74 protein-coding genes and 3 pseudogenes are annotated in these 93,302 nt (G+C 70.4%); 38 read left to right on the top strand and 39 right to left on the bottom strand.

What is annotated here, in order from left to right:
• Positions 1-242: 242 nt before the first annotated feature.
• The 6 genes from AB0D44_RS09590 to AB0D44_RS09565 all read left to right on the top strand — a co-directional run bounded on the left by AB0D44_RS09590 (position 243) and on the right by AB0D44_RS09565 (position 8,794).
• The gene (locus AB0D44_RS09590) at positions 243-743 is read left to right on the top strand and encodes a metallophosphoesterase (RefSeq protein WP_362586939.1); all 501 of its coding nucleotides are present in this window, start codon (positions 243-245) and stop codon (positions 741-743) included.
• Positions 744-965: 222 nt separating this feature from the next.
• The gene (locus AB0D44_RS09585; RefSeq protein ID WP_362586936.1) at positions 966-2,411 is read left to right on the top strand and encodes a hypothetical protein; all 1,446 of its coding nucleotides are present in this window, start codon (positions 966-968) and stop codon (positions 2,409-2,411) included.
• 274 nt (positions 2,412-2,685) lie between these two features.
• The gene (locus AB0D44_RS09580; protein ID WP_362586934.1) at positions 2,686-3,969 is read left to right on the top strand and encodes a MoxR family ATPase; all 1,284 of its coding nucleotides are present in this window, start codon (positions 2,686-2,688) and stop codon (positions 3,967-3,969) included.
• Entirely contained in the window at positions 3,966-5,303 is a 1,338-nt protein-coding gene (locus AB0D44_RS09575; RefSeq protein WP_362586931.1) for a VWA-like domain-containing protein, read from the top strand. The genes AB0D44_RS09580 and AB0D44_RS09575 overlap by 4 nt, the downstream gene beginning before the upstream one ends.
• A 507-nt stretch (positions 5,304-5,810) precedes the next feature.
• A complete protein-coding gene (gene htpG, locus AB0D44_RS09570; protein ID WP_362586929.1) occupies positions 5,811-7,736 on the top strand; it encodes a molecular chaperone HtpG in 1,926 nt (641 codons plus the stop codon).
• 233 nt (positions 7,737-7,969) lie between these two features.
• A complete protein-coding gene (locus AB0D44_RS09565; RefSeq protein ID WP_362586927.1) occupies positions 7,970-8,794 on the top strand; it encodes a VOC family protein in 825 nt (274 codons plus the stop codon).
• A 171-nt stretch (positions 8,795-8,965) separates the two neighbouring features.
• Here the strand turns inward: AB0D44_RS09565 and AB0D44_RS09560 are convergent, their stop codons facing one another.
• The 3 genes from AB0D44_RS09560 to AB0D44_RS09550 form a co-directional block, all read right to left on the bottom strand.
• On the bottom strand, positions 8,966-9,442 hold the full coding sequence (locus tag AB0D44_RS09560; RefSeq protein ID WP_362586924.1) for a DUF5709 domain-containing protein: 477 nt from the start codon (positions 9,440-9,442) through the stop codon (positions 8,966-8,968).
• Positions 9,443-9,504: 62 nt separating this feature from the next.
• Positions 9,505-9,756 carry a hypothetical protein gene (locus AB0D44_RS09555; RefSeq protein WP_362586921.1) on the bottom strand — a complete coding sequence of 84 codons (252 nt, stop codon included), beginning with the start codon at positions 9,754-9,756 and terminating at the stop codon, positions 9,505-9,507.
• Positions 9,757-10,040: 284 nt separating this feature from the next.
• Positions 10,041-10,607, bottom strand: coding sequence for a hemerythrin domain-containing protein (locus AB0D44_RS09550; protein WP_362586918.1), 567 nt, complete (start codon positions 10,605-10,607; stop codon positions 10,041-10,043).
• A 288-nt stretch (positions 10,608-10,895) separates the two neighbouring features.
• Between AB0D44_RS09550 and AB0D44_RS09545 the strand changes: the two genes are divergently transcribed.
• Positions 10,896-11,150: a hypothetical protein gene (locus tag AB0D44_RS09545; RefSeq protein ID WP_362586915.1), complete on the top strand. Its 255-nt coding sequence runs from the start codon at positions 10,896-10,898 to the stop codon at positions 11,148-11,150.
• A gap of 132 nt (positions 11,151-11,282) precedes the next feature.
• On the top strand, positions 11,283-11,540 hold the full coding sequence (locus AB0D44_RS09540; RefSeq protein ID WP_362586913.1) for a hypothetical protein: 258 nt from the start codon (positions 11,283-11,285) through the stop codon (positions 11,538-11,540).
• Positions 11,541-11,657: 117 nt separating this feature from the next.
• Here the strand turns inward: AB0D44_RS09540 and AB0D44_RS09535 are convergent, their stop codons facing one another.
• The 3 genes and pseudogenes from AB0D44_RS09535 to AB0D44_RS09525 form a co-directional block, all read right to left on the bottom strand.
• Entirely contained in the window at positions 11,658-12,968 is a 1,311-nt protein-coding gene (locus tag AB0D44_RS09535; RefSeq protein ID WP_362586910.1) for a hypothetical protein, read from the bottom strand.
• A gap of 148 nt (positions 12,969-13,116) precedes the next feature.
• A pseudogene (locus AB0D44_RS09530) lies at positions 13,117-13,371 on the bottom strand (DUF664 domain-containing protein); the annotation flags it as partial.
• A gap of 111 nt (positions 13,372-13,482) precedes the next feature.
• Positions 13,483-14,136, bottom strand: coding sequence for a DUF1326 domain-containing protein (locus AB0D44_RS09525; RefSeq protein WP_362586907.1), 654 nt, complete (start codon positions 14,134-14,136; stop codon positions 13,483-13,485).
• 435 nt (positions 14,137-14,571) lie between these two features.
• On the opposite strand from AB0D44_RS09525, the gene AB0D44_RS09520 reads away from it, so the two are divergent.
• Positions 14,572-15,252, top strand: a complete 681-nt coding sequence (locus AB0D44_RS09520) for a DUF1326 domain-containing protein (protein WP_362586904.1) — start codon at positions 14,572-14,574, stop codon at positions 15,250-15,252.
• A gap of 111 nt (positions 15,253-15,363) precedes the next feature.
• Here the strand turns inward: AB0D44_RS09520 and AB0D44_RS09515 are convergent, their stop codons facing one another.
• Positions 15,364-16,194 carry a DUF2182 domain-containing protein gene (locus AB0D44_RS09515; RefSeq protein ID WP_362586901.1) on the bottom strand — a complete coding sequence of 277 codons (831 nt, stop codon included), beginning with the start codon at positions 16,192-16,194 and terminating at the stop codon, positions 15,364-15,366.
• Positions 16,195-16,528: 334 nt separating this feature from the next.
• Here AB0D44_RS09515 and AB0D44_RS09510 point away from each other — a divergent pair, with 334 nt between their 5' ends.
• The gene (locus tag AB0D44_RS09510; RefSeq protein WP_362586899.1) at positions 16,529-17,263 is read left to right on the top strand and encodes a DUF899 domain-containing protein; all 735 of its coding nucleotides are present in this window, start codon (positions 16,529-16,531) and stop codon (positions 17,261-17,263) included.
• A gap of 94 nt (positions 17,264-17,357) precedes the next feature.
• On the opposite strand, the gene AB0D44_RS09505 is transcribed toward AB0D44_RS09510, so the two are convergent.
• Entirely contained in the window at positions 17,358-18,389 is a 1,032-nt protein-coding gene (locus tag AB0D44_RS09505; protein WP_362586897.1) for a hypothetical protein, read from the bottom strand.
• A 210-nt stretch (positions 18,390-18,599) separates the two neighbouring features.
• On the opposite strand from AB0D44_RS09505, the gene AB0D44_RS09500 reads away from it, so the two are divergent.
• From AB0D44_RS09500 to AB0D44_RS09485, 4 genes are all read left to right on the top strand, one after another.
• On the top strand, positions 18,600-19,451 hold the full coding sequence (locus tag AB0D44_RS09500; protein WP_362586895.1) for an MBL fold metallo-hydrolase: 852 nt from the start codon (positions 18,600-18,602) through the stop codon (positions 19,449-19,451).
• A gap of 196 nt (positions 19,452-19,647) precedes the next feature.
• Positions 19,648-21,636 (top strand): bifunctional metallophosphatase/5'-nucleotidase, encoded by a 1,989-nt coding sequence (locus AB0D44_RS09495; protein ID WP_362586892.1) that lies wholly within the window; start codon positions 19,648-19,650, stop codon positions 21,634-21,636.
• Positions 21,637-22,011: 375 nt separating this feature from the next.
• Positions 22,012-23,937, top strand: a complete 1,926-nt coding sequence (locus tag AB0D44_RS09490) for a M20/M25/M40 family metallo-hydrolase (protein ID WP_362586889.1) — start codon at positions 22,012-22,014, stop codon at positions 23,935-23,937.
• 30 nt (positions 23,938-23,967) lie between these two features.
• Positions 23,968-26,007, top strand: coding sequence for a M36 family metallopeptidase (locus AB0D44_RS09485; RefSeq protein ID WP_362586886.1), 2,040 nt, complete (start codon positions 23,968-23,970; stop codon positions 26,005-26,007).
• 120 nt (positions 26,008-26,127) lie between these two features.
• On the opposite strand, the gene AB0D44_RS09480 is transcribed toward AB0D44_RS09485, so the two are convergent.
• From AB0D44_RS09480 to AB0D44_RS09470, 3 genes are all read right to left on the bottom strand, one after another.
• Positions 26,128-28,347 (bottom strand): endonuclease, encoded by a 2,220-nt coding sequence (locus AB0D44_RS09480; RefSeq protein ID WP_362586883.1) that lies wholly within the window; start codon positions 28,345-28,347, stop codon positions 26,128-26,130.
• A gap of 241 nt (positions 28,348-28,588) precedes the next feature.
• Positions 28,589-28,930, bottom strand: coding sequence for a HopJ type III effector protein (locus AB0D44_RS09475; protein ID WP_362586881.1), 342 nt, complete (start codon positions 28,928-28,930; stop codon positions 28,589-28,591).
• 230 nt (positions 28,931-29,160) lie between these two features.
• On the bottom strand, positions 29,161-29,748 hold the full coding sequence (locus AB0D44_RS09470) for a cysteine hydrolase family protein (protein ID WP_362586878.1): 588 nt from the start codon (positions 29,746-29,748) through the stop codon (positions 29,161-29,163).
• 74 nt (positions 29,749-29,822) lie between these two features.
• Here AB0D44_RS09470 and AB0D44_RS09465 point away from each other — a divergent pair, with 74 nt between their 5' ends.
• Positions 29,823-30,815 carry a helix-turn-helix domain-containing protein gene (locus AB0D44_RS09465; RefSeq protein ID WP_362586875.1) on the top strand — a complete coding sequence of 331 codons (993 nt, stop codon included), beginning with the start codon at positions 29,823-29,825 and terminating at the stop codon, positions 30,813-30,815.
• 60 nt (positions 30,816-30,875) lie between these two features.
• Here the strand turns inward: AB0D44_RS09465 and AB0D44_RS09460 are convergent, their stop codons facing one another.
• Both AB0D44_RS09460 and AB0D44_RS09455 read right to left on the bottom strand, forming a co-directional pair.
• Positions 30,876-31,430 carry a carbohydrate-binding module family 20 domain-containing protein gene (locus AB0D44_RS09460; RefSeq protein WP_362586951.1) on the bottom strand — a complete coding sequence of 185 codons (555 nt, stop codon included), beginning with the start codon at positions 31,428-31,430 and terminating at the stop codon, positions 30,876-30,878.
• Positions 31,431-31,846: 416 nt separating this feature from the next.
• A complete protein-coding gene (locus AB0D44_RS09455; protein WP_362586872.1) occupies positions 31,847-33,100 on the bottom strand; it encodes an MFS transporter in 1,254 nt (417 codons plus the stop codon).
• Between the two features lie 279 nt (positions 33,101-33,379).
• Here AB0D44_RS09455 and AB0D44_RS09450 point away from each other — a divergent pair, with 279 nt between their 5' ends.
• A complete protein-coding gene (locus tag AB0D44_RS09450; RefSeq protein ID WP_362586869.1) occupies positions 33,380-33,646 on the top strand; it encodes a CU044_2847 family protein in 267 nt (88 codons plus the stop codon).
• Positions 33,647-33,650: 4 nt separating this feature from the next.
• The gene (locus AB0D44_RS09445) at positions 33,651-37,727 is read left to right on the top strand and encodes a trypsin-like peptidase domain-containing protein (RefSeq protein WP_362586867.1); all 4,077 of its coding nucleotides are present in this window, start codon (positions 33,651-33,653) and stop codon (positions 37,725-37,727) included.
• A gap of 64 nt (positions 37,728-37,791) precedes the next feature.
• Here the strand turns inward: AB0D44_RS09445 and AB0D44_RS09440 are convergent, their stop codons facing one another.
• The 3 genes from AB0D44_RS09440 to AB0D44_RS09430 all read right to left on the bottom strand — a co-directional run bounded on the left by AB0D44_RS09440 (position 37,792) and on the right by AB0D44_RS09430 (position 40,891).
• Entirely contained in the window at positions 37,792-38,643 is an 852-nt protein-coding gene (locus AB0D44_RS09440) for an arylamine N-acetyltransferase (protein WP_362586865.1), read from the bottom strand.
• 212 nt (positions 38,644-38,855) lie between these two features.
• Positions 38,856-39,857, bottom strand: coding sequence for a PHP domain-containing protein (locus tag AB0D44_RS09435; RefSeq protein ID WP_362586862.1), 1,002 nt, complete (start codon positions 39,855-39,857; stop codon positions 38,856-38,858).
• A 371-nt stretch (positions 39,858-40,228) separates the two neighbouring features.
• Positions 40,229-40,891: a maleylpyruvate isomerase family mycothiol-dependent enzyme gene (locus AB0D44_RS09430; protein WP_362586859.1), complete on the bottom strand. Its 663-nt coding sequence runs from the start codon at positions 40,889-40,891 to the stop codon at positions 40,229-40,231.
• Positions 40,892-40,962: 71 nt separating this feature from the next.
• Here AB0D44_RS09430 and AB0D44_RS09425 point away from each other — a divergent pair, with 71 nt between their 5' ends.
• Complete coding sequence (locus tag AB0D44_RS09425; RefSeq protein WP_362586856.1) at positions 40,963-41,880, top strand: LysR family transcriptional regulator; 918 nt, start codon at positions 40,963-40,965, stop codon at positions 41,878-41,880.
• A 353-nt stretch (positions 41,881-42,233) separates the two neighbouring features.
• Here the strand turns inward: AB0D44_RS09425 and AB0D44_RS09420 are convergent.
• Positions 42,234-42,995, bottom strand: a pseudogene (locus AB0D44_RS09420) (collagenase); the annotation flags it as partial.
• A gap of 547 nt (positions 42,996-43,542) precedes the next feature.
• On the opposite strand from AB0D44_RS09420, the gene AB0D44_RS09415 reads away from it, so the two are divergent.
• Complete coding sequence (locus tag AB0D44_RS09415) at positions 43,543-45,285, top strand: phosphodiester glycosidase family protein (RefSeq protein ID WP_362586853.1); 1,743 nt, start codon at positions 43,543-43,545, stop codon at positions 45,283-45,285.
• Between the two features lie 69 nt (positions 45,286-45,354).
• Here the strand turns inward: AB0D44_RS09415 and AB0D44_RS09410 are convergent, their stop codons facing one another.
• Entirely contained in the window at positions 45,355-46,224 is an 870-nt protein-coding gene (locus tag AB0D44_RS09410) for a GntR family transcriptional regulator (RefSeq protein ID WP_362586850.1), read from the bottom strand.
• Positions 46,225-46,787: 563 nt separating this feature from the next.
• Here AB0D44_RS09410 and AB0D44_RS09405 point away from each other — a divergent pair.
• Complete coding sequence (locus AB0D44_RS09405) at positions 46,788-48,377, top strand: beta-N-acetylhexosaminidase (RefSeq protein ID WP_362586848.1); 1,590 nt, start codon at positions 46,788-46,790, stop codon at positions 48,375-48,377.
• A gap of 201 nt (positions 48,378-48,578) precedes the next feature.
• The gene (locus tag AB0D44_RS09400) at positions 48,579-49,988 is read left to right on the top strand and encodes a cellulose binding domain-containing protein (protein WP_362586948.1); all 1,410 of its coding nucleotides are present in this window, start codon (positions 48,579-48,581) and stop codon (positions 49,986-49,988) included.
• 146 nt (positions 49,989-50,134) lie between these two features.
• Here AB0D44_RS09400 and AB0D44_RS09395 read toward each other — a convergent pair whose 3' ends face one another.
• A complete protein-coding gene (locus tag AB0D44_RS09395; RefSeq protein ID WP_362586845.1) occupies positions 50,135-51,103 on the bottom strand; it encodes an oxidoreductase in 969 nt (322 codons plus the stop codon).
• Positions 51,104-51,291: 188 nt separating this feature from the next.
• Between AB0D44_RS09395 and AB0D44_RS09390 the strand changes: the two genes are divergently transcribed.
• Positions 51,292-51,882, top strand: coding sequence for a TetR/AcrR family transcriptional regulator (locus tag AB0D44_RS09390; RefSeq protein WP_362586843.1), 591 nt, complete (start codon positions 51,292-51,294; stop codon positions 51,880-51,882).
• A 337-nt stretch (positions 51,883-52,219) separates the two neighbouring features.
• Here AB0D44_RS09390 and AB0D44_RS09385 read toward each other — a convergent pair whose 3' ends face one another.
• The 4 genes from AB0D44_RS09385 to AB0D44_RS09370 all read right to left on the bottom strand — a co-directional run bounded on the left by AB0D44_RS09385 (position 52,220) and on the right by AB0D44_RS09370 (position 55,164).
• Positions 52,220-52,753 carry a DUF3618 domain-containing protein gene (locus AB0D44_RS09385; protein WP_362586840.1) on the bottom strand — a complete coding sequence of 178 codons (534 nt, stop codon included), beginning with the start codon at positions 52,751-52,753 and terminating at the stop codon, positions 52,220-52,222.
• Positions 52,750-53,166 (bottom strand): phage holin family protein, encoded by a 417-nt coding sequence (locus AB0D44_RS09380; protein ID WP_362586837.1) that lies wholly within the window; start codon positions 53,164-53,166, stop codon positions 52,750-52,752. Before AB0D44_RS09380 ends, AB0D44_RS09385 begins: the two co-directional genes overlap by 4 nt.
• A 236-nt stretch (positions 53,167-53,402) precedes the next feature.
• A complete protein-coding gene (locus tag AB0D44_RS09375; protein WP_362586834.1) occupies positions 53,403-53,951 on the bottom strand; it encodes a phosphatase PAP2 family protein in 549 nt (182 codons plus the stop codon).
• A gap of 742 nt (positions 53,952-54,693) precedes the next feature.
• Positions 54,694-55,164, bottom strand: coding sequence for a hypothetical protein (locus AB0D44_RS09370; RefSeq protein WP_362586831.1), 471 nt, complete (start codon positions 55,162-55,164; stop codon positions 54,694-54,696).
• 950 nt (positions 55,165-56,114) lie between these two features.
• Between AB0D44_RS09370 and AB0D44_RS09365 the strand changes: the two genes are divergently transcribed.
• The gene (locus AB0D44_RS09365) at positions 56,115-56,336 is read left to right on the top strand and encodes a hypothetical protein (RefSeq protein WP_362586829.1); all 222 of its coding nucleotides are present in this window, start codon (positions 56,115-56,117) and stop codon (positions 56,334-56,336) included.
• A gap of 303 nt (positions 56,337-56,639) precedes the next feature.
• Here AB0D44_RS09365 and AB0D44_RS09360 read toward each other — a convergent pair whose 3' ends face one another.
• Positions 56,640-57,893: a DUF418 domain-containing protein gene (locus AB0D44_RS09360; protein WP_362586826.1), complete on the bottom strand. Its 1,254-nt coding sequence runs from the start codon at positions 57,891-57,893 to the stop codon at positions 56,640-56,642.
• Between the two features lie 278 nt (positions 57,894-58,171).
• Between AB0D44_RS09360 and AB0D44_RS09355 the strand changes: the two genes are divergently transcribed.
• Positions 58,172-58,852 carry a response regulator transcription factor gene (locus AB0D44_RS09355; RefSeq protein WP_362586824.1) on the top strand — a complete coding sequence of 227 codons (681 nt, stop codon included), beginning with the start codon at positions 58,172-58,174 and terminating at the stop codon, positions 58,850-58,852.
• Entirely contained in the window at positions 58,849-59,973 is a 1,125-nt protein-coding gene (locus AB0D44_RS09350) for a histidine kinase (RefSeq protein ID WP_362586822.1), read from the top strand. Before AB0D44_RS09355 ends, AB0D44_RS09350 begins: the two co-directional genes overlap by 4 nt.
• Positions 59,974-60,069: 96 nt before the next feature.
• On the opposite strand, the gene AB0D44_RS09345 is transcribed toward AB0D44_RS09350, so the two are convergent.
• Positions 60,070-60,357, bottom strand: a complete 288-nt coding sequence (locus AB0D44_RS09345) for a LysR substrate-binding domain-containing protein (protein WP_362586819.1) — start codon at positions 60,355-60,357, stop codon at positions 60,070-60,072.
• A gap of 9 nt (positions 60,358-60,366) precedes the next feature.
• On the opposite strand from AB0D44_RS09345, the gene AB0D44_RS09340 reads away from it, so the two are divergent.
• Entirely contained in the window at positions 60,367-60,942 is a 576-nt protein-coding gene (locus AB0D44_RS09340) for a DinB family protein (protein ID WP_362586817.1), read from the top strand.
• 204 nt (positions 60,943-61,146) lie between these two features.
• On the opposite strand, the gene AB0D44_RS09335 is transcribed toward AB0D44_RS09340, so the two are convergent.
• On the bottom strand, positions 61,147-62,085 hold the full coding sequence (locus AB0D44_RS09335) for an acetylhydrolase (protein WP_362586814.1): 939 nt from the start codon (positions 62,083-62,085) through the stop codon (positions 61,147-61,149).
• A gap of 220 nt (positions 62,086-62,305) precedes the next feature.
• Here AB0D44_RS09335 and AB0D44_RS09330 point away from each other — a divergent pair, with 220 nt between their 5' ends.
• Together AB0D44_RS09330 and AB0D44_RS09325 are read left to right on the top strand one after the other, a co-directional pair.
• On the top strand, positions 62,306-63,262 hold the full coding sequence (locus tag AB0D44_RS09330) for a winged helix-turn-helix domain-containing protein (RefSeq protein WP_362586811.1): 957 nt from the start codon (positions 62,306-62,308) through the stop codon (positions 63,260-63,262).
• A 360-nt stretch (positions 63,263-63,622) separates the two neighbouring features.
• The gene (locus AB0D44_RS09325) at positions 63,623-64,972 is read left to right on the top strand and encodes a M1 family metallopeptidase (protein ID WP_362586808.1); all 1,350 of its coding nucleotides are present in this window, start codon (positions 63,623-63,625) and stop codon (positions 64,970-64,972) included.
• Between the two features lie 16 nt (positions 64,973-64,988).
• On the opposite strand, the gene AB0D44_RS09320 is transcribed toward AB0D44_RS09325, so the two are convergent.
• Complete coding sequence (locus AB0D44_RS09320; RefSeq protein WP_362586805.1) at positions 64,989-65,684, bottom strand: peptidoglycan recognition family protein; 696 nt, start codon at positions 65,682-65,684, stop codon at positions 64,989-64,991.
• Positions 65,685-66,361: 677 nt separating this feature from the next.
• On the bottom strand, positions 66,362-67,816 hold the full coding sequence (locus tag AB0D44_RS09315; RefSeq protein ID WP_362586803.1) for an alpha/beta hydrolase domain-containing protein: 1,455 nt from the start codon (positions 67,814-67,816) through the stop codon (positions 66,362-66,364).
• A gap of 441 nt (positions 67,817-68,257) precedes the next feature.
• Between AB0D44_RS09315 and AB0D44_RS09310 the strand changes: the two genes are divergently transcribed.
• The 4 genes from AB0D44_RS09310 to AB0D44_RS09295 all read left to right on the top strand — a co-directional run bounded on the left by AB0D44_RS09310 (position 68,258) and on the right by AB0D44_RS09295 (position 71,012).
• A complete protein-coding gene (locus AB0D44_RS09310) occupies positions 68,258-68,908 on the top strand; it encodes a hypothetical protein (RefSeq protein ID WP_362586801.1) in 651 nt (216 codons plus the stop codon).
• A gap of 111 nt (positions 68,909-69,019) precedes the next feature.
• Positions 69,020-69,613: a TetR/AcrR family transcriptional regulator gene (locus tag AB0D44_RS09305; protein WP_362586798.1), complete on the top strand. Its 594-nt coding sequence runs from the start codon at positions 69,020-69,022 to the stop codon at positions 69,611-69,613.
• A 38-nt stretch (positions 69,614-69,651) separates the two neighbouring features.
• Complete coding sequence (locus AB0D44_RS09300) at positions 69,652-70,212, top strand: dihydrofolate reductase family protein (protein ID WP_362586795.1); 561 nt, start codon at positions 69,652-69,654, stop codon at positions 70,210-70,212.
• A 152-nt stretch (positions 70,213-70,364) separates the two neighbouring features.
• Positions 70,365-71,012, top strand: a complete 648-nt coding sequence (locus tag AB0D44_RS09295; RefSeq protein WP_362586792.1) for a GNAT family N-acetyltransferase — start codon at positions 70,365-70,367, stop codon at positions 71,010-71,012.
• A 168-nt stretch (positions 71,013-71,180) separates the two neighbouring features.
• Here the strand turns inward: AB0D44_RS09295 and AB0D44_RS09290 are convergent, their stop codons facing one another.
• Complete coding sequence (locus AB0D44_RS09290) at positions 71,181-72,332, bottom strand: glutamate--cysteine ligase (protein WP_362586789.1); 1,152 nt, start codon at positions 72,330-72,332, stop codon at positions 71,181-71,183.
• Positions 72,333-72,512: 180 nt separating this feature from the next.
• Positions 72,513-73,421 (bottom strand): NAD(P)-binding domain-containing protein, encoded by a 909-nt coding sequence (locus tag AB0D44_RS09285; RefSeq protein ID WP_362586786.1) that lies wholly within the window; start codon positions 73,419-73,421, stop codon positions 72,513-72,515.
• Positions 73,422-73,504: 83 nt separating this feature from the next.
• Between AB0D44_RS09285 and AB0D44_RS09280 the strand changes: the two genes are divergently transcribed.
• The 3 genes from AB0D44_RS09280 (at position 73,505) to AB0D44_RS09270 (ending at position 75,364) form a co-directional block, all read left to right on the top strand.
• Complete coding sequence (locus tag AB0D44_RS09280; protein ID WP_362586783.1) at positions 73,505-73,876, top strand: helix-turn-helix domain-containing protein; 372 nt, start codon at positions 73,505-73,507, stop codon at positions 73,874-73,876.
• 258 nt (positions 73,877-74,134) lie between these two features.
• Entirely contained in the window at positions 74,135-74,524 is a 390-nt protein-coding gene (locus AB0D44_RS09275; RefSeq protein WP_362586780.1) for a hypothetical protein, read from the top strand.
• A gap of 165 nt (positions 74,525-74,689) precedes the next feature.
• Positions 74,690-75,364: a hypothetical protein gene (locus AB0D44_RS09270; protein ID WP_362586777.1), complete on the top strand. Its 675-nt coding sequence runs from the start codon at positions 74,690-74,692 to the stop codon at positions 75,362-75,364.
• Positions 75,365-75,476: 112 nt separating this feature from the next.
• Here the strand turns inward: AB0D44_RS09270 and AB0D44_RS09265 are convergent, their stop codons facing one another.
• The 4 genes from AB0D44_RS09265 to AB0D44_RS09250 form a co-directional block, all read right to left on the bottom strand.
• Positions 75,477-76,004: a hypothetical protein gene (locus tag AB0D44_RS09265; RefSeq protein ID WP_362586774.1), complete on the bottom strand. Its 528-nt coding sequence runs from the start codon at positions 76,002-76,004 to the stop codon at positions 75,477-75,479.
• 256 nt (positions 76,005-76,260) lie between these two features.
• A complete protein-coding gene (locus AB0D44_RS09260) occupies positions 76,261-77,994 on the bottom strand; it encodes a serine/threonine-protein kinase (RefSeq protein WP_362586771.1) in 1,734 nt (577 codons plus the stop codon).
• A 155-nt stretch (positions 77,995-78,149) separates the two neighbouring features.
• Positions 78,150-79,115, bottom strand: coding sequence for a YihY/virulence factor BrkB family protein (locus AB0D44_RS09255; RefSeq protein ID WP_362586768.1), 966 nt, complete (start codon positions 79,113-79,115; stop codon positions 78,150-78,152).
• Positions 79,116-79,410: 295 nt separating this feature from the next.
• The gene (locus AB0D44_RS09250; protein ID WP_362586765.1) at positions 79,411-79,581 is read right to left on the bottom strand and encodes a hypothetical protein; all 171 of its coding nucleotides are present in this window, start codon (positions 79,579-79,581) and stop codon (positions 79,411-79,413) included.
• 119 nt (positions 79,582-79,700) lie between these two features.
• Here AB0D44_RS09250 and AB0D44_RS09245 point away from each other — a divergent pair, with 119 nt between their 5' ends.
• Positions 79,701-86,033 (top strand): DNRLRE domain-containing protein, encoded by a 6,333-nt coding sequence (locus AB0D44_RS09245; RefSeq protein WP_362586762.1) that lies wholly within the window; start codon positions 79,701-79,703, stop codon positions 86,031-86,033.
• A gap of 321 nt (positions 86,034-86,354) precedes the next feature.
• Here AB0D44_RS09245 and AB0D44_RS09240 read toward each other — a convergent pair whose 3' ends face one another.
• From AB0D44_RS09240 to AB0D44_RS09230, 3 genes and pseudogenes are all read right to left on the bottom strand, one after another.
• Positions 86,355-86,795, bottom strand: a complete 441-nt coding sequence (locus AB0D44_RS09240) for a hypothetical protein (protein ID WP_362586760.1) — start codon at positions 86,793-86,795, stop codon at positions 86,355-86,357.
• A gap of 16 nt (positions 86,796-86,811) precedes the next feature.
• Positions 86,812-87,492, bottom strand: coding sequence for a hypothetical protein (locus AB0D44_RS09235; protein WP_362586757.1), 681 nt, complete (start codon positions 87,490-87,492; stop codon positions 86,812-86,814).
• Positions 87,493-88,336: 844 nt separating this feature from the next.
• Positions 88,337-88,573: pseudogene (locus AB0D44_RS09230) on the bottom strand (IS701 family transposase); the annotation flags it as partial.
• A 115-nt stretch (positions 88,574-88,688) separates the two neighbouring features.
• Between AB0D44_RS09230 and AB0D44_RS09225 the strand changes: the two are divergent.
• Positions 88,689-89,417 carry a hypothetical protein gene (locus tag AB0D44_RS09225; protein WP_362586754.1) on the top strand — a complete coding sequence of 243 codons (729 nt, stop codon included), beginning with the start codon at positions 88,689-88,691 and terminating at the stop codon, positions 89,415-89,417.
• Positions 89,418-89,651: 234 nt separating this feature from the next.
• Here the strand turns inward: AB0D44_RS09225 and AB0D44_RS09220 are convergent, their stop codons facing one another.
• Complete coding sequence (locus tag AB0D44_RS09220; protein WP_362586751.1) at positions 89,652-90,983, bottom strand: FUSC family protein; 1,332 nt, start codon at positions 90,981-90,983, stop codon at positions 89,652-89,654.
• A 65-nt stretch (positions 90,984-91,048) separates the two neighbouring features.
• Complete coding sequence (locus AB0D44_RS09215) at positions 91,049-92,416, bottom strand: amino acid permease (protein WP_362586945.1); 1,368 nt, start codon at positions 92,414-92,416, stop codon at positions 91,049-91,051.
• 528 nt (positions 92,417-92,944) lie between these two features.
• Between AB0D44_RS09215 and AB0D44_RS09210 the strand changes: the two genes are divergently transcribed.
• A complete protein-coding gene (locus AB0D44_RS09210; RefSeq protein WP_362586748.1) occupies positions 92,945-93,103 on the top strand; it encodes a hypothetical protein in 159 nt (52 codons plus the stop codon).
• The last annotated feature ends 199 nt before the right edge of the window (positions 93,104-93,302 follow it).

Below are 93,302 nucleotides of genomic sequence, written 5' to 3'. Positions count from 1 at the left end.
AAGTACGTCCAGTACGGGGGCATCCGGCCGGCACGCCGAGAGCACGCACCGGACACCGCTCCTTCACCACGGACCTCCGTCAGACACCCCCTAGAGCTCCCCGTCGCGCATCATCAGGCGGGGCGCACCGAGCCCCGGTACGACGAACCGGGCCGGTCCCTTCCCTCCGCCGTGGCGCCGCCGTGCTCCACCGGATCCCGTCCGCCGCGTGCTCGTGGCCACGGCGTTCTACCGTGGGACGCATGCGGCTCCTGCTGACCTCGGACACCCACCTCCCCGCCCGGGCCAGGGCACTCCCGGAAACCCTCATGGCCGCCGTCGACGGGGCCGACGCCGTCGTCCACGCCGGTGACTGGATCGACGAGTCCACGCTCGACCTGTTCGTGGCCAGGTCCCGCCGGCTGATCGGCGTGTACGGCAACAACGACGGGCCGGGCCTGCGCCGCAGGCTTCCGGAGGTGGCGTACGCCGAGCTGGAAGGGGTGCGGTTCGCGGTCGTGCACGAGACGGGAGCGGCCGCCGGGCGGGAACGGCGCTGCGCCGCACGGTTCCCCGAGGTGGACGTCCTGGTTTTCGGCCACAGTCACATTCCGTGGGACACCACCACCGGGAAGCTGCGCCTGCTCAACCCGGGCTCGCCCACCGACCGCAGACGCCAGCCCTTCTGCTCGTTCATGACGCTGACCGTCGCAGAGGGGAAGGTGTACGACGTGACGCTCCATCGGCTGCCCCCGCGGCGCTGACCCCGCGCACACGGCCGTCCTCGAGGAGCTCGTGGCCGGCTCCCTCGACGACACCGTCGGCCACCGCCCTGAGCCGCGCCTGTCGTGATCGAGAGCAGGCCCCACCGGCGCGGACCTCGCGGAATGCGGCTGACAGATCATCGGGGAGCTGCTTATGATGCCCGCGATGAACAACTTCCCCTCCTTCGGATTGGGGGAATCGTCCGCGCAAGGTGAGTGCTGATGGCAGCTCACTTCGCGGAACCGATTCCCGCCCGCCTGCTGATGTGGCAACGCGTACGCGATTACGCCGTGCCACCGTCCATGATCGAGAACGCGACCGTGCGCCGTGCCGCCGGTGACTGGGCCGGGGCCTGCGCCGTCGCCCGGATCGACGTCGATCTCGATCTGCGCGCCGTGCGCGACCGTCACGGCACCGACTTCACCACTCGCCTCCGGGCCGATCTGCGCCGATTGGCACCGGATCTGCTGCGCTGGAACATGCCCCGGATCGCCCCCGACGGGCGGCTCCGGCCCGGCCTGACCCTTTCGCTCGCCCGCTACGGCGACCGGGGCCCCGCGGCACCGCAACTCGTCGTCCGTACACCGCCCGCCTGGGCGGAAGCCGGCCAGCGGATGTCCCTGGCGCTCTGGGAAGAGTCGCGGGACGGCCCACCCGAGCACCATCCGCACCCCCACCCCGACCGGCGTTTCCGTCTCGACCTGCACCGCCACCTCTGGGACGCCACGCGCAGCGCCGAACTGGCCCGGAGGCACGGCGCGGACGCGCCGTACAGGCCCGGCAACCACGCTCCCACGTGGCCGCCGGACCACTGGGCCCACGAGGCCGAACTGCTCCTGACAGCCGAGGGCCGGCCTCGCGGGGCCTTCACCGTGCGGCTCGGTGCGCGCAGCCACTGCGTGCTCGAACTCGTCGCCCCCGACGACAGCCACGCCCCGGTCGTCCGGCTGGTACGGGAGGAGCCGGCGCCGCAACTCGCGGCCCTCCCGGTGTTGCCGGAGGCCGCTGCCCGTGGCCTTCCGGACCTGGAGCTGTTGCGGGCCGGCCTGGTCCGTGCCGAACGGCTGCACCCGCTGGTCGCCGCGGCGCTGTGCGCGCCCGGAGTCGGCGGCTCTGCCTCCGGTCCGGGGGCGGTGCCCGACCCCGGAAGACCGGCGGGCGACTCGGTCCCCGGGCCCATCGATCCGCATCAGGTCGAGTGCCTGGGCGAAGTCCACCGGATCGCGCTGCGGAACGGGACGCTGGCGGCTGTCGACCACGATCCCGCCCAACTGGCCAGAGAGGAACTGCTCATGGCGCTCGGAGGGCCCGGACTGCCCTGCCTGCGGGCGATCGACGCAGTGCACCGCAGCCCCGAGGCGCTGCCCGCCGTCCGCGAGCGGCTCGGCCACGGCGACGTCACCGGGGCCCTGGCCGTGGTCGAAGGGCTGCTCGGCCCCGGCGCCGTCCTGCGCGACGGACCCCTGCGGGAAGCCCTGGAAGCGGCGGTGGCAGGCCGCCTCGACCACGGGCTCTTCCGCGCGGGGCTGGTACCCGTGCACCCGGCCGCGGCCGCGGCTGCGACGGGGGACACGGGCCACCGGCCACGTCTGGACCGCCGTCTGCCGTGGGAGTTGCGCCGCAAGCGGGGCACCCGTGCCCGGCCCCGGACCGGCCTGCACAGCTGAAGGCCTCCCGGCGCACGCGCCCGCGCCCGCGGGCCTGCCGGCCGCAGCCCCTCGTCCGACCACCCCTACTGACGCACACCAGCAACCGACCGAACCGGGACCGACCCCACCTCGGCTGCCGGACGCCATCCCCGCACGTACTGCGTGTACCGCACGTACTGCGCACACCGCACGAACTCCGCGTACCGCACGTACGACGCGGCGCCGTCGCACACCGCTGAAAGACGACGACATCCCGGACGGCCCCCGTCCCTCACACACCCAGGTGACGCCCATGACCTCGAGCACCATCTCCTCCATGCCCGTAACCGCCAGGCCGCTCCCGGCAGGCCGCACGCAGTTCTCCCTCGCCGAAGACCTGCTGGCCCTCCTGCGGGCGACCACGACCGAGCCGCGCGCCGACGAGCAGCTGGAGGCGCTCACCCTGGCCGTCGCGGCCGACTTGCCCGTGCTGCTCTGGGGCGAGCCCGGCATCGGCAAGACGGCAGCGCTGACCCAGCTCGCCGCCTCCCTCGATCTGCCGCTGACCACCGTGATCGCCAGTGTCCACGAGCCGACCGACTTCTCCGGCCTGCCCATCGTGGGCGAGGACCCGGCGGCGAACGGCGTGCCCATGGCCCCGCCGCAGTGGGCCGTGGAGCTCGTGCGCGCCGGGCGGGGGCTGCTCTTCCTCGACGAACTGTCCACCGCCACCCCTGCCGTCCAGGCCGCACTGCTGCGCGTGGTCCTGGAGCGGAAGGTCGGCACGCTGCAACTGCCGCCCGGCGTACGGATCGTGGCCGCCGCCAATCCGCGCGCGTCGGCCGCGGACGGCTGGGAGCTGAGCCCGCCGCTGGCGAACCGGTTCGTGCACCTGTATTGGGTGCACGACCGGGACGTGGTGGTGCGCGGCCTCGGCGGGGTCTGGCCGCGCGCGGAACTGCCCCGGCTCGACCCCGCGGGACTGCCGGACGCGGTGGCGTTCGCCCGCCGCGCGGTCTGCGGCTTCCTGAACGCCCGGCCGACGCTGATCCACCGGCTGCCGACCACCGAGACGCGGCGCGGTGGCGCCTGGCCCTCGCCCCGCAGCTGGGAGGCCGCAATGACCCTGCTCGCCTTCGGCACGGCGGCTTCCGTCTCCCGGGACGTGCTGGCGCTGCTGGTCCGAGGTTCGGTCGGGGACGGGCCCGGCCTCGAACTGCTCGCCCACATCGACCGCATGGAGTTGCCCGACCCGGACGCCCTGCTCGCCGACCCGGCCGCTGCCGAGCTGCCCGAGCGCGGCGACCTGCGCCAGGCCACGCTGGAAGCGGTGGTCGCCGCCGTCGGGGCGCGCCCGGAGCGGGAGCGCTGGGAGGCAGGCTGGGCGGTGCTGGTCAGGGCGCTGGAAACCGGCGCACCGGATCTGCTGGTCGCCCCGGCGAAGGCACTGGCCGCGCTGCGCCGCGACGGCTGGGAAGTTCCGCAGACAGTGGAGCGCCTCGCCGCGGTGGTCGGTCTCGCTCGGCGGGCGGAGGAATCGGTGGCCCGCACCGAGGCGGCCGCACGTGCCAAGAGCGCGGCGGGCGGGCCCCGATGACCGGGGCCACGAAGCAGCCGCGCCGGCTGCCCCGCCCGGTGCCGCGCCCCATGCCCCCGCCCCCGCCCCCGCGGCCGGTGCAAGCCGCGGTTCCCGGGGCCCGGACCGGCCCGGCAATCCCGCTGGACACGGACAAGTTGCTGGCGGCGCGGCTGCTCGCGGTCGCCGTCCGTCCGTACCTCGCCGGCGCGCTCTTCGCGCTCCACGTGGTGGAGGACCGGTCGGTTCCGACCATGGCGGTGGACGCGTACTGGCGCTGCTACGTCTCCCCGTCCTTCGTGTCGCGCACCCCCGTCGAAGAGCTGGCGGGCGTCTGGGTGCACGAGGTCTCCCACCTGCTCAGGGACCACCACGAACGCAGCACGCGGTACGCCCGGGAGCACGGGGAACAAGGCCCGGGGCAGCGGCTGCGGCAGAACGTCGCCGCGGATTTCGAGATCAACGACGACATCTACGGCGATGGCCTGGCCCTGCCGGCGGGGGCGGTGCTCCCGGCGATGCTGGACCTGCCCGACGGGCTGCTCATGGAGGAGTACCTGCGGCGGTTCTCGATGGCGGGCCGCACACCGCGGCTGGCCTGGCTGGACTGCGGCAGCGGAGCCGACGGGCACGCGCGGCCTTGGGAGCTGGGGCCCGAAGGAGCGCACGGGCTGAGCCGACAGCAGCGCGACGCCGTGCGCTTCCGGGTGGCCGAGGCGATCACCGGTCGGCCGGGGGACGCTCCGGAGGGGTGGCGGCGATGGGCGGACGAGGCGTTCCACCCTCCGCAACCGTGGCGTCAGTTGCTCGGCGCGGCACTCCGCGCGGCCGCGGGCGCGCCGGGGGCGGGCGAGGACCACAGCTACCGGCGTCCGTCCCGCCGCTCTGCCAGTGTTCCCGGCGTCCTGCTGCCGAGCCTGCGCCGGATGCCGCCCCGGGTCTGCGTCGTGATCGACACCTCCGGATCGGTGAGCGACGCCGAACTGGGGGGCGCGCTGCTGGAGGTGGCGGCGATCTCACGGGCGGTGGGCGGGCGGCGCGACCTCGTTTCGGTGATCTCCTGCGACGCGGCGGCGGGCGTCGCCGTGCCGCTGTGCCGGGCCGAGAACCTCGAACTGATCGGCGGCGGCGGTACCGACCTGCGGTCCGGCTTCGCCCGTGCGCTCCGCTCCCGCCCCCGCCCGGACGTGATCGTCGCCCTGACGGACGGACAGACGCCCTGGCCCTCCGCGCAGCCGCCCTGCCGCACGGTCGTCGGCCTCTTCCCCCGCCCCTCCCGCGCCACGGACGAGGAGGATCCGGACTACACCCCAGACACTCCGCCCGCGTGGGCCCGTGTCGTCACCATCGGCTGAGCGCGGCCGGTTTGCTGCCGTACCTCAAGCGGGCACTCCGCCGGCCCGACCGGCGGAGGCTGCTGGCATGCCCTCACGGAACCCGTTTATCATGTCATCCGTTCGACGACACCAAGGAAGTCGTCTCCCTGATGACCCCTCGGAGGTGCTCCATGACCCCGACCGGCCAGCCGGCGTCGTCCAGCGCCATGACGCCGGACACGGCAACGTTCCCCGCCGGCGCCGCGGCTTCCCGCCCGCCTCTCCTGCTCCGAAGGTGGGTGAGCAGCTCGTGGGATGGGAAGGCTGCCCGATCGAAACGATCGAAACCATGTGGCGCGCGCGGGGCGTCAGCGCACCTTCGCCCGGCTTCACCCACCGGCCCGCGCAACACGCCTGTCGCGGCCTGAAACCCCTCGCGGGTCACACGCGCACAGCTGACCGCGAAGTACGCCGACGTCGGAGATGATCCGTCTCGGCCCGAGTCCCATCCGTTCACTCTGTTTCCGCCAGGAAGGGAGCCCCACAGTGAGTAGCAGCGTCGAGACGCTGGAGTTCCAAGCCGAAACCCGCCAGTTGCTCCGGCTGGTGATTCACTCGATCTACTCGAACAAAGACATCTTCCTGCGGGAGCTGATCTCCAACGCCTCCGACGCACTGGACAAGCTGCGGCTGCAGTCGCTGACCGACCCCGGTCTGGAGGTCGACACCACCGACCTCCACATCACGTTGGAGGTCGACAAGGCGGCCCGCACGCTGACCGTCCGTGACAACGGCATCGGTATGAGCCGGGACGATCTCGTGGAGCTGATCGGCACGATCGCCAAATCCGGCACCGCCGGCCTGCTCGAGAAGATCAAGGAATCGCAGGACGCCGCCACGGCCCAGACCCTGATCGGGCAGTTCGGCGTCGGCTTCTACTCCGCATTCATGGTTGCCGACAAGGTCACGCTGCGAACCCGGCGGGCCGGCACCGACTCCGGCACCCAGTGGGAGTCCGACGGCGAGGGCGCCTACACCCTCCGGTCCGTTGACGGCCTTCCCGTGGGAACCTCGGTCACCCTGCACCTCAAGCCCGCCGACAGCGAGGACGGGCTCGCCGACTACCTGTCCGAGTGGAAGATCCGCCAGATCGTCAAGCAGTACTCCGACTTCATCCGCTGGCCGATCCGGATGGCCGCAGAACGTGCCGACACCGACGGCACCGACGGCTCCACCACCGCCGGCGTCGACACCCTCAACTCGATGAAGGCGCTGTGGGCCCGACCGCGCGCCGAGGTGACCCAGGCCGAGTACAACGAGTTCTACCAGCAGATCAGCCACGACTGGCTCGACCCGGCGGCCACCATCCACATGCGCGCCGAAGGAACCTTCGAGTACGAGGCGCTGCTGTTCGTCCCCTCCCAGGCGCCGTTCGACCTGTTCTCCCGCGAGACGCCCCGCGGCGTGCAGTTGTACGTCAAGCGCGTCTTCATCATGGATGACTGCGAAGCGCTGATGCCGAACTACCTGCGCTTCGTCAAGGGCGTCGTCGACGCCCACGACCTGTCACTGAGCATCTCCCGCGAGAACCTCCAGCACGACCGCCAGATCCGCGGCGTGCGCCGCCGCCTGGTCAAGAAGGTCCTCGGTGCGATCAAGGACATGCAGGCGGGCGACGGCGAGCGCTACACGAAGTTCTGGGCGCAGTTCGGAAGGGTGCTGAAGGAAGGCCTGCTCGAGGACACCGACAACACCGACGTGCTGCTCGAGCTGGTCTCGGCCGCCTCCACGCACGACCCGGAGAAGACCACCACCCTGCGCGAGTACGTCGAGCGCATGAAGGACGGTCAGGACGCCATCTACTACCTGACCGGCGAGTCCCGCGCGATGGTGGAGAACTCGCCCCACATGGAGGCCTTCGCCGCCAAGGGCTACGAGGTCCTCATCCTCACCGACCCCATCGACGAGGTCTGGGTCGAACGGGTCCAGGCCTTCGACGGCCACCGACTGCAGTCCATCGCCAAGGGCCAGGTCGACCTCGACGAGCCGGCCGAAGGTGACCAGGACGCCGACACCGAGCAGGCCAAGCGCCAGCAGGACCACGCCGCCCTGTTGACGTGGCTGACCTCCACCCTGTCCGATCACGTCAAGCAGGTCCGGCTGTCGTCGCGACTGACCACCTCGGCCGCATGCATCGTCGGCGACGCCCACGACATGACGCCGACCCTGGAAAAGATGTACAGGGCGACCGGACAGCAACTGCCGGCCATCAAGCGGACCCTGGAACTCAATCCCGCCCATCCGCTGATCACCGCCCTGCGCACGACACACGAGGCGAACGCCGACGATCCTGCGCTGGCGGAGATCGCCGAGCTGGTGTACGGCAGCGCCCTGCTCGCCGAAGGCGGCGACCTGCCCGACCCGGCCCGCTTCACCCGGCTGCTCACCGATCGCCTGAGCCGAGCTCTGTAACCCATGGGTGCGGCCCGGCACAGCCGAAGGGCCGGGCCGCACCACCGAGTGGCGGGGCGGTTGATCGCGAACGCATTCCCCTCGAGCGGCGGCTGCCCTCTCGGCCCAGCGATGGTGTTGGCCTGGGCGAAACGGGCAGGAGCAGCCAGAAGAGGAGGTCGATCGTGACGTCCGGACCTGTTCGCCTGGCTGACGCGATCATGTGGAACCTTTGAACGGTCGGGAGCCCTCTGATGTTGGTGACGTCGGAATTTCGCGGGGCACCGTGCTGGCTGAGCCTGGCGGCCCGGGATTTGGCTGCATCGGAGCGCTTCTACGGCGCGGTCTTGGGCTGGACGTTCCGGGCCGGCGGTCTCGGAGAGGATTTTTCGGTTGCCGAGCGTGACGGCGTCCCGGTGGCCGGTATCGCGGCGGTGGCGGGCGAGCTGGCGGTGCCGGTGGCCTGGACGGCGTATTTCTCAGTGGATGACGCGGACGGGGCGGTGGCGCGGGTCCGCGAGCGCGGCGGCACGGTCGGTGTCGGCCCCATCTCCTACCCGCTGCGAGGCAGGGCGGCCCTGGTGGCCGACCGGCACGGAGCGGGCTTCGGACTGTGGGAAGGGCCCGTCCTGGCGGGGTGGAGCGTCGGCTGGGAACGGGCGCCGGCCTGGCTGGAGCTGCTCACCCCCGACGCCTTGGACGCCGCTCTCTTCTACGGCGGAGTTCTGGGCTGGGGCCAGGGCCAACCGGGCTGTTGCGACACTTCCTACGAGGCTGACCAGGTGGTCTTGCGTGCGGGAGGCGAGCCGGTCGCCCGCTTGAACAGCGGGCCGGTGGAAGCGGCGGGGCGCAAGTCCCACGAACGTCCCCGCTGGCTCGTTCATTTCAAGGTGCCCGACCTTGAGCGGGCCCGCGCCACCGCTCTCGGTCTCGGGGCAATTGCTCTGAGCGACCCGACCCGGCACCCCGCCGACCAGGCCACCCTCCGAGATCCGGACGGGGCCCTCTTCACCCTCGACCAGATCGACACCACGCCGCGGACCTCTCAGCAACAGGGCGGCCAGTCGCAGGACGAGTGACTTCGCCGCCCGCAGGCACAAGCAGCGCGTTGCAGGCGCCGCAACCATCCGGTCCACGGCCTCGGGGGCCACGGGAGGCCGGTGGGGGCAGTCGATCGGTCATGCGGCCCCTTGCCCCTGCGTGGACAGCCGGCCAGGGCGTCAGGCGCCGACGGTCGGCCCGGGCGCCGGTCAGGTAGTCGAGTCCGGTTCCTCGTCCTCGACGACGTGCATGGCCGCTTCCTCGGCGCTCGCCGCACCCCCATCGATGCCCTCGTCCGTGGCGATCAGTTCCTTGGTGGTGTCGGTACGTGCGCCCTCGTCCGGCGCGCGCAGTCGCCCGGCGCGGTCGGATCCCACCTCCGTGTCGATCAGTTCTCCCTGCCCGCCGGGCAGGTCCCCCAGGCCGTCCCCTTCGGGCTCCGTCACGTCCGGTACCTCCTGGGACAGCCTTTCGTCCAGGGTTTCGCCGGCCTGCTGCTCCTGCGCCGTCGTGCCGTATTTGGTGACGCCCAACGGCTTCTCCGGAGGGGAGTAACCCTCGTCCAGCATGTCGTCGTAGGTGCGCTCGTCCAGGGCGTTCTGGAGGTCCAGGGGCGCCGCGTCCTCTTGCTCCTCATTGGTGCCCGTGGGTTGGTAGGCGTCGTCCGCCATCTGGTTCTCGCTCATCAGGCGCTCCTTTCGCCATGCCGTCAGGGTCGCGGCCGAGGGATGCGGTGATCAGCCGGTGATCATGCGCCGAGGTTCGTGATCGCGCTGTCCAGCCGCGAAGCCAAGGCGTCGATGTCCTGCTCGGTCGGTGTGCCGGTCGGCAGCCCCGCGGCCAGATCACGGCCGGAGGCGATCTCCACGGCCCCTGCGTACGGCTCCGATGCCAGTCGGTCCGAGGGGACGACCTCCGTACGACCCTCCAAGAGCACGAGGGAGTGGTTCTCACCGGATTGATCGAGGAGGGCGCGGACCTGTGCGCGGGTGACTGCCACGGCCCTTCCCCTCTCACCGGCTCCCGGAGTCGGAGTCGGAGTCGGTTTCCGAGGAATCCTTTGCTTCCTCGTCGGGTGCGGCCTCGACACCGGTCAGGGGCTCTCCACTACCGGTGCCGGCCTGGTGGTAACCCTCTCGGGCGCTTGCCGTGCCGGGCACGACGCGCTCCCGCGCCTGACTCTCCGAGCCGGAGTGGGCTCCCGGTTCCTCGCTGCTCCGGGCGCCCTGCCCCCGCAGGTGCCGTCGGCCGGCCGGGTGAAGACGGAGGCGGAGGCGCCGACTGTCAGGAAGGTTCTTTGCCTCGTCCGCTCATCGCGTCACGCAGGCGGTCGACGAGCCCGACCCCCGGCGCCAGAAGCTTGTTGGCGGGCGGCTTGTCGGGGGCGGACGGGTGCGGACGCGTGGGCGCCGTCTTCTTGGCCTGGCGCACTTTGTCGCCGAGCTTCTCCAGCATCTCCGTGGAGCATGCCTGCCGCAGGCGAGGAAACAGATTGTTCTCCTCGTCGTTCACGTGGCTGCGGATCTCCGTCATCAGCTTCATGACGAGCTCGTCGAACCGGGGATCATCGGCATTGCATCCCTCCAGTTCCTTCATGATGCGTTCCGCCGAAGCGTGATCTTCCAGTTCCCTGTCGGCCAGGCTGTCGCCGTCCGGAACGTGCTCGCGTACGGCGGGGTACAGGTATGCCTCCTCGGCTACCGAATGCCGGACCAATTCCATGGTGACCTGGTCGGCGTACATCTTTCTACGGGCATCGCCCGAGGGAATCTCCTCGATGTTCGCGAAAAGTTCCTCGACCTCCTCGTGGTCGGTCATCAATTCTGCGATCACGTCACCGCCGTGTCCCATGGGGTGCCTTTCTCTGTGAGGTGGCTGGCCACCCAGTGAAGCGCGCGACGCGCACAGAACGTGGTTCCGCTCCCCTCAGCGTGTCGGCCGCCCTTGCGCCGAAGGCGCCATGCCCTGCGCCATTCGGACGTCTGCCAGGCACACGATTCCCCCCTTTTCTCGCCTTTCGCCGTCCCTGTCTGCCTGTCTGGCTGTCTGGCTGTCTGGCTGTCTCCCGAGGGTTGAAGAGCCGAGAAGGGGACAGGTGCCAAGTCCCAGCACGTCCGACCAAGGCAAGGGAGCGGAGTCATGCCCGACCCACGGGAACGAGGAGCCGACAAGTCACCACTGGAGCGTGTGACCGGCGAGAGCGATATGACACCCGAGGAGGAGCGGCTGCGTGAAGCGGCTCAGCGCGACAGCAAGAGCCGGATCCAGGACGTGGCACACAAGGTCAAGGACGCGGCGCAGGAGGCCATGGGAACGGGAAAGCGTGAAGCGTCACGCGGTACTCCTGAAGAGCGGGAGATGCTGCGTGAGCTCCGTAAGGAAACAGACCGCTGACACCCCCTTGAAGGCATACCGTGGGGGGACACGCCGAATGACACCCCCAGGAGCCGCGGATGAGCGAGCAGTCGGCCACTGCGCTCGTGCCCCGACCTCAGCGTCTCGACGAGCACCTCGACGGGCAGCCCCGTGTCGCCTGACCACTCCGAGCGCCGCTCGCACGTGGTCATGGTGGAGCCCGCGCTCACTCAGCTCGCAAAACTCACCGCGAACGAGACACACCGCCTGGACCGCGCCATCGTGGCTATCAGCGTCAACCCGCGGCTTGGCACCGGGGTGCCCGGCACTCCGCTGCGTGACTACGTGGACGAGATCGACGGCGTACGGGTGATCTACTACGTGACCGCCCTGCGGACGATCACGATCGTGGCCTACGTCGAAGCCTAGGCGACCCCGCACAGTCAGGACTCATCCCGCGCAGCAGGTCCAGAGTGTGTGGGGGGCGAGCGACCCGATCCCGCGGCCCGGTCGGTGCTGCGCGCCTACGACCTGCGCCCTCCTGGCCTACGCGGGCAGCGCAGGGAACACGACCACCGAGCCGTCCTTGTCGCGGGCCATCTCAATCGCCAGGTCCGTCGGTCCGCTGTTGACCGTGACGCCGTCACCCAACTTGTGGATCCGGTGTGCCGCGCTCATGAGGCGATCGACTTCACCGGTCGTGAAGACGGGCCGCAAGCCGCTCGGGCGTGCCAGCTCCAGTGCCGACAGGCGTACCAGGACACCGGCGATGCTCGACTCCAGTTCGTCGAGGCGCTGCTGATCGCGCTTGAGTGCGCGGGTGAAGTTCTCGAACGGATTGCCGGAGTCGCCCTGGGCGTGCTCGACGGCCTGGAGGACAACCACCCGCCGCTTCAGCGCGATCGCCAGGGAAGCGAGTTCGAGGTGGGCGCGGAACGTGCCGCCATGGTCGTCGACGCCGGGGAACGACCTGGTCAACGTGCCGAGTTCGACGGCCTCGCCCTCGGGCAGTCCGTCGAGCGCGCTCTGCCATCGGGCAAGGCGGCGGTCGGCTTTGCCCAGCGCCGTGTTGATGGCATGCACCGCCGAATCGAGTCCCAGCGAGACACCGAGCCTGCCCTGGTCGAGCAGAACGGCAGTTGCTTTGTCGATGGCGTCCCGGCAGCCGTCGAGTTCGCTGTGCTCGTCCTCGAGTTTGTCCTCCTGAAGTCGCTCCAGCAGTTTCGTGATGTGTTCGATGGCCTGCTGGCGCTTGCGGTCGGCGTGCGCGCTCACCCCCACCGCCACGGCCATGAGCACGAGCGGAGCGGCCACGGTGAGCGCGGTGCCGCCGGCGGCCGCGGCACCGGCGGTCGCACCGGCCCCGCCGACCGTGCCCGCCGCTGCAACTCCTCCGACCGGCACGAACCTCGCTTTGGAGGCGATCCTGCCCGTCGAGTTCACGAGCTCACCGTAAATGCCCCCAGCCGCCCCCTTCGGCACCATCGGGCGAACGACGCCCTGCCCGAACTGGGCGGCGACCTTCGCCGGAACCACCATGCGATACAGACCCTCGCCGGAAGCGGTCGCTCTGGCCACCGTGAGGGAACTTCGCGCCGATTGCGTGACGAACTGTGACAGGTGCTGCGCCAGGGGACTCGCGGCGTCGAGCGGGAGGCCACGGCGGCGGTCGATCGCGTCGGGCAGGGGATGCACCTCAAGTGTGACGATCGGCTCGTCGGCCAGAACGGCCAGTACTCCGCGCAGTTCGGCCAGGCGCTCAGCCGTCATCGACTCGCCCGCCGTCAGTCCTGGCACTCGGACCTCTGCGGTCGCCAGCGTCCACACGGGCACGGTCGTCTTGCCGTCGTCAGTCATGGTCTCCCCCTTGCTCCGACAGCAGCCTACGTTCTGACGTCCAACCCGAAGGCATGGTCGTCCTCAGCGGATTGCAGCGCCCCGGCGTCTCCCGCCACACATGGGACCGCTGCGGAACCGGTCGGCTCCGCCGCGCTGCTGCACGGTTTCACCGGCCGGCTGATGCGGCCGACCTGGCGGCCTGCTCGATCTTCGCGCAGTAGGCTGCACGGGCTTCCTCGTCGATCTGCTCCTCGTGTTCGGGGCGCAACCCGGTGCGGCCGTCGAGACCCTCGCGCAGGATATGGGCGTGCCCGGCATGCCGGATGGACTCGCCGGGGACGTGGACCATGACGGCGAACAGGCTTCGTGTCGGCATGAGAGGTTCCGGCCACCACGGCAGGTGGCCGGTGGCGTCGAGGGCCCGTCCATGGTCCGCAACGACCGGCAGAGCCGAGGCCCGGCCATGGCCGCCGCCCCCGCCCTGACCCTGCTACGAGCTCGCGAAACCCGCCACGCGAGCCGAGACGGCCTCTCAGTCGGGGCCCGTCCAGTCGAAGGTGATGTGCTTGCTGGACTGGCCTTTCCGGTTCCAGTGGAAGCCGAATGCGTCGGCGCGGTCTGCCGTGGAGCGGCCCCAGGTCGCGACCTGTCCCGGCCCAGTTTCGCAGCCCGGCAGGCCGGTCGACTGCACGCGTGCACCCTCTGGTGTCGTCGGTCCGGTGAGCGCCTCGGCGCTCGCCTCGACTCGGCCGGGGACCGTGGCTCGCCACCCGCCGAGCTCTTCGTCGACCTCGATCTCGATGGGGGCGAAGTCCATGCCCCGCATCTCGGCGTCCATCATGGTCACCATCTCGGCGGGCCAGCTTCCGGCCTGGCCGCCGAAGATCATCTGCAGGGCTCCGCGCTGGGCGTCGTCGGCGCGCTCGTCGAGGAATATCGCCGCGTAGGTGTCGGTGTGCTCGGCCCACACGTTGCCGACGAAGGAGCCGAGCATCAGCACGTTCAGGCCGTCCAGCCTTACCTCCCCGTAGTTGCCCTCGCGTATGTGCCAGGCCAGGACACCGTTGCATTCGCCAAATGTGGGCAGCTGGGCGAACGAACAGGGGCAGGGAACATTGCACCTGCACGTGTCGAACCAGTCACCGACCGCATGCCATCTCGGCACAGTCGCTGTCGTCTCGGTCATCTCGTCGCCTCCTGATGGCTCGCGCGGGCAGGACGTACCTGGCCGATCAGGCCCCGGCCCCGGACGTCAGACGGATGCTCGGCGGGCGCTCGTCGTCATCAATTCTCCTCCCGTCGGCATGTGGGCAAAAGCCGGGTTGCCCGCCCGCGCGCCCACCGGGTCGGGCACCGGTCAAAGAGTGTGGCGATGATCTGTACACCCCTTGGGGGCACGTCTAGCCTGGAATGGAGATGAACTCCCGGGGGCCGAACATCTGCCCGTGGAGTCGGTTGGCCATGGAGACTTGCGTCGCACAGCAGGGCAGCGGGACTTCTCGTACCGCCGTTGCCGGGGGCAGGGGCAGGGGCAGGGGCAGGGGCAGGGGCTGGTGTGGCGCGTCTCTGTTCTCCACTGTGTTCGCTCCGCCGGCCGCGCGCTCCCCACCCGTCGATCCGGATGCCTGCGTCGTCCCGATGTAGGGCGACGGCAATTGCCAAGCGATCGGGAGCCGTCATGACATGGAGTATTTCTGGCAACTACCTGGCCGGTTGCTCGTGTGCAGTGGTGTGCGGCTGCGCTGTCGATGCGATGCCGCACGACCCGCAGGGCCGTGAGGAATGCCTTGGGTGCGCCGCCTTTCACGTGGAAGAAGGGCGCTTGGACGATGTGAACCTGTCCGGGGTGGATTTCGTCCTCTACAACCATTTCCCCTCCAACCTGACCTCCGGCAACTGGAAGGTCGGCCTGGTCATCGACGAGGGAGCCACCGACGAACAGACGGACGCCGTGGCACGCATCGTGTCCGGAAGCGAGGGCGGGGCGTTCGGCGAGCTCTCGCAGTTCTACGGTGAGAATCTGGGCGTGGAGCGGGCGAGCGTATCCCTCTCCGACGGAGAGAGGCCTCGGCTGAGCGTCGGTGGGAGGACCGAGCTCGCATTCGAGCCTCTCAGGGGGCCCGATGGAGGGCCTACGACGATGAAGAACGCGATGTTCGGGTTCGCTCCGGAGTTCACGCTGGGCCGGACCAGCGGCAGTTCGAATGCCTTCGGCCTGTCGTTCGACGGTGCGTATGGAGAGGTATCCGACTACGCCTTCTCCAGCGAACAGCTCGAGGGCGCGCCCACCGGACGGGGTTGAGTCAGGCGCGCAACAGCGGGGACCCTTGGAACCGCGCAACAACCGGGCTCGTGGGAACGCGGGAAAGCGGCCGCCCCACAGGCCGCCTCCTTCGGCGTGTGCAGGGACCGCTCATCCCGTCCACCCCGTCATCTGGTGCATGGCTGGACCGGATGCATCCAGTCCGGGGAGCAGCCAGTCGTGGAAGGGGGCGAGCACGGCCAGGACGAGAAACGCGAGGCCGACGGCCCAGGCGAGCCATGGCCCCTGCCGCCAGAGCTTTTCCAGGAAGATCACTGCCGCCAGTGCGGCCATCGCGGCGACGTTCATGACGCCGAGCGGGATCAGGACGATCATCAGGCCCCAGCAGCATCCGACGCAGTAGAGCCCGTGATGCAACCCGACCCGCAGGTCCTTGGCCCAGGGCCGGTAGCGCGAGTACTGGAGGAGCTGGAACATCGGGTTGCGGCAGTGCCGCAGGCAGACCCGCTTCAGCGGCCCGAACTGCTGGGCCGCCGCGAGCAGGAAGGCGGCGGCGCCGATCCAGCGCCCTGTCCCGGGGTCACGGTTCACGAGGTGGCCGGTCGCGGCCAGGGCGCCGTACGCGAGCAGCCCGAAGGTCGTCCAGGCGAGGAGATAGCCGCTGACGAATGCGGCGATCCGCAGTGCGCGGGCGTGGCCGGCCGAACGGCGGTTGATCCCGCGCACCCAGGTGATGGCCACAGGTGCGACGGACGGCAGCATCATCGCCGCCATCATGACCACCCACAGCAGCAGGAAGAGGGGGAGCGACAGGCCCATGGTGCCGGGCTCCATGCCCATGTGGCGGGACTGGCCGATGGTGAGCACCCACGCCAGGGCGGCCAGCAGCACCATCAGGAACCAGGCGACCGCCAGGTCACGTGCGGGCAGGAGGACTCCGGGCCGCGTGGGTGCCGGCGGGGCCAGGCGGAGGTGCGACATGGGAAACCTCCCAAGGACGCGAGCTGCCCTGGTTGCCTCGGCCACCCGTACCGCACCGGTCGCGTGGTGCAACCGTGGACGGCCGAGACGGGTCCGACCACATGTCCAGCAGATCACAGAACCGGAAAGTCCAAAACCCGGGAGGCGGGCCGCCGGCCCGCCACCAGCCCGCCACCAGCCCGCCGCCGGCCCTCTGCTGGTCGCGAAGGTCCACCGCCGCGCGCTTACGGTGGACGTAGGGCGACGGGTACGCCCGTGCGGGACCTGACGGCAGCCGCTGAGGGCGATGCCCGCCGCGATGCGGCGTTCTGCTCCCGCACAGGAGGGAAAGGCAATGGCCGAGCACAGAGTCGGCACACAGGAGGAATTCGAAGCAGCGCGAGCGGAGCTGCTCGTGGAGGAGAAGGAACTGACCAGGCGCGGGGACGCGCTCGCGCGAAAGCGCAGGGAGCTTCCCCGGGTGCGGGTCGAGAAGGACTACCGGTTCGTGACCGAGGAGGGGACCAAGTCGCTCGCGGACCTCTTCGGCGGGCGCTCGCAGCTGCTCGTCTACCACTTCATGTTCGGGCCGGCGTACGAGGCCGGATGCCCGGTCTGCTCCTCGATCGCGGACACCCTCGATCCCAACGCGGTCCACCTCAAGGCCCGCGACGTGACGCTGATCTGTTCCTCACGGGCGCCGCTCGACAAGCTCCTCGCCTACCGGGAGCGCATGGGCTGGAGCTTCGACTGGGTCTGCGCCGGCGGCGGCGACTTCCACCGCGACCTCGGCTTCACGTACACGGAGGAGGAGCTGCGACCGTTCCTGGAGGGCGGGGTTCCGCCGACCGTGAGCCAGATGGCGCGGGCGTGCGGCACGGACGTGCTCGGGTACGTCACCGAGGCACCCGGGTTGAGCTGCTACGTGCTGTCGGACGGCACCGTCTACCGGACGTACGTCACCACCGCGCGCGGCCTCGAGCCCGCCATGGCCTACTACGGCCTCCTCGACCGGGCACCGCTGGGCCGCCACGAGGAGGGTGAGGAGGAGCACTGGCTGCGCCGCCACGACGAATACGAGAAGACCTGACGCATACGAGTTGACCTGACGCATACGAGATGACCTGACGCATACGAGAGGACCTGAGGATGCCGGCTATGCGAGCCTGCGCGGGGGGTCAGGGTCAGGTCGGAAGGAGGGCGAGCAGGGCGGCACGGGCGACGGCGGGGCCGGACATGATGCCCGCGTAGCGACCCGAGTCGGTGAAGGCGACGTAGTCGCCCTCGTCCGAGAGCGCCGCACGGAGCCATTCGGCGTCGTTCTCGGTGCGTTCCAGCGCGTGGGTGTGCAGGACGGGCAGGAAGAGCTGCTCCAGGCGCGGGACGTCGATCTCGGCGGGCAGGTTTTCGTACGGAGCGAGCAGGTTGGTGAGCAGTTGCTCCTCCAGCAGCAGGTTGAGCTCCTCGCGCGGCATGGGGTGGGTGAGGTAGCGCAGGTTGTTCAGGCCGAGTTCGTTGACGAGCGTCGAGACCGACGGCGGCTGGGGCTGTCCCGGAGCGGCGGTCTCGGCGAGGCGGGCTGCCGTGGCGAGTCCGGACGCCTGCAGATAGACCTTGCGCAGGGAGGGTTCGGCCTCCAGAAGGCGGTCACGTAGGTGGGCCGCGCGGGCCCAGCCGATGAACTGGCCGGCCCGGCCCTGCTGCTGGGCTGTGAAGACCACGACCGCGGGGTTGCCGAGTCTCGCTGCTCCCGCGCACAGGATGAGCAGGCGGGTCTCCCACCATGCGTGGCCGTCCTCCAGGTTGACGACCACCACCTCGGAGTTGCGCAGGCTGCGCAGCGAAACCATGATCTCGACGGCACCGCTGTCGGCGGCCGATGCGCCTGTCTGCTGCGTCACGTTCCGTGGGACCGTCAGGCCGGGATGGGAACGTGCAGCCGCGGTGAGCGCGATCTTGACGCTGCCGATTTCGACCGATCCTCCGCTCGACGCCACGTCGCTCAGGACGAGCAGCAGGAGCGGCAGGAGGCTGAGACCCACGATGGCGGCCAGTACCCAGCCGGGCGACACGGCTTCCAGGCCCAGAGCCGTTCGTGCGGTACCCCAGGCCACTGCGAGGACGACGAGCAGGAGGGGAGCCAGGAGCACCGCGGTGCGTGAGCCGAACGGCCAGAACGTGGGGCCGGGCTTCTTGTCGCTGCGAGGCGATTCCACGACATCCATTATTCGTTGCCGCCGCGGACCCTGCCCGGCGGACGGCCGAGGCCCGCCTCTCGCGCCGTCGTCTGCCGGCCGCGGCGGCGCCACCCACCGCACGGCGCTCACTGGAGCCGACCCCCGCGTATCCACGGTTGACGACAGCCCGGCAGGGGGCTGCACTGGATTCATGGAGGCTGCGGCGACTCCGTCCTAGGGAGAGCAGCGATGACAGCCATGGATACGTTCAACCTTCTGCAGCCGTACAAGATCGCCGAGGAGACGTTCGTCATCCCGTGGGCTCTTGAGGCCGCGCCGGTCGGCCACTTTCCGATGAACTCGATGGTGATCCGGGGAGCAGAGCCGGTCCTCGTGGACACCGGGGCACCCGCCGTACGTGCCCAGTGGCTGGAGGCGGCCTGGTCCGTCGTGGATCCTCTGGACGTACGGTGGATCTTCCTCACCCACGACGACCGCGACCACGCCGGCAACCTCCTGGCGGTCCTCGCCCAATGCCCGAACGCGACCCTGCTGACGACGTGGTTCTCCCTCGGCCGCATGGCGGAGGAGTGGGAGACCCCCATCAACCGGTGCCGCTTCATGATCGACGGCGACACGATCGACGTGGGCGACCGGACCCTGGTCGCCAAACGACCGCCCCTGTACGACAACCCCACGACCCGCGCCCTCTTCGACCCGAAGACCAACGTCCTGTGGGCCGTCGACACCTTCGCCACGAACGTGCCGACCCCCATGCCCGAAACGGCAGCGCTGTCCCCGGACGAATTCCGCGACGGCCAGTTCTTCGGCGGAAGGCTGGTCTCCCCTTGGGTCGCCCTGCTGGACGCGCAGAAGTTCGGGACGGTAGTCACCGACTTCCAGCATCTGAACGCCGAGGTCATCGCCGGCTGCCACTGCCCGGTCCTCCGCGGCCCCCAGATCCCCGAAGCCTACGACCTCCTCCGCCAGCTCCCCGAGGTCCCCCCGTGGACGGAGTTCACCCAAGCCGACCTGGACCAGTGGATGGCGGATGCCGAGAGCTCGGTTCCGCCGGAGCAGCCGCGGCCGTCGGCGACGTGAGACGCGCCGCGCGGCGCAGTGCCCTGCACAGCGGCGCAGTGCCCTGCCTGCACACCGGTGTCCAGCGCCAGTGACAGCGATGCCGGAATACGGCCACCGGTATTCACTGCTACTGGTGTCACTCATGCGGTGCGGCACGTCCGCGTGACACCAGGGTCTACGGCCGGGAGCATGGGCGGCTGTGATCAGGCGCTCCATGTCCGTGCCGCAGAGCCGGAGTACGCGAGAGACCGGGGTCGGAAGGCGGGAGTTCCTCACCGCCGCGGGAGCCTGGGCGGCGACGTTCGCCACCGGGGTGCCCGCCCACGCCGAAGTCGCCGCCCGCGACGCGGCGAGCGCCGACGAGTACGTCGACGTGCAACTGCTGAGCATCACCGACCTGCACGGTTACCTCCAGGGCGCGCCCGGCTCCAACGCCGTGATCACGGGCAACGGCGGGCTGAGCTACACCGTCGGCGGCGTCGCGTACATGGCGGCGCATCTGGCGCGGCTGCGCGCCGGGCGGGCCAATTCCCTGTTCTTCACCCAGGGCGACGCCTTCGCCGGCTGGGAGTTCGACGCTGCCGCCTTCGCCGACGAGCCGACGATCGAGGCGCTGAACCGCATGGGCCTGGACTTCGCGACCGCGGGGAACCACGAGTTCGACAAGTCCCCCGCCATGCTCCAGCGCCACATGGAACAGGGCGTACCCTTCCCCGTCGCGGGTCGCGACACCGCCTTCACCGACTCCAGCGGCAACCCCTTCCACGGTGCCGACTTCCGCTACTACAGCGCCAATGTGGTGCGGACCACCGACCGGCGGCCCGTACTGCCGCCGTACCACATCGAATGGGTGGCGGCTCCCGGCGGCCGGCGCCTGCCCGTCGGGTTCATCCACCTCACCGCCGTGGGCGCCGAACTCTTCCCCGGCTCCTACCAGCCGGGCCTGGCCACCCTCGACGAGCTGGAGACGGCCAACGCCTGCGCCGCCGAGCTGCGGGCCCAGGGAGTGAACGCGATCGTGCTGTCCATGCACGACGGGGCCGTCGCGGGTGCCGACTTCAACAGCGGTACGGATCCCTCCGGGCCCGCGCTCGACTTGGCGCTGCGCGTGTCGCCCGCCATCGACGCCATCGTCACGGGGCACTGGCACACCCGGTTCAACATGATGGTGCCCGACCCGCAGGGCCGCCCCCGCCCCTTCGTCGAGGCGGGCTGCTACGGCCAGGTCATCAACGAGATCAGCCTGCGCCTGGACCCCGTCACCGGCGCGGTGGTGCGGCAGCTGACGGTGTCCACGAACCACCCCAACACGCGGGACGTGGCGCCCGACCCGGCGCTGAAGGAGGTCGCCGACTACTGGGCCGGGCAGGCGTCCGCGCGGGACCGCACGCGGATCGGGCGGCAGACCGCGTCCTTCACCCGGACGCGGAACAGCGCCGGGGAGAGCACCATGGGCGACCTGGCGGCCGACTGGGCCCTGTGGGCGGGCGGCCGGGCCACCGATCCCGAGAACGACGCCAACGTACATGCCAACGTGCCCGCCCAGCTCGCCGTGGTGGCCATGGCACCCCGGGCCGGGCAGGCGGTCGTCGCGGGGGACTTGCCGCTGGACACGGCGGCGGCCGGGGCGGTGACCTTCGGCCGGGCCTGGCGGGCCGTCGGGTTCGGCGATCCGGTCGTCAGCGCCTGGGTGACCGGGCGGCAGCTGCACGATGTTCTCGAACAACAGTGGACGAGGGATCCGGACGGATCGCTGCGGTTCGCGCCGCTGGCGGTCTCGCACAACGTCCGATACAGCTTCGACGCGCTGGGCCCGGTGGGGTACCGGGTGTCCATGGCGGACATCACCGTGGACGGAGTGCCGCTCGACCCGGCCCGCAGTTACCGGCTCGCCACCCTCTCGTACACCTTCCTCGGCCATGACGGCTATGCCGCGCTGGCCGGCTTCCGGGAACCGTACCGCCACCAGCGCGACTTCGAGAGCTTCGTCGCCTTCGTACGGGAACGGCAGACGCTCACCCCGCCACCCCTGAACCGGGTGCGCGTACGGAATGACGGCCTGGCCCCCGAAGGGGCGGGCACGGTCCGGGAACCAGCGACACCGCTGCACCCCGACGGCACTCCACTGCCCCGCCCCGAGGCGGCGATCGTCACCTCCGGGCACCCGATCCCACGGGGCGACGGCCTGCGGCCACCCTGCTGAAGACCACCCGGGCCGGGCAGGCCGCCCGCCACCTGCGGCGTTCACGTGTGCCGGTACGGGAACCGGCGCACCGCGCGCCCGTGCCGACGGCCTCACCCCGCTCCTGAGCCGGGCCTCCGGCACCAGCGGATGGCCGCTGCCTGTTCGCAACAGGTGGCGCTCGCAGGGTCGGTGGCGCAGGCGGGCTCCGGATGCGATATCGCGCCGCCCCCGGGAAAATGGGAGGTACCGGAAGCCTCAGCGACGCGCACAGCCGGGGCAGCCTGACGCCAACGCGCGGGCGGGGCAGGGCTCCGGGGCGCTGTGACCCGCTATCCCCGGGGGCCCGGGACGCCGGTCAGACCAACGATCGATGATCTCTCGGAAGGCTCCGAGATGTCCGTGCTGCTCTTCGATATCGGGGCAACGCTCGCCGACGTGACGTTCGAGGACGACGGCTCGTTGACCTTCCGCCCCCGTCCACGCGTCATCGAAGTACTGGATTCCTTTGCGTCGGTGCGCAAGGGCATCATCTCCAACCCCGGCCCCACCGATGCCGACCGGGCCCGTGCGGAGGCTGCGCTCGACGCGGCCTTCGAAGGCCGCTTCCCCGACGCCGCGCTCAGGCACTGGGGGGCGAAGTCCAGCCGAGGCATCTTCGACGGCGCGGTCGGCAGTGCCGGCGAGCCGGCGGACGACTGCGTCTTCGTGGGCGAGGACCCCGAGGAGCGGGCCGTGGCGCGCACGGCAGGCCTGCGTACGGCGGCTCATCCGGTCTTCGCCAGGGCCGCGGTCGAGGGCCGCACCGTCCTCTGGACGAGGATCGGCCTGCCGGACGGCCGCGGCCTGGCCGATCTCGAGGCGGTCGCGAACACCTCCGAGGTCGTCCCCGTGCACGTCGCCTCCGACCGGCTCGTCCTCGCCATGGCGACCGGGCTGGGCGTGAGCGCGCTGGAACAGGCAGGGTTCACCACCGATGTTCGTGGTCCGGTGGAGGAGACGGTGGCCTTTCTGGTGCGGGACGACCGCACGGTGGCCACCCCGGAGGCGTTCGCGGCCGCAACCGCCGAGGAGCGGGGCGCGGTGGAGGCGGGCATGCGTGCCTCTGCCGCGTTCGCCTTCGTGGCGGGGGAGCTCGCCCCCTCCGGAGCGGCCGTCGTGTCGCTCGGTCCGGCACCCGGCGGTGTCTACCTCGCGGCGGCCGCCGACGCCCCGGTCGAAGGAATCCACGTCCCCGGTGCCCAGCCCGGGCACACCGAACGGATGCTGCCCGACCCCGCCCTGCTGTCCCGGCCGGGCGAGGCGCAGGCCACGGGGTTCGTCGCCGGGTTCGCCCCCGCGATGCCGTCCGCGCAGACCGTCGAGGCGGTGCGCGCGGCCGTCACCCCGGCGGTGATGCGCGCGCACGTCTCCCGCGTCTCGGGCGCCGAACCGCTCGTCGAGGGAACCCCGCTGATGGTGCGCAGCCGTGACGCGGCGAGCGGGGACAATCCGCTCGTGGTCGACGCGCTGGCCCGGCGCCTGCGCGCGCTCGGCCTGACCGTCCGGCTGGGCAGGTTCACCTGGCGGGGCCACCGGATCGCGAACGTCGAGGCCGAGCACCGCGTCGCGGGGTCGGACGGGGTCGTCCTGATCACGGCCCATCTGGATTCGACCGCCGACCAGGGCGAGTTCACCGACGCCGACGGGCTGCCGCGCCGCTACGATCCCGCCGTCGATCCCGCGCCCGGCGCTGACGACGACGGGAGCGGCGTCGCGGCGGTCCTGGCCTCGGCCGAATGCCTGGCGGCGATCGTCGCGGCCGGCCGGACCCCGACGCACACGGTTCGCTTCGTCCTGTTCAACGCCGAGGAACAGGGGCTGGTCGGCAGCAAGGTGTACGCCCGCGCGGCCGCCTCGGCGGGGGAGCGCATCGTCGGCGTCTTCCAGATGGACATGATCGCCGGCCGCCAGAACGGCGTACGCACGATGGAGATCCACGCGGGCTCCGCGGTGCCGGGGCCTGTCGGGGACGCCTCGGAAGTGCTCGGCGACTGTGTGGAACGCGCCGCCTCGGCGGTTTCGTCCGGCCTCACGCTCGACCGGCTCAGCGGAGCCGACGACCCCGCCGCGGGTCGGAGCGACCATGCGAGCTTCCACGAGCGCGGCTGGGCGGCCGTAGCCGTCTGCGAGAACTTCTTCGACGGGAGCGGGCCCGCGACCGGTACGCGGCAGTACCACAAGCCGGGCGACACCCTCGACGACCAGGACCACGATACCGAGTACGCGACGGAGATCGCTCGCGGCGTCACAGTGGCGGCTCTCACGCTCGCAGGCCTTTGAGAACTCAATGGCAGGAAGCAGGTGATGAGCATGACCACGTTGATCGACAAGCGCGACATGACCTACGACCGTTTCGAAGAGGTCGCCGGCTCCGACGGTTTCCTCGCCGACACCGCACGGGAACGGGTGGCGGAAGAGGTCCACCATTCCCTCATCGCCGATCCCAACAAGGTGAACCGGTTCACAGGGCACTTGGGGGAGCTGAGGGCCGACGGCGCCCCGGCCTTCGAAAGCCAAGGCTCGGCCGCACCGGGAGCGACACCCGACAGCTTCTACATCCACCGTGCGAAGGAATACGTCGATTCCGTCTCCGAGGCCATCGGGTTCGCGGCCGACGAGCCGGCGGAGTTCCAGGCCGACCCCTCGGTGACGGCGACCAGTGCGGGCATGCGCGTCGTGAGCCTTCAGCAGATGCTCAACGGCATCGAGGTGTGGGGCATGGCGCCGAAGGTGTGGCTGCTGGAGGACGGAACGGTCGAGCGGGTCGTCGGTGACACGGCGAGCGTACCGGCCGACCTCCCGGTGACGCCCGTGGTCTCCGCGGAAACGGCCCTGGCCGTGGCGGCGGCGAAGGCCGCCGAGGCGGTCACGCTCGAAGGGCCGTTCGGGACGGACGAACTTCCGGCCCTCGACATATCCCAGGGCTTCCGGTGCCTGTCGGCCCAACCCGGGAACAACCAGCCGCTGATCTTCTCCAACGGCCCGTTCGAGGAAGCCGTTCCGGCCCGGCTCGTGTACCTCTACATGGGCAAGGACGTACGGCTGACCTGGTTCTTCACGTTCTCGAGGAAGAACCTGGTCGTCCAGTACCACGCCTTCGTGGAGGCCGCCGGACAGGGCGTAGACGCCGAGTCTCCGCAGATCCTCTACTTCTACGACGCGACCGACCGTGTGGTCGCCGGCACCGTTTTCAAGCACAACCCGAACGAGGGAGCCCTCGTCCAGGTCACCTTCCCGCCCCCGCTGACCGACTATCCGACGCTGGTGCCCGCCGGACTGCCCGAGGGCTTCCCGGACGCCTGGACCAACCCGACCAACGGGACGGTGGCGACCCAGGGAAACAACGTGCGTGCCTTCGGGGGCAACAACCTGCCGTTCGAGGTCCAGGTCGGCACGGGCGGCGGTGTCTTCAACCCGTTGGCGAACAGTCCCGAACATCTGGTCACGAGCATCTTCTACTTCTGCAACTACATGCACGACTTCTTCATGATGCTCGGCTTCACGGAGGAGTTCGGCAACTTCCAGAAGGTGAACGTCACGGGCCGCGGCAAGGGCGCGGACCCGGTCAACGCCTTCGCGCGTCCGGTCGAGATAGAGGGCACGGCGACCATGGCCACCCGCGCCGACGGCCTGGCCGCCGAGATGAACATGGGCCTGGTCGAGGACACGAACCGGCACACGGCGCTCGATGCGGACGTCGTGTACCACGAGTTCTGCCACGGGGTGAGCAACCGCCTCGTCGGTGGCCTGGCCGACGCCAACGGCTTGAGGGAACAGCAGTCGCGGTCGATGGGTGAGGGCTGGGGTGACTTCTTCGCGCTCAGCATCATCAACTTCTCGCGAGCCCAGGAGCGTACGGTCCTCGGCAACTGGGTGATCGACGACCCTCGCGGTATCCGGAACCGGCCCTACGACAGCCAGTACCCCGGCACGTTCGCGCACATCGGCCTGCGCAGGGGCCAGGTCCCCGGCAACCCCGACCTGAACTACCGCGAGGTCCACAATGTCGGCGAGATCTGGTGCGCCACGCTCATGGAACTGATCCGCAAGACCACGACCGCACTCGGCAGCAAGGAACGGGGGTACCGGGTGGTCTGGCAGGCCGTTGTGGACGGCATGAAACTCACCCCGCGCAACCCGTCGTTCCTCGCCGCCCGCGACGCGATCCTGGGCGCCCTGAAGGCGATGGAGGGCGGAGCACTGACCAGTGCCGAGTACACGGCCGTCCGCACCGGGGCCTGGGAGGCCTTCGCACGATTCGCCATGGGTTTCGACGCGGTCAGCACCAACGCGTCCTTCGACGGCTGCCGGGGCGGCGTGGACATGCCCCCGCCCGGATCCCAGGATTAGCACCCGGATCCCGGGAGCGGCAGCGGTCCCGTCGGATCAGCAGTCCCGTCCATACCCTCGCGCCGACTCCTCCAGGAGCCGGCGCGAGCGTATGGACGGGGGGACGGGATCGTCAAGAGGTCAGGGCCACGCACCTGCGAAGTCGATCTGCTCAGCCCACTCCGGGTGGTCTATCAGCGGATTGCGGTTGCCCTGCATCTCGGCTATCGCCGCGTTGCGGTGCTGCTCGTACAGGCCCACCGGATGGTCCCTGTGCCAGTTCAGCAGCAGCTCCAGACCGGCCCGCTGGAGTTCGCGCGCCTCGTCGCCGATCTTGCCGGGGTAGCGGAGCAAGAAGTAGAGCGTTGCCCTGGCGACCGGCCCCTTGCCCTCCGCAGGCTCGAACTTCCCCGGCTCCCGACGACCGCAGCTGTGCCGGACGGCCTCGTCGAAGTCGGGGAAGTCGAAGTAGGGGATGTTCCCGCGGAAACTGTTGCACGTGGACTCGCAGGCGAACAGATGGTGCAGGTCTCCGCGCATCGGCTCCTTCTTGGCGAACCAGGACTGGGGCACGACGTGCTCGCAGTTGAAGGGCAGCGACGCCTCCAGGAGGTCCAGCTCGGCTTCGATGGCCTCCCGGCCGGGCGCACTCTCGTGGAGCATGAACTCCTGCCAGCGTCCGATCCGGGCGGCCTCCACCGCTGCGTCGGCCTCTATGAGCTCCTCCGGGGTGAAGCCGTTGTCCGAGTAGATGCCGTGGAGCTTCTCGTCGGGGTGCAGATCCACCCACGGGTAGAGCAGACGCATCGGCTTGTACGCCGGCCGGCGCTCGTGCGTGGACTCCAGACGCTGGGTGAGCGCGAGGCGCAGGGCTGTCGGGTTACCGGCGTGAATGCCCGAATAGTAGGCGTCGCGTGCCGTCAGGTCTGCGGCCTCGTCGTAGTAGGGGCGGGTGCTGAAGGCCGCGAGGTTGACCATGGCGGCTGCCAGGTCCCGCTCGGCGGGCGACTGACCGTCGATACTGCCGACCCCGGCCGGCGACCCTGCATACGAGGGGGCGGTCGTGGTCGCACGGTGTGCCGGTTCCGGTGCCGGTGCCGCGCGAGGTGCTTCGGCCCCGGGCTGCAGGGCGTCGGCGTCGAGGCTGACGCTGATGTGCAGCGGGACGGTCCAGCGGACGGATCCTGCGGTGGCCTGCCGCTCACCGCCCCGGTCCGTCGTCGTGTTCGGGGGCGCGTTGCCATTCGTCCGGTCCGTCAGGACGGTCGGCGGTGACATTTCCACGGGGTGCAGGGACGAGCCGGCGGCGAACAGCTCCGTCCGGAGCGCCGCGGCAGCGCCGGAGAGCGGGAACTGCTGGATCACGCCGAGGATGCGGCTGACCCGCACGCCCTCATTGGCCTTCCAGTCCACCCGGTGCTCTCCCATGCTCGGATGCCAACGGGTTCCGTCGACGGCCAGCACGTTGCCGTCGCGGTCCCTGCGGGGAGCACCTGCGTGGTGCAGCGCCACGACCTCCCACTGGTCGTTGAAGACCGGAGCGCCCGAGGAGCCTCGCGCGGTGTCCGCTGAGTAGTGCACGAAGTCGTCCAGCAGGTCCACGATCTGGTTGTCCCGGAGGGCGAGCTGCTTGGGCTCGCCGTTGGGGTGCTGGATGATGTTGACGAGTTCGCCGATGACGGCCTTGCCCTGAGCTTCTTTGAGCGGCAGTCTCCCGAAGGAGGCCAGCGGCTGACCGTCTCGGGAGCGTTCGGAGACCGCGACCACGGTGAAATCGAGGTCACGGTGGGTGACGAAGAAGCTCTGCGGATCGAGCTGGAACACGACAGGGACGTGCGGCCGCCCCTCCACGCTCGCCTGGAAGTTGAATTCGATGACTCCGGCAGCCGCCTCCTCGGCCGAGCCCAACACGTGGTTGTTCGTCATCAGCAGTGAAGGGGACACCATGAATCCGGTGCCGTGGTGGGACGACCTGGGACTCCGGACGGTTATTCGGCCGACGGAGCGGGCGGCGAGGAAACCGCCTTCGAGGTAGTCGATTCCGATGAGATCGTTGCGTCCCATGAAACGTTCGAGCACCAGCAGGTCGGTGCTGACCAGCTCGCGGTCCAGATCCAGGCTCGTACCGGTCGTGGCCGTCGCCGGTGTGCGCTCGATCGCCGTGGCCATGGCCCAGTCGACGCCCAAACGGTTCAGCCTTTTGTTGACCCGCTCCTGGGTGTCGGCATAGAGGATGCCGTGCTGCTCGAGCGCCTCCAGATGGCCGTCACGCTCCGCAGTACGGGTTGCGTAGCGCCGACTGGCATCCTCCATCTGCTCCAGGAAACCCTTGTCGACCTGCGACAACTGCTCCACTGTCATATCGGCTCGCCTCCTCGGCGGCACTTTTTCGCGCTCAGATGTCGAAGATCCTCCCCTCATTCCAGTATGGGCACAGGCCCTGGGCACCGCTCAGCCGAACAGAGGGGCGTCCCGCAGAAGTTGTAGCGTCAACCCTTGAACCTTCTCTGAATTTCGAGACGGGCGAGGACGAACGGGCTCACCCCGCTGCCGCTGCCGGTGCCGGTACCCGTGCCTGTGCCGGTGCCTGCGCCGTCGTCGTTCAGCTCTTGCGGGTCAGCGGTGGCCCGGCGAAGCTCACCCCTGCCAGGCCGTGGGCCATGAGGTTGCGGATGTTGCTGTGATCCGTGCCGTTCGGCGTTGCCAGCACGCTGCGGTAGTGCTCGCCGAATGCCAGCAGCGCCTCTTCGTCGCTCAGCGCTTCCAGCAGGGCCAGACCCAGCGTTTTGCAGGAACCCTCGTTCTCACCCGCCGCATTTTCCAGTTCTCCGTTGCGGAAGGCCTGCGGCTGGTACTCGTAATGCGCAGTGATGAAAGCAAGGGTGTCGGCGAACTCGTGCTCACCTGACGCGAGGCTTGCTCGCAGCGATTGCAGATCCGTCATGTCGGTTCCCTCGGGTTGGACAGACGGTCCGATTGCCGTCCGTGACCGGGGGACAATAGCCCCTCGAGGCCAGCCGTGAGGAATCGGGCCACATGCCGGAACGGGCGGTATCTGCGCAGGTCGCAACGTGCGGGTGCCTCTGCAGGCTGTCCTGCGTAGACGCCGTGACCGCCGCACGCTGACGCTTGTGCAGGGAGTCTCGTCGGCGGAGCTGCCCAGTGTCCGGCGTCTCAGGGGCGGACGGCGGTCACCAGCTCGCCGGTCGTCACCACCTTGGCGAAGCCTCCGCCGTGCAGCGAGACGGCACTCGCCCTGGCCAGTTCGTCGGCCGTCAGATGCCAGCTGTTCGGCCCGGTCAGGTCGAAGGTGTGGGTGGCGTCGAGGGCGACCAGCACGTCGTAGCCGAGGTTGCCGCCCATGCGGGCGGTGGTCTCCACGCACATGTTGGTCTGGATGCCGGCGAGTACGACCTGGGTGATGCCCGCCTCCTTGAACCAGTCGTCGAGGTTCGGGGTGCCGTAGAACGCCGAGTTCACGGACTTGGTGACGAGCAGCTCCGGCCCGCCGCCCTTGCCGCGCCGTTCCTCGAGGTAGTCCTTGAACTCGTTCCCCTCGTACCCCTGCCGCAGCGGCGAGCCGGGCTGGTTCGAGTCATGCCGTACGAAGACGACCGGCCGGTCCGTGCTCTGCCAGGCCGCGATCAACGAGGCGATGTTCTGGTCGGCGGCCGGATTGTTGCGCGGGCCCCAGAACTCCGACTCGTCGAAGCCCTTCTGCACGTCCACCACTACCAGCGCCGCGTTCTGTGTGATCTCCATGTCCACGATCCTGCCGTCCCGGTGGGCCCTGCCCCAGGAGGAGAAAAGACAGCGATCGATGGTTTACTGCCAGGATGACCCGACCCGCACCGGCGCACCGCATCGCCCTCATCGCCTTTCCCGGCATCCGGGCCTTCGACGTCTCGGTGATCACCGAGGTGTGGGGTACGGACCGCACCGACCGCGGGGCCCCCGCGTTCGAGCTGCGCCGCGTAGCAGTGGGTCCCGAACCGGTACCGATGCGCGGCGGGCTCGCCCTCACGCCGGACCGCACCCTCGCCTGGCTGCCCCGCGCCGAGCTGATCCTCGTACCGGGCTTGGACGACCACAGCACGCCGGCACCCGAGCCCGTCCTCGCAGCGCTACGCAGCGCCCATGCCCGGGGCACCACCATCGCCGCTCTGTGCGGCGGAGCGTTCACACTCGCCCAGGCGGGCTTGCTGGACGGCCGCCGGGCGCTCACCCACTGGGCACTGACCGACCTGCTGAAGGCCCGGCACCCCCAGGTGCTGGTCGAGCGGGACGCCCTGTTCGTCGAGGACGGCAATCTGTGGACAGCCGCCGGAACCGCCGCCGGCATCGACCTGTGCCTGCATCTGGTGCGCGCCACGCACGGAGCGGAGGCAGCCGCAACGGTCGCCCGCTCCATGGTCACCGCACCCTTCCGGACCGGCACCCAGGCTCAGTTCATAGAACATCCGACACCGCACGCCGACCGCGCCGCAGACGCGCTGGCCGAGGTACGCGCCTTTGCCCTGGCCCATCTCGACGAGCCGTTGACCGTGGCCGCGCTTGCCGCCCGCGCCGGCATGTCGCCCCGCTCCTTCGCCCGACACTTCGCGGCAGCCACCGGAACCACCCCGCTGCGCTGGCTTGTCGACCACCGCATCGCAACGGCGCAGAAACTCCTGGAGCGCACCGACCTTCCCATGCCCGAGGTCGCCCGCCGGTCCGGTTTCGGCAGTGAAGTCACCATGCGCCAGCACTTCACATCCCGTCTGGCGACCAGCCCACGCGCCTACCGCACCTCGTTTACCGACCAACCATCCTCTCCACAGAGGCACTGATTGCGTGAGCGGGTCACCACTCTGCTGCGAGAGGGGCAGGGGGACGAGAGCGGCCTTTCGTCAGCAGTGATTCACGGCAAGCACGTCGTCGCGGACGAGGCCGTAGCCGGGGAAGGTGGCCGAGGCGCCCGCCTCTACCCAGCGGCAGTGGCTGGCCGTGCCGCTCTGGTGGAGAGTTTGCAGGGGGAGTGGGCTGCCGCACTGATTGACGACGATCGTGTAGCGCCACGAGGCGTAAGCGACTGCGCAATCGGGCGCGATGCCGGATGCAGGAGTGACGTCTGCGTCGCGGAACCTGTCATGCGTCGTGAATGAGGAGCCATCCGACGGGGTCTGCAGCGCACGGTTGTTGGCCCGTTCCCACACCACGCTCCCATCGGCCTTCTTGATCAGGTACTTGAACGACACGGAGGTTGCTCCGTCAAGGACGAGGGAGGCAGTCCAGTGTGGTGAGGAAGCGGAGGACATGAGTACGGCCGCTTCCGGTGACCAGGAGCCGAGCTCCGGTGTGCTACCCGTGACGAAGACGGTGTCGCCCCATTGGGTCGGGGCTGCCACGTCGAAACTCACCACCGCTCGGGGGTGCGGCTCTTCGGCGACGGCCGGCGCACACATGACCGCGAACATCCCTATGAGCACAAGGAATCCTGTGGCGGTCCGGTACCACCCGGCTGCGCGTCCCACCTTCACCATGTGCGTCCTCTCATGACCTGCTTGCAGCCTTTCTGAAACTTTCAGCAAAGTCTTGCACTGATGCTGTGGCCGTACAACCGGCTATCCGGCCAAGAAGGTTCCTGACGCCGAGCCGTGCCCTCCCTCGGCATCAATCGGAGGTCCCGCACGTGAAAGAAGAGCCCGGGCCGCAGGCTTCCGAGGTCGTGTTCTTCGAGAACAGGGAGAGCGTGTACGACCTGACGGCTTCGGAATCGCTCCCCTACCTGGCCCAGTTGGACAAGCTGTAGCCCCGCCAGGGCGGCACGGGGTGAGCGCGCCGTCGCGGTGGACTTGCCGGCGGGCACCGTACTACCCGGTCATGCTGTCGCTTTCGCGGCGACGCCCGGCCGCTGCGGCCGGGTCCGCATGCCCCAGCGGGCAAGAGGCGGGCCCGCGGCGCCCAGCGCCGCGAAGAACACCGCCAGCAGGAGCCAGCCCGCCGTGCCGAGGCCGAGCACCAGCGTGGTGAGGATCGCGGGCGCAAGAGCCTGGCCCGCGCTGAAGCCTAGGCCGAGGACACCTTGGTACTGGCCCTGGGCATGGTCTGGGGCCAGACCGAAGCCCAGGGCGAATCCCGCCGAGGACTCCCAGACCTCTGCCAGGCTATGGACGAAGATCGCTGCCAGGACCAGTCCCGCTGCCACCCAGACAGGGGTGTACGCCGCCAGCGCCATCATCGGACAGCTGACGAGGAAGAGCAGCCCCGCGGTGCGAAAGGCCCTGCCGCCGTCGTGCGGGCTTTCGATGCGGGAGCCGATCCTGGTCTGCATCAGTACGCAGAAGGCGGCATTGACGGCGAACAGCGCGGCCACCGTCCAGCGCGGCGCTTCGGTGTGTTCGGAGATCCAGATCGGCAGGAGCAGGGAGACCACCGGGTACTGCAACCCCATGGCTCCGTAAAGGGCGGTGAACGCCAGGAACGGGCGGTCCGTGAAAGCGAGCCAGCGACGCTGCTGCGGCGGCGCTGCCAGCACCGGATAGCGGGGCAGCAGGAGCAGCAGTACCGCGCACAGGGCGAAGCTCGCCGCGTTGCCGAGGATCAGCGTGACATAGGCGCCACGGGTGTCCGCGGCCAGCGCCAGCCCGGCCCCCACCGTCCCGAGAATGACGCCCAGGTTGACGAAGGTGCGCAGCTTGGCCCGGAACAGGGCAGGGCGATCACTCCCGACCCGGACCACCAGAGCGCCCCAGGCCGCCCCACCGGCCGCCGCGGCGATCTGATCGACCGTCGCGATGATCGTGAGTGCGGCCCAGCTCTCGACGAGGATGAGGGCCGCCATCGACATCGCCTGGACCGCGAGGGCCAGCATCATGATCGTGCGCGCCCCGCGCCGGTCGGCGAGGTGCCCTCCGGGTATCCCCGCGCACAAACCGACCACTCCGGCGATGGTGAGCGCGGCACCGACCTGCACCGCGGGCAGACCCACGACCAAGGTGAAATAGAGCGCCGACGCCGCGTTGAACAGACCGTTGCCGACCCGGTTGACGAAACTGGCAGCGATCAGCACGCGCTCCGGCCTGCTGTCCCCCGCCATCCGGCCTATTCGGCCTGCAAGGCTGCCCTTGATCATGGCCGGCAGGTTAGCAGCGGTCACCGAACCCGCCGCTGTTGCAGCGACGTCCTTCCCCGGCATGACAGCTGCCCACCCGGGAACACCGCCGTCTCGCCCGCCTCGTCGGCCCGGAGCGTCTCACCACTTCGGCGGACAGCGTCAAGGACGGGAAGGCGTCCTGAGGACCGTTGTCGCACAGTCCGCCGGAGCGGCTCACCGGGCCTGCCCCACGTGCGCGGATCCCCGGCGGTCGCTCATGCGTGCGGCCCACCCGAGGTGCAGCGGCGGGCGGGCCGGATGACGATCGGGAGAGTGCGGGATTCCTGCCGACGAAAGACGAGCCATGACGCATCTCGCCCGAATCTCCCTGACCTCCGGACGGCGCTGCACTCGGTCACCGCGGCGGCGGCCGCAGTACTGGAGCAGCTGCGCAAGGCGGGCCCCGGCGATGTCACGGCGGGGTTCGACGTCGACCCCGCCGTCACGGCCGGAGCCGTGATCACGAAGGGCAGTGCCGACTGCCGACCGAGGGGGACCACGGCTCGGCACGGGAACAAGGGCTGAGCCGGTGGACAGCACCCTCAGGGGCGTGGCCCAGGTCCTCGGACAGGCCGGCGAGGTGTGCGGGACCGGGTTCCTGGTCGCCGAGGACCTCCTCGTCACCTGTGCGCACGTGGTCCACGCCGCAGGCAGCGAGCCCGGGGGCGGCGTGCGGCTGGTCTTCCCGTACGCGGACGGCGCGCACCCGGTCGAGGGGCTCGTCCTGGAGGAGCCGTGGCGGGCTCCGGAATCCGAGGACGTCGCCCTGGTCCGCCTCGGCATCATCGTGCCCGGCACGCAGGTACCGCCCCTCGGCTCCGCCGCCGACGCCCAGGGTCACGGCGTGCGCTCGTACGGCTTTCCTGGACAGGCTCCCGCGGGAGGCCACTTCGGGTACGCGAAGGCGGGTGACCTCCTGCCGGCGACGCAGGACCGGGGCGAGGCCCTCCAGCTCACCGACGCGAACGACCTGACCACCGGATTCAGCGGCGGTCCGGTCGTCGACCAGCTGACCGGACTGGTCGTCGGCATGCTCACAGAGATCACCGCCCCCGATGGCCACAGCAGGGGCCAGGGCATCGCGTACGCCACCCCCGTGCAGGTCCTGCGGCGGATCTGGCCCGCCCTGACCGCGCAGGACGTGTGCCCCTACCAGGGGCTGGAGCCGTTCACCGCGGACCAGGCGCAGTGGTTCCAGGGGCGGCGGGACGCCGTGCGCCAGGTCCTCGCGGGCCTGGCCGAGCACCAGCGCGTGGCCCTGCTGCTCGGCCCCTCGGGCTCCGGCAAGTCGTCCTTGATCCAGGCCGGAGTGCTGCCCGCGCTGGCAGCGGGCGAATTGCCGGGAAGCGACCGGTGGTTGCCCGTACTGCTGCGGCCCGGACAGGACCTGGCGGCCGAGGTCGAACGCGCTGGGCTGCCCGGGGCCGGCACCGACGGGATCGCCGAGGCCGTGACCCGCAGGCTGGCGGCCGAGCCCGGCCGTCAGCGCGTCGTCCTCGTCATCGACCAGTTCGAGGAACTCCTCACCCAATCGGGACGCAGCCCCGCCGCCGGCCGGCTCGCGGCCGCGATCACCTCGCATGCCCCCTTGAGTGTGATCCTGGTCATGCGTGACGACTTCTACCCGCAACTTGCCGCAGTCGCCCCGGAGTTGCTGGAGGCGGCGATGCCGGGTCTCCTCAACGTGCCGGGCACACTGAGCAGGGACGACCTGCACGACATCATCACGCGGCCGGCCGGCAGCGTGGGCGCCCGCTTCGAAAGCGGTCTCCCCGAGCAGATCATCACGGATGTGCTGGAGGACGCCCCCGAGGGGACGGCGAGCGGCAGGGCGCCGGTCACCGTGCTGCCCCTGCTGGAACTGGCACTCAAGGAGCTGTGGGAACGGCGCCGCGACGGATGCCTCACCCATGACGCCTACCGGCGCGGCGGCGGTGTGACAGGGAGTCTGACGACGTGGTGCGACACCGCACTCCACCGGATTCCACCGGAGCACCAGCCCATCGCCCAGCGCATCCTGACCTCGCTGGTACGCCCGGACGACCCGCGCCGCAACGTCCCCGCGATCCGCGCCCGGGTCCCCTTGCGGGATCTGCGCGACCTGGCGTCCGGGCCGGGCGCTGCGCCGGACGACGAAGGCGCAGTCGACACGGTCCTCGCCGCCCTGACCCGGCACCGCATCATCATCACCCGCACACCGGACGCCCCTGCGGCGGAGCCGGTGGCCGAGCTGATCCACGACGCGCTGATCCGGGACTGGGGCGTCTTGCACGCATGGGTGGAGCAGGACCGCCGGTTCCAGGAGTGGTTCGTGCGCGTCGGCGAGCAGCAGTCCCGCTGGGCCGACGGGAGGAACGACGAGGACCTGCTCGGGGGCACGGCGCTGGCGGAGGGGCTCGACTGGTCGCAACAGCGCCGTCTGCCGGCCGACATCACCCGGTTCCTGGCGGCCGGCAAGCAGCGCCAACAGGCCGCCATCCGCCGTAGCCGGCGGCTCAACGCGGTCCTGGCCGGCCTGCTCGTCGTCGCCCTCGTCGCTGCGGGCGGTGCCCTCTGGCAGTGGCGGACCGCCGAATCACGGCGGCAGGAAGCACTGTCCCGCCAGCTCGCCTCCCAGTCCGACACCCTCTTCACGACGAACCCCACTCTGGCCTCGCTGCTCGCCGTGCAGGCCTACCGCACCAGCCCCACGGCTGAAGCCGCCCTGAGCCTGCGCAACGCCGCGGCCATCCCGTTGCGGCGGAGCATGCCCGGCCACCGCGGTGAGGTGGGCGCGGTGACGTTCAGCCCCGACGGCGGCACCCTCGCCACCGCCGGCTCCGACAGGACCGTACGCCTGTGGGACGCGGACACCGGCAAGGCCCGTGCCACCCTGGCAGGCCATACCGCGGACGTGCGGTCCGTGGCCTTCAGCCGCGACGGCAGCACCCTTGCCACGGGAAGCTTCGACGGTGACGTGCGCCTGTGGGACCCGGCAACCGGCACGACCCGGGCCACCCTTGAGGGCAACACCGACGTCGTGTGGTCCGTGGCCTTCCGCCCCGACGGCCGCACCCTCGCCGCTGCCGGCGGGGACGGGTCCGTACATCTGTGGGACCTGCCGACGCGCAAGCCGCGGGCCCCACTCACAGGGCACTCCGGGGCCGTGCGGACCGTGGTGTTCAGCCGGGACGGGCGCTTCATCGCGACTGGCAGCGCCGACGGTTCCGTACGCCTGTGGGATGCGGCGACCGGCGAGGACCGCTTCGGCCCGCTCAAGCAGTCCGGCGAGGTGACTTCCGTGGCGTTCAGCCCCGACGGGCGCACCCTCGCCGCCACGAGCGAAGGCGACACGGGTGTGCGCCTGTGGGACGTCGACACCGGCAAGCTCCGCACCACTCTCCTGCGCTACGAGAACATCTCGGTGTCGGTGGCGTTCAACCCTGACGGCCGCACGCTGGTCACCGGCACCGAGAACGGTGTGGCAGTGCTGCGGGACACGGCCACCGACACGGTCCTCGCCGTGCTGCCGGGCCACACCAACACGGTCTGGTCGGTGGCGTTCAGCCCCGACGGCCGCACCCTGGCCACCGGCAGCGATGCCACGGTGCGGCTGTGGGACGTGGCCGCCGGAGCGAACCGGGCGCCGTTGATCGGGCACACCGACACGGTCTGGTCGGTGGCGTACAGCCGCGACGGCCGCACCCTCGCCACCGGCAGCATCGACGGGACCGTACGCCTGTGGGACGTGACCTCCCGCAAGTCCTCGCCCCCACTGAGGCACGGCGACGCGGTGCGGGCGATGGCGTTCAGCCCCGACGGCCACACCCTGGCCACCGGCAACTTCGACGCCACGGCGACGCTGTGGGACCTGCGTACGCGCAAGAGCCGTGCGACCTTGCCCGGCCATACGGGGCCGGTGGAAGCGGTGGCGTACAGCCCCGACGGTCGGACCGTGGCCACCGGCGCCGGCCTCAGCGTCCGGTGGTGGGACGCGAACACGGGCAAGGAAATCCGCGACCCGCTGCTCCAGGAGGGTGCGGTGGCCGCGCTGGCCTTCAGCCCCGACGGACGGACCCTGGCCGTCGGTGGCACGGACAACCTCGTGCACCTGTACGACGCTGTCAGCGGTGGCCCGGGCGCCGTGCTCAGCGGGCACAGCGGACCGGTCTACACGCTGGCGTTCAGCCCCGACGGACGCACTCTGGCCACGGGCAGCGAGGACACCACGGTGCACCTGTGGAACGTGGCCCGCGGCAAGAGCCTGGCCACCCTCACGCGACACACCGGGCCGGTGACCTCCGTGGCGTTCAGCCCGGACGGTCGCACCATCGCCAGTGGCAGCGTCGACACCACCGCGGTGCTGTGGGACGTGCCCACCCGCAAGGCCCGTGCCGCCTTGCAGGAGTTCGATACGGTCCAGGCCCTGGAGTTCAGCCCCGACGGCCGTACCCTCGCCACCGGCAACGTCGACAACGTCGCGCGGCTGTGGGACGTCACCCTGCCCCCACCCGCCGCGGCGACCCGCAGGATCTGCCAGGCGGTCAACCGGGACCTGACCTCGGAGGAGCGGGCCGCGTACCTACCCGACGAGTCCGGCGCCCCCGTGTGTTCCGGCGCCCGTTGACCCTTATGTGAGCTGCGCCTTCCCTGCTGGAGACGGTGTAGGGGCGGGCGAGCCGACCGTCCCGTCAGAGCGTTGTCGCCCGCTGCTGCGAGGCCTCCCACTCCTGGTGCGCGGTGTGGACGCGGTGCCACAGTTGTGCCCGGGCGGGGGCGGCGACATCGGTCAGGTCCAGGCGGAACACGTCGGCCAGTACGTCGTACCAGTCGTCGGCCGAGTCGATGGTCCGCTCGTCCATGCCTCCGGCGTCGACCCGGCGGAGCACGCAGCCACGCAGCACGTCCACGCCCTTGGCGTCGCGCCGCTGGGCGGTGAGGACCCGGACGAAGCCGGACTCGGGGGAAGTGGACAGCCGGGCGTGTTCCGCGGCGAAGGAGGACAGCTCGACGGGGTCCGGCGCGAAGTCCATCGCCGTGAACGAGCCGCGGGGGTCATGCGTGAACCGCCAGCCGCTGGGCTCGGCGTCCGACGGGGCAATCGCGTAGGTGAAGGGCCCCTGGACGTAGCTGCCTTCGCGCAACGGCAGCGGCTCGTGCACCGCGTCACCGAGCCCGGCGTCCACGAGCCACCGCTCGCCCTCGAGCCGCACGGTGAGTGCCAGGTGGTCGCCGGTCGCGCCCGCGGGCTTCTCGGGGGCGCCCTGAACCCCCGCCCGGTGCAGAGTGACGTCGTAGCCGAGCGCCGTCAGGAGCGCGCCGAAGGCGCCGTTGAGGTGGAAGCAGTAGCCACCGCGCCCCCGCAGAATCCGGGCAACGGATTCCGCGGCCCCGATGCCCGTCGGACGCCCCAGATGGATGTCGAGGTTCTCATAGGCGACCCGCTCCACCTGCGCCCGGTGCAGCGCCCGCAGCGCCTCGACGGTCGGGGCGGCCGGTCGGGCCACCCCCAGCACGGTCAAGTACCCGTCGACGTCGATCATGTTCCCCTCACCGTTCGAACGGATGATCATCCTAGTCGCCGGCACCGCCCGTCCCCCACATCGCTCCCCGGATACTCCACCTCGTGACACCGGCTCGGCGGCAACGGCGCCTGGTGGACCCGGGTCCAGTCCTCACGACGGCCGGCAGGGCGGAAAGCGGGCCGTCACGCAGGGCGGAAAGCGGGCCGTCACGCAGGGCGGAAGGCGGGCCGTCACGCCCTTCCGCTTCTGGCTGCCAGCAGCCGCTCGAGCGACCAGGTCGTGATCAGCCGGTCCGCCCCCAGACCGATCCGGGCTGCGCGCGCGTAACCGGAGCTCTGCCAGTCCAGCTGGTTCGGGGCGTGGGCGTCGGTGTCCACGGCGAACCGGCAGCCGGCGGCGGCGGCCTGCTCGAGCAGGTCGTCCGGTGGGTCGCGCCGTTCGGGCCGACAGTTGATCTCCACCGCCGTACCGGCCTCGGCGCACGCGGCGAATACGGCGGCGGCGTCGAAGCGGGACTGCGGTCGCCCCCGGCCGGTGATGATCCGCCCCGTGCAGTGCCCCAGGACGTCGACGTGCGGGTTGCGTACCGCGGCCACCAGGCGGGCGGTCATCGGTTCGGGTTCCGAGCGGAGCTTGGAGTGCACGGATGCCACGACGATGTCGAGCCGGCCGAGCAGGTCTTCGTCCTGGTCGAGTGAGCCGTCCTCGAGGATGTCGCACTCGATGCCGGTGAGCAGACGGAAGTCCGGGCCCATCCCGGAGTTCACGGCGGTCACAGCCTCCAGTTGGCTTTCGAGCCGCTCGGCGCTCAGTCCGTGGGCGATCGTCAGCCGCGGCGAGTGGTCGGTCAGAACGGCCCATCGGTGTCCGAGCGCACGGGCGGCGTCGGCCATGTCCTCGAGCGGGCTGCCGCCGTCCGACCAGTCGGAGTGCAGGTGGCAATCCCCGGTGCTCGCAGCCGCCAGCTCCCAGCCGGCCCGGGCGGCCGGGTCGGCTTCGGCCTGCAGACGGGCGAGGTAGCTCGGTACCGCTCCGGTCGATGCCTGGGCGATCACTTCGGCGGTGACCGGGCCCACTCCGCGCAGTCGACCGACCTCGGCGGCGTGCACCGGGCGCGGTGGCAGGTCGCGGACTGCGTCGGCCGCCGTGTGGAAGGCCCGCACCCGGTACGGCGACGCACCGCGCCATTCCAGGAGGAAGGCGATCCGGCGCAGGGCCTCGTTCGGGTCCATGCCTCCAGTGTCGGCGCACCGTGGGGGACCGCACACGGCCAGGGGCCACCGGCGAGGGGCCTGGCGCCCCGAGCCGGGCGGCGGCGGCCGCTCAATCCCTGCGGTCAACCCTCGCCGAGGGCTGTGTCCGCCGGGCCTCGACGGCCTCTGCGTCTCGGCGTCGCGGCCGGGTCCCCGTCGCCACCGTCATGCCCCTGCAGAAGATCCACCATCTCCTCCAGGACGCTGCGCAAACCACTCCACGGGGCCGTCCGGTCGTCGCCGGCGCAGGCGACGGGCTGCTTCGGCCACCGCCGGGTCGGAGTCATGGGCCCGAGACCGGCGTGTGGGCGGCGCCGGCCTCTTCGACGTGCCGAGGGGCGAGAGATGGTTCATGCCCCCGCGACGGACCGCGTGAAACGGCTGCTCGGTTCTCCTCGCAGCCGGCCGTCCGGAAGGCGGCGACCGTAGGCCAAGAGCAGGAGGTCCTGGGCGGTGCCGAAAACGGGTGAGCCCGAGCCGTACGACCAGTCGAGGTCCTCGGCGCACAGCTGCACTCCGTCAAGGTGGGCACCGAAGAACTTCAAGCTGCTGGGCCGGATCTCGTCGAGCACGATACGCAGCCGGTTCTCGGGGACGCGCCGGTCGAGGCCGAGGGCGACGCTGACGTCCAGCCCGTGCACCAGGTCGTGGCCGAGCGCCGCCCTGAGCCCGCCGACTGGTGGTGTCCAGGGATGGTGGGCGTTGTCCCGCAGGAAGGCGGCGAGCACGGGGGTGGAGTGGGCGGCCGAATCCCTGCGCGCGACCCGATCGGTCATGCGGTGCAGGTTTCGGCGTGCCTTGACCAGTTCACCAAGCACCCTGGGCAAGGAGAGCCGGAACCCCATCGACATGTGCGCCACCACTTCGCGAACGCGCCAACCCGCGCAGAGGCTCGGTTCGTTCCACTGGTCGGTTTGCAATGTGTCGAACAGGTCGGCCAGTTCCCGGCGTTCCGCCGCGATCGCTGCCTTGACTTCGAGGCTCTTCCCCTTGCGCGCTGTCGAGTTCTCCATGGAATCAAGCCTGAGGCCGGCAGGTCGATAGCGCCAGTAGATAGTTCTGCTGCGACCTAGAATCACTGCTTATGGAACTCCGCCAACTGCGCTACTTCGTCTGCGTCGTCGAGGAAGGCGGTTTCACAAGAGCCGCCGCCCGGCTGCACCTGGCCCAGCCCGGCCTCAGCGCCCAGATCCGCCAGCTGGAGAAGGAGCTGGGGCAGCCCCTGCTCGACCGCTCCGCCCGGTCGGTGACGCCGACCGAGGTGGGCCGGGCGGTCCTGCCGTACGCCCGGGCCGCGCTGGCCGCGGCGGAGTCGGTGCGGCAGACGGTCGATGCGTACACGGGGCTGCTGCGCGGCCGGGTCACGCTCGGCCTCGTCTCCGGGGCCACTGGCCACGTCTTCGACATCGCCGCTCTGCTCGCGGACTTCCACGACGCCCACCCCTCGGTGGAGGTGGCTCTCACCGAGGACACCACGGAGCGGATGCAGGCCGCGCTCCTGGCCGGCGAGCTCGACATCGCCGTCCTCGGAACGGCGGAGGAGGCACCCCCGCCCGGAGCGGCCTTCCAAATGGTGATCGATGTCCCGCTGGTTGCCGCTGTCGCGCCAAGTGATCCCGTTCTCAACCGCGTCGACGTTACGAGCGTCCCGCTTGCCGATCTGCGGGATCGGCCGCTGATCTGCCTGCCGCGCGGCACCGGGGTGCGCACGGCGCTCGAACGCGGCTGTGCGCAGGCAGGGTTCCGGCCGCGGGTCGCCTTCGAGGCGGCAGCCCCGCACGTGCTCTCGCAGCTTGCCGCGCGGGGCTTGGGCATCGCCGTGCTACCTGCCGGCGAGGACGGGTCCCCCCTCGGCGGGAACCTTCGCACCCTGCGGATCGTCCGGCCCGAGATGCGCGCCCGCATCGCGCTCGCCTGGCAGGCCGGCGGCCCTTCGAGCCCCGCGGCGCGGGTACTCCTGGACCGCCTGCGCGAAGTCCTTCCGAAGCCGCCCCGTTCCTAGACTGCCGCTGCCCTTGGTCACCGTCGTGCCCGGAGGACGATGGGGGCGACGTGGAGCGCGGCCCGGCTCCCCCCCCCCGAGATCCCCAGCAGCGATGCGCCCCCGGTTGAGATCAAGCAACTGCCCTCCGTGGATGGGCGCACATCCAAGGCGGCAGGCGAGTCCGGGACTCGCCTGCCGCCTTACGCGCGGACCCGCTTTACTTCACCCGCGTGACCACCAAAGACCGCAACCGCGTTGATCGAACGCGCAGTTGCGGACTGGGCGAAAGCGCCGACCGGGCCTTCCGACGTTCGCCGCGTCCCGAGGTGCCCCTGCCCGGACGGTCGCGCCTGCAGGCGTACGGGTCAGGCGCCCGCTGCCACGGCTGTCAGCCAGGCGTTCCAGTCGCTCTCGTAGTCCAGCGAGGTGAGGAAGGAACGGGCGGCGGTCCAGTCTCCTGCGCGGTAGTAGCCGAGGACGGTGCTGACGTCGGCCGGGTGCTCCTCGACCATGTAGCGGGCGGCAAGGTAGCCCCAGTTGTAGGTACGGCTGACGTCGCTGTTGGCGTAGGTGGTGTCGAACAGCGTGCGCAGGGAGTACGTGTGCTTGCCGGCCTCGGCGATCGCGCTGGCGTAGGTGACGCCGCGGTAGGAGTAGGAGATGTACTCCGCGATGCCCTCACCCCACCACACGGTGGGGGTGGCCTGGCTGGCGTTGAAGTCGCCGTACAGGTTGAAGCGGCCGTCGAGGTAGTGGGTGTACTCGTGGTTGAGGTTCCAGATCTGCCAGCCGGGGCTCACATCGGTGCGCTCGTAGCATATGAACCGCGCTTGGTTGCCCGTCCTGGAGGGGTCTCCCTCCAGGTACATGCCGCCGTTGTTGGTGTCGATGCCGTAGATCTTCCTCGCGTAGGCCTTGTAGTCGGCGCTGGAGTTGAAGACGTCGACCTCCAGGGTGGTGTTGTAGTCGTTCGCGACCGGCCCGGAGTCCTTGACCACGCCGTGGAAGTAGGCGTCCTGGTTGGCCAGGCTCGTGCAGGTCGCCGTCAGCTGGGCGGTGGTCATCTCTTGGGCGCGGATCCGCAGTGTGGGGCTGCAGGTGTGGACGATCGGCAGGATCCGCGACTCCAGTCTGCCGCCGGTGGTCCCGGTGTCGCCGGGAGTGCCATCGGCATTGCCGTGGGCCGGGCGCTGGCCCGGGTCGGCGAAGACGTGGTCCGGCTTGGGATCGGCCGGCGAGGCCGGCGAGGCGTGGGCGGGGGAGACCTGGGCGGGGGAGGCTGCGAGGGCGGCTGTGGCTATGAGCAGGGCGGTGGCGACGGCCATGGTGCGCAAATTTCACTCCTGGGGATGGGATGTGAGGTCCCGTCATCGACGGGCTGCGCTGTAAAATGGCACATGTCATATTGCTTTTCAATGATTTTGGCAGGAGCGCATCAAATTCATTTCGCCCGCTCCGGGCAGTGCACGCCCTCGAGTGGTCATGCGACAGTCGCCGGTGTGGACGCGCTCCGGGCTCCGGCGGGCGCCACATGCCGTACTCGTCCACCACTGCGGAGCTTTCGGCGGCGGCTGACGTCGAGCCTTCTCGCTTTCGGCCGCACGGACGGCCCGGTGATGCCACCCGGGGACAGTGCGTCAGTACCGTCGCAGGAGTTTCGTAAGCTTCGCTCAGGCGGAAATGATCAACCCTTCCCTGCGGGCCGCCCCGCTATCCCTACGTCCGCCTGTTCCAGGAGTGTCGAGAATGAAACGAATACGCCGTATCACGGCTCTGACTGTTGCGCTGGGCGCGCTGGTCACGCTTGCGCCTGCCAGTGCCACAGCAACTGAGGGCACAGCCCAGCCCGTGGCCGGCCGTATGCCTCTCGGGCCTGAACACCTGACGGCCGTGGCGAAAGTTTCGGAGCCGGCACCGGGGATCACCTACGAGAAGTACACCCAGGGCCAGGCGACCGACCACTGGTCGGTCGAACTCCTCATTGACTACCCCGGCGGTTCTGCCTGGTCGGTCGGCAACGACGACCACGCCGTGGCCCTTCTCGGCAGGTTGCAGGACAAGGGGCTCACCGGAAAGCTGTACACCCGGGAGCTGCCGGCCGGCCCGGGTGTGGGGGCGGGTATGCCGCGGCAGCACATGGTCCGCGTAGGTGAGTTCGGCCCTTCCGGGTCTGCGGATGCGGATGCGATGCTGAAGGTGTTGCAGGAGAAGGGCTTCACCGGTCGGACCGTCTACACGGCCCAGGACGGCAACGAAAGTACCGGCCCGTGGGAAGTACGGGTCGTGAGAGTCGATCCGTCGGCTGACGTCATGTTCAAGGCTGTCCACGGAAGTGACGTCTCCTCGGCCCAGACGGTACGGGAGATGAGCGCCGCGGCCGGCGCCCTGGTGGCGGTGAACGGCTCCGACTTCGACATCAAGTCGACGAACAATCCTTCCTACACCGGCCCTGCCACCGGCGATCCGCAGGGCTTGTACGTGCAGAACAACACCCTGCTCAGCGAGGCCAACAACGGCCGGAGCGCACTGCTCCTCGAGGGGGCAGGCTCCCGGGTCCGTATCGACGAGGTCACCTCACGTACCCAGGTGACCGCGCCCGACGGCTCGGTGAGGGCGATTGACGGCATCAACCGTGTACCGGGACGCAACTTCGGCTGCGGCGGTATCGGCGGCGACCTGCGCGAGAAGAGCAAGGGCGTCTTCGTCCCCGAGCTGCGTCCCCTGCGCAACACGCTGTGCGTCGACGCGGACGAAATCGTCGTCTTCCGACCCGAGTGGGGCAGCACTACGCCGCCGCCGCGAGCGGAGGTGACCAAGAGCGTGGACATCGTCATGGACGGGAACTGGGTCGTCAAGGAAAAGCGCGTACCCGCCGGCGGCGCCATCCCTGCCGGCGGCCGCGTTCTGCAGGGAATCGGCGCCGGCGCGGACTGGCTGCTCGCCCACCACACGGTCGGACAACCGTTCAAGCCGGGTACGAGCATCACCGACTCCGCAGGTGTCCCGGTCACCAGCTCCACCTTCTCTGCCGTGGCAGGCGGAGGACCCGCCCTGGTCCGCAACGGCGAAATACTGATCAACGCCGACGCCAACGGCATGCTCAACCCCGACACCAACGTGGTCACCAACGCCGTCATCCAGCGCCACCCCCGCACCCTCGCCGGAGTCACCGCGGCAGGAGAACTCCTCCTCGTGACCATCGACGGACGAATCCCCCAGACCAGCATCGGCGTCACCATCCACGAAGCTGCAGCCGTCATGAAGTGGCTCGGCGCGAAAGACGCTGTCAGCCTCGGATCCGGAGGCGACACCACCCTCCTCATCAACAACACCCTCTACAACCGCCCCATGGACACCTGGCAGGACACCACACCCACCGAACGCGCAGTCGGTAACGCCGTCGTCGTCGTGCCAAAGCCGTAGCAGACAACAGCCCATGAAGGCCGCGGCCGCGTCGGATGGCCGGACGGTCAGCGTCGGGTGGCCGGGCGGTCAGCGTCGTCGGCCCTGTACGTCGCCCAGCGTTGCGGCGGCCACCGGGTCGCCGTGGATGGAGTCGCCGGGGGGGATGCCCGGATGGTGGCCGTCGGACGGTACGGCGGGTGCGGTGTCGGCGCGGAGCGTCAGGTGGGACACGATGCGGTAGCGGTCGCCGCGGTAGAGCGAGTGGACGTACTCCACCGGCTGCCCCGCGGTGTCGGTGGTCAGCCGTTCGAAGAGGAGGGCAGGCGAGAGTTCGGGCACCTCCAGCAGCTCGGCTTCCGCGCGGGTCGCCACGGTGGGTTCGATCGTCTGCGTCGCCTCGTTCACGTGTACGTCGTGGTGCGTGCGCAAATGCTCGTAGAGGTCCCCGTGCTCCAGTTCGCGGGCGGTGAGACCGGGGACCAAGGCGGCCGGGATGTGCAGGTGCTCGATGGCCATCGGGTAACCGTCGACCAGCCGCAGCCGCGCAACGTAGATGACCCGCGCCGCGGGGGAGAGGCGCAGCCTGCGGCCCACCCGGGCGCCGGCCGGCACGGTCGCGAACTCCAGCAGCCGGCTGGCCCAGGCCCCCGACGCGCGGGGCACGCTCAGCGAGTTGCGCCCAGGAACGAGTTCCTGGGTGATCTTTTCGGGAGCGACGAACACGCCCCGCCCGTGTTCGCGGATGAGAACCCCGGCGGCGACCAGCTCGTCGACGGCCGCCCGTAGGGTCGGCCGGGACACCCCGAGTTGCACGCACAGGGCCCGCTCGGAGGGGATCGCGTCCCCCGCTCGGCGCTCCTCGACCATCCCGAGCACCGCATCACGGACCCGCTCGCGTTTGAGGACGCCGCCGGGGCGGCGGGTCCTGTCGGCTCCGTCGCCTCCCGAAGGCGGCACGGGGGCAGACTCCGCCGGCAGCACCGCGCTGGCCCCGGCCGACCGGCGCGTGCCCGGTTTCCTGTCGTGCATCTGCGTCGTCCCCTCTCCAGCTCCGCCATCGCGTGCTGCACTGAACCAGTCGTGGCCGCTGCAACCATCACCCGCCACTGGTCAAGTCCAGTTTACGAGCTGATCGTGACGAGCGCTTCGGGAATCAGGCAAACAGCCTTTGGTGACAGGGGGGTTGACGGTCGTATTGGTCTATGCCAGCTTCTTGCGTCAGCGACAGGTCACTTGTCCAGTGGGCGAGTGGTCAGATCTTGATCTGTCCAGTCCCTCCCTGCTCCCTGCTCCCTGCTTCCTCCTTCCTCCTTCCTCTCGTCGTCACGCCGTGCCGTTACCGCCCGCGACCTTTCCCTCCCCTGCACATCCAGCGCGCCCCGCACGTCACGCTGCCGGCCGGACCGTACGCCGTCTTCTGTTCGGGACACGCCCGACACCACCCCGACACCACCCCGGCACCACCCCGGCACCCCCCCTGCACCCCCTCTGTGAGCCCCCTCCCGGAAGGCTGCACACCCGTGCCCCCACATCACCCCGAAGAGGCCCTCCTGCCCCGGCCCACCCGGTACACGCCCCGGTCCGGCCACTTCACCCTCGACCCCGCCACCACCGTCCGCACCACCCCCGGAGCCGAGGGCGCGGCCGACCTGCTGCGCACCCTCCTCACGCCCTCCACCGGCCTTTTCCTGGCACCCTCCCGTACCGGCACCATCACCCTGGCCGTCGACGCGGGACTGCACGGCCTGGGCGAGGAGGGGTACGCACTCACCATCTCCCAACACTCCGTCATGCTGCGCGCCGCCGACCCCACCGGACTGCTGCGCGGAGTCCAGACGCTCCGGCAACTCCTGCCGGCCGAGGCGCTGGGGCCGGTCGCCCGGGCCGTCCGACGCGACCGCTGGGAAGTGCCCTGCGCCGAGATCACCGACATCCCGCACCACCCCTGGCGCGGCCTGATGATCGACGTCGCCCGCCACTTCCACGACGCGGCCACCCTGCGCCGCCACGTCGACCTCATGGCCCTGCACAAACTCAACGTCCTCCACCTGCACCTCACAGACGACCAGGGCTGGCGGATGCCCGTCGCGTCCTATCCCCGCCTGACCACCGTCGGGGCCCACCGCGCCCAGTCCATGACCGGCCCCGACGGCACCAGCGGCTTCGACGGCAGGCCGCACGGGGGCGCGTACACCCGTACCGAACTCGCCGACCTCGTCGCCTACGCGGCGCAGCGCGGCGTTCGGGTGGTCCCGGAGGTCGGGATGCCGGGACACGTCCGCGCCGCCCTCGCCGCCTACCCGCACCTCGGCAATCGCCCCGAGCACACCCTCGGGGTGTGGACCCGCTGGGGCGTGTGCGAGACCGTGCTCGGCGTCCACGACGAGGTCTTGGACTTCCTCCGGGCGGTCCTGGACGAGGTGATGGAGGTCTTCCCCTCTCCCTACATCCACCTCGGCGGTGATGAGTGCCCCACCACCGAGTGGGAGCAGAGCCCGCGCGCCCGGGCGCGAGCTGCCGCGGAGGGACTGCCCTCCCCGGCAGCCCTGCACGGCTGGCTCCTGGGCCGGGCCGGCGCCCATCTGCTGGAACACGGCCGCCGCCCCGTGGGCTGGGCGGAGGACGGCGCCTTGCTCCCGCCCGGCTTCACCGTGATGAGCTGGCGCGACCCCGCGCACGCCGCCGCAGCGGTCCGCCACGGCCACGACGTCGTCCTCACCCACCACCGCACCTGCTACCTGGACTACGCGCAGGACGACCTTCCCGGCGGGCCGGCCGCACAGCCGGGCCCCGTCGTCGACCTGCGCACCGTGCACGGCGGAGACCCCGAGCCGCAGACCCCCGCCGACGGCGGCGGACGGATCCTCGGCACCCAGGCGCAGATCTGGACCGAGTTCGCCCCCCGCGCCGCCGACATCGACCGCCTCGCTTACCCCCGACTGTGCGCACTGGCCGACCGGGCCTGGAGCGGGCCCACCAGCTGGGCCGACTTCACCTCCCGCCTCCACGCGCACCTGCCCCGACTGGACGCCCTGGGCGTCCGCCGCCACCAGCCGGCCGCGCCGCGGACGACGTCCGCGACACCCGCACGTACAGCGCCCCTCGCCTGACACGCCCCCTCGCATACCGGAGGCCCCACCGTGACCAGCTCGAACAGCTCACCCGACCTGACCGGCCTGACCGACCTGACCGGCCTGACCGGCCTGACCGGCCTGACCGGCCCGACCGACGTGGCCGACGTGGCCGGCCCGACCGACGTGACCGGCTTGACCGGCAACGGGAACCGGACGGCCGGACTACGCCGCACCCGTCTGCGGGCCGCCGTCGCGGCGGCCGTCGCCACGGCCCTCGGCGCCGCTACCCTCGCCGCTCTGCCCGGCACTGCCAGCGCCGCGAGCAGCCTGTCCGTGCAGTACCGCACCAGCGCCACCGCTGCCACTGCCGACCAGAGCGAGCCCTGGTTCAAGGTGAAGAACACGGGCACCGCCCCACTGCCGTTGAGCGAGGTCAAACTCCGCTACTACTTCAAGGCCGACTCGCCCGGCGCCACTTACCGCTTCGCCTGTTCCTGGGCGGTCAAGGGCTGTGCCAACATCACCGGTACCTTCGGCAACCTCGCCAACCCCACCGACACGGCCGACCGCTACCTGGAGATCGGCTTCACCTCCGGCGCAGGCTCCCTCGCCCCCGGTGCCGACACCGGCGACATGCAGCTGCGCTTCCACCAGTCCACCTGGCAGACACTGCGGCAGAGCGACGACTACTCCTTCATCGCCGCCCAGACCGCCTACGGCGACTCCACCAAGGTCACCGCCACCCGCGCCGGCACCCTGGTCTGGGGCACCGCCCCCGCGGGCAACACCCCGACCGACCCGCCGACCACCCCGCCGCCCACCACGCCCCCGCCGGGCGGCTCCGGCTCGCTGTGGGACGACTTCACGTACACGTCCCACACCGATCCGAAGATCTCCGCCAACGGCTGGTCGGTACGCTCCAACTCCGGCGGCCCCGGCGTTCCCGGCGCCACCTGGGACCCGTCCAACGTCACCTTCTCCACCAGCAACGGCAACACCGTCATGAGCCTGGAGACCTCCACCAACGGCACGGCCTCGGGCACCGAACAGACCGAGGTCCTCACCAAATCGACCAAGTTCAAGAACGGCACGTACGCCGCGCGCGTCAAGTTCAGCGACGCCCCGAGGTCCGGCCCCGATGGCGACCACCTCGTCCAGACCTTCTTCACCATCAACGACCTCAAGGCCCCCATGGCCGACGACTACGCCGAGTACGACTTCGAGTACCTTCCCAACGGCGGCTGGGGCGAGCCGTCCAACATCCTCTACACGACCTCCTGGGAGACCTACAACCCGGAGCCGTGGCAGGCGGTCAACGCCCACACCGAGAGCCGCCAGAGCTACGCGGGCTGGCACGACCTCGTCCTCACCATCGACAACAACGCCATCACGTACTACATCGACGGCCAGACCTTCGGCACCCACGACGCCTCCTACCTCCCCGAACGCCCCATGTCGATCAACTTCAACCAGTGGTTGATCGACCTCAACGGCCAGACGTCCACGACCCCGCGCGCGTACGAGCAGCAGGTCGACTACGTCCTCCACGTGAAGGACCAGGTGCTGACCCCCGCCCAGGTCAATGCCAAGATCGCGTCGTACCGGTCAGCCGGCACCGCCTTCGAGGACACCGTGCCCGCGAGCTGAACCGCACTCATGGCGCGCGAGGTTGGACAGCCCGCGGGCGGCATCCCAAAGGAAGGATGCCGCCCGCGGCCATCAGCCGCTCCGCCGGCGACCGAGGCCGCCGGTGCATGAGAGTCCGCCGCGCCCGGTGATCTGGCCTTGGCCAGTCAGTGGGACTCAGGAGCGGGGCGTGCGGCATCGTCGGACAGCCGGAAGGGAACGCCGGTGAGCTTCTCGGACAGTTCCCACAGCAGGCGCGCGGTGTCGAGGTCACGGATGGCGTGCTCCCGGTCGCGCAGGACGGGCTCGCCGCGTAGCTGCAGCGGCCCGTCGGGCACGACATACGCCCCGCCCGGCAGGTCCGGGACGGTCGCGGCGTACAGGGAGGTCTTGGCGCCTTCGGGGGTGGGGCGGAAGGCGACGCGGAGCAGCAGCCGGGTCAATGCTCCATAGACTCGACTGCGGTCGCCGTTGGCGCCGCCGGTGAGAACGTTGGTGCGGGTGAGGCCGGGGGCGACAGCCGTGCTGCGCAGCCTCAGGCCGGCCGCGTCGGCGCGGCGTTGCAGTTCGGCGGCGAAGTAGAGGTTGGCGCGCTTGGACTGCAGGTAGGCGAACATCGCGTGATAGCGGCGTTCGGCATTGAGGTTGTGCAGGTCGAAGCGGGCGAACCGCTGGCCTTCGCTGCTGACGGTGACCACCCGGGGATCGGGCGAGGCGAGCAGATGGGGCAGCATCAGCCCGGTCAGGGCGAAGGTGCCGAGGTGGTTGATCCCGAACTGCGACTCGAAGCCGTCGGCGGTCCGGGCGAACGGCACCATGGCCACTCCGGCGTTGTTGACCAGCAGATCGAGCCGGCCATGGTCCCAGCCGTCGGCGAAGGCGCGTACGGAGGCGAGCTCGGCCAGGTCCAGGAGGCGTACCTCGGCGTGGGCTCCGGGTACGTGGGCCAGCAGCCGGTCCAGGGCGGCCTGTCCCCGTTGGGGACTGCGGCAGGCCAGCACGACATGGGCGCCCCGGCGAGCGAGCGCCTGCGCTGTGACCTGGCCGATGCCGCTGTTGGCTCCGGTCACCACCGCCAGGCGGCCGGACTGGTCGGGGATCGAGTCGGGGGTCCACGTACGGGAAGCGTTGGGCATGGTCTTCCTTCTCCTCGTTAGGGCGTCCGGCGCACGGCGGGGCAGGATCCCACGTAATGCAACTTCAAGTTGCGATAGGCTGGAATCCTGGCATCGGATAGCCGCTAACGCAACTAGGAGTTGCAATGGAGTTGAGTCCCCCCGAACCCGCCCGTCCCGTCGGGCGCGGCCGCAAGGCACAGGCGGCGGTGCGCGCCGCCACCCTCGCCGAGCTGCTGGACCGGGGCTATGCCGAGCTGACCATCGAGGGTGTGGCCCAGCGGGCCGGGGTACACAAGACGACGCTCTACCGGCGCTGGAAGGACCGCGCGAGCCTGGTCGTTGACGCGCTGGCCGAGCACTTCGCCACCGACATCCCCATTCCGGACACCGGCGCCGTCGAGACCGACCTGCAAGCCCTCGCGCGGGCGCTCGTGCAGAGCATGACCGACCCGGTGGGCAGGGCGGTGCAGACCGCGATGTTTTCCGACGCCGGCCGGCTGCCGGAAGTCGCCGAGGCGAAGCGGCAGATCTTCGCCGACCGGTTCCGGCGAGCCAAGCCGGTGATCGAGCGCGCCATCGAGCGGGGCGAACTCCCGACCGACACCGATCCGGTCGAGCTGATCAAAACGCTGGCCGCCCCGATCTACTTCCGGTTGCTGGTCAGTGCCGATCCGGTCGAGGAAGGTACCGCCGAGCAGGCCGTGCGGATCACGCTCGCCGCCGCCCGCGCCGGCGCCCTGGCACGGGGCTCGGCCGTAGCCGTCGAGGCAACCGAAGGAGACGCCGGTCAGGCGTGAAGGGCAGCGCGCTTCCCTTGCAGTGCCGCGAGAGGAGTGGGGGAGGGGCACGGTAGGAACGGTGCGGGGTGCCCTGCTGGCGCGGGCTTGGCGCGGGCAAGGGGCAGTCAGGCGCGGGGCCGGCAGCGGCTCCTGCGCGTTCGACGGGGCCCTGACGACGGCAAAAGCGCGCTTTGCAGGGCTGCGGTGATCAGCACTTCCGCCAGGTGCGGTGCCGGCCGGTGGCGTCCTCGGCGTGTCCGGTCACCCCGAGGCTTGTTTGACGGCCGCGCCGGCGGTCACCTGTTCCGTCCGCCGAGCGCCGGGCCGACAGGCCTATAGAGGGTCTTGGATGCTGTCACCGGCACCTCCGGCTGCGGCGCAGGAGCAGGAAGACGATGAACGCGGCGGCCGCGGCAAGGAGGGGGGTGCGGTTGGCCTTTGCCATGGTCGCGGCCGACTCGGCCTTCTCGCGGACCGGATCCGGGGCCTTCTCGGCGGCGAGGTGCCCGGCGCGCGTCGCGGTGTCGCGTACGTGCGCTGCGGCGTGGGCCGCCTTGTCCAGGACCGGGTCGGGGGTCTTGTCCTTGACGAGCTGTGCGGCCTGTCCTGCCTTCTCCCGAAGCGCTGCGGTCACGACGGTTGCCTTCTCGGCGGCGTGCTCTTTGATCTCGGCAGCCTTCTCGGCGGCCTGCTCCTTCATCTCGGCAGCCTTCTCCGCGGCCTGCTCCTTCATCTCGGCCGCCTTCTCCGCGGCCTGCGCCTTGACGTCCGCCTTGGCCGCCAGCGCCTCCACGGTCTGGCCGAGCTCGTCACGGGTGTGCTCGACCTGCTCGCGGAGTTCCTCTGGAGTGGGCGCGGATTCCTTGCCGCCCTGGGAAGGGGTGCTCATCGGTGTGCTGCCTCCTTGATCTGGGCCACGTCGGCCTTGACGCTGTCGATGGCCAGCTCGGGTGCGGGAGTGCCGGCCTTGGCGATCTGCTTCTTCCCGGCGGCCGCCATCACTGCCGCGACGGCCCCGAGAAGGACGGCGACGATCAGAGCCGAGGCCCAGAGAGGGAGGAGCAGAGCGAGGGCCGCGATCACAGCCGCGACCAGCGCCTGTGCGGCCAGGATGCCGACCAGGCCGGCCCCGCCGAACAGGCCGCCGCCCACACCGAAGCGTTTGCCCTTCTGCATCATCTCCGCCCGGGCCAGCTGCATCTCCTCGCGAACCAGCTCAGAAATCTGCTGGGACGCCCGCGAGACGAGGTCGCCCACCGATTCGTCGGAACTGTGATTCGGGTGCCGTCCAATGGCGCTCATCCACTCTTCACCTTCTCCGCATGCTCGGTCCGACACGGCACGTTGTCCGCCATGGGTGTCATACGGGGCAGTGCCCCACCGGTAAACGGCCTTGGATTCTCATCTGTGATGTCACGCACGAGGGCAACCGCGTTGCGCTTGCCGGAGTCGGCTTGGCGCCCTGCCTCGTGAACCGTGCCCACAGCTTCATCGCGCGCTTACCCCGCGTGCAGCCGGTCACGCGCCCGCGACTCATCTCATCTCCAGGCACACATGAGCAGGCGGGGCGTTGCCCTGACCAGCGCGGCTGCTGCCAGGCCGATCGCGGCGCCGGCTGCGACGTCGGAGGGGTAGTGCGCACCGCTGTGGACCCGTTGCAGGGCCACCATCACAGTCGGTACTGCGCAGGCGGCACCCGCCCATGGCCAGGAAGGCGCGACCGCTGCGGTGAACGCCGCGGCGGCAGCGGTGTGCCCGGAGGGGAAAGAGGAGCTGTCGGGCCGGTCCTCGACCTCGTCGTGCGGGATCCATTCCTTCGGGGGCCGACGCCGCTCGACGAGCCGTTTCGCCACCCCGTTGGAGAGCAGTTCCGCCACACCCATCGCCGTGATCCCGGCGGCCGCGGCTGCGCGGCCCCGCAGGCCCCCGCCGAAGCCCATGGCCACGGCGGCTGCCCACCAGAGCTTCGTGTGCTCGGCCGCTTCCTCGACCGGCGGCAGGAGCTGACGGGCCCAGTCGGAGTCCCAGGCGGCCACCCGCCGGGTCAGTCGATGATCTCCGTTGCGTAGCGTTGTCAGGATTCCCATGCTGTGCCCCTTGCCCGCCCGCGGCACATCTCCGCGTCAAGAGCGGCGCCGACGTGCCGGGCCAGACCGCCCGTCGTTGAACTCCTCCAGCGTGCCCCGCAGCACCACCATCCAGGACCCAGGACCGCTCGGGTCTTTCCGAGAGCTGATCTGCAGGCCGCTCATCAACCTGCTCGGGACCCGCCCTGTCGCCCCCGCCGGCCCCGCCATTCGACTCGCGGGACTCACCGCGCGCGGGTTTCGCTGTGCGTGTCATACCCGGCGGCTGTCCACTTACCGCCGCCTCATGCCTCCACGGAAGGCCGTCACAGCCAGCGACACGACTGCGCCCTCTGCTCCGCCATGGTCGTACCGCGTCGGGCACGGCCAGCGCCGTACGCCACAGTCGAGGGCCGCGTTGCCTACGGGAGCCAGCCGTACCGAAGACCATCCAGACCATCCCACCCTTGGCCACGCCGGATACGCGGTCCGGCGCTGCAGGAACACGGACGCTCCCTGATCGAGAAGCGTCGCACGGAGATCGCGAGATGGTGGTTCAGTTCGCAGGACTCGTTCTCACCCAAAGGTGAGTTCGGGGTACTTCTGAATGCCGTCCGGCGCGGCTGCGGCTCTGTACGCGGACGCCCGCCCCCCACCGGAGTGCGGTAGGGGCGGGCGTCGGGGTGGTGGCCCTGGTAGGGGCTGTGCAGCTCGAGGGTCAGGCCGTCTGCGACTCGCCTTCGACCTCGGCCTGGTGCCCCTGCTACTTCATGGTCTTCGACAGGTGGTTGGGGTCGATCCGCCCGGTACCGGACATGCTGCGTGCAGTGGGAGGGGTTTCCGCCAGCGGGTTCACCGGGCTCCAGGGGTTATCGCACAGGAGCGTCTGGTCACTTTGCACGGTGCAGGTGGTCTCCCAGACGGTCTTGTCGGGGGCGACTGTTTCGACGGTCACGACCCCCAGCTGGCCGGTGACCGAGATGCCGCACGCTCCGGGGGGGAAGTTGAGGTTGTCCGTGAGGTTCTGCCACGCGTAGCCAGCAACCGGCGGGAAGGGCCGGATGCCGACCCACGCCTCGCCATCGACGAGGACCGCCTTGAGCTGCTGGGAATCACTGGGGCTGGAGGCGGCGACGTCGGTGCACGGAATGGATGGGCCGGTGGCGCCGGTGGCGCCGGTCGCGCCCGTCGCGCCGGTGGCCCCCGTCGCGCCCGTCGCGCCGGCCGGGCCCACGCTGCCCGTGCCCCCGGGGCCCGCAGGACCGGGCGGACCGGTGGGGCCAGTGGGGCCAGTTGCTCCGGTGCCGGTGGGCCCCTGGGGACCCGCCGGACCGGCAGGCCCAGCCGGACCCGTATCACCCTGCGGACCTGCCGGGCCGGGAGGACCGCCCGGCGTGCCAGGCAGTCCCTGCGGGCCCGTCGCTCCCGTGGGCCCGGGGACACCCTGCGGGCCCTGCGGGCCAGCAGGCCCGGGAATGCCCTGCGGACCCGTGGGACCGGTAGGTCCCGCGGGACCCGCCGGCCCATCCGGACCACCAGGGCCTCCGGGCGGACAGTGATCCGGGTGGTAGTCGTACCAGCACCGGTCCGGATCGCTACCCGGATCCGCCACGGCCGCCGGCACGAGGACACCACGGCCGGCAGAAGCCACCGCCGGGCCGGCAACACCAGCCACCATCACCAGCGCGAGCGAAGCGACACTGCCGCCCACCCTCCACGCCTCTCGCCGGGGCAACGGCCCCAGAAACGAACCCGGTCTACTCTCAGAACGCATGATGCTCCTTCAGGTACGGTCGCGCTGCCCCCGGTGAGCATGACTCCTGAACACCCCGTCTGACCTGGAACACAGCCCGGAACGCGCGGACAATCAGCAGCACGGAGCATCCGCCGCACCGGACAGCGCAACCCCCGCACGTCATACGATTTTTCGCCGCGGCCCGCACTGACCTACGCCCCTCACGGCGGAGCGGAGAGCAGGCGTCCAGGACTCCGGTGCCCACCGCGCGCCGTGCCGCACGGGGGTGGCGGCCCGGGCTGGAGGAACAGCCGCTTCTTCGACGCCGGAGCCATCCGTGCCGAGCGCTGCCCGAACGGCGGTCATGAGAGGGTTCCAGCCACTTGGCGGGGGTGTACGCGACGATCGCCGGATGGCCGACGGACGGCCTGGGCTCCCAGGTTGGTGGCATGACACAGCGTGCGCAGGAGCGGGAACCCAACACTTCCGGCCGGCCGCCGGCCGGAGCAGGGGGTCAGGGGAACGCCGGGCGGAGCCGGAGCGCGTCGCTCTGGGAGTTCCTCGGCATGGCCCTGGTGGCGAGCGGACTCTGTCTGGCCGTCGTCAGCCCTGACCTCCGCGATGCCGTGGTGCACCCCCTCGCCGCGACGGCCGTCGAGCCGGCCCGCTGAGCCGAGCGCCACGGCCCCGCGCGGGCCGATGCCCGCCGCCGCTGACGCGGTGGTCGGCAGACCATGTGGGAAAGAAATTTTGTGGCTCCCCGACCCGCGTCGCGCGCCGCACCGGCACAGGTCGGCAGATCTGGTCCTCGTCGAGGGCCGGCCGCCGCCAGGGAGAACCGCAGCACTGTTTCCGGGTGACCGGCAGTCCAGCGCGTCGGCGGGAGTGCTGCCGGTGGTCGGCGGAGTGGGTTGCGGGCCGCGAGGGCCGTTGGAGCCGGGGCGGGTCATGAAGGCCGACCGCCCGGCCCGGCATCATCGGATGTACTTCGCCGGTTTGGTGGCGGCGTTGAGCAACGCCTCCAGCGGTCCGCGACGGAAGAAGCGGGACCAGACGGCGGCGAACACGATCGCTCCGAGGATGAGCGCGAGTACGGGAACCCATGACACCTGTGTGCTTTCGCCGGCCGGTATGCCCACCGCGGTCTGCACGAGGAAATGGCCGACATAGGCCGTCAGGGACATGGTGCCCACGGCGATGACCGGCTTCGCCAGTCGGCGCAGGCGCGGCAGGCGGGCCAGCAGCACCGTCGCGCCCACGACTACGAGTACGGCGACGCCCACGCTGCCGATGATGTCGAACGTGGTGCCGCTGTGCGGCCCGGCGGACAGCAGTTCCGAGGCCGACTGCGGGGTCTCGAAGGACCCGCTGCCGAAGGAGGACGCCTCCTCGGACCCGGCGGACGACTTCCCGCTCTCTGCCCTGCTCCGCAGCGCGTCCTTGCCCGCCAGGAGCAGGGACAGCCCGTACGCGCCCACGGTCAGGGCGGCACCGAGCGCGGCCAGGCGCCGCTGGACGGCGACGGTCGACAGGTCGAGGCGGGCCAGCGCCATGCCGGCGACCACGAACGACATCCACGTGATCGTCGGGTAGAAGCCGGTCAGCAGCAGGTCGAGCACACCCACCTCGCTGAGCTTCTTGAGCGGGTCGTAGGCGTTGATGCTCTGCTGGAGGGACTCGCTGAGCAGCGAGTTCAGGACGAACGCCAGCTGCGGCGTGACGAGGGCGAGCCCCGCGGCGATGACCGCCAGTGTCCTGGCGGACAGCCGCAGCAGGGGCAGGGCGAGAAGGAAGTAGACACCGTAGAAGCCGAGGATGATCACACCCCCGTACTCCATCGCCAGCACGGTGCCCAGCGCCAGCAGGATCACGGCCCGGATCGCGATCCGGGCCTTCGCCTGCCGGCCGGCCAGGCCGGTCTTCGGCTCACGGCGGCCGGCGATCAGCATCAGCGAGAACCCTGCGAGGGTGGCGAACAGGACCGACGAGTGTCCGTCGGCCAGGTACCGGGCCCAGGTGCCGAGACCGGACGTCGCCGACAGGACCGGGCCGATGTGAACGATGTACATGCCGAACACGGCCAGCGCACGGGCCAGATCCACCCCGACCAGGCGTCCCAACGAGGGGTCGCCCGGGGTCCTCCCGGCAGGCTCGGGCGAGGCTGCGTGCCGTGGGGGCGAGTTCTCCTGCGGAGCCGATGTCTCCTGCGACGGCTGTATCTGTGTCATACGAAGAACCTCCCGGTGCTGCAGGGAGGTGGACCATCCGGCAGGCTTCGGTGACGCCCCCGCCGACCGGCCGGAGCGCACCCCCCGAACGGCTGGAGCCGACCCGCCAGGTGTCCACGGTGCAGGGGTGATCACGCCACCACGTACCCTGCCCGACGTACGGTCGACGTCAGGCGAGCGCCGTACGAGCGCGCGGAGCGCCCGGGTGTACGGGTGTACGGGTGTACGGGTCGCCCAGAAGCGGGACAGCGCAGACGAGAGTGTGAGGCGGAACGCCGGTGATCCGGGTAGTGGTGGTGGACGACGAGGCCCTGGTGCGGTCCGGTTTCCAGATGATCCTGAACGCGTCCGACGGCATCGAGGTCGTGGCGACCGCGGAGGGGGCGCAGGCCGTCGACGTGATCCGGCGCGAGCTGCCGGACGTCGTTCTCCTCGACATCCGGATGCCGGACGTGGACGGCCTGACCGTGCTGCGGCAGATCCAGGAACTGCCCGAACCGCCGCACGTCGCCATGCTGACCACCTTCGACACCGACGAGTACATCCTGACCGCACTGCGCTCGGGAGCCTCCGGCTTCCTGCTCAAGGACACCGAGCCCGAACAGCTCGCCCAACTGGTGCGCACCCTGGCCGCGGGCGGCGTCGTCATGTCGCCGAAGGCATCACGCGCCCTGCTCCGCAGCCACCCGGGGGCCGGAGCACATCAGGACGCGGACGCCGCACGCGTCGGCCTCCTCAGCGACCGGGAACGCGACGTCCTCGTCCTGATCGCCGACGGACTCTCCAACGCCGACATCGGCACCCGCATCCACCTGAGCCAGGGCACCGTCAAGGACCACGTCAGCTCCATCCTGACCAAACTGCGGGTCACCAGCCGCGTCCAAGCCGCACTCCTCGCCGAGCGGGCCGGACTGCTGACCCACAACGACGACGACACGACCCGGGGCGACGGCCGATGAGCACGGGCCGGAGGACACTGTGGCGGCGCGTGCCGCCCTGGGCCGTCGACGCGGGCCTCGTCGCACTGGCCGCGCTCGACGCATGGATCAACCTCTTCGGCGATGCGACCCCGCTGATGTGGACCTGCGCCGCCGTGGGCGCGGCCGGACTGTTCCTGCGCAGGCGCTTCCCGCTGGCCGTCTTCCTGCTCACCCTTCCCATGACCCTGTTCATGGACGTGGCGGTCGCCCCGATCGCAGCCCTGTACACACTGGCCGCGTCCACCCGCAACCGCCCCCTGCTGGCCGGCTGCGCCCTGCTGAACGCGGCCGCGGACACCCTCGCCTGGCCCCTGTCCCACACGCTCACCGGCGACCGGACCTGGACGCTCGTCCAGTTCGTCTACACGCTGGCCACAGCCGTCGCTCCCGTCCTCTTCGGCCAACTCGTGCAGGCCAGGCGCGACGTGGCCCGCCAGCTCGTCGAGGTCAAGGAGGCCCGGGAACACGAACGCGTCCTGTACGCCCAGACGGTCCTCGCCCGTGAACGGGCCCAGCTGGCCCGCGAGATGCACGACGTCGTATCCCACCAGGTCAGCCTCATCGCCGTCCAGGCCGGAGCCCTCCAGGTCGCCGCCAAGGACCCCGACGCCCGTGAGGCCGCCCGCACCATCCGCACCCTGAGTGCCAACACCCTCGACGAACTCCGCCACATGGTCACCCTGCTGCGCGCCTCCGGCGGCAAGGCAACCGAACTCACCCCCCAACCCACCCTCGCCGACCTCCAGCAGCTCATCGCCAACAGCGGCATCGAGATCACCCTGACCGGAGGGCTCCCTCCCGGCATCAGCACCACCGCCCAGCGCACCATCTACCGCACGGTCCAAGAAGCCCTCACCAACGTGCGCAAACACGCCCCCGGCGCCCGCGCCGACGTACGTCTGTGGCACGACGCGCACCACTTCGGCGTCACCGTCACCAACACCGCCCCCACCCGCTCGACCGTTGCCCTGCCCAGCGCGCGCCACGGCCTCATCGGCCTGAAAGAACGCGCCGAACTGCTCCACGGCACGCTCACCGCCGAACCCACCCCACAGGGCGGCTACACGATCGAACTACGTGCCCCCACCCGGCCCGCCTGAGCACAGGCCTGCCGATACTCCGGATGCCTGGTCCGCCACGACAGCCGGCAGCGGCCTCGTCATGCTGAGAACGGGTCGCCCCACTCGGGCCGAAGGTCACCGGCGGCACCAGCTCGCGGTCCCGGTAATCGGGCATTGCGGCCGGGGTGCGGTGCGCAGTACCGGCACGTCCGCGAGGGCCTCCTGCGTGACCGATGCCCGGCGGGCGAGCACATGGCCGGCGGGCACGGCCGGCACCTGCTCCTCGCGGATCAGCACCGGCCGGCACCGCAGGTCGGGCTCACGGACCGGGAACGGCGCGAGGAGGACGTCGACGGCCCATGCACCGCCTGGGCCGCTCGCGTGCTGCGATATCCAGTGGTGGACGGGGTCGATGTGCACCACGATGCGATCATGGACTCAGGCGAACATGACGACAAGGCAGTGGTGACGCGGTGGTCTCCGTCCACCATCTACCCGGACATGTGGGTCGACCCCGATGACGACCCGCGTGAGAGCGGGGACGAGACGGTCGACGAGCGCGGCACGTTGCTGGAGAGCCTGCGCCACTTCCGACTGACCATCGAGATGAAGTGTGCGGGCCTGGATGCCGAACAGATGGCCCGGCGCTCCGTACCGCCGTCCACGATGTCCATGCTGGGGTTGGTGCGGCACATGGCCGAGGACGAGCGGCATTTCCGCCGGCTGGCGGGGGAGGACGCGCCCAGGATCTACCGCACCGCCGAAGACCGCGACGGCGACTGGAACGGGGCGGTCGCCGACCCGGCGGTCGTGGACGACGCCTGGGGGCAGTGGCGGGTCGAGAGCGAGGCGACCGACCGGTTCATCGCCCGCTTCGCCGACCTCGGCACACGGACCGGGCAGGCGCCGCTGCGCGAGATCCTGATCATGCAGATCACCGAGTACGCGAGGCACTGCGGCCACGCCGACCTCTTGCGCGAGAGGATCGACGGACGAGTGGGCCAGTGATCCGCTGACGATCAGGACCCGGAGGGACGCGGGACGGGCGGCCGGTCTCGTGAATCGGTGAGCGAGGCGCCGCAGACGGCTGTGGGAATGGGGAAGCCGGGGGAGTAGGGGCCAGGCTTCCACCCCGGAGCCCCCGGAGCCCCCGGAGCCCCCGACGCCCCCTTGCGCGGCCGCAACAGGCACGGGCCGCCCCTCATGGTCCCGCTACAACAGGTGCCGGGCGAAGAAGGTCCCCACCCGGCGCCGTACCTCAGCCAGGCTCGCAACCGGGTCGCCGGTGCCGATGAGCGCGGCCCGCGTTGTCGCTGTCACAAGGCCGGCGGTCCGGAGCTGTGCGACGAGTGAGCCGTAATCGGTGAACGCCCAGTGGTTCGCGGCGGCGAGCAGCACGCGGCGGCCCGGAAGGCCCGCCCAGGAGGACTCGAGACGGGCGGCGCCGTCGAATCCGTCGGTGCGGAACAACAGCAGCGGCCGGTCGGAGCCGACCGGCGTCGGGTACAGGTCGAGGTAGCCCTCCAGGTTCGCCACCGCGCCGACCCGGCGGTCGCCACGGGCCGCGTACACCGCCGCCGTGCCGCCCGCGGAGTGCCCGTACAACCCGATCCGGCAGAGGTCCACAACCGGTGCGAGCGGCAGGTCGCCGAGCCGGTCCATGACCAGGCGGAGGTCCGCGATCCTGGTATCCACCATCGTGCGGAAGGTCGCCGGGTCCGGCGGTCCGATCAGGACGGTCGTCCGCATCCCGGTCGGCAGTTCCACCTGAGAAGCGTCACCGGGGTGGTCGACGAGGACGACCACTCGGCCGTGGCTCGCCAGGTCCTCGGCGAGGGTGGTGCCCAGCGTGCGGGAGTCACCGGCGCCGGGTGAGTACACCAGTACCGGCCGCCGCCCGGGCAGCGGCGGGGCGCCCACGTACGCGTGGGTGAGGACCGCGCCCCAGTCCACCGCTCCCGGCTCTGGCAGTCCCGGATGGACGTGTGGCGCGTACTCGGCGAACACCGCAGCCTCGTCCGGGGTGAGCTGCGGCGCACGGGAGAGACCGCGCACCGATCGCGCCGGGTACAGGACGGTCAGCATCACCTCCCGCACGCCGCCCACCCACGGGTCGGTACGGGCCGGGTCCGTCAGATGGACCGTCTGCATGCCTACGGGGTACGGGCCGGCGGGCGCGGGCAGCCGGAGGGTCGGGCCACCACCGGTGGCGGACGCAGCCGTGGGCAGCAGGGCGGCGGCACTCCCGCATAGGGTGCCTTTCAAAAGAGTGCGTCGAGAAGTCATACGAACATCCTTGGGGCGGGGGCCGCCACGATGCGAACGTTCAGGTCCTGGCCGAAAGGCTGGCCCAGGACAAGGAGGTGTGCGGGTGCTGAGAATCCACTTCACCGCGCAGGATTTCGCCCGGATCCGCTTCGCACCCCGCCCGGCGCCGCTCCAGGAGCTGCACGCCGCCCTGACGACGGCCGTGACCCGGCGCGGCGGGCCTCTGTTCGCGCCGTGGCGCGGCCGTGTCCTGCGCTCTCTTCCGGCCGCAACCGACCCGCTCGCGGACCTGGTTCCGGCGGGACGCCCGCCCTCGTTCCTCGACGTCCTCGGTGACACCATGGGCGACGGCTTCGAACAGATCCGCTCGACCAGCCCGTGTCTCGTCCGCTCCGAGCTGGAGCGGGTCTACGGGGCGGTGCCCGCCCCTCGCTGGATCCGCGGCCTGCACGCGGGCGACGGGACGGCCTGGCGCACCCTGCACCGTGCCCAGCAGGCTGCGTACGAGACGGTCCTCGCCCCGGTCTGGTCCGTCGTACAGGATCTGCACCGTGAGGAGTTCACCCGCTACGCCCTGACGGTCGCCGAGCACGGCGCGGCCGCCACGCTGACCGGCCTGGCCCCGGCCGGCCGGCTCCATGGGGGTGTGTGGGAATGGCCCGGCGCAGCGCCGGACCGCGACGTCTGCCTCGACGGGCGCGGCCTGGTTCTGCTGCCCACCTTCCACCACCCCTCGGGCCCCCTGCTTCACGACAACCCGGGCCGTCCCGTAGTCCTGACGTACCCAGCCGGTCCCGGGCTCCCGCCCACTGCGGGGCGCCCGGTCGCCCCCGCCGAGACCCTGGCCGCCGTCCTGGGCCGCACCCGGCTGGACGCCCTGCGCCTCCTCGCCGAGCCTCACACCACGACGTCCCTGGCGCGCGCCCTCCACGTGAGCAACGCGACGGCCTCGTCCCACGCGGCGGCGCTCAGATCGGCAGGCATGGCGACGACGACCCGCACAGGCCGTTCGGTCACCCACCAACGCACGGCCCTCGGAACGCTGGTTGCAGGCGCCTGACCGCCGTCGTCCGCCACCTCAGATCCTGCCGGTAGCCCGGCTACCGGCCGCACCGTGGGCGAGGAGACATCCCGGGGCGAAGCGCTGCGCAGCGACTCCGAGGGCTGCACACTGCCTTACCGGCATCCAGACACGCCCCTGGCCGCTCCGCCGGAGGGGCGATGGGGACGGCGCGGCGGGGTCGGGACGCTCGGGGGCTGGGTCATGATCGGCTGCGTGAAGACTTCCGGACGGCTGGCCGCCTTGGCGGTCGCGGGCCTGCTCGTCGCACTTTCCGCGTGTTCGGAGTCCGATGGCCGTGGCGTCGGTGGGACGGGGGTCCGTACGGGCGCAGGCGCGGGGGCGGGTACGCGTGCCGGCGTGGACACTGCTCGGACGGCGGCACCTCGCACGGAGTTCCGGGGCGGGAAGGCCGCTGCCTCGGGAGCCGGTGACCGGTACTTCCCGGGACTCGGCAACGCCGGCTACGACGTCACCCATTACGCCCTGACCCTGGCCTACGACCCCGGCAGCGGCCGCCTCGAGGGCACTGCGGAGATCAGCGCGAAGGCCACTGCGGACCTCAGCTCCTTCAATCTCGACCTCCTCGGCATGCAGGTGCTGAACGCCACCGTCGACAGCCGCAAGGCGCGGGTTCGCCAGGACGGGCAGGAGCTGACCCTGCAGCCGCGCGATCACCTCAGGAAGGGCGCCGCCTTCCGCACCGTCGTGCACTACGCGGGCACGCCGGAGTCGATCACCCATGACAACGGGTGGCGTGAAGGGTGGTTGCAGACGGACAACGGAGCAGTCGCCTTCGGCGAGCCGACGGGCTCGATGTCCTGGTTCCCGGGCAACCATCATCCCTCGGACAAGGCCTCGTACGACATCATCGTCACGGTCCCCAAGGGGGTGCAGGCGATCTCCAACGGGCGGCTGCGCGCCCGGCGCACCAGCGGCGACCGGGCCACCTTCCACTGGCACCAGGCCGAGCCCATGGCCAGCTATGTGGCGACCGTGGCCATCGGCACCTACGACATCACGACCTCCCGGACCCGATCGGGCGTCCCGGTCGTGTCGGCGATGGACACGACCGCCGGCGTGGACGAGGCCGGGGCGGTCCTCGGCAGGTTCCCCGAGATCATGGAATGGGCCGAGGGAAGGTTCGGTCCCTACCCCTTCTCCGCTGCCGGGGTGATCGTCGATCAGGCGGCCGATGTGCCCTACGCCCTGGAGACCCAGACGCGGCCGACCATTCCGGCCGACATCTTCCACACCACCAACGTGGTGCACGAACTGGCCCACCAGTGGTTCGGCAACTCCGTCACCCCGCGGACCTGGCGGGACATGTGGCTCAATGAGGGCTTCGCGACCTATGCGGAGTGGCTGTGGACCGAGGACCACGGCGGAGCCAGTGCCCAGGACCACTTCGACCGCAACCACGCCAAGGCCGCGGACGACGACGAGTGGGACTTCCCGCCCGCCGAGCCGCCGAGTGCCTCGGACATCTCCGGCCAGCCGGTGTACGTGCGCGGTGCGATGGTGATCCACAAGATTCGCCAGGCCGTGGGCGACAAGGCCTTTCGCACCCTGGTACGGGGCTGGACCCTGCGCCACCGCCACGGCCACGCCTCCACGGACGACTTCACCGCGTATGCGGAGGCCAAGGCCGGCCGGGACCTCGACTCGATCTGGGACTCGTGGCTCTACGGCGACGGCAAACCCGCGTGACGAGGCCGGCGCAGTGTCAGGCCCTGAGGCGCCGGTGGGCGGTCTCGACGAGCTTCATGTACGCGTCCCAGTTCCACACCGGCCCGGGATCCTCGTGGGTGGACAGCGGGATCTCGACGTGACCCAGGATGTGGTCGCGGTCCACCGGCACGTCGTACTTCGCGCAGATCGTGGCCGTGAGCACGGCGGATGCCTCGTACATCCCGTCGGTGTAAACAGGCTGGTCGATCCAGCCTTCGTGCTCGATACCGATGCTCCGGTAGTTGTACCAAACACTGCCGGAGTGCCAGGCAACGTCGCGCTCGCGCACGCACTGAGCGATCCGCCTGCCGGTTGCGCTGACCACATAGTGTGCGGACACCCTCTCGGCGGGGTCCTTGAACTTGGAGAGCATGATCGGCAAGGGGTCCGTTGTCAGATGAATGACGACGTATTCGACGGGATAGTCCTCGGGGCGGTCGCAGGACGTGTAGTTGGACTCGGAGGCCTCGACCCAGACGGCGGGAGCGTAGTCCACCAGGGCTTCCCGACGCCGGGTCGCAGGCGGCCCGGCTGCGGCGACGGGGGCCTTGCGCCCAGTGCTCGGCAGCGCAGTCTTCACCTTCGCCTCGGACCCCATCAGCCGGGGCAGCTCCACCGCGGCCAGAGCCGTAGCCGCCGCACCGACGGCACCCCACAACAGCCGCCGACGGCTCAGCGTGCTGGCTTCCATGGCCACTCCTCATGAGGTCGAGCAGACAGGCAGAGGACGACACGCCGCGAATCAAGGCATCCCTGTATATAGGCGGTACATCCCGTAATCTGATCCTCAACCAGTGCCCGCACACCAGCAAGCCGATGCTCCACCACTCGGCGCACACCCTCACCCCCCGACGGGGCCCGTCCCCGTCGCCAGGCGTCACCCCGTTGCACGGCCAGACGGTTCCGCCATGCCGCCGCCGGGTCCTGGCCCCGCATGCGGGGCCCGTCTGGTCCTCGCCGATGAGTACCTGTGTCTGAACCCCGGATTTGAGGGGCTCATGGCTCTGGGCTGGGTTGGTGTCGGAAGGCGCCGAGCGGGTGTGTCGGGCTTGCGGTGACCGGCTTGGGTCGGGTGCCCGGCCGGACGCGGTTTTCTGCTCAGCGGCCCTATCGGCTCGGTGCCGAGCGAGCCGCCCTCGAAGTGCCGTGACCTGGGCAAGGTCTCAGAGCGGTCGCCACCGTGATCGACTCCCAGAGCGGCAAGGCTGCCGATGACCTCACCCAAGCCGCCTGACCCCGCATGCACCCTCGGCTTGGCCACCCCGCCCCCGTACGTCCCGGCGGACATACGAGGGCGGCGGTGGAGCGCCGGTGGGCGGACGGGCGGACAGCGTATGCATCACCGGCCGGGTGGACACGGCCGGGGGCTCAGCGGGCCGCGGCCGTGCAGGGCTGGATCGCGACGAATTCGGTGTAGTGGTCGCGGTAGGTCTCGGTGAACGTCAGCGGCGGGCACAGCTGTGCCCGCCGGCGCATGTCGGCGGCGTCCTCGGGCAGGATGTAGCGGGCCTTCTGGTAGTCGCGGACTTCGGCGGCGAAGGCCTTGGCGTAGGCCTCGTGGGAGCTGAAGCCGAGTTGCTGCACGGTGCGCACGTTGTCGTAGCTGCCGACGAAGCCGGAGATGTAGCGCGCCTCGCCGAGTTCGACGAATGGCAGCCGGGGCACCCGTCGGCCGGTGCGGTCCTCGGTGATCGCGTTGCCGATGGCGTCGCGGACGACGGTGCCGTTCTGAGTACGCAGCTGCGTACTCGTCGGCGGCGGAGATCCCTTGCGGACCCAGTCATGCCCCTGCAGGAAATGCGCGCGCAGCGCGGGTACGAAGGAGGCCGGTGTCGTCTGCCTCACCGGGAACGGCAGGTCCAGCGGCGCGTCCAGCGGATCCGGGATGTGCGGACTGCCCGCGACGACGTAGAAGCGGTAGCGGTTCAGAGCGGCGCCTCGGTCGGTCAGGTTCGTGGAGTCGTCAGCTTCCGAGTTCACGATGACGATCTTGCCGTCGAAGCGGCCGGCCGCCAGGTCGGCCTGCGGGTCGAAGCCCTCCGTGGTGATCGGCACGGCCAGGTCGAACACGCCCGCGGCGGCGCCGGCATGAACCAGGCGGAGGATCGGGTACGAGCTGTCGGAGAAGCCCGTAACGTACGTCCGGGACACTTTTCCGACCATCGAGCGGCCGCCGGAGAAGAGCGCTTTGGCGAAGTCGGTGATGATCTCGTCGTCAACCCTCCCTCCGTCCTCCTCGATTCCCCCCTCGATGAACGTGCCGGGGACGGACGGGTCGAGGATGCGGTTGCCGAGCGTGCTCCAGCCGACGCCGGCGTGTACGAATCCGCGGCGGAACAGGAAGTCCCTGCCGAGGTAGACGTTGAGCGTGCCGAGGCCCACCACGAAGTGCGGCGGCTCCACGAGCACCGTGCCGTTGGAGCGGCGCGGTTCGGCCGGGGCGCTGATCCGGTAGGGCACGCGGAACCGGCCGGTGGACGTCCGCCCTTCGAACACACCGTCGTACTGAACGTAGCGGATGCCGCCGAACGACCCGAGGGGCGTGGTCGTCGGACTGCTGAGCCGGTCTTCGGTCCCGTCCGGCAGGGAGTCGGCGTCGTCGTGGGGCGCCACGAGGACCTGGGGATGACGGGGGACGGCCTGGGCGCCTGTTGCCGGCAGGACCGGCATGAGTGCCGCCAGCAGCAGTGCCCACAGCCCGAGCCGCCTCCGGCGGAAGCGCCCCGGCTGCGGGAGGGGATGGGAATGACCGGCCGGCCGGTCGGATTGTGACCGCCACTGAAGCGTGACCGGCCCGCTATATCGGAACCACTGCCAGAACATCGGGTGCTCCTCCTTCTACGCCGGAAGCACTCATCCGGTGCCCCGGCGCTGGAGCCAGCCGACCACCCCTGGTCCGGTCCGGCCTACCGGCCTCGCCCAACGGAGCGAGCCGCCTCCCCCGTCTGGCGTCCCAGCACGTCGGCGCGAGACCTCTCGGTGCGAGCCGTTCTCACCTACATGGCCAGACATGTCGTGAACGGCTCAGGCGCAGGTACTGACGAACTGTTCGACATGCTTTCCGGACTCCTGCGGCTGGAGCCGAGGGCACGAGCCAGGTCCAGCGCATCGCCATGGTCTGCAACGTGCCGTAGCGCCCCCGGCCGGAGGCGAGGCCGTCCCGATCCCTGACCGGGGGACCTCGCGTGTGCCGCTCGGTGGCGCACCCCCTAGGCTGAGTGCCGGTCGGCTCCGGGCGCGGGGTCCCGAGGGGCGGGGAACAGGATGTCCATAGAACGTCACATAGCGGGGATGCTCCAGCAGATCGCCCGTCAGCAGACCGTCATCGAGATCGCCCCCCAGGGCTCCACGTCGAAGGCAGCCGCCCTGGCGCACGTGGCGGAGCAGTACGGTTATACCTACGCCATGGCCTACAAGACCGGCTTCAAGAACTCGCTCGTCCAGGTCCGGATGTACCGGGACCCGCAGCCCGACGCGCGCGTCCGCGAGGCGGCCACCATCGCCGCCCATCCGCAGGCGGGCAACGGCGGGACGGTGCCGGGGCTCGAGCAGGGCTTGCTGAAGCCGCTTCCCGAAGCGGTCGGCGCCGTGGCCGTACTCAAGGACCTCATCACCTTCGACGTCATGGCCCAGTACGTCGCCGACCGGAGGCAGAAGGTGCTGGGCTACCTCGGCTGCGCGGTCCTTACCCTCCTCATGCTCCTCGACAGGCCGCCCGTCGAAGCGGTCGCATCCGGCGGGGCGGTCGCGGTGCTCTTCACCGTGGCGTTCAAGGTGGGCGCGATCCGCCGCGCGAAGATCACACAGCGGCTGACGGACGCCGGGTTCCTCGCGGTGCGCGACGAACAGGGCCGCCAGCGGTTCCTGCGGCCCGGGCAGCAGTTGCCCGGCCACACCAACCCGTTCGCCGCCTGAGGCCCCGGTCTGCGGCAACGGACCCTGCCAAGTCCTCACTGATGGGTTGCAAGGCCTGCACCGCTCAGCTTTAATAAATGAACAGGCATTTATTAAAGCGGGAGGTGGGTCGTGGCGGGGCGCCCAAGAGGTATCGATGACGCGGCGATCTTGCGGGCGGCAGTGGACGTGATGGGCCGCACGGGCCCGGCAAAGCTGACCCTGGCCGTGCTGGCGCGGGAGGTCGGGTTGGTTCCGGGTACGTTGGTGCAGCGCTTCGGTTCCAAGCGTGGCCTGCTGCTGGCGCTGGCCGAGCACACGGCGAAGGACGCCGACGCCGTGTACGAGGGCGTACGTGCCGCACATGACTCCCCGTTGGCGGCGCTCGCGGCGCTGTTCGACGAAACCTGGGCGGTGGCCACCAGCCCCGAGGCGTTCGCCAACCATCTCGCGTTCCTGTGCGCGGATCTGGATGACCCGCAGTTCCGTGACTGTGCCCTCGCTTCCCAGCAGGCGCAGTCCCGCCGGATCGGCGAGTTGCTGGGTCATGCCAAGGATGCGGGCGAGCTGGAGCCGGACACGGACACCACCGCCCTGGCCGCGACGGTGCAGGCCGCGACGACGGGCGTCGCCGTGCTTTGGGCGGTCGACCGACGGGGCGCCCTCGCCGAACGGCAACGCGCCGCTCTGGAAGCCGTTCTCGCATCTCATCGCGCCACCCCGTGACCTCCGTTTCCCTTTCTCGAGCAAGGAGCCAGACCGTCATGACTACCTCCTCCACTCCCGGAGCCCCTGAGCGTGCCTTCCGTACGCTGGTCTACATCGGCACGAGCCTGGACGGGTTCATCGCCCGCCCGGACGGTGACATCGACTGGCTCAATGAACGCGGCGCGCAGGCTGGTGACATGGGGTACGAGGCGTTCATGGCCGGCATCGACACCCTGGTGATGGGCCGCAACACCTACGAAAAGATCCTCACCTTCGGATTCTGGCCTTACGAAGGCAAGCGCGTCGCCGTCCTGAGCACCCAGCTGACGACGCAGGACGCGAACGTCACCGTCCACCGCAGCCTGGACGCCGTCCTTGAGGCCCTGGCCACCGAGGGAGCGAAGAACGTGTACGTGGACGGCGGGCAGATGGTCCAGACGTTCCTGCGCGAAGGCATCCTCGACGAACTCATCATCACCACCGCCCCGGTCCTTCTGGGCGCGGGCATTCCCCTGTTCGGCCACCTGGATCACGACATCGATCTCACCCACCGCGAGACCCGCGCGCTGGGCGCAGGCTTCGTACAGACGACCTACGCCGTCAGTCAGAGGCCGTAACAAGGGCTGAGGCCGCAGCGGCCACGGCAGCCGCGTCGGTCATCTGGCCCGGCTCATGTTGAGGTCCGCGGGATTCGACCGGCGGGCCCCGCGGGACACCGATGATGTAATGACCCCTACAGCAAGAGGTGCATTACATTGCAGGGGGAAGCATGTCAGAGGACGGGCTCACCGGCTGGGTGAAGCAGTGGATCGACGGCTGGGTCGTCTCGCGGGGCGCGGCCGACCCGGTTGAGGAACCGTGGGGGTGGACCATCGCCGTGGGACTGCCCAAGGAGGTTTCCCGGCACGTGGTGCCCGCGCCCGTGGAGGCGGAGGCCGACGTCCGCAAGCTGGCCGCCACGGCCCCGCCGGCGACCTGGCTCAAGCTCTTCGCTCCGGACGAGGTGGTGCGGCCCTGGGCGGGGGACGACTGGGAGACGGGCATCGCCGGCTTCCTGATGACCCGTTCGCTCGTCCCGGCACCCGCCGGGCCGCCGCCGACCGGGTACACGGTGACGTCCTGGAGCCGGGGCGGGGTGATCAAGACCCTGGTCCGCGCCGGGGACGGGCGGCTGGCCGCGAGGGGCCAGGTGGGGCTGGCCGGCCGCACCGCGGTGCCGGACCAGATCGAGACCGACCCGGACCACCGGCGCCGCGGCCTGGGCGCCCTGGTGATGCGCACGCTGCAGAACGCCGCGTGGGAGGCGGGAGCGCGGGACGGGGTACTGGTGGCCACGCCCGACGGCAGGGCCCTGTACGAGGCTCTGGGCTGGACACACCGCGCCCCGATGGCGAGCCTGGCCCGCCGGGCGGACTGACGGGCTCGCCCCCCGCGGAGGGTGCGGCAGGGCGCAGGCCGGGCGACCACGACCGAGCGCCCAGACCCTGCGGACTGTCTCTCGCGGCTCTCGCGGCTCTCGCAGATCTTGCGTCTCTCGCAGATCTTGCCGGGCGCCGCAGGCCGGGCAAGATCCGGACGAGCCGGCCTACCCCCGGGCGCCGCGGCCACGGGCGGTGGCGAGGACGAGCCGGTCCACGACCGCCTGTGGCCCCGCCCCGCCCGCTGCCCAGGATCGCTGCCTGGCCGCACCGTCCCCGAGCTCGGCGAGCCGTTCGAACAGGCGCGTGACCTCGTCCAGGTCTCCGGCCTCCTCCAGCGCGGGGCGCGTGAGAGCCAGCAGGTCGTCGGCGAGGTCCGAGACCGGGCGGGCCCGGCCGGTCACCGGGTCGAAGCCGTCGCCGCTCCACCCGTCGCGGGCGGCCCGCCAGCACGCTGCCCGCAGGACCTCGCCCTCCCAGGCCGGTCCGGGGTCCCCGCGTCGCGCCCTGTCGGCGGCGGTGTGGACGAGGGCGCGCAGGAGGACGGCGACGGCGACGGTCTCGTCCAGGTCCTGGAGCACGTCCATCGCCCGGATCTCGAGGGTGGGCAGCCGCGGGTTGGGGCGCAGGTCCCAGTACGGCGTCTCCGCGTCCAGCATGGCCTCGGTGCTGGCGATCGTGACGGCGAGCCGCTGGTGCTCCTGCCATGAGGTCGCACGGGGCGGCGGGCCGAGGCAGGGGAAGCGGCTGCGGATGACCGCGCGCCAGCTGGCGTATCCGGTATCCAGCCCCCGGTGGTACGGCGAGTTGGCGCTCAGCGCGATCAGCAGGGGCAGCCAGGGCCGCAGGTGATTGGCCGTGAGGACGGCGAGCTCTCGATCGGGCAGGTGGACGTGGACGTGCAGGGCGCTGATGGCGAAGTCGTCCATCATGCTCCGGTACTGCAGCTGCCCCGCCTGATAGCGGGGATGATCGGCCACCGGCACCGGTCCGGCCTCCTGCAGGACCGCCGTACCCGACGCGCACAGGTGTACTCCCTCGGCGCGGGCCGCCGCGACCAGCGCCCCCCGTACCTGCTCGAGCTCCCCGCGCAGCTCGCGCGCAGACCGGCAGGGACGCGTGCGCCCCTCGACCTGGCACAGGGCGAACTCCTTCGTCGCCAGATCACCCACCTCGCCCGCCGCACGGGCGGCCACCGCGGGCCCGGCGGGGACGATGAGGCGTGTGTGCGGGTCGACGAGGAAGAACTCCTCCTCCACTCCGATCGTCGGAACGTCGCCGTCAGAGGCGGGACGGGGCGGGGGTGTGTGATCGCTCATCCCTCCAGCATCGCCACCAGGACGCGCCGCGGCGAGCCCGCAGCCGCGAGCGGAGCAAGGGTTCGTTGACGGCGTACTCGATGCCCGCGGGGCCGGGCTTGGCAGTGGTCCGTCCGTTCGAACGCGTCGTACATGTAGCCGCTGTCGCGAGGCGGTCAGCGCTGTCGAACGTCGAGGTCGTCAGCGTGGTCGGCGGATGCCGTCGATGATGCGCGTCCAGTTGTCGCTGCCGTGCCCGTCCGCAATCGCGCGCCGGTAGTGGGCCTGCACGGCCAGTGGGAGCGCGAGGTCGAGGCCGAGCGAGGCGCTGGTATCGACGATGTGGTCGGACGTCGCACCCATCATCGTGACCGTGCTGAGGTCGCCGGGATGCTCGCCTGCGTCGAGCGCGGCACCGGGGTTCTCCTCACCAGCCCTCAGGATGTCTCCGATCGAATCGGCGGAGGAGAGCAACTCCGGGAGCACGTCCTGGGCCTTCATCCCTGCGGTACCCAGCATCGCGGTGGCGTGCATCAGTGCTGACAGGGTGGCGAGGAACACGGTGAGTTGGGCTTGATACATCATCTGGGCGAGGCCCGGGTCCTCGCCCAGATGCTTTGGTGTCCCGAGCAGCGTCAACGCCGCCCGGTGCTTCTCCATCACCTGGTCCGGCCCGCTGTAGTAGACGTAGGCGGCCTCCGTGCCGACCATCGGCGCGGGGACCATGGCACCTCCGGCGAGGAAGGCGGCGTCGTGGCCCGCTGCCCAAGCCGCCGCCTCACGGGTGCGGTCGGGGGTGTCCGAGCTCAGGTTGACCAGCGTCCGGCCGGCGAGCGATGCGGTGGCGCTGTCGAGGATGTCGTACATCACCTGGTAGTCGGTGAGGCTCAGGATCACGAGGTCACTCGCCTCGACCGCCTCGCTGGGTGTCGCTGCCAGCGTGGCTCCGGCGGTGACGACGTCGGCGGCCCGACTGGCGGTGCGGTTCCAGACGGTGACCGGGTGTCCGGCGGCGAGGAGGGTGCGGGCCATCGCCTGGCCCATCGGGCCGAGCCCGATCACGGTGACGGCGCTGTTCTGACTGGTGGTGGGGTGCTGGTGTTCGTTCACCCCTCCATGCTCGGAGAGGGCCACTAGTCTTGGAAGTACCCACTATCTTCTGCGGTACTTACCTTTTAGTAAGGGGCTCTGCGATGGCCAAGGCGCCGAGGCGCGGTCCGTACATCTGTGGCATCGACGCTGCGCTCGACGTGGTGAGCGGCAAGTGGAAGGGACTGATCCTCTGGGAACTCGACGCCCATCGCGTACGCCGCTTCGCCGAGCTCCGTCGCGGTCTTCCGGGCGTGAGCGAGAAGATGCTCACCCAGCACCTGCGGGAGATGGAGGAAGACGGACTGGTGCACCGCAAGGTCTACGCCGAGGTGCCGCCACGCGTGGAGTACTCGCTGACCGTGCACGGGCACACGCTCAACCAAGCGCTCGGGCCGCTCGGCGACTGGGGGACTGCACGGATCCGCCGCGAAGGCTCGGGAGTGGTCGACGTGGCCGAGACAACATACGGCTAGGCACCCCCGACCGCCGGCCCCGTGACCGTCCCACCCTCGGTCGCCGCCCCCGGGGCGCCGCCCGAGAACCGGCAAGGGAGGACCACCGCATGAGCCGGCCCGCAGCCCGACTCCGTCCCCCACCCGGTGCCGCAGCCGCCCGCATCGAACCACGCCCACGCCGAACCGCGCCCACGCCCGCGCCGAACCACGCCCACGCCCGCGCCAAGTCCCCGCAACGCTCTGCATATTGATGTCTACGACCGGGAGCAGTCTCCGATGTCGCTGATCCGCTCGACTGATCCCGACTTCCGCGTGTGCCAGACCAGCTTCGATACGCTGCTCGCCATCCAACTGGAGGCCGAGGGGCGAGGATGGGCAACTCGGTGGTCCTCGGTGGACGCACTCCGCAGTCAGGTCAAGGAAGGCGCCGTCCTCCTCCAGTCGCTGATGCGAGAGGAGCGAGGAGGTGCCGTGCGGGCATACCGATGTCTGGCGCTGTTCTCGACCACGGATGACCGGGATGGCGGCGCAATTGCCACGATCGATCTTGATCCGGCACGGCTGGAATCCCTGGACCGAATCGATCGAGACCCGGATGTGCGGAAAGCCCTTGTTCGCCTGTTTTCCCTTGCGGCGGGCGGGATTTCGATGGTCTCGAAGAGGTAACCACCCCCGTGGTGACCACTGACCGCCCCCCATCGGACGCACATCCCGCGCCCGCCCCCGACGCCCAACCCTGACGTGACCCGCCACAACCATCCGTGCCCGTAAGGGAGTTGTCAGGGTAGTCACCGATGGCGGCGCCTACGGTCGGATCGGCAGGGTGGGGCCATGACAGAACGAGCAGCACGACTCACCCGTTTCTCCCTCATCGCGGCACCCCTCCTGCTCACGCTCTATGGGTCGGTCCGCCTCTTCGCAGAGGGGTCCAAGGAGCCTGGCGCGGCATGGATCACCGGGCACTTCGCCTTCCTCTTGGGGGTGCTGCTCTTCGGGGTGGTCTGCGAGGGCCTGCGCCGCACGGCAGTTGTCGCCGCCCGACCGGCCAGGCGGCGGGTGGCCCGGGCCGGGGCGCTGGCCGCACTGGCGGGCGTGGCCGCGTCCACCGCCCAGGCCGTGATCGACCTCTACGTGGGCTTTCGGGCCGCCGACAAAGCGGAGATGAGCGCGATTTTTGCCCGGGTGCAGGAGGTACCGGGGGTGCTGCCGGTCGTGTACACCGTCGTACCGGTCTTCCTCTACCTGGGCGTGTTCACCCTGCTCGCCACGCTCAGGGGCGCGGTGGCAGCCCGCTCGCTGGTGTTCTTCGTCCTGGGCACGGCTGCGATCGTGACGGACCTGGACTTCCTGCCGCTCGGCGGTCTCTGCTACCTCGTGGCCTTCGCGTCCCTGCGCCGCCGTGTCGCCGGTCCGCACGTCCCCGGTGCGTCGTCGCCCGTGGCGGCTGGTGCCGCCACCGGACATGGCACGTCCCGGCGTTCATCCGGCGAACCGCATCATCCGTGAGCCCTCCCTCCGCTCCCCCCTGGACCGCGGAACACCCGATCGGCGACAGGTCGTAGGCGCGCCCGATGACCCCGGTCGGGCGTCTGCCGCGGCGTCGGAGTCGGCTCCCGCCCTACATCCGGTGACGCTTGAACCGGCGGACGCAGGTCTCCAGCAGAACACCCATCAGCTCGGTCTCGCCGGGCCCGGTGAGCAGCCGCTTGGGCACGATCAGCAGGCAGGCCTTCCAACCGAGGCGGCCGGTCACGACGTATACCCGCTCCGTCTCGTAAGAGCGGTACATGTTGCGCCACGGCACCCGCATCAGCACCTCGTCCCCCCGGGAGACCGCGAAGCCGACGGCATCGGCGACGGCCAGCTTCTCTCCCTTGGCCTGGTCGGCACGGAACGCGCGGCCGGCGAGCAGCGGGGGCAGGCCCAGACCGAGCGCACCATAAACGACAGCGAGTGCCAGCAGTCCGGTATTGATGGGGCCGCCCTGATCGAAGGGCCTCAGGCTCAGCGCCGCCATCAGGACGGCCGCCACCACGATGAGCGACCGCAGGCGCCGGAACACGCCGGTGGCTGCAACAGCCTCGTTGAACTCCTCCCGCGTCAGGGTTCCGCGGAAGGTGATGGTTGCCTGTCGTATGTCGTCCACGAGCGCGGAGCCTACAAGGCCATGCACGAGCTCCAGGGCCCGCCCGGTGCCGACCGGGGTCGGGCGGACCGGTGAACCCGGACAAGACGACCCGTATCTCGAACTTTGCCCAGCGGTCGGCGCCCGAACATCACGCTCGTATCGGATCCTTCGGCCGCCGTCCTCATGGACTCGACGGCCGGGAGAGTCTGGAGCGCCCGGACGCCACCCCGTCTGCGACCCGCGACTCACCCCTCCGGTGAACTGCGGATCAGTCTCAACAGCGGGCGAGTGTGCCGCTGTCCAGGGTGGATTTGTCGCCGAACACCCAGCCTTCGGTGTCCGTGCCCGCGATACGGGCGTAGATCCACTTGTTGGCGTGGGCATTGGTGACGTAGCAGTGGTAGTAGACCTTCGTGCCGGACTTGACCTCGGTCACGTAGGAGCACTCCGCGTACGGCCCCGTGTAGAGGTGAGTGCCCTGGGCCGCGTGGCCGTATCCATCGCTGCGGTTCGAGTGGGCCCAGCCGGTGCACGCCGTCGACACCGGGGTGGGCTCCTTCACCGTGGAACTGGGCGTCGCCTTCGGCGAGCTTGACGGCCCCCCGGTCGGCTTGTCACCTCCGCCGCTGGGCACCGGCACGGGACCTGTCTTTCGGCCCTCGTCCTTCTTCGAGGGGGTGTTGGACAGCTCGCCGGGCCTGACGGACGTCAGGCCCCCTGGGGAGGTCGGGCCGCCGGTCGTACTCCCCGCGGGAAGCGCCCCCTTCGACCCGCCGCCCTCCACTCCTCGTACGTCCATCAGCGCATAGGCGACTCCGCCGCACGTGAGGACGGTGGCGGCTGCAACCGCGACGATGGTGCGGGTGCGGCGGCGCCGCGTGTGGACCGTTGCGGCACGGGTCTCGAAACCACTGTCGTGACCGGGCAGGGTGCCGGGCGTCAAGCCTGGCTGCGCGGCGGCCGCCAGCGGAGGGGCGGCGTACGCGCCGGCCGGGTAGGAAGCGACGGGCTGGGGGGCGGGCTGGGGGAGCGGCGCGGCGGGGGCCGGACCGAAGCCCGGCGAAGCGGTCGGCTGGGGGAGCGGCGCGGCGGGGGCGGGGCCGAAACCCGGTGGAGCGGTCGGCTGGGGCGCCGGTGTCGCCGCGAGGTCCGGGCTCCGGCCCTCGGCGACCGCCTCAAGCATCTGGCGTGCCTGCCCGGCGTCGGGCCGCTGCAGCGGGTCCTTGGCCATGAGCGCCTGCAGCACCGGGGTGAGCGCTCCTGCTCGCCGGGGTTCCGGCAGCGGTTCGCCGACGATCGCCGCCAGAGTGGACCACACCGACGTACGACGGAAGGGCGAAGCACCCTCCACGGCCGCGTACAGCGTCATGCCGAGCGCCCAGATGTCCGACGCGGCACCCGGTACCCGGCCCTGTGCGCGCTCCGGAGGCAGATAGTCCAGAGAGCCGACGATCTGACCGCTCTGGGTCAGCTTGGCCAGGGCCTCGTCGCCGGAGCTGTCCATACTGGCGATGCCGAAATCGGTGAGCACGACCCGGCCGCCGCGCTCGAGCAGCACGTTGCCGGGCTTGACGTCCCGGTGGAGGACTCCGGCCCGGTGTGCCGCGTCGAGAGCGCCCATCAGCGCGGCGCCGATCGCGGCCGCTTCCCGCGGATCCAGTGAGCCGCGCTCCGCCAGCACAGCGTCGAGGGAGGGCCCGTCGACCAGCTCCATGACGATGACCGGCAGCCCCTGCTCCTCGACCACATCGTGCACGGTGACCACACCGCTGTGCCGGATACGGGCGGCGGCCTGCGCCTCTCTCTGCATCCGGACCCGCAGATCGGCCAGTTCGGCCGGGGAGGCGTCGGTGTAGGCCCGCAGGACCTTGACGGCGACCTCGCGGTTCAGCAACTGGTCCACCGCCCGCGCGACAACACCCATGCCACCGCGGCCGATCGTGGCGGTCACGCGGTATCGCCCGCCCAGGACCTCGCCGACCAGATCCGCGCCGTTCGCCCCCGTCACCTGTCACATCCCGTTCGTCGCACTGTCCGGTTTCGCCACGTGGCGGGCACCAGGGTAGGCGTTCGTACATGTGCGCGTGCGCCCGGCCCAGCCCTCGACGCGCAGGTTGCACCGTCCAACAGCCGTGATCACCCAGCCAGTGCGGAACCCGTCGGTCAGGGCCCGGAGCCGGGATCCGGATGCACGGGCCTGGTGATGCCGGCGCGGGCGGCCTCCAGTTGGGCGGCGAAGGCCACGCCCAAGAAGAGCGCGATGCCGGCCAGGTTGGCCCAGATGAACAGGGCCATCAGGGCTGTCAGCGGCCCGTACAGCGAACCGAAGGACCCGCTGTGCCCCACGTAGAGGGCCAGCAGCCAGGTGGCAGTGATCCACAGGACGAGCTGTACGGCGGACCCGAACGCCAGCCAGGTGTAACCCGGTTGGTCGCGCCGGGGCGCCCAGCGCAGGATGACCGTCGATGCCATGCAGGCGAGTGCCACGCCCACCGGGACCTTTCCCCAATCCCACCAGCTCAGCCACGCCCCGGGCCGGCCGAACACATCCGCCACCGCCCTGCCCACCGCTCCGCCGGCCACTGTCACGAGGAAGCCGAGCACCAGCGGCCCGCCCGCACCGACTGCCAGTAGCAGGCTGCGGCCGTACTTCTCCAGGAACGGCCGATCGCGCTCGATCCCGTAGATGCGGTTGCACCCTCGCTCGACCTGGCCCATGGCCGATGCGAGGTTCAGTACGGCGAAACCGAGACCCAGCCACATGGCCACGGTGCCCGCCGTGTCGGCACCGGCATGCGTGCGGGTGGCCAGCAAGCCCTCGCGCACGAGCTCGGCGCTCGCCGACGGAACGATCTCGTCCAAGGTCAGTTCGATCAGCCGTCCGACGCTTTCGGTGTGGACGGCCGCAGAGACCCCCACCAGGGCGATGGCGAGCGGCACCACCCCGATGACCAACTGGAAGGCGAGGGCCCGCGCGAAGCTGAACCCGTCGGCGTACCGGAAGCGCAGGAACGCGTCGGATACCAGCCGGCGGCCCCCGTAGCGGCGCAGCGCGGTCCACGCCTCGTCTCCGGACAACTCCTCACCGATCATGTCTCTCGTCTGCGGTACGTGCACCACTGTTCCCATGCAGAAGGTGTGCTCCGCGGGCCCACTTCCATGCGGCCGGGCGCTCTCCCTCGGGTTCTGGCTCGGGCGTGGCGCTGGGTTGGGTCGCTTCCGCAGCAGGCCGAAGCCGGCCAGGGTGTACAGCTGAAGCTGAATCATTTTGGCCCCATTGACGGGGACTTCGGCGACGCCAATGTTCCAGTGAAGCGTGAGGCGGCCACAGGGAGTGGGCGCACCACAGGAGTTTGGGGACCAGAGCCGTACGGCTCTTCGAGGCCGCTGCTCCCGCAGGAAAACGGCCCACATCGATAATCGGTCACCCCTCGATCATGTGACCCCAGAATTCACGAGGTTGTCGATAACACTCTTTGCGAGTTGATGATGCGACAGACCGCTCGCCTTTGACCTGACCAGCGGGGACATCAACGACTTCACCCAGTTCGCCGCCGAAATCATGTTTGTCACCATGTTCAATACCGATCAACATACATACGCTCCCTGAAACGCGGCAGTTGGTGCCGCGTACCGCAGGGGGGTTCCATGCCATTACACATGTTTTGGGCCATCAGAAGACGGCGGCCCATGTCATCTCCACGCCCACCAGGTGTGCGCTTAACCGCCGCCCTCACGGCCGCCGTGCTGGGGGCGTGCCTGCTGACCGCCGCCGAGGGCGATGCCCGGGCGGCCGTATCGCCGCCCTCCACGCCGGCACCGGACGGTGCCGTACAGGACGCCCCGTCCGCCTTGCTGGCCGCCCGGTTGCGCGGGAAGCCGGTCGAGGTCGAGGGAGTCCGGTCGGAGACGGCGACGACGTGGGCGAACCCGGACGGCACGCTGACCACGGAGGTCGGCCTGGGTCCGGTGCGGGTCAAGCGCGGCGGCACATGGGTGCCGATCGACACCACGCTGGTGCGCTCGCCGGACGGAATGATCCGCCCGAAGGCGTCGACGGCGGACATCGAGTTCGCAGGTGGCGCGCCGAACGGAAAGGCGACCGGGGCCGGGCCGCTGGGTGCGGACGCGGCGGCCCCGGAGCAGTCCCTCGCCACGGTCGGCGACGAGGGCAAGGCCGTCGCGCTGGGCTGGAAGGGCGAGCTGCCCGAGCCGGTGCTGGAGGGCTCCAAGGCGACGTACCGCGATGTGCGCCCGGGGGTCGACCTGGTGCTGGAGTCGATGCCGACCGGCATCGAGTACTTCGTCGTGGTCAAGAACCGGTCCGCGGTCGACGCCTCCGGCAAGATCGTCCTGCCGGTCGACACCCAGGGCCTGACCGCACGCAACGGGCAGGACGGCGGGATCGATTTCGTCGACGAGTCCGGCGAGGTCAAGGGCCGTATGCCGGCCGCGGTGATGTGGGACTCCGAGCGGGACCCCGTCACCGCCGAGCAAGTGCGCCGCGCCCCAGTCGGCATGACGTGGAAACCGAACCTCGACGGTGGGGTGACGGTCGAGCTGACCCCGGACGCCGCGCTGATGCGTGACCCGAAGGCGAAGTTCCCGATCACGATCGACCCGGTGATCGAGTGGGGTCTGTCGTTCGACACGTTCGTGCAACAGGGCACCGAGTGGAACAAAGACAACTCGGACAGCACCGACCTGAAGATCGGGAACAACGGGCAGGGACAGATCGCCCGCACCTTCATGTTCTTCAAGCTGCCGAGCGACCTGTGGGGCAAGCAGATCCGCAACGCGCGGGTCTTCATGAACAACTACCACTCCGCGACCTGCACCCCGCAGCCGTGGGAGATGTACGTCTCCGGAGTTCCGGACCGCACCTCCCGCTGGAGCAACCAGCCCGCGTTGTACAGCCTCGCCGCCTCGGGTGACATGACCCGGGACAAGGACACCGGCGACGCCCACCAGTGCGACGCGGACAACGCGTGGATCAGCGCCACCGTCACCGGCACGGTCCAGACGGTCATGGACCAGCGCTGGACCACGCTGTCCCTGGGCATGAAGGCGGTCAACGAGACCAACGTCAACGGGTGGAAGCGCTTCTACTCCGGCAATACCAGCGCCTACCCGAAGATGAACATCGTCTGGAACTCCTACCCGGACGTCACCGACCTGCACGTCGGCCCTGCCGGGTCGGTCGGCACCGGCACACCGGGGAACCCGCAGTACACCTCCTCGGTGCGGCCCAGCGCGACGTTCACCGTGAACGATGCGGACGGCGGGCTGGTGCAGCCGATCGTCGAGGTCGCGAAGGACGGACAGTTCCTCCGGCAGTTCGTCCTCGGCTACGTTCCTGCCGGCTCACAGCAGTCCTGGCAGGTGCCCGAGGGGCTCTTCGAGGAAGGCCACCTGTACGGCATACGGGTCAACGTCGCCGACGGCAACACCTGGGCCCGCCAGTGGACCGGTTGGTACGACAGCATCCCTGACGTGACCCGGCCCAGCGCCCCGGGCGTCGGTTCGGCCGATTACCCGACCGGGTCGTGGGTCAAGGGCGCGGGCCAGGTGGGCACCTTCACGATCACGCCGCCGGCAGGTGAGCAGGTCGGTGTGGAATGGACCCTGAACGGGACCGACTGGACCCGCGTGGCCACCGGAGGAAGCACCAACCCGGTGGCGGTTCAGATCACGCCGGACAAGAACGGCACGCATGCCCTGCAGGTGCGCACGGTGGACCGGGCAGACAACAAGTCCGAGGCCGTCGTCCACTCCTTCCACGTCGGGGCGGGCGGGTTCCTGACTCCCGCACCCGGTGACCGCACGGCACGTCACGTACCCCTGGCCGCCGAGGCCGACGCCGGCCGCTTCGACCGGGCCACGTTCATGTGGCGTCGGTCGGATGCGGACCCGTGGGTGGAGGTTCCGACGAACCATGTGAGAGTGAACGGTCAGCCGCTGGGCTCCTGGCCGGTCGCCCTGACCGGCGGCAGGAACGCACCCGCAGTATGGGATGCGGTCGAGACGGTCGACCCCGGCGGCGAGATACAACTCAGGACCGACTTCCGCGGCCCGGGCGGTGCGAGCGATTCCAGCGAGACCATCCGGATCCTGGTCGATCGCTACGCTCGCGGCGCCGCAGCGGCCGAGGTGGGACCGGGCTCGGTCAACCTGCTGACCGGCGAGTACAGCATGACCACGACCGACCTGTCCGTATTCGAGGTCGAAGTCTCGCGCCACTCCTCCTCGCTGCGGCCGGCCACCGGCCTCGAAGCCGACCAGGTGCCGATCTTCGGGAAGGAGTGGGCGGCGGGCACCGTCGCCGACGTCGGCCAGTCCCACTTCAGCCACATCGAGCAGGTTTCGGAGAACGCGCTCGACGTCGTCGACCTGGAAGGTGAGGCCATTCACTTCACCGCCGATGCCAGCAGGACCGGCTGGGTCGCGCAGATGGGCGAGGAGGGGGCCACGCTCGTCGGGTCCCTGACCGGCGAGCTCAAGCTGGTCACGGACTACGGCTCGGTGATCACGTTCGCCAAGGTCGCCCCCGACGCGGAAACGTGGCGGGTCAAGCGCATCATGCGTGAGGGCATCGGCGACTCGGGCACCACGGTGGTCTCCGAATCGGTCACCGTGGACGGCAAGCAGATGGCGCGCCCCGTGCGGATCATCGCCCCCACGTCCGCGGTGTCGGCGGCCACGTGCGAGGTCGACGTGGCCGCCCGCGGCTGCCGCGTCGTCGAGTTCGTCTACGCGTCCGCCACCACGGCCACCGGCAGCGCGTTCGGCGATGTGGCGGGCCAGGTCAGCGGCCTACGGGTGTGGGCTACTGCGCCCGGTGCGCAGACGTCCACGCCCACGACGCTGATCAGGTACGCCTACGACGCGGCCGGGCGCCTGCGCGAGGTCTGGGACCCCAGGGTCTCGCCCGCGCTCAAGACGGGATATCAGTACGACGCTGCCGGGCGCGTGACGCAGACAGCGGTTCCCGGAGAGCTGCCCTACACCCTCGTCTACGGCCCGGCCCGGCCGGGTGCGCTGGACGGGATGCTCCTCGCGGTAAGCCGGCCGACCCTGCAGCAGGGCTCCATCGACCAACCCGCGGGAACCAACGTCACCTCCCTGGTGTACGGGGTGCCGTTGAGCGGTACGTCCAGCCCGTATCCGATGGGCAGCGGCGACGTTGCCGCCTGGGGCCAGGCGGACGCCCCCGCAGAGGCCACGGCCGTTTTCGCCGGCGACGTCGTTCCTTCCTCGCACGACGGCTCGGCGCTTGCGCCCAGCGCCTATGCCCGGGCGACGGTCCAGTACCTCAACGCGCGCGGCCAACTGGTGAACATGGCCTACCCGGGCGGGGGCATCTCGACCGCACAGTACGACCGCCACCAGAACAACACCTGGGCGCTCACCGCTGCCAACCGCGCACTGGCACTCGGCGTCACCGACGGGCACGAGGAGATGCTGACGAAGCTGGGGATGCTCGCCCTGTCGCCCGCCGAGCGGGCGAACCATCTCGCCACCCGGAAGGTCTACAGCGCGGACGGGGTCCGCGAGCTCGAACAGATCGGGCCCCTGCGGGTGGTCCGGGTAGCCGCGGCCGTCACCGACGGGCAGGAGCCCGTGGTCGCCGCCGGGGGCCTGGTCGTTGCCCATCCCGTCACGGTCACCCAGTACGACCAGAACCGGCCCACCGACGGAAGCGCCGTCATCCGCGACCAACCGACCACCGTGACCAGCGGAGCCCGGCCCTACACCCATCCGCAGCTCCTCGCGGACCCGGCGGTGACCGTCACCGCGTACGACTGGCCTCTGGGGGCCGCGACGAAGATCGTCCTGGACCCGGGCGGACTGGCCCTGACCAAGGTCTTGGAATACGACGCATCCGGTCGCCTGACCAGAACCCGGATGCCGTCCTCCAACGGCACGGACGCCGGCACGACCGTCACCGCCTACTACAGCGCCGGCGGAAGCGGCCCCTGCGGCAACCGCCCGGAATGGGCTGACCTCGCCTGCTCCGTGGGCCCGGCGGGTCCGATCACCGGCGGTGGCGGCAACCCCGGCGAGTTGGCCACCAAAACCACCGAGTACGGGCAGTTCGGCGAGGTGGTGAAGCTGACCGAGACCGCGAACGGAAGCACGGTGACCACCGTCACCACTCTGGACGGCGCAGGGCGTGCGATCAAGCGGGCAGTCACCGGCGGGCTGGGGGAGCCCCTCCCCGACGTGGTCACCGAGTACGACCCCGCCTCGGGGAAGATCGCCAAGGTCTCGTCCGCCTCGGGCGCGATCGCCACGGCGTACGACCGCCTGGGACGCCTGGTCCGGTACACCGACGCCGGCTCGGGTACGACCACCACCGAGTACGACGCCCTGGACCGGGTCGTGAAGACGTCGGACAGCGTCCCGTCCACGCGGACGTACACCTACGACACCGTGAAGGAACCGCGGGGCATGGCCACCGAGGTCCGTGACTCGGCCGCCGGTACATTCAGCGCGAGCTACGACCTGGACGGCGTGCTGAGTGAGGAACGCCTGCCGGGGGGAATCACCATGCGGCAGGTCAAGGACGCCCACGCAGTGGCCGGCGCACGGATCTACACCCGCGATGCCGACGGCGCGGTCCTCCTCTCCGACCGCGCGGACTTCTCCGCACAGGGCCGGGTCGCGTCCCAGCACAGCGTCGCCGGCGCCGCATCGTCGCAGTTCTTCCAGTACGACGGCGTCGGCCGCCTCGTCGGCGTCGACGACATCGGCAACGGCGTGTGCACCCGGCGGGCCTACTCCTTCGACCGCAACACCAACCGCACCGCCCAGAGCAGCGCGACGGGCCTGGCGGACGGCCTGTGCCCGGCCACCGGCGGTACGACGACGGCCCACAGCTACGACAGCGCCGACCGCCTCGTCGACCCCGGCTACACCTACGACGGGTTCGGCCGGACCACCACACTGCCGGGAGGCTCGTCCCTCGACTACTACGCCAACGACCGGGTGCACCGGCAAACGGCCGGGAACCAGCGCCAGACCTGGCAGCTCGACCCGACGAACCGCATCACGTCGGCCACCACCGAGACGAACAGCGCCGGCACGTGGTCGGCAACGACGACGACGGTCCACCACTACGCGGACGGCTCCGACCGTCCCAGCTGGACCGTCGAGAACGGCCAAGGTGGGCTGACCCGCTACGTCGGCTCGCTCGGCGGAGGCCTCGCGGCCACCACCAGCGCCGCCGGGGACACGGTGCTGCAGCTGACCGACCTCCATGGGGATGTCGCCGTCCAGCTTCCGCTCGACCCCGCGCAGGCCCCCGCAGTGTTGAACCACGACGAGTTCGGCAACCCCGCGCCGGGCCAGCCCGCAGCACGGTACGGCTGGCTGGGCGCTGCGCAGCGCTCCACGCAGACCCCGACCGGCCTGACCCTGATGGGTGCCCGGCTGTACGACCCGGGGACCGGCCGGTTCCTGTCCACCGACCCCGTCATGGGCGGCGGCGCGAACGCCTACGTCTACTGCTCGGGCGATGCCGTCAACTGCACCGACACCGAGGGGACGCTGGACTACGCGTTCAGCTTCAACCTCGGATTCTCGCTCGTCAGCAAGGAAACGATCTTCATGCTGTTCCGCTGGAACTTCGGGAGGATCTTCCCCCTCAAAGGCCGGGCAGACGCTATCTACTACGGCGAAGAGGGCAAGTTCATGCCCCTCCGGGCCGACTACAAGGGCTACGGCACGAAGAAGAGCCTCTGGATCAACAACTTCAACGTCCGCGTCGGATACGTCGGCGCCTGGAGCCTGCGCCTGGACGCCGCGCCCGGCAGCTTCGCCTACGGGCGCAACTCCTGGATCTCGTTCTCCCTCACCCAGGGAGGGGTGATCGGAGGGCAGCCCGGCAAGGGCTTCCTGACGCTCTGGGTCCAGGGCCATACCGCCGGCGACTCCGACGCCGACCGGTACATGAACAAGCGCATCTACAAGGACGGGGCCTATGCCACCTGGTCCCGGCTGGCTAGCAACTGGCGCAAGTTCCTGCGCAAGTGCCGCTGCTACTAACCGGCTCACCGGCTAACCGGCAGACAGCGGTACGGCCCTCGTCCGGTCGTGCTTCCGAGCCCCGTGCCCGGAAGCACGACCGGACCGCCGGCCTGGCCGCCCTCGCGTGCCCCCGGCCGGTCAGCCGGTCAGCTGGTCGGCATCGGCGGCGGGTTGCCCCTCCCCACTGCATCGTCGGCGGCGGCCTGAGGTCACTCAGAACCTCCGTCAGTGGCGCTGCCTCTCATGCCTCAGGGTGGCCCGGCGCCAGGCCGGGCCACCCTGATGCGGAAGAGCGGGCGCGTTGGCGATCCGTGGCCCTCCGAGGCAAGGGAACTTCGCCTATCCGGTCGCCTGGGCCGGGCGGTCGCGCCACCAGCCCCATACCGTGATCCGGTTCAGCCCCTGGCGACGCCGAGCGCAGCTTCCGCATTCGGGGATGCGCACGCGCCGGGTGATCGCTGCTATGACGTCACCCAGCCCCACCGAGCGGTGGTGCGGATGGCGCCCGGCTCCCAGAGCGGATACCTGCTCCTCCAGCTGCTCCCAGGTCAGGGGAAGGCCTGGAGCAGGCTCGATCTGCTGTCTGTGTTCGGCGGTGAGTAGCTGTACGTCTCCGTGGGCCAGGAGCGCCGCGGCGAGGGCCTCGTCGGCCAGTGCGACGTACGCCGAGCCTTCGCCGTGCACGACGACCGCACTGCCGACGTCGTACTTGGGGCTGGGTGAGCCGCTCCCCGTCTCCGGCGGGAGCGTCGGGACTTGCAGCCATTGAACGCTGTTCACGCTGAGACCTCCTCGATCAGTGGTTGCAGCAGCCGACGCCGACCCGGCACCACCACGTGCAGTCGCACGTCGCACAGGCGGCGCATTTGACCACGCAGAGTCCGCAGCGGCCGGCGAGGCAGACGAGGAATATCTGCCAACTCGTCTTGGGACAGCCGATTGCGGCACTCAGGCACGTGGAGCCACAACCTCCGAGGCACCTCGTGAGCGCGTCCCACCAGCCGTCCCTGGGAACCAGTGTCCCTGCCTTGCCGGCTACCAGTTCCGTGGTGGTGTCGATGAGGGAACCTTTCTGCCCGACGAGGACGAAAGCGTCGACGATCTCCTCCCCACTCGGGTCGCCCCGCAGGACGGTGGCACAGGCCGCCACCTGTTCACTGCCCGCGCCCTCGTAGGTTTTGGCGACGATGGTGGCGGTGAGCTTGTTCACCTCTGTGCCCTTTTCCGTGCCCGCGAGACTCGACGGTACGGGTACGTTGCCGCTCAGAATCGTTTCCGCGCTATAGCCGACGACCCCGCCGGAAAGGGCGTCGAGGGCCGCAGGGTCGGCGAGGCCCAGGCGGCCCTGGACACCTTTGAGCAGCGTGGAAAGCTCCGTATGACGTGATGACAGTTCGTCCCACTGTGCGGCAGCGGCGGCAGCGGTGTGAATGCTGAGCCTTTCATTCAGCACTGTCGGGTTCTCGCGAGCACCCATAACAGCCTCCTCTTGTGGCCTGAGTGGCAGGTGATGCGGTCGTTTCGACCGACTCGATAGTCAGAGTGCTCCGATCTCTTCCATGCCGCACCTTTTCAAAGTCGCCCAGGATTCAACGAAATTGAGTCGCTGAAACTTGCAAGGTTCTTCGGTAATAATCGCAGTCATGGAAAGAGCCGGTACTGTTCCAGTGACGGCATGCCTGCCGTTCGGCACTCGACAAAAACTGTGTGATCTTCTGACAAGGGAGCGGCAGCGCCGTATCCGTCTCATGTCGGACGACCGATGGCTCGCCGGAGAGTCCAACTGCGGGAAGACACCCGCCGAGGTACGGGCCATACGACTGCGAGTTCTGGCGGACATGCGTGCCCGCGGTGACCTGCTGGACACGCTCGACAGGCTCGCGACCCTGGGCGTACGACGGGAACTCGAGGCCCGGGGCTGGAACCGCCTCTGGCCGGCATACCCGGAGCCTGCACGTTTCCCCGGCCGCTGGCCCGGCTCTCGTGACCGAGACTTTCCTGAACGAGTCTGCCTACGGTTGCCGGTGACCTTGGAGAACCAAGTGCGCGCGGCCTGCTGGTGCACCTCGGCGGACGCGATCGCAGCCATCCGATCGTGGCGTGAGCGGTACCCGCGGATTCGGACGCGCAGAAGACGGGCGTCGGCTGGAATAGAGAATGCCTTGGCCGAGTATGACCGGCTGGCAGAATTAGTGACGACGACCGGAGACATCTGGCGGGCGGGGATTCAACAGGCCCTTGAATTCGCAACAAGTGGCGGCGGACAGCGACCGATCGACGTGCCACAGGGGGGCGCCGGCGGCTAACGAGCTGGTCCTAGCGCCGATGGTCTCCACCACGAAATCGCGCACGTCGTCGCGGACCGCGTCCTCATCCCAGTCTGAAAGGTTCAGCAGGCGCTGGACCCCGTCCGGACGGAGCTGCCCCGACCTGCTCGGCCAGCGTCCAGCCGTTCTTCCGCTCCAACGGAGTCAGCGGCCCGCCAGGTAGTCCAGTGCCCGATCGCGGGGCTCCGGCCTGCTGAAACGATGCGCGATGCGGGCATGGAACCCGGCTATCCCCTCGAACCACGACTCGACCTGCTCGACCGTCAGCTCATCGGCACACAGATGCACCAACGAGCCCTCCACGACATCCGTCCCGCAGATGCGGTTGCAGGATTAGGCTGACCGGATGACAGCTGATCGCACAGCAGCCAGGTACCGCCGCATCCTCGCCCTGGCCGGCGCGGCCGTGATCGCCCTTGCCGGGAGCGCCTGTTCCTCGTCCGGGAGTTCCGGCGGGGCCGCCTCGGGCGGTGAGAGGCTGTCCTACGACCGGGTCGCCTCGACGGCGGAGCAGCTGACGAGTGCGTCGGCCTGCCCGTTCGGCCTAGACCCGGCGGCGGCGCTGAAGGCGGCCGGTGCCGAACGGACCGTCACCCCGGCGGCGTCCGGCGGCGACCCCGCGGCTCAGGGGACCGTCGACCCGGGCCGGCCGGCTGAGGCCTGGCCCAGCGGGCAGCCCACGCCGCCGTTCGGGCTCCCCTCCAACCCCGCCGTCCCGCCGCACACGTCCGTCGTCTGCAACTTCACGGCTTCGGAAGCCCCGGTGGAGATCGACCTCATGGCCGCGTCCGAGGGCGAGGTGGCGGTGAACCTGGCGCTGCCGCAGATCGCCCGCCTCGGCAACCTCGGCGCCGACGAGGTGATGGCGTTCTCCAAGGACAGGCCCGGGATCGGCCAGACCAGGGTCACCCCCGGCCGGGGCACGGTCGCCGTCGCACGGGTGGCGGTGGCGGGCAAGGGCGACTTGGCGCTCGTGGTCTCCCAGGGATGGCCCGTCACCAAGGCGGACCCGGCCCTGGCCGGTGAGTCGCTCAGGAAGGTCGCCGAGGCACTCGCGGCCCAGCTGCGGCCGTAGGCGGCGCCGGCAGGCGCCCCGCCGCGCACTGCTCGCCGCCCGACCGGAGCGAGCCGGTGCGTTACCCGGGAGGGTCGAACCGGAGGTCGCCAGGGCCCCCGCCGGGGCTGCCTCGGAGCCCCCGGCGGCTCCGAACGAGTACCACGACCCGACCTGCTCAACCGTCAGCTCATCGGCACACAAATACACCAACGAGCCCCACACCACATCCGCCACGCAGATGCGGTTGCCGTACTAACCGGCGGGGGCGGGTGAGGTCGGCACAGCGGGCCGGCAGGGCTGGACCGCACCACAGGAGCCTGCCGTTGGCGTCGGTGAGGACCACGGCCTTGACGGCGTTCTGCTTGTTCTTGCCGGAGATGAACTCCTCCCTCGCCGAACCCCCGGAGCACGCCCGCGCCTGCGCGCACTGCGGCGTCCGGGCGTCCGCAGCTCCGGGGCGCGCAGGCGTGCCCGGTCGAGCTCTTCGAGCAGGTGCCTCGTGTGGGCCGACAACGCTCCGACGATCGCGGCCCGGGCACAGTCCGGACCCGTGCCCGTGGCGTACCCGGTGAGCCGGGCGTGCGCCTCCCACGCGGTGCGCCGTACCCCCTCGTAGCCGTGGCAGTGGTACGGGTCCGGTTCCTCGGCCGAGACGGGTTCTCGGGCGCACAGGCGGGACGCCGCCGCGAGGACCTCCGCGAGTTCCGCGACCGCTCGCGGCGGCGGGGCCGGGCAGGTGTCCCCTCCCACATGGACGAGGGTGCCGGTGAGGGCCCGTACGTGTTCCGCGAGCCTTTCCCAGTGCTCGTCCCACCACGGGGCGGGGAGGGTTCCGTGGCCGCCGTGCACCAGGACGGCCGGGTTCATACGGCAGCTCTCGCCGCTGAACTGCCGGGCATCGCGCAGCGCCGTGAGCGCCGATCCCAGGCGCCGGGACTCCTCGTGCCACTGCCGCACCGCCGGCGTCCCATGGTCCCGGCCCACGCCTTCGGCGATCGTCGCCAGCAACTCGGCGGTGCGGCGCCGCACGTGGGTGAGGGACTGCTCCACCCGGCTTAGGTCGAGCGGCGGCAGGACGAACGCGTTGACGGCGATCCCGATCACGGACCCGACGAGGGACTCGACGAGCCGGTGCCCGATGTCCACACCCGAGTATCTGCCGTACGTGAGGACGAAGACGGCGGTAGCGGCCGCCGACAGGCCGTACTCGCCGAACTTGGGGTGGCTGCCGGCCAGGGCGGTCAGAGGAAGCGCGATCATCATGGCCGTGAGCGTGCCGCCCGTGAGCGTGCCGGCTCCCGCGGCCGCCACCGTGCCCAGAGCGATGGCCAGGAACTGCTGCCCGGCGCAGCGTACGGACTGGTACACCGTCGCCCGCACGAGGAGTACGGCCGACCACGGCGCCATCATCGCCATCGGTGCCTGCCACCACCAGCCCGCCACGGCCCAGGCCGCGAGGGCCGCCGCCGCGGCCTTCAGGGCCTGGATCGCGCGGACGCGTTCCTCACCGGGCTCCCGCAGCGCACTGAGGACGGCCGCACGGGCGTTGCGGGCCTCCTGGACGGTCCAACGCCACCAACGCATCCCCGCGTCCTCGGTCCTCTCTCGCTCGGTGTTCCAGGCCTCGGCGACGTCGCGGTTCCCGCGGGTCAGCGGCCGTCGGGCAGGGGTGCTGCGGGCGTCGCCGCCCCGTGCCCGCGCCACCGCTGCCGCAGGACCAGGGCGCCGAGGACGGCTCCCACGCCCATGAGCGCCAGGGCGCGCAGCCAGACGTCCGCCTCGACCTGCGTGGCCAGTGCGACGCAGGAGAGGGCGCCGAGCACGGGCACGACCGTGGGGGTCCGGAAATGGGAGGTGGGCGCGGACGGGTCGCGCCGCAGGACCAGGACGGCCGTGTTGACGGTGAGGAACACGGCCAGCAGGAGCAGGACGAGCGTGCCGGCGAGCACGTCGATCTCACCGGTCATCGCGAGCAGCCCTGCCACGGCCGTCGTCGCGGCGATCGCCGCCCGCGGTGTGCGCCTGCCCGGGTGCACCCGGGTGAGGAAGGCCGGCAGCAGACCGTCCCGAGCCATCCCGTACGCCAGGCGGGAACTCATGATTCCGGTGAGGAGGGCGCCGTTGGCGACCGCGACCAGTGCGACGAACGCGAACAGCCCGGGCGGCACGGCCCCCGCGGAGCGGACGACCTCCAGCAGCGGCCCGTCGGAACCCGCCAGGGCCTTGGTGGGCACGGCTACCGAAGCCGCGGCACCCACCGCCGCGTACATCAGGCCGGCGGTGATGAGCGCGCCGAACAGGGCCCGCGGGTAGGAACGCGTCGGGTCCAGGGTCTCCTCGGCGACGTTCACCGAGGTCTCGAAGCCGACGAACGAGTAGAAGGCCAGGACCGCACCCACCATGACGGCGGAGGCCGGTGAGGCCGAGTCCGTCCCGAGCTGGGTCAGCCTTCCGACGTCGCCCCCGCCCCGCACCACGACCCACACGCCGAGCCCCACCACGAGCAGGAGACCGCCGGTCTCGACCAAGGTGGCGACGGTGTTCACGCGGGTGGACTCGTGGATGCCGCGCGCATTGAGCAGCGCCAGCAGGCCCAGGAAGACGACGACCACCGGTACCACCGGCAGCGGGACGAGGGAGGCCAGGTACTCGCCGGCGAAACCGCGGGCCAGCGCCGCGACCGACACGATGCCGGCCGCCAGCATGCAGAACCCGGTGAAGAACCCCACCGCAGGGCCGTAAGCCCTCGTGGCGTAGTGCGAGGCTCCGCCCGCCCGAGGGTACTTCGTGGCGAGTTCGGCGTACGACGCCGCGGTCAGAAGCGCCAACAGCAGGGCCACCGTCAAGGGCACCCACACCGCTCCGCCGGACTTCGCGGCCACCTCACCGATCAGCACGTACACCCCGGCGCCGAGGACGTCCCCGAGGATGAAGAAGTACAACAGGCGCGTGGTGAGGACTTGGCGAAGTGGTTGCTGCGCACCGGCGCCGGCCGGGCGGGAGGTCAGGGGCCGCATTGGTTCGCTCACTCATCTGTTCTGTCGGGGGGCGGGGCACCGAGCCGTTCGGCTATGAGTCTCCTGACCGCAGAAAAGCGGATGAAACGGGACGTTTTTCCCATGGGTGGAATCTCCTCATCCGCCGCGAGGCAGCGGACGGAACGCGCGGCGGGTCTCCCGGGCCGGCTGCGTCCCAGCACCACAGGCTCCCGACCACACGGGAGGGGGTACGGCCATCGTCAGCTGTGCCGGTGGAGGAGGCGTCGCCCTGCCCCTTCGCGTGGCCTGACTCGGATCACCCCAGCAGGTCCACGGCGCGCTGGAACAAGCCGGGGAATCGATGTCCTTGCCGGTCCAACAGCCGACCCGCCCTCCCCGTGCACTGGCGATTTCGATGCCGACTCCTAAGGCATCGGCATCGGACTCTGACCAGGGCTTAAGGGAACGTTGCACACTACATCTGGAACAATGCGCTCCGCAGGTGTTGACGTAGGCATGTGCCAGGCGGATCGTAGGCGGCTCAGCCGAACGAACGCTGGAGGTCCCATGGCCGACGAGTACCGCACCAAAGAACGGACGCTGCCGGTCGGCACCGCCGCGATCTTGGGGGCAGCTGGCATGGACCTGACGGACGCCGAGCTACTCGAGCGGTACCCGCGCGTGGCCGAGATACTTGCGCGTTGGGAGCAAGACGAGCAGAGGTGACATCCCCGGCACGATGAGCGGCAATCGCCCACGAAACTTTGGCCGACCCTTGTTCTGTCGACGTGAAGGTTGAGCGCTTCTCGTCGAGGCTGAGTGGGGAGCCCATTGACTTCCGTCGCGCTGGCGAGCGGCGAGGATCGCGACGTCTTCCTCGTACGTGCCGTTCGCCAAGCGGGCGCTGGGTGTGTCGATCATGTCG

It is taken from the genome of Streptomyces sp. NPDC048349 (assembly GCF_040651925.1).
Lineage (GTDB): Bacteria > Actinomycetota > Actinomycetes > Streptomycetales > Streptomycetaceae > Streptomyces.
The sequence above is the reverse complement of the archived record's forward strand: the minus strand, read 5'-3'. Positions and strand labels throughout refer to the sequence as shown.

Excerpts from the sequence above, each read along its gene's own strand:
- AB0D44_RS09495 (WP_362586892.1), top strand. The coding sequence starts at position 19,648 with ATGTCCGTGCCGCAGAGCCGGAGTACGCGAGAGACCGGGGTCGGAAGG.
- AB0D44_RS09440 (WP_362586865.1), bottom strand. The coding sequence starts at position 38,643 with ATGATCGACGTCGACGGGTACTTGACCGTGCTGGGGGTGGCCCGACCG.
- AB0D44_RS09360 (WP_362586826.1), bottom strand. The coding sequence starts at position 57,893 with ATGACACAGATACAGCCGTCGCAGGAGACATCGGCTCCGCAGGAGAAC.
- AB0D44_RS09335 (WP_362586814.1), bottom strand. The coding sequence starts at position 62,085 with ATGCAGACGGTCCATCTGACGGACCCGGCCCGTACCGACCCGTGGGTG.
- AB0D44_RS09225 (WP_362586754.1), top strand. The coding sequence starts at position 88,689 with ATGACAGCTGATCGCACAGCAGCCAGGTACCGCCGCATCCTCGCCCTG.
- AB0D44_RS09275 (WP_362586780.1), top strand. The coding sequence starts at position 74,135 with ATGTCGCTGATCCGCTCGACTGATCCCGACTTCCGCGTGTGCCAGACC.
- AB0D44_RS09290 (WP_362586789.1), bottom strand. The coding sequence starts at position 72,332 with ATGAGCGATCACACACCCCCGCCCCGTCCCGCCTCTGACGGCGACGTT.
- AB0D44_RS09480 (WP_362586883.1), bottom strand. The coding sequence starts at position 28,347 with ATGACAGTGGAGCAGTTGTCGCAGGTCGACAAGGGTTTCCTGGAGCAG.
- AB0D44_RS09515 (WP_362586901.1), bottom strand. The coding sequence starts at position 16,194 with ATGTCGCACCTCCGCCTGGCCCCGCCGGCACCCACGCGGCCCGGAGTC.
- AB0D44_RS09315 (WP_362586803.1), bottom strand. The coding sequence starts at position 67,816 with ATGTTCTGGCAGTGGTTCCGATATAGCGGGCCGGTCACGCTTCAGTGG.
- AB0D44_RS09430 (WP_362586859.1), bottom strand. The coding sequence starts at position 40,891 with ATGGAGAACTCGACAGCGCGCAAGGGGAAGAGCCTCGAAGTCAAGGCA.
- AB0D44_RS09500 (WP_362586895.1), top strand. The coding sequence starts at position 18,600 with ATGACAGCCATGGATACGTTCAACCTTCTGCAGCCGTACAAGATCGCC.
- AB0D44_RS09320 (WP_362586805.1), bottom strand. The coding sequence starts at position 65,684 with ATGGAAGCCAGCACGCTGAGCCGTCGGCGGCTGTTGTGGGGTGCCGTC.
- AB0D44_RS09450 (WP_362586869.1), top strand. The coding sequence starts at position 33,380 with ATGACGATCGGGAGAGTGCGGGATTCCTGCCGACGAAAGACGAGCCAT.
- AB0D44_RS09475 (WP_362586881.1), bottom strand. The coding sequence starts at position 28,930 with ATGACGGATCTGCAATCGCTGCGAGCAAGCCTCGCGTCAGGTGAGCAC.
- AB0D44_RS09255 (WP_362586768.1), bottom strand. The coding sequence starts at position 79,115 with ATGGGAACAGTGGTGCACGTACCGCAGACGAGAGACATGATCGGTGAG.
- AB0D44_RS09580 (WP_362586934.1), top strand. The coding sequence starts at position 2,686 with ATGACCTCGAGCACCATCTCCTCCATGCCCGTAACCGCCAGGCCGCTC.
- AB0D44_RS09550 (WP_362586918.1), bottom strand. The coding sequence starts at position 10,607 with ATGGGACACGGCGGTGACGTGATCGCAGAATTGATGACCGACCACGAG.
- AB0D44_RS09415 (WP_362586853.1), top strand. The coding sequence starts at position 43,543 with ATGATCAACCCTTCCCTGCGGGCCGCCCCGCTATCCCTACGTCCGCCT.
- AB0D44_RS09535 (WP_362586910.1), bottom strand. The coding sequence starts at position 12,968 with ATGACTGACGACGGCAAGACGACCGTGCCCGTGTGGACGCTGGCGACC.
- AB0D44_RS09350 (WP_362586822.1), top strand. The coding sequence starts at position 58,849 with ATGAGCACGGGCCGGAGGACACTGTGGCGGCGCGTGCCGCCCTGGGCC.
- AB0D44_RS09235 (WP_362586757.1), bottom strand. The coding sequence starts at position 87,492 with ATGGGTGCTCGCGAGAACCCGACAGTGCTGAATGAAAGGCTCAGCATT.
- AB0D44_RS09380 (WP_362586837.1), bottom strand. The coding sequence starts at position 53,166 with ATGAGCGCCATTGGACGGCACCCGAATCACAGTTCCGACGAATCGGTG.
- AB0D44_RS09425 (WP_362586856.1), top strand. The coding sequence starts at position 40,963 with ATGGAACTCCGCCAACTGCGCTACTTCGTCTGCGTCGTCGAGGAAGGC.
- AB0D44_RS09510 (WP_362586899.1), top strand. The coding sequence starts at position 16,529 with ATGGCCGAGCACAGAGTCGGCACACAGGAGGAATTCGAAGCAGCGCGA.
- AB0D44_RS09385 (WP_362586840.1), bottom strand. The coding sequence starts at position 52,753 with ATGAGCACCCCTTCCCAGGGCGGCAAGGAATCCGCGCCCACTCCAGAG.
- AB0D44_RS09295 (WP_362586792.1), top strand. The coding sequence starts at position 70,365 with ATGTCAGAGGACGGGCTCACCGGCTGGGTGAAGCAGTGGATCGACGGC.
- AB0D44_RS09215 (WP_362586945.1), bottom strand. The coding sequence starts at position 92,416 with ATGCGGCCCCTGACCTCCCGCCCGGCCGGCGCCGGTGCGCAGCAACCA.
- AB0D44_RS09520 (WP_362586904.1), top strand. The coding sequence starts at position 14,572 with ATGCCTGCGTCGTCCCGATGTAGGGCGACGGCAATTGCCAAGCGATCG.
- AB0D44_RS09565 (WP_362586927.1), top strand. The coding sequence starts at position 7,970 with ATGTTGGTGACGTCGGAATTTCGCGGGGCACCGTGCTGGCTGAGCCTG.
- AB0D44_RS09435 (WP_362586862.1), bottom strand. The coding sequence starts at position 39,857 with ATGGACCCGAACGAGGCCCTGCGCCGGATCGCCTTCCTCCTGGAATGG.
- AB0D44_RS09300 (WP_362586795.1), top strand. The coding sequence starts at position 69,652 with ATGACTACCTCCTCCACTCCCGGAGCCCCTGAGCGTGCCTTCCGTACG.
- AB0D44_RS09490 (WP_362586889.1), top strand. The coding sequence starts at position 22,012 with ATGTCCGTGCTGCTCTTCGATATCGGGGCAACGCTCGCCGACGTGACG.
- AB0D44_RS09210 (WP_362586748.1), top strand. The coding sequence starts at position 92,945 with ATGGCCGACGAGTACCGCACCAAAGAACGGACGCTGCCGGTCGGCACC.
- AB0D44_RS09485 (WP_362586886.1), top strand. The coding sequence starts at position 23,968 with ATGACCACGTTGATCGACAAGCGCGACATGACCTACGACCGTTTCGAA.
- AB0D44_RS09470 (WP_362586878.1), bottom strand. The coding sequence starts at position 29,748 with ATGGAGATCACACAGAACGCGGCGCTGGTAGTGGTGGACGTGCAGAAG.
- AB0D44_RS09545 (WP_362586915.1), top strand. The coding sequence starts at position 10,896 with ATGCCCGACCCACGGGAACGAGGAGCCGACAAGTCACCACTGGAGCGT.
- AB0D44_RS09560 (WP_362586924.1), bottom strand. The coding sequence starts at position 9,442 with ATGAGCGAGAACCAGATGGCGGACGACGCCTACCAACCCACGGGCACC.
- AB0D44_RS09585 (WP_362586936.1), top strand. The coding sequence starts at position 966 with ATGGCAGCTCACTTCGCGGAACCGATTCCCGCCCGCCTGCTGATGTGG.
- AB0D44_RS09250 (WP_362586765.1), bottom strand. The coding sequence starts at position 79,581 with ATGTTGATCGGTATTGAACATGGTGACAAACATGATTTCGGCGGCGAA.
- AB0D44_RS09375 (WP_362586834.1), bottom strand. The coding sequence starts at position 53,951 with ATGGGAATCCTGACAACGCTACGCAACGGAGATCATCGACTGACCCGG.
- AB0D44_RS09575 (WP_362586931.1), top strand. The coding sequence starts at position 3,966 with ATGACCGGGGCCACGAAGCAGCCGCGCCGGCTGCCCCGCCCGGTGCCG.
- AB0D44_RS09525 (WP_362586907.1), bottom strand. The coding sequence starts at position 14,136 with ATGACCGAGACGACAGCGACTGTGCCGAGATGGCATGCGGTCGGTGAC.
- AB0D44_RS09590 (WP_362586939.1), top strand. The coding sequence starts at position 243 with ATGCGGCTCCTGCTGACCTCGGACACCCACCTCCCCGCCCGGGCCAGG.
- AB0D44_RS09220 (WP_362586751.1), bottom strand. The coding sequence starts at position 90,983 with ATGCGTTGGTGGCGTTGGACCGTCCAGGAGGCCCGCAACGCCCGTGCG.
- AB0D44_RS09280 (WP_362586783.1), top strand. The coding sequence starts at position 73,505 with ATGGCCAAGGCGCCGAGGCGCGGTCCGTACATCTGTGGCATCGACGCT.
- AB0D44_RS09365 (WP_362586829.1), top strand. The coding sequence starts at position 56,115 with ATGACACAGCGTGCGCAGGAGCGGGAACCCAACACTTCCGGCCGGCCG.
- AB0D44_RS09310 (WP_362586801.1), top strand. The coding sequence starts at position 68,258 with ATGTCCATAGAACGTCACATAGCGGGGATGCTCCAGCAGATCGCCCGT.
- AB0D44_RS09460 (WP_362586951.1), bottom strand. The coding sequence starts at position 31,430 with ATGTGTGCGCCGGCCGTCGCCGAAGAGCCGCACCCCCGAGCGGTGGTG.
- AB0D44_RS09455 (WP_362586872.1), bottom strand. The coding sequence starts at position 33,100 with ATGATCAAGGGCAGCCTTGCAGGCCGAATAGGCCGGATGGCGGGGGAC.
- AB0D44_RS09465 (WP_362586875.1), top strand. The coding sequence starts at position 29,823 with ATGACCCGACCCGCACCGGCGCACCGCATCGCCCTCATCGCCTTTCCC.
- AB0D44_RS09340 (WP_362586817.1), top strand. The coding sequence starts at position 60,367 with ATGGACTCAGGCGAACATGACGACAAGGCAGTGGTGACGCGGTGGTCT.
- AB0D44_RS09395 (WP_362586845.1), bottom strand. The coding sequence starts at position 51,103 with ATGCCCAACGCTTCCCGTACGTGGACCCCCGACTCGATCCCCGACCAG.
- AB0D44_RS09270 (WP_362586777.1), top strand. The coding sequence starts at position 74,690 with ATGACAGAACGAGCAGCACGACTCACCCGTTTCTCCCTCATCGCGGCA.